The following is a 111970-nucleotide window of genomic DNA, read 5'->3' as shown; positions in this document are numbered from 1 at the left end:
GCCGACATGAAGAAGCCGATACCGATCGCGGCCGTCCAGAACGGCGCGTTCGGGAGCTGCTTCAGCCAGGTGCCGGCAGCTTTCGGCAGCAGCTCCGGCAGCACGAAGTACCACAGGAAGAGCTGCACGAGCAGCGGCATGTTGCGGAAGAACTCGACATAGGCAAAGCCGAACCAGTTCGCCCCCTTCGACGGCAGCGTGCGCATCACGCCGACGATCGAGCCGGTGATCAGCGCGATGACCCAGGCCAGCGCCGCGGTCTTGAGGGTCAGCACCAGGCCCGACAGCAGCATGTCGAGATAGGTGCCGGTCCCCATCGGGTTCGGCTGGAAAAAGATTCCCCAGTTCCAGTTGTAGTTCACGTGTCCCCCGCGCGAACGCGCCAGTCATGGATGTCCTGAGCGCCTATGCAAATGTCCGGCCACCCTGGTGTCAAGAGTGGCCGGACATGATCCCGATCGAAAGATCGAGGTTTTATCTTACTTGTAGTCGTCCGGGTTCGGCGAATCCGTAGGCTTGGCGAACTCGTTCTTCAGCTCGGCCGAGATCGGCGTGTTGAGGTTCAGGCCCTTCGGCGGGATCTTCTGGGTGAACCACTTGTCGTAGATCTTCTGGGCTTCGCCGGACGTATAGAGCGCCGCCGTCGCCGCATCGACCGCCTTCTTGAAGGCTGGGTCGTCCTTGCGCAGCATGATGCCGTAGGGCTCGGGCTTGGAGAACGCATCCTTAGAGATGACGTAGTCGTCCGGGTTCTTCGAGCCGGCGACGAGGCTCGCCAGCAGGATGTCGTCCATGACGAAGGCGACCGCGCGGTCGGTCTCGACCATGAGGAAGGCTTCGGCGTGGTCCTTGGCCGGAATGATGTTGGCGCCGAGGCCCTTCGCGACGTTGGCTTCCGTGAGCTGCTTGATGTTGGTGGTGCCGGCGGTCGAGACGACGGTCTTGCCCTTGAGATCGTCGATCGACTTCAGGCCGCTCGACTTCTTGAAGACGTAGCGGCTGGCGGTCAGGTAGTGCGTGTTGGTGAAGGCGACCTGCTTCTGGCGCTCGGCATTGTTGGTGGTCGAGCCGCATTCGAGGTCGATGGTGCCGTTGGCCATCAGCGGGATACGCGTCGCCGACGTCACCGGGTTGAGCTTGACCTCGAGCTTGTCGAGCTTGAGCTCCTTCTTCACGGCGTCGACGATCTTGTAGCAGATGTCCATCGCGAACCCGACGGGCTTCTGGTTGTCGTCCAGATAGGAGAACGGAATCGAGGAATCGCGGAAGCCGAGCGTGATCGCCCCGGTGTCCTTGATGTTCTTCAGCGTGCCGGTCAGCTCCTGGGCCCCGGCCTGGCTGACGACGAAGGTCGCGGCGAGCGCGAGCCCGATGCTACGGAAATGTTTCACTTTCTTCTTCCCCTTTCAGGATGATGCGGCCGGATGCAAGCACAAATCGGGCCGGATTAGAATGTGACTTTCGGCTGGACCGATGCCTCAGGTTAACGGACCAGTCAGTGGTCCTGGCAATTCCCCGAGATCCCAGAACAGCCCGGCCATCACCGTCAAGGCCTCTTCGGTCAAGGGCAGCAGGATGTGCTCATTGGGCGCATGCTGGGAGCAGCCGGGATAGGAGTGCGGGACCCAAATCGTCGGCAGGCCCAGGATCTCGGAAAACACGTCGTTCGGCAGCGAGCCGCCGAAGTTCGGCAGCACGGCCGGCGCCTTGCCTGTGGTCTCCCTGACCGAATCCGCCGCCCATTTGATCCAGGGGCTGTCGAAATCGGTGCGCGATGCAGCAAAGCTCTGTGCCGCCCGCACCTCGACCATGGGAAAACCTTTTGCAACGAGATGCGCGCGGATTGCCTCGATCAGGCCCTCGACCTTCGTCCCGACCACGAAGCGCAGTTGCAGCACAGCATTGGCGTGACCAGGAATGGCGTTCGCCGGCTTCTCGATATTGCCTGACGACATCGCCAGCACTTCGAGCGTGTTCCAGGCATAGAGCCGTTCGGCCGCCGACAGGCCCTCCTCGCCCCAGTTCTCCGCGAGCGCCGGCTCGTCCGCGGTCGGCACCACCTGCACGTCGGCGAGGTAGCTGCGGATCTGGTTGGTGAGCCGCGGCGGCTTCAAGGCATCGAGCAGGAGATGGCCGTGGCCGTCGACCAAGGTCGAGATCGCGTTGACCAGGATGGTCGCGGGATTGGCGAGCACGCCGCCCCAGTTGCCGGAATGGTGGCCGCCGTCGCGCAGATTCACGTCGAGATGAATGCGGATGCCGCCACGGCAGCCGAGAAAGAGCGTCGGCCGATCGGCGGACAGGCGCGGCCCGTCGGAGGCCACGAACAGGTCGGCCTTGAGCGCGTCGCGATTGAGATCGCAGACCTTGCCGAGATCCGGCGAGCCGATCTCCTCGCCCATCTCGACGATGAATTTCGCGTTGAAGCCGAGTTTGCCGCCGCGAGCGTCACGCACCGCGCGCAGTGCCGCCATATTGATGCTGTGCTGGCCCTTGTTGTCGGCGGTGCCGCGGCCGTACAGTCGTGTACCCGCAACCGACGTGCGCCAGGGATCGCGCCCCTCGCGCCACTCGCCCTCCATGCCATCGACGACATCGCCATGGCCGTAGATCAGCACGGTCGGCGCCGACGTGCTCTCGTGATGTTCGGCCAACAGGAAGGGCGCCTTGCCGCTCGGAGATTCGACGATGCGGCTGGAAAAATCGAGCGCCGCGAAAGCCGGCTGCATCTCCTGCTCCAGATAGGCGCGCAGCTCGGCACCGCGCGACGGATTCTGGCTTTCGGTCCGATACGCGACGCGGCGGTCGAGTTCAGCGAGGAACGCGCCGGATTTGAAGTCGTCCCGGGCGCGGGCGATAGCGTCGGCTCTGGTCATTGCTTTCGTTTTCAAGGTTTTCGACGCGGGCGAACGTAGCGGGCTACGTAGGCCATCGAAAGTGGCAGGGGGCTTGGGAAGTTTCTTGGAGTTTCTCTTGTGGTTCTCTTGGGATTTCGTTCCTGCTCACTTGAGATTGGCTTGCCAGGCGCGGCCACACCGCTGATTTGACCTTGCCAATATCAAGACATATGCAAGAACTTCGCCAAGTTGGGGCGCACATCTATCATTCGAAGAGCGCTCAGTACAGGGCGCCGAGGGGACCAGCATGGCCAAAGAGATCAGGCTCAACGCCTTTGCGATGAATTGCGTCGCACACCAGTCACCAGGCCTGTGGACCCATCCGCGCGACCGCACGGCCGATTATAACCGCCTGCCCTACTGGATCGATCTCGCCCGAACCCTGGAACGGGGCCGCTTCGACGGGCTGTTCCTGGCGGACGTGCTTGGGGTCTACGACGTCTATGGCAACAGCCCTGACGCAGCCTTGCGCAATGCGGCGCAGACGCCTTCGAACGAGCCGCTGCTGCTGCTGTCGGCGATGGCCGCGGTGACGCAAAATCTCGGTTTCGGCGTCACCAGCAATCTGTCTTTCGAGCCGCCCTACCCGTTCGCGCGGCGGATGTCGACGCTCGATCACCTCACCGAGGGGCGGATCGGCTGGAACGTCGTCACCGGCTATCTCGACAGCGCCGCGCGCGGCGCCGGCAAGGACAAGCAGACCGGGCACGACGACCGCTACGACATCGCCGACGAATATATGGAGGTGGTCTACAAGCTCTGGGAAGGGAGCTGGGAGGACGACGCCGTGCTGCGAGACCGGACGCGCGGCATCTTCACCGATCCTGCAAAGGTCCATCGCGTCAATCATGAAGGCGCGAACTTCCGCATCAACAACACCATTCACCTCAGCGAACCGTCGCCGCAGCGCACGCCGGTGCTGTACCAGGCCGGCACCTCGCCGCGCGGGCGGCAGTTCGCGGCAAAGCATGCCGAATGCGTATTCATGTCGGGACCGTCGGCCAAGGTGATCGCGCCGCGCGTCTCCGCGATCCGGCAGGAGGCCGCCGCGCTCGGCCGCAACCCAGCCGAGATCCTGATGTTCTCGATGATGACGATCATCCTCGGGCGGACCGAAGCCGAGGCGAAGGAGAAATACGCCGACTACCGCCGCCACATCAGCCCCGAGGGCGCGCTCGCCCTGATGTCGGGATGGACCGGCGTCGACTTCTCCGGCTACGATCTCGATCAGCAGGTCCGCCACGTCCAGAACGACGCCGGCCGCAGCGCCATGGACAACGTCACCCGCGCCGATCCCGATCGCGTCTGGACCGTGCGCGATGTCATCGAGCATGTCGGCGTCGGCGGCGCCGGGCCGGTCGTGGTCGGCACGCCGGAGATGGTCGCGGACAAGATCGAGCAATGGTTCGAAGCAACCGACGTCGACGGGCTCAACGTCGCGTTCGCGATCTCGCCCGGCGATTTCGAGGACATCGCCGACATGCTGGTGCCGGAGCTGACCCGGCGCGGACGGTACAAGCCGGAATACGCGAAGGGCACGTTGCGAGAGAAACTGTTCGGCCAGGGCCGGGCAAGGCTCGATGCGAAGCATCCGGCGGCGGGGTATCGGGTGGGGAGGAAGGGGTAGTTGCCAACGCGACACCTCCTTCGCGTGATCTGCCGAACAGCATCCACAAGCACGCTGCGTTCCCTCCCCCCTGGCGGGGGAGGGTTAGGGAGAGGGGTGCCACACGGCACACTCTCTCGGTAGATCACGACGTGTTCTCGACGACGGCAAGACCGCCTCCTTGGCTACCCCTCTCCCCCGCCCTCCCCCGCAAGGGGGGAGGGAGCACAGCGGAGTGCGCCGCGGCGTCCTACACCTTCCCGTCCACCATCACCTCGATCAGCTTCGTCCCCGGCCGATTGAACGCCGATGCCAGCGTCGCCTTCAGCTCGCTGGGATCGCTGACCTTGATCGCCTCGCAGCCCAGTGCCTTGGCGACGCCGGCGAAATCCACCGGCGGATCGACGAAATCCATGCCGACGTAATTGTCGTCGCCATGGAAGGCGAGCAGGCGCTGCTTGATGATCCGGTAGCCACCATTGTTGGCGATGACGACGTTGAGCGGCAGCTTGTGGTGCGCCGCCGTCCACAGCGACTGAATCGAGTACATCGCGCTGCCATCGCCCGAGAAGCACACCACGGGCCGGTCCGGATTGGCGATGCTGGCGCCGACCGACGCCGGCAAGCCCCAGCCGATGCCACCGGAAGCAAGGCCATGGTAGCCGTAGCGATCGCGATGCGGCCGCAGCGCCGCGATCTGGCGGCTGGAGGTGAGGCCTTCATCGACCAGGATGGCATTGTCAGGCATGGCCTCGACCATTTGCAGGACCAGATAATCCGGATCGATCGGGCTGCGGCCCTCGCTCTTGCCGATCTGCTCCACCAGCGAGGCGCGGCGCGCAGTCCAGTTCTTCGGCGCAATCTCGGCGAGACGCTGTCTTGCACGTTGCGCCAGCGCAGAGCCACCCATCTCCTTCAGCATCGGGATCAGCGCACACAGCGTTTCCTTCAAATCCGCCTTCAGCGCGATCTCGGCGCCGTAATTCTTGGCGATCTCCCAATCCACGAGGCCGACCTGCACGATGCCGAGACCATCCGGCAGCGCATCGACCTCGCTGTGAACCGACATCCGCAAGGGATCGCCGCCAAGCGCAATCAGGAGATCGTAAGGCGCAAGCGTGTCGCGCGCGACCTTCTGCACGCGCGCGAGCGTGCCGACGAAGCTCGGGCTTTCGGAGAGGAAATGCGCGCCATAGGGCGTGGAGGATTGATAGGCGGCAGCGCCCAACAGCTCTGCGAGCTCTGCCGCTTCCTTCAGCGCGTCACTCTTGACCACCTCGTCCATGGTGACGATCACGGGACGTTCGGCCTTGAGCAGGCGGGCCGCGAAAGCCTTTAACGCTTCATCCGACGGTCTTGTCCGCGCATCGATGCGGGTGGACCGGCCGAGATCGATGCCGGCCTCGCTGTTGAGGATGTCGCCGGGCAGCGAGATGAACACCGGTCCGGTCGGCGGCGTGGTCGCCACCTTCGCGGCGCGGCGGACGATGCGCGGCAGGTCCTCCAGCCGCGTCACCTCGACCGCCCATTTCACCAGCGGCTCGGCCATCCGCACCAACGGGCCATAGAGCACCGGCTCCATCAGGCCATGACCCTGCTCCTGCTGGCCGGCCGTGAGGATCATCGGCGTGCCCGTGAACTGGGCGTTGTAGAGCGAACCCATGGCGTTGCCGAGGCCGGGCGCAACGTGCACATTGCACGCGACCAGCTTGCCCGAGGCGCGGCTGTAGCCATCGGCGATCGCGACCACGAGGCTTTCCTGCATCGCCATCACATAGGTGAGATCGGGATGATCCTTCAGCGCGTGCATGATCGGCAACTCGGTGGTGCCGGGATTGCCGAACAGATGCGTGACGCCCTCGTCCTTGAGCAACGCGAGAAAGGCGGAGCGGCCGGTGATCTTGTTCTTCATGTTTCCTCCAGGAGCGGGCGTTGCCGCAAGGACGTCGCATGATGGCCGAAGTTCTGGGAGATGCGCAAGGAAGCGTGGTCATGGCTGCGTTGCGCGGGCGCTCCACTCTCGTGTCCCGGACGCGACGCAGCGCGCAGCGTTGCGACGCAGAGCCGGGACCCATAACTGGCACCAATCTCGCTGACGCATGGGCCCCGGCTCAGCAGCGCATCACCGAAGTGGTGCTGCGCTGCGTCCGGGGGCACGAGAGCTCGGTACGCAGCCCGCGCTACATCTCCTCCCGGCCGAGCTCGAACGGATCCTCGCCGCCCGCGCGCTTCTTCCTTTTCGATCGTTGCCACACCACGCCCGGAAAGCCCTTCAGCGGCACCAGCGGCTCGCCGGTATAGGCCCATTCCTGCAGCTCCTCGATGGCGATGTGATAGAGCGGCTGGCGGCCGGTGCGCTCCTTGAACAGCGCGCGGGGGATGTTGACCATGTGCGGACCGCGCGGACTCTCATAGGCGATCGGCGTGCCGCAATGCGAGCAGAAGCTGCGCGTGGTCTTCGTGGCCTTGTCCTCGTAACGCGTGAGCGCGCTCTTGCCGGACGTGATACGAAAGCGCTTCTTCCAGCTTCCAACATAGGTGGTGTAGGCCGCGCCATGGGCGCGGCGGCTGGCGGCGGAGTGATCGTGCCAGGCCCAGCGCGCGGGCACGTCGATCTCGAAGGTGATCTTGCCGCAGAGACACTGGCCGGTGGCTATACCTGCGGCGGCTGCGGCTTTGGCCATTGTTTTTCTCCGTCGTCATTGCGAGCGTAGCGAAGCAATCCAGACTGCCTCTGCGGAAAAACTCTGGATTGCTTCGCTGCGCTCGCAATGACGGAATTTGTGGTTGCGGTCGAAGCTGCAACAGAAACCCGTACCCCGGACGAGCGAAGCGACATCCGGGAAAACCATCGTTCGGCGAAAGACCCGGATATCGCTTCACTCATCCGGGCTACGGCAGCGTCACGCCGGCGTCAGCTCGTCATACACAGGATAGTCCGTATATCCCTTCTCCTCGCCGCTGTAGAACGTCGCACGGTTGTACGGCGTGATCGGATAGTCGTGCTGAAGCCGGCGCGGCAGATCCGGGTTGGAGATGAAGATGCGGCCGAACGCGATGATATCCGCATGGCCGTCGGCGATCGCCGCGTTCGCGGTCTCGCCGGTGAAGCCACCCGCGGTCATCAGCACGCCGTTGTAGAGCGGGCGGAACAGCACCATTGCCGAGGGCACGTTCTCCCAGTGGACGTCGGCGCGGCCGGCGCCGCTGGAGCGCGGCTCGATGAAATGCAGGTACGCCAGACCAAGCTTATCGAGCGCCTTCACGACATGGGTGTAGAGCGGCATCGGATCGGGCTCGCCGGAATCATTGGCGATGCCGTGCGGCGACAACCGCACGGCGACGCGGTTCGCGCCCCAGACATCGATCGCGGCCTGCGTGACCTCGAGCAGAAGACGCGCACGGTTCTCGATCGAGCCGCCATACTGATCGGTGCGCTGGTTGCTGCGCGACTGCAGGAACTGCTCGAGCAGATAGCCGTTGGCACCGTGGATCTCGACGCCGTCGAAGCCCGCGGCGAGCGCGTTTTTGGCACCCTGCCGGAACGCCTCGACGATGTCCTTGACCTCCTCGGTCTCCAGCGCGCGCGGCGTCTCGTAGTCCGCAATCTTGCCGTCGGCCGTCATCGCCTTCATGCCCTCGGCCTTGATCGGAATCGCCGAGGCCGACACCGGCAGCGCACCGCCGTGGAAGGAAGAATGCGAGACGCGGCCGACATGCCAGAGCTGGAGGAAGATGATGCCGCCCTTGGCGTGCACGGCATCCGTCACCTTGCGCCAGCCCGCGATCTGCGCCTCCGAATAGATGCCGGGCGTTGCCGGATTGCCGCGGCCGTGCGAGAGCACCGGCGAGGCCTCGGCGACGATCAGGCCGCCTTGCGTCGCGCGCTGGCCGTAATATTCGGCATTGAGCGGCCGCGGCGCAAAACTCTCGCGCTCGGCTCGCATGCGCGTGAGCGGCGCCATCGCGACGCGATGCGCGAGCTTGTACGGACCGACCTGCAACGGTTTGAACAACGCCGGAAATTTCATGCTGGCCCCGATTTTCTTTGGAAGGATGCTGATCATATAGCGTGGGGCGGCCACCCGGAAAGGCACCGCCCCACGAGAAGCAGATATTCCCCCTCGCGGAACGCGACGAGGAACAGACCTTACGCCGTCTTGATCCAGACCGCCTTCACGTTGAGATATTCCTCGACGTGCTGCTTGCCGGACTCGCGGCCGTAGCCGCTCATCTTGTAGCCGCCGAACGGCACGGCCGGGTCCATCGCCTGGTAGCAGTTGACCCACACCGAGCCTGCGCGCAGGCGCTTCGCCACCGCATGGGCCTTGCTGACATCGCGCGTCCACAGGCCGGAGCCGAGGCCGAACGTGGTGTTGTTGGCGCGCTTGACCAGCTCATCCATGTCCTTGAACGCGATCGCGGAGATGACGGGACCAAAAATCTCCTCCTGCGCGATGCGCATGTTGTCCTCAACGCCCGCGAACACCGTCGGCGAGACGAAGAAGCCCTTCGACAGCGCGCCTTCCGTGACGCGGCCGCCGCCGGCGAGCGCCTTTGCGCCTTCCTTCTGGCCGATGTCGAGATAGCCGGTGACGCGCGCGAGCTGCTGCTCGGATACGAGCGGTCCGATCTGCACGTTCGGATCGAGGCCGTTGCCGACCTGCAGCTTCTTGCCGAACTCGGCGACGCGGCCGACGAATTCGTCATAGATCGACTGCTCGACGAACAGGCGCGTACCGGCGCTGCAGATCTGCCCCGAATTGGCGAACACCGCCATCGCCGCGCCCGGCACGGCCGCGTCGAGATCGGCATCCGCGAACACGATGTCCGGCGACTTGCCGCCGAGCTCGAGCGAGACGCGCTTGAGGTTGCCGGCGGAGGCACGGATGATCGACTGGCCCGTGACATGCGAGCCGGTGAAGGCGACCTTGTCGACGTCGTGATGCGAGGCAAGCGCGGCGCCCGCAGTCTCGCCATAGCCGGGAACGACGTTGATGACGCCGGGCGGCACGCCCGCTTCCATCGCCAGCTCGGCGATGCGCAGCGAGGTCAGCGGCGCCTCTTCCGCCGGCTTGAGCACCACCGTGCAGCCGGTCGCGATCGCAGGGCCGATCTTCCAGATCGTCGCCGTCAGCGGCCCGTTCCAGGGAATGATGGCGCCGACGACGCCGATCGGCTCCTTCAGCGTGTAGGAGAAGATTTCGCCAGGCAGCGAGTTCTCGATGGTCTCGCCGTGGATCGCGGTGGTCTGGCCAGCATAGTAACGCAGCATGCCGACGGCGCGCAGGCGATAGGCGCGGGTGCGGCTGAGCGGCGCGCCCATGTCGAGCGTGTCGAGCTGCGACAATTCGTCGAAATTCTTCTCGACGAGGTCGGCGAGCTTCAAGAGCAGGTTCTGCCGCTCGAACGGCTTGACCTTGCTCCAGGGGCCTTCGAAGGCGCGGCGAGCGGCGGCAACCGCACGATCGATGTCTTCCTTGTCGCCTTCGGCGACGGTCGCGAGCAGCTCGCCTGTGGCGGGATTGCGGGTTTCGAAGCGCTTGCCTGAGGCTGCATCGACCCACTTCCCGTCGATCAGCATCTGCTTGTAAGATCCATTTGCAAACGGATGGCGCGTGATCGGAATAGCCTGCGACACAGCCATGGCTGCACTCCCTGTCAGGTGATTGATTGGTTCGATCTGGGCGGGATCGTTCGATCGAGGATACAGCCGGGCCGGTTGGGCGTAAAGGCAGCGCCGAACGAAGACCTCCCATGCCGACTTGTGCAGGGTCGGACTGCCGCCATGTTATAGCTCGACCGAGGCCCTCCACGGAGACGATCCATGCCACATCCCGCCATCGTCAAAGACAATGTTGCCGTGATCACAGGCGGCGCATCCGGCATCGGATTTGCCGCTGCCATCGCCTTCGCGCGCGCTGGGATGAAGGTATGTGTCGCGGATGTCGACGAGGCACGGTTGGCTGAGACTGCAACAAAACTGTCATCCGTCACAGCTGCCGCAAACGTGATGACCTCCGCCGTCGATGTCAGCAACGTCGAGAGCGTGACGGAACTGGAACGCGCGGTGCGCGAACGGTTTGGTGGCACCGACATCCTCATGAACAATGCCGGCATCCAGCCGGGAAGCACACTGTTCGGCGAGCCCGACCATTGGCAGCGCATCATCGGCGTCAACATGTGGGGCATCATCAACGGCTCGCGAATCTTCGCGCCTGGCATGATCGCGCGCGGCAACCCGGGCCTGATCATCAACACCGGTTCCAAGCAGGGTATCACCACGCCGCCGGGCGACCCCGCCTACAATGTCTCGAAAGCCGGCGTGAAGGCGTTCACGGAGGCGCTCCAACACGAGCTGCGCAACACGAAGGGCTGCCACATCACGGCGCATCTGTTGATCCCGGGCTTCGTCTTCACCGGCCTGACCGCGAAGGGACGCACCGAGAAACCGGCCGGCGCCTGGACGCCGGAGCAGACGGTCGATTTCATGCTTGCGCAGCTGGAAGCCGGCGATTTCTACATCCTCTGCCCGGACAACGACGTGCCCCGGGCCCTCGACGAGAAACGCATGCTCTGGGCCATGGGCGACATCGTCGAGAATCGCCCGCCGTTGTCGCGCTGGCACCCGGACTATGCCGATGCGTTCAAGAAGTTCGTGGAAGGAGACTGACTGTGGTTCGGAGCGCGGAAACGCGCTTCTCGGAACCATGCAGGCCCCGCTGATGCGGCTCGGCCCACGATCCTTCGAGACGCCGCGCGAAGAGCGCGGCTCCTCAGCATGAGGAGCCGGAGCACGGCAGCACGGTGAGATCAGGGGGCCCTGCTACAACGTCTCTTGCTTGTGCCCACACTGCTTGCAGGCGAACTTGACGCGGGCTTGGCCCTTTTCCGCCTGGACCCGGTTCGGGGCGCCGCATTTGCCGCAGACCGCCTCGATGCGGGTCGTGCCCTGCTTGACGACGATGGTCTTCTTTTCCATCGATTCGCGGATCAGGCGTTCGGCCTCCTCGCGCAGGGATTGTTTCGACAAAGCTCGTCTCCGCCTCTGGAAAGCGCGAGAGCCATAACGCACCTGCAATCGAAGCACAATGCGTGATGAACCGCCGGCCCATCGACCTCATGCGAGGTCGTCCACAGCCGCGGGGAGCGGCGGAGACCCATTGAACCGTCGCGATTCTGCCGCCGCGCCGGGCTCAGGCCGCCTTGGACCCCCACAAAAGCCGCTCGGCATTCGCATCCTCGATGCGGTTCCCAGCCGGCTGCTCTCATGATCGTCCCCCGCACGGTCCTGGTGAAGGTCTTCAGGGCTGGACCGTGGCCTCTTCGCTCCGCCAACCGATTTGGAGCGAAATCCGAATTTTGAGATGACTAGGAACGATCATTCCAAGGGCCCGTTGTCGCCGTAGTTTCCCTCATAGCGCGAGCCGTCCCATGTATCACCACGTCAAGAAGCTGATGTTCACCGTGCGCGTCGACGAACCCGATCCGCGCTTCGGCAATATGCTCCTCGAACAGTTCGGCGGCGCCAACGGCGAACTTGCGGCGGCGATGCAGTACTCGATTCAAGGGCTGAATTGCGAGGACCCCGACCGCAAGGACCTGCTGATGGACATCGGCACGGAAGAGCTCAGCCATCTCGAAGTCGTCGGTTGCCTTGCCCGGATGCACCTCGCGCCTTCGAAGAACGACCGCCAGGCGGCCGAAGCCGATCCGCTGATTGCGATTGCCGGCGGCGGCGGCGTCAATCTGTTCAACTCGCAAGGCAATCCCTGGACTGCCGACTATCTCAAGATCACCGGCGAACTCGACGTCGATCTCCGCAGCAACATCGCCGCCGAAGCTCGGGCAAAGATCGTCTACGAACGATTGATCAATTTCTGCGACGATGCCGGCAGCAAGGACGCGCTGCAGTTCCTGATGACGCGAGAGATCACGCATATGAAGGCGTTCGCGCGAGCGCTCGAAAGCCTGTCCAAGCCGGCCTTCAGCATCGGCAGGATTGCTCCGACGCCGGGCCTCGTGAACCAGTATTTCAACGATTCCACCGGCAGCGGTGATCATGGCGAGATCGACACCCGCGGCCCCTGGAACGAAGGCGAGGACTGGGTTTTCACGGAATCGCCTGCGCTTCAGTCTTCTGATCCCGGCGCGGCCCCGTCGATCGTCGCGGAGAGCTCGTCGCCCGTCGACGAGGCGGGCCTCACCGACCTTCTGCTTCACGAGCTGCGCGACATCCTCCATGCCGAGAAGCAGTTGACCAAGGCGCTTCCCAAGATGGCCCAGGCCGCGCGCTTCGACCAGCTGCGCGAGCTGTTCGAGCAGCATCTGGCCGAAACAGAGAACCAGGTCGAGCGCATCAACGAATGCTTCGAGCTGCTCGGCGAGAACCCGCGGGCCAAGCCCTGCAAGGGCATGATGGGCCTGATCGAGGAAGGCCAGGAAGTCATGAAGGAAGGCGAAGAGAAGGAGGACGCAGCCGCCGACCTCGCGCTGATCTCGGCGGCCCAACGCGTCGAGCATTACGAGATGTCCGGCTACACCACCGCGCGCAACCTTGCGCAGCAGCTCCGGCACAGCGCCATCGTCGCGCTGCTCTCGAAGTCGCTCGCGGAAGAGGAGAACGCCGATCTCCTGCTCAACCAGGTGGCGCGCTCGCTGATGTCGGTGGCGAAGATGCCCGCGGCGCTGGAGCAGGCCGAATAGACCTCGCTACGCAACGCGCAGACGCCCGAGTTCAACTGCCCCGCGCCATCGCGCGCGGGGCAGCAGGCATAACTATCCCAAGCGTGCTTCCATCAAGTGTGGCGGCTCCGGCCTCCGCGGCCGGCAAGCGCTGTTCCAGCCGCGCCGCGCTCGCGCGCAGCATCGCCGCGTCGAGCCTGCCCCGCCGCGATGCATCCAGAGCGCAGGAAAACACCCGATAGAATTGCGCGCCGTCATAGGCGACCAGCAGCATGTCGACGCCGGCATTGATCGCCTCGACCACGGCCTTGCAGACATCGTTCTGATAGATCGCGCCCATGACGAGATCGTCCGTCATCACCACGCCCTGGTAACCCCACTTCCCACGAATGATTCCCTCGACCACGCGCTTCGAATGCGATGCGGCGCGGTCGGGATCGACGGCGGTGAGCGTGACATGGCCGACCATCAAGGCGCTCCGCGAGTGCGACATCACCTCGCGGAACGGCAGCCAGTCGGTTGCCTCCAATTCCTTCACCGGCGTATCGAGACTGGCGCTGAAATGATGCGTGTCATCGCGCACGCGCCCGATTCCGGGGAAATGCTTGAGCGTGGCACCGACGCCTGACTCTTCCAGCCCCCGGACATAGGCGCTCGCGATCGTGCTGACGACCGCGGGATCGGCCGCGATCGCGCGCTGGCCGATCAGCGTGTGAAAATCGAGGCGATTGCGGCGAACCGGCGGCTTCAGGTCGAGCACCGGCGCGAGATTGAGGTTGACGCCGAGCCCCGCGAGCTCTCGGCCGTGAATGCGGCCGAACTCTTCCGCTTTGGCCTGCTGCTCGTCGGGAGCGAGCCCGGCGAGCGTCGCCAGCGCCGGCACCTTGGTCAGCGGTGGCGCGAGATGCCCGACGATGCCGCCCTCCTGGTCGGCCGCGACGACCAGCGGCGGCAGGCCTGCGGCGCGCCGCTTGTCCTGAAGCGCCGCGATCTCGGCCCGCAGCGCTTCGATCGTCCGTCCCCGGATGTTGTGCCGGGTGACGTAGACGCCGCCGATCAATCCCTGCTCGGCGAGACGCGCAACCTCCGGAAACGAAGAATAGCCGACCATGAAATGAGGCCCGAGCCGACGCGCCTCGGTCACGTCTGCGCTGAGCACATCGTGCTTTCGCAGCACGAAGCTGAGATGCGCCACCGCCATCAGCAGCGGCGGCAGGCACCAGAGCATGACGAGCAGCTTGCCCGCGATGCTGCACCAGCGTCCCCTGCGCAGCAGGACGACAACGATCAGGATGCTTGCGACGACAAGCGCGATGTTTCCAGCGCCGCGCAGCACGAGCAGGTAGGGATCGTTCTTGTTCGCGGCCGCGAACGCCGCGAGAAGCGCGGCAGGCCAGAGCAGGCTGAGGCCGAGGCGATTGAGGAACTGCATGATGCGTCAAGCCCAAGGTGATGAACGCATCGCACCTATCAAGGCGACTGCCACTGCGCGAGGGGGAAAAGCGCGCCTGCACGAAAACTGCAAAAGACTCCTGAAACCGTGCTGACGTCCATCCCGGTTTCTGCGCAAGCGCCGTGCAGACTGCACGCTATCGTACTTCACGGAGAATCTTCTGGACATGACGAGCCTGGCTTCGACGCAGACGACGGACATTCAACCGATCAGGCCTTCGGCGCTGTCGGCCAAGCTCGCAATGGCACTGCTGCTCGCCGCACTTGCCGACTTTCTGCTCTACGGCCGGCGGATCGGACTGTCGCTGGTGATCCTGGCCGTCGCGATTGCCTGCGCCTCGCTGCTTGCCAACCGTGCGGCACTGGACTTTCGCCGCGCAGTGACCGGCGGCGCGATCGTTGCACTCGGTCTCGTGCCGGCCATAGAAGAGCTCAACACGCTTTCGTTGCTGATCCTCGTCGCAGCGCTGACCATCGCCTTGCTGCTCGCAACCAATCCGGAGACGACGGGCCTCGGAGACCGCGCCCGCGCGCTGCGAAACCTTGTCCTGTTCGGTCCCTTCAGATTCTTCCCCGACGCGCTTCAGGTCTGCAACATGTCGGCGTTCACCCGCGGCATCGCGCTCTGGCTGATGCCGGTGGCGCTGAGCACCGTGTTCGTGGCGCTGTTCGCCGCCGCCAATCCGGTGATCGAGCAATGGGTGTCACTGCTCAATCCGAAAGTCATCTTCGAATATGTCAGCGTCCGGCGCGTGCTGTTCTGGACCTTGATGCTGGCGCTGGTCTGGCCGTTCATCCATGTGCGCTGGCGGCGCAAGAAGGTTGCCGCCGCTACCGAAACGGACGTCGCGGAGCCGCTGCCGCCCTTCGTGTCGCCGGAGTTTCTGGGCCCCTCCACCATCCTGCGTTCGCTGATCCTGTTCAATCTGCTGTTCGCGGCACAGTCGATTCTCGACGGCATCTATCTCTGGGGCCACGTCGCGCTGCCCGACAATGTGACCTATGCGTCCTACGCCCATCGCGGCGCCTACCCGCTGATCGCAACCGCGCTGCTCGCCGCCGCCTTCGTCCTGGTCGCGATGCGACCGGGCGGACCGGCCGAGAAATCGAAGGTGATCCGGCCGCTGGTCTATCTCTGGGTCGGGCAGAACGTGCTTCTGGTCGCCTCCTCCATCCTCCGCCTCGATCTCTATGTCGACATCTACATGCTGACTTACTGGCGTATCGCGGCCTTCATCTGGATGGGGCTGGTCGCGCTCGGACTGGTCCTGATCGTGACCCGCATCGCCCTCAACCGGTCCAACCAATGGCTGGTCGGCGCCAACTTGATCGCGTTGGCGATCGTGCTGTACGGCTGCTCGCTCGTGAACTTCGACGCCTTCATTGCCGACTACAATGTCACCCACAGCCGGGAGGCATCGGGCAAAGGCGTGCAGATCGACATCAACTATCTCCTGACGCTCGGGCCGCAAGCGCTGCCCGCCATCGACAGGGCGATCGCGCTGCGGCCCGGCGCCAGCGAAGGCTGCCTTGTGTCACAGCGAGACAGGCTTGTAGAACAGCAGCGCCAGGACCTGGCCTGGCGGAGTTGGGGCTTCCGAAGCTGGCGGCTCCAGCGCAGGCTGGACGCCCAGGCGGAAACCAGGTCCGGCAGCCGGTTGGCGGGCTGACGAGACAGCGGAGAATTTCTTGGCGCATCGCATTCTCATCGTCGACGACGAGGGCCACATCCGCGAGGTCATCCGCGTCGCCCTGAAGAAGGCCGGCATGGACGTGATCGAGGCGCGCGACGGCAAGGAGGCGCTCAGCCGCTTTGCCGCCGACAGGCCCGACCTGATCGTGCTCGACATCGGCATGCCCGAGTTCGACGGCCTCGACGTCTGCCGCGAGATCCGCAAGACGTCCGACGTGCCAATCCTGTTCCTGTCGGCGCGCGACGAGGAGATCGACCGCATCCTCGGCCTCGAGATCGGCGGCGACGACTACGTGACCAAGCCGTTCAGCCCGCGCGAGCTGGTGGCGCGGGTCAATGTCATCCTGCGCCGCCTCAGCCCGCGCAATGGCGAGGCCAAGGCGGTTGCCACCGCGCTGTCGCAGGGCAGTCTCCTGATCGATCCCGAACAGCACGTGGCTTCATTTGCAGGGACACCGCTGAAACTGACCGCGATCGAGTTCGGCATTCTGCGCGCCTTCCTGACGCGGCCGACTTCGGTGTTCAACCGCGAGCAGCTGATGCGGGCCGCCTATCAGCTCAACATCCAGGTCTCCGACCGCACCATCGACAGCCACATCCGCAACATCCGCGCCAAGCTCGCGGCGCTGGCTTGCGACAACGTCATCGAGACAATCCACGGCGTCGGCTTCAAGCTCGGGCGCTGCGAGAAAGAGGCATGAGCACGGCGCCAGACAAATGGCGGCCGTCGCTGGGGCTGGTCATCTTCACGGTGCTGGCCACCGTCGCCATCCTGCCGCTGGTCGGCCTGTTCTTCTTTCGCCTCTACGACAACCAGCTCATCCGACAGACCCAGGCCGAGCTGATCGCGCAGAGCCGCGTGCTGGCGACGATCTATGCGCAGGAGGTGGCAGCAAGGCTCGACAGCGGCCTCACGCTGGGCGCCGAGGTGCCACCGGGCGTGCTGCCCGATCCCGGCGACCAGGTCACGCCGATCCGCCCCGGGCTCGACCTCACCGCGAACGACCTGCTGCGGCGGCGGCCGGATGCCCAGGCTGCACCCCGGCCGGCGCAGCCCGCCTATGTCGAGATCGGCGCAAGACTCACGCCGATCATTCGCGAGACGCAGAAGGTGACGCTGGCGGGCTTTCGCATCCTCGATCCGCAAGGCGTGGTGATCGCCGGGCGGCAGGAGGTCGGGCAGTCGCTCGCCCATATCGAGGAGGTCGCGGACGCGCTGCACGGGCAATACCGCGCCACCTTGCGCAACCGCGTGCCGGACAAGCCGCCGCCGCCGATCTATTCCTTCAGCCGCGGCCTCGGCGTGCACGTGTTCTCGGCGATGCCGGTCATCGTCGACAATCGCGTCGCGGGGGTGATCTACGCCACGCGGACGCCGAGCAACATCTTCGACCACCTCTACCAGGAGCGCGCCAAGTTCGTGCTGGCGGGGCTGGCCGTGCTCATCGGCACGATCGCGATCGGGCTCGTGTTCTCGCGCACCATCACGCTGCCGATGCGCGAGCTGATCGATCGCGCCGCGAGAATCGGCCGCGGTGACCGCGAGGCGTTCCGACCGCTCCGGCACTACGGCACACGGGAGTTCGCCCAGCTCTCGCACAGCTTCCTCGGCATGGCCGAGCAGCTGGCGCGCCGCTCGGACTACATCGCGACGTTCTCGGCGCACCTCACCCACGAGCTGAAATCGCCGCTGACCTCGATCAAAGGCGCGGCCGAGCTGTTGCAGGATTCACTTCAAGGCAAGGCCGAGGGCCTGACGCCGGCCGAGCAGACGACATTCATCGCTAACATCCTGTCCGACACCCAGCGGCTGGAGGCGATGGCGCAGCGGCTGCGCGAGCTCGCCCGCGCCGAAAGCCTGCCGCAGAACGAGCGCACGGAGCTCGCGCCCGTGATCGCTGACCTCAGGAGCAGGTTTCCGGCAAGCTCGATCGAAGCCAGCGGCAGCCTCGACCGGGCGATCGGCATGTCCGGCGAGAAGGCGCTGATCGTGCTGTCGCATCTCGCCGACAACGCGGTGCGGCACAAGGCGAGGACCATCAGGCTGGAGGCCGCCGACGAGCGCACCACCCTGCGGCTGACCGTGAGCAACGACGGCGAGTTGATCTCGGCGCCCAACCGCGACCGGATTTTCGATGCGTTCTTCACCACCCGTCGCGACCAGGGCGGCACTGGTATGGGGCTGGCGATCGCGCGGGCGGTGATGGCGAGCCATGGCGGCTCGATCAGGCTCAAGCCGACCGGCGGCGGCGTCGCCTTCGAGCTCCAATTCCCTGTGGCCTAGATCGCGAACACCCAGGCGGCGACGATGGTGCCGATGGTGACGAGACCAGCGATGGTCCAGCCCGCGGCATATTCAAGCTCAGGATGACCGGTCGCCCGCATGATCTCTACCGGATCGGCGGTATGCTTCTCTGCCATGACAGCCTCGCACGTTTCTTCCCGCGTCATAGATAAGTCGCATCAGCCGCCATTAGGTTCCATCACGGAAATGCGAGGCATGACGCAGCTTGGTTTGTTCGCCGAACCGGAAGCGGGCCCTGCGGGGCTTCGCTATACGGACGACTTCATCGATGCCGCGGTCGAGCAGGACTTGATCGACCGCATCGCAGCATTGCCGCTCCAGCGCTTCCAGTTCGGCGCCTTCGAGGGCAACCGCCGGGTGGCCTCGTTCGGCTATCGCTATGACTATTCGCTGCAGCGTCTGGCGGAGGCGGAGCCGATCCCGGACTGGCTGCTGCCCACGACGCGGCAGGTCGAGGCATGGGCGCGGCTGCCGGAGGGCAGCGTTCGGCAGGTGCTGTGCACCGAATATGAGGTCGGCGTCGGCATCGGCTGGCACCGCGACAAGCCGCACTTCAGGGAGATCCTGGGCCTGTCGCTCGGCTCGCCCTGCAAATTCCGCTTCCGCCGCCGCAACGGGGACAGATGGGAACGCCACACGCTCGAGGCCCTGCCGCGCTCGCTCTACATGATGGACGGCGAGGCGCGGTCGCAATGGGAGCACAGCATTCCGCCGGTCGAGGCGCGCCGCTACTCCATCACCTTCCGGACGATGAAGCGGGCCTGACAGGCCGGCCCAACAAAAAATGCGAAAACAACCCCATGCACAGTAGGACGCCATTTCCGGTGCAGGGTAAGTGGCGCCGGGCAACGGCTTGACGCACCGGGACAAAGTGGCCGCACCGCGCAATCGTCGCGCGGCCCGCGAACTTGCAGTCCAATCGCGGATTCTTGCCAAACTGAGGCCCGCGCCACGCCGGCCGCCTGCCGAGCGCAAGCGCCGTGAATTCGCCTCAACATCAGCCAACTAATGAGGCGAATTGAAAAGACAGGCCAAATCGGCAAGCCAATATCGCGCCCGCGAGGCCAGCATCACCATGAAGAATTACCTGGCATTTTTCCTGCTTTTGACCATGACCGCGGCCTCCGCACACGGAGTTTTGCCGGCGCGGCTGTCGCCGCCCACCGGGCTCGTCCAGGCGGGCCTCACCGACAGCGACACCACCGCCGGCGGCACCGCCCGGCTGTGCGAGCAGGTCACCTTCTCGCGCGGTCTGCGTTATGGCGAGAGCGAGGCCAATGTGCTCGATGTCGCGACCAGCGCGATCAAGGCGGATACGCCGCGGCCTGTGCTGCTGTTCGTGGCGGGTGACAGCTTTACCGGCGACCGCGCGGCGCCGGAGCTGTCGCGACAGATCCAGGACCAGGCCATGTGCTTTGCCGCACGCAACGACATGATCGGGGTCCGCGTCAACTATCGCCTGGCGCCATCGGCGACCTGGCCCGCCGGCGCGTCCGACGTGGCGGCGGCGCTGTCCTGGGTTCACGGCAATATCGACCTGTTCAACGGTGATGCCCGCGAAATCGTCGCAGTCGGCTACGGCGCCGGCGCCTTCCATGTCGCCACCCTGCTGGCCCATCCTGAGCTGCAGACCGACGGCGCCGACGTCGCCGGCGTCGTGCTGGTGTCCGGGATCTACCGCGTCGGCAAGGAGGCGAGCGACAGCGAGAAGGCCTATCTCGGCGCAGACGCCACCCAGTACGACAGCCGATCGGTCTTCCCCGGCATCCTCAATGTCGATGTGCCGATCGTGCTGGCCTGGGCCGTGGACGATTCCTCCGGCCTCGTGGCGCAGGGCGAAACCCTGAAGAAAACGCTCTGCGGCGCCGGCCACTGCCCGCGCAGCACGCTGCTGCGGAGCCGCGAAGGTATCGCGAGCGCCTTCGGCCTCGACGGCTCCGGCGAGAGCCTCGCCGAGCCGACGCTGCTGCTGGTGCGTCAGCTCGAGGCGCGCGGGCTGCCGTAGCGAAGGGTTGCGGCAGCGCGCTTATTACTCCGACCGTTTGCTGGGCCACCCCCCTCTCCCCCGCCCTCCCCCGCAAGGGGGGAGGGAGCGCAGCGGCGCGCGCGGCTGCGCTGTGGGCTCATCGCCGGCACGCTTGATGAATCGAGCCCATTCGCCACAACGTAAGTGCGTTCCCTCCCCCCTTGCGGGGGAGGGCTAGGGAGAGGGGTGCCACACGGCGCGCTCTCTCGCTCGTCGGCGCGTCAGCACGACTGCCGCTTTCCTTCGCGCCAACAACTGCACCGCGTCGAAGCGCGCCACCCAGCCACACGATTGACAAACGCTTGACCTAGACCGAGCTGCCCTGGTGCGGGGGCCAACGACAAGGTGTCGAACATGCGCGTCACCGGCGGACTGCTGCTCGTGTTGATCGCCGCCTTCGCCTCGCTCGGCGCGATGTCCCAGCAACGTGCCGAGCAACCGGCAAGCAACGAGGAAATCCGCATCGGCAATGTCATGCCGTATTCGGGCCCGCTCTCGGAGTTCGGTGCCATCGGCCAGGCGGAGGCCGCCTATTTCAACATGATCAACGCGCGTGGCGGGATCAACGGCCGCAAGATCCGCTTCATCACGCGCGACGACAATTCCGATCCGGCGACTGCGCTGGAGCTGACGCGCAATCTGGTCGAGACCGAGGATGTGCACCTGATGTTCGGCTCGTTCGGCACACCCGGCAATCTCGCCACGCGCAGGTACCTGAACGAGAAGAAGATCCCGCAGCTCTTCGTCGCCTCCGGCGACGAGGAGCTGAGCCAGGCTAAGGCGTTTCCCTGGACCATGGGTTGGCAGCCGTCGTTCAGGTCCGAAGGGCGCATCTACGCCAACTACATCCAGGCCTACTACCCGAAGAAGAAGATCGTGGTGCTCTGGCAGAACGACCAGTTCGGGCGCATGCTCTACAAGGGCATCCAGGAAGGCCTCGGCGATCTCAACCGTCACGTCCTCGTCGACATCGCCTTCGACATTGCCGATGAGCATCTCGACGGGCACGTCTCGATCCTCAAGCGCGCGGGCGCCGACATCTTCGTCTTTCTCGGCGTGCCGTCGACGGCGTCCAAGGTGATCAAGCTGGCGGCGTCCTTCAACTGGCACCCGGTCTTCATCGTCAACGATGCCTCCGCCTCGATCGCCAATGCGATGGCGCCCGCGGGCCTCGAGAACTCCGCCGGCGTGATCTCGGCGGCTTTTCTGAAGGATCCGAGCGATCCCGCCTGGAAGGACGATCCCGCCATGAAGGACTGGTTCGCCTTCATGGACAAATACCATCAGGTCGAAAGCACCAACAACAGCGCCGCACTCTATGGCTACGCCGCGGCCGAGGCGCTGACGCAGGTGCTGAAGCAATGCGGCGACGACTTCTCGCGCGAGAACATCATGCGCCAGGCGGCTTCGCTCAGGGGTTATCCCCCCTCCGTTGCGCTGCCCAACATCCGGATGAATACTTCGCCCAGCAACTACCTGCCGATCAGGCAGATGCGGCTGGTCCAGTTCGACGGACGCTCGTGGCAGCCGTTCGGCGAGGTGATCGAGACGGCATTCATGGAAGGCGCGGCAAGGTGAGCTTCACGTCAGCGCGCCGTTGCGAACAGCAGCGCGACGACGGCTCCTACCATTTGCTGGGCCACCCCTCTCCCCCGCCCTTCCCCGCAAGGCAGGGCTATCGCATGTGGTGCGCACGGTGCGGCGGCATCGGCACTAGGCTCCCTCCCCCGCTTGCGGGGGAGGGTTGGGGAGAGGGTGTCTCCGCGCTGGGATTATTGAGATTAACTGAGGACGTCCCTGCGTGGCGAGAGCCCTCACCCGCCGCGCTCTGCGAGCGCGTCGGCCTCTCCCGCAAGCGGGAGAGGCGGAGCAAGCCAGCGGACAATCCCCGTGAAATCCATATGCGATTGCCCTGCCCTTGCGGGGGAGGGTTAGGGAGAGGGGTGCCGCACGGGGACTCTCGCGATCGAAACGAACGCTACGCGCGGCCGCCCCCCTCACGCCGGCTTGAGCGAGGCCAGCGCGTTTTCCAGCAGCGAGCGCACGCGTGCGGCGTCGCCTGACTTCACCACGGCGGGGTCGAGATAGAGTTCGAGGCCCGGGGCGCGCTCGGTGATGATACCGCTGTTCTCCGCAGCAGTGTCGTTCAGCGCGTCCACCGAATAGGGAATGACCTCCCGGCTGATGCCCTTCATGGTGATCGCCGGCAGCGCATGGGCCCGGACGATATCGCTGACGAGTGCAAAGGTCTCGTAGCTCAGCACGATGCCGCCGGGCTCGGCGATCGATTGCAGGCGCGCGGCGAGGTTCGCCTCCGCACCGATGATGGTGTAGTCCATGCGGTCCGCGCTGCCGAAATTGCCGACATTGCAGTAGCCGGAATTGATGCCCATGCGGGAGCGGAACGGCTGCTCGATGCCGGAGGCGCGCCATTTCGCATTGAGCTCGGCGAGGCGCTGCTGCATGCGCCAGGCCATCTGCAGGCAGGCCTGCGCATCGGCGCGGTCGCCCCTGGTCTCGGGGTCGCCGAAGAAGATCAGCATGGCGTCGCCGATGAACTTGTCGATGGTGCCGCCATATTCGTGGGCGATCGTCGACATTTCCGTGAAATATTCGTTGAGGAGCTGCGTCAGCTGCTCCGGCTGCAGCCGCTCGGCGGTCGCAGTGAAATTCTGGATGTCGGAGAAGAAGATGGTGAGCTTCTTGCGCTCGGTGTGGATGGTGACGTCCTTCTGCCCGGAGAAGATGCTCTTGTAGACCTGGGGTGGAATGTAGCGCGAGATCTTCATCGAGAGCGAGGCGAGGAAGTCGTTGGCGGATTCGAGCTCCTTGTTCATGCCCTTGATGCGGCGCGCCTGGCGGCGCTGCAGCGAGAGGAACGACAGGCCGCTGCCGGCGGCGATCACGAAATAGGCCAGCAGGAACTTGAACGAGAAGATGTTGGCGGCGATCGGCTGGGCGATGATCACCTCCTGGATGCCGCGGACATCCCCCACCTTCCAGTCCTTCTTGGGGCTTTCGGGGTGGCTGTTGTGGCAGCTCACGCAGGCCGGCCCCATGGTGACGGGGGCGACCAGGCGGACCTTGTCGTTGAACAGCGAGGTCTCGGTCTCCACGATCTTCTGCTCGGGGTCCTTCCGCAGTGCATCGAGCGCGTCCTTCTCGAACTTGTCGAGCTGGTGCGGGGCACGGTTCTGGAACGGGAAGTCCGAGACGAAGCGGTAGGTGATGTTCTCCTGCTGCGCGCCGATCACCCGGCCGAGCTCGAGCGACAGCGTTGCCGGAATCGGGATCGCGCCGGGGATGGATTCGTAATTGTGCACCACCCTGGTCGTGCCGTTGGGATTGGCGAGCACCCGCCCGACCACGTTGGACGCGTAGTAGCTGCGCACGCTCGTGATCACCGAGTTGAGATCGATGGCCTGCCGGCGCAGCGCCGTCTTGCTGAGCTCGGTCAGGTCCAGCCACACCGCGAGCGGCAGGGCGAGCAGCAGGAAGGCGATCACGGCGCCCGTGAGAATGCCGCTCTTGCGCTGATCTTCGGCGACCTCTTGTTTCACTCTGTGGCTCCGCTGTGTGCGATTTTGTCGCAAACCCGTCGGGATTTGCAGCAAGGAATGCGGCAGCACAGAGCCAACAATTGCGGGCCCGCGCAACCCCATTTTATGGTGGTCGGGCCAAGCGCCTTTTCGTTTCATCACGGATGTTTAAGATCGGCCGCGTCTGCATCCGCCCCGCCGGGAGAAGCCCATGACCGAGACCATTCGCATCAAACGCTTCCACGCGCGCCCCGTGATCGTGCCGATGAACCTGCCGCTCCAGACCTCGACCGGAGCAATCGCCAAAGCGCCACTGCTGCTGATCGATTGCGAGACTGACCAGGGCGCGGTGGGGCACGCCTATCTGTTCTCGATCACGCCCTCGGCCTTGAAGCCGCTGACGGCGATGGTCACGGAAATGTCAGACCTGCTCGCCGGCGACGAGCTGCTGCCGGTCGAGATCGAGCGCAAGCTGAGCCAGCGCTTCACGCTGCTTGGCCTCGCCGGTCTGCAACGGCTGGCCCAATCCGGCATCGACATGGCCGCCTGGGACGCGCTGGCCCGCACACGTGGCCTGCCGCTGGCCCGCCTGCTCGGTGGCGCGCCGAAACCGGTCAGGGCCTACAATTCGAAGGGGCTCGGCATCATGCCCGCCGGCGCCGCGGTCGAGGAAGCCCACAGGCTGCTGGCCGAGGGCTTTCGGGCGGCGAAGATCCGCGTCGGCCGGCCCGACGCACGGGAGGACCTCGCCGTCGTCCGCGCGGTGCGCAAGGCGGTCGGCGACGAGATCACGCTGATGTGCGACTACAACCAGGCCCTGACGGTGACCGAGGCGATCCGCCGCGGCGAGATGCTCGACGACGAGGGCTTGAGCTGGATCGAGGAGCCGAGCCGCCATGACGATTATGCCGGCTGCGCCCGCATTGCCGACGCGCTGCATACCCCGGTCCAGATCGGCGAGAATTTCGACAGCGCCTTCTCGATGCAGGCGGCACTCTCGGCGGAAGCCTGCGACTACGTGATGCCCGACGTGCAGCGCATCGGCGGCGTCACCGGCTGGCTCCGCGCCGCCGCGCTGGCGCACGCCGCCGGCATCGAGATGTCGACGCACCTGTTCTCGGAAGTGAGCGCCCATCTGCTCTGCGTGACGCCGACCGCGCACTGGCTGGAATATGTCGACTGGGCCGACGCGGTGCTGGCGACGCGGCTGAAGATCAAGGACGGCTTTGCGCTGCCGGGCGAAGAGCCCGGCAACGGGATCGAATGGGACGAGGCGGCGGTGAAGAAATATCTGGTCGGATGACAGCGATTTGCGCAGTAACCGCCAATGTCGTCATTGCGAGGAGCTCTTGCGACGAAGCAATCCAGACCGCCACCGCGGAAAGATTCTGGATTGCTTCGCTGCGCTCGCAATGACGGAGTGAAATCAGCACACGCGTTGCGCTGAGACAGCAAGCGGACTAACGATCCCCATGACCACATGGCGCCCTCATTCCCACATCCGCGTCGTCGCACTCGGCCTGCACTGGCGGGACGGGCGGCTGCTGGCGGCCGAGGTGCGTGACGACGCAGGACGGATCAAGGGTGTGCGACCGCTCGGCGGCGAGATCGAGTTCGGCGAGAGCTGGCGGACTGCCCTGGTGCGCGAATTCAACGAAGAACTCGGCATCGACATCACCATCACAAGCGAGCCGCAAATGATGGAGAATATCTTCGTGCACGAAGGAGCGACCGGTCACGAGGTGATGTTCATCGCAGCGGTCGCGTTTCCAGACGGCGCGTTCAGCGGCCAGGACCGCATCGATTTCCGTGAGGATAACGGGGAGCAGATCATTGCGCGCTGGTTCGACCTCGCCGACCTCGACGTCGGGGGCGGACCGAGCCTCTATCCGACCGGGCTCAAGGATGTGCTGCTTGGACAAAAGAACAAGTCCCGACGGGCGGGCTAACTACCACGCTTCCGCGCCCGGAATTTTCTTCCGCACCGCCATCCGCTGGATCCAGATGCAGCGACGGACGGACTTGCTGGATCGGCCGACGGCGGATATCCCCTCGCCGGCCTGAAGCAGCGGCGCCACGTTTTCGCGCAAGCTCCGGCAGCGCTGGAGTTCGGCTTGCCAGTCGACGGCGGCGTCGGCGCCCGACGCGATCAGCGCCAGCATCGCCATCGCGAGACAGATCGTCGTCCGCATCGCTCGCATTCCCTTCATCGTGATCCGCCCGCATCGCGCTTGTAGCGGAAGTCGCAATGAGAGGCGCCTTGCATGATCGTCTGCGTACGCGTGAGTTTGATGTCGGGACCAAACCCTTCCGCGGTCGCAAAGTCCGCAGTGCAGATCAGAAGGAAGCCGAGCTCCGGCTCACCCAGGGCCTTGTAAAACTCGGCATAGGCGCACCGCTTCACGTCGAATGCGAATGCGTCATGCGTCTGCTCGATGACGTCATAGGCGAGCGCATCGTCGCGGGCGTAGGTTTTGAAGGCCGAGGACACGGCCCTGCCAAGGTCGCTCTCGTTCTTCGCCTTCCAGAATTCCTCGCCGAAGCCGCGATAGAGGTCGCCAAGCGCCTTGCGCACCAGCGTATTGGCGCGGGCTTCGCCGAGTTCGGCCTGGAGCGCCTTGACCAGCGGCACCAACACCTGCGCCTGGATTTTTGCTTGCTCGATGACGGATGCGGTCATGGGCGGCTCCGCTCTTGAAGCGAGCGTAGCCCGAATGGAGCGACTTGTCCGCCGGAACTCGAAGAGCGAAGGCGGAAGCGCAATCCGGGACGGCGGCATGGGGACAGACTGCGGATGACACGGAGTTCGATTCGGGCTGGGCGCCGTTCCAGAGAAACCGAGCAAGACGCCTCAGTCCGTTTACGCTCTTCGAGCTACGCCGGACACGCTTCGCCGCAATTTTCGAGGCTGTGCCACGCGAAGCCGAAGGCGAAGCGTGGTGGGCACGACAGGGATCGAACCTGTGACCCCTACCATGTCAAGGTAGTGCTCTCCCGCTGAGCTACGTGCCCTAGAGGTCATTTCATCGGTGGGGTCCCTATAACGGCTCAGGGGACCCGGCGCAAGGACGGAACGGGGCCGATTTAGGCCGCCAGCATCTTGTTCACTTCGCTGACCAATTCGCGCAGATGCACGGGCTTGGACAGCACCTTGGCGTTCTTGGGGGCGTCCGAATCCGAGTTCAGGGCGACCGCGGCAAAGCCGGTGATGAACATGATCTTGATGTCGGGATCGAGTTCCGAGGCGCGGCGGGCGAGCTCGATGCCGTCCATCTCCGGCATCACGATGTCGGTGAGCAGCATCTCGAACGGCTCTTCCCGCAGCCGCTGATAGGCGGCCATGCCGTTGTCATGGGACGAGACCTGGAAACCGGCGTTTTCCAGCGCCTTGACCAGGAAACGGCGCATGTCGTTGTCGTCTTCGGCGAGCAGGATTTTTGCCATGGCAGGAAACGTCGAATCCCCAGAGGATATCAGCAGAGGTCACTAAGCCCGACAGAGGGTAAATTTGGGGTGAAAATCTTTACCTTGGGCCGGCTGCGCTGCCGGCTCTTGTGAACCGGAACGGGCTCCGAATCAATCGAGCCGGACCGGCTGGTCCCCGCCACGATGCCCGCACGGTTAAGACATGTTCCAGCGTTCATCACATCTTTTCGCTTGGCAGAATGGTTGCGATTCCGGACAATGACGACACATAAGAGCCGTTCGACCGGCCGAATCATGGGGTCCGGAGCTTTTCCGGATCGTGCGGCGCCAAGGGGGCGAAGCCTGAGTAGGGACGAAGCTTGAGAAGATGACCCGGTTTGACGGCGACATGTCGCCAGCCTTCGAGATCTTCGAGCCCGCCGAATGGCGCGCGCCTGTCATCTTCAACTCGCCCCATTCGGGCTCGACCTATCCGGACGAATTCCTGGCGGCATCGCGGATCGACCTGCCGACGCTGCGGCGGTCGGAAGACTCGTTCATGGACGAACTGATCGGCCATCTGAGCGACCGTGGCTTCCCGACGGTGCGGGTCAACTTTCCCCGCTCCTATGTCGACGTCAATCGCGAGCCGTATGAGCTCGACCCCCGCATGTTCAGCGGACGGCTGCCGAGCTTTGCCAATACCCGCTCGATGCGCGTCGCCGGCGGCCTCGGCACCATTCCGCGCGTGGTCGGCGACGGCCAGGAGATCTACCGCGACCGCATCCTGGTCGACGATGCGCTCGGGCGGATCGAGACGCTGTACAAGCCCTACCACCGCGCGCTGCGCCGGCTGATCAACAAGGTGCACCAGATGTTCGGCACCGTGGTGCTGGTCGACTGCCACTCGATGCCCTCGGTCGGTGTCAGCAGGGACGAGCCGCGACGGCCCGACGTCGTGATCGGCGACCGCTACGGCACGAGCTGCACGCCGCTGCTTTCAGATCGCGTCGAGGAGACCATGACCGGCCTCGGCTATTCGATCGGCCGCAACAAGCCCTATGCCGGCGGCTTCATCACCGAGCATTACGGCAATCCCGCAAGCGGCCTGCACGCGGTACAGCTCGAGCTCAACCGCGCGATCTACATGGACGAGCGGCGGCGGGAGCGGAGCGCACGGTTTGCGCAAGTGGCCTCCGACTTCGGCGTTCTCGCCGACGTGCTGGCCACCACGATTCCGTTCGCCGATCTCGGCCCGTTCCAGGCCGCGGCGGAATAGGCCGGCGTTTCTTCGCACGATCATGTTGTCTGCGATTGGAGGCGAAAGCGCGCTCGCTTCGCTACGCACGTCGAAGCAAAAAAGAGGCGCAAAGAAAAAAGGGCCGCTTCTGATGAAGAAGCGGCCCAAGTCTAGGGAGGAAACGCCCAAGGAGGGCAGCGGTAACGCCAAGCGCTACCGCACCGCAACAATATGCGACCGCGCCGCACAAAGTGCAAGGCCTTTTGAGCCATTTCCCATGCAATTCACACATGGCTCAGTTGCTTCCAGAGAAACCCAGATTCAGTTTCTTTGATAAGGAAATTCAATGGGTTGATAGTCATTTGCATACCAACGAGGCAACTTCGGAACGAAGTTTTCAACTCAATGATCGATATTTGGCCAGCAGCTGACTGGGATGGGGCAGCGCGCCGCGGCATCCAAAATACCAGGGAGCAAATCAAGACAGCGCTGCACGCGGGGGAGGAATTGAGCTAGGCAGGAGGCCAGCTTCATCCAACTTTCGCTTCGAGGATTCCCGTGACGGTGATCGACTTCTCCGCCTTCATCGGACGGCTCGCCACCGCCTCCGGCGAAACCATCCTGCCGTTCTTCCGCACCTCGCTGTCGATCGACGACAAGAGCAAGACCAAGGATTTCGACCCCGTGACGGAGGCCGACCGCGCCGCGGAGGCAGTGATGCGGCGGCTGATCAGGGCCAATTTCCCTCAGCACGGCATCGTCGGCGAGGAATTCGGCAATGAGCAGGACAATGCCGACTATGTCTGGGTGCTCGACCCCATCGACGGCACCAAATCCTTCATCGGCGGCTTTCCGATCTGGGGTACACTGATCGCGCTGCTGCACAAGGGCGCGCCGGTCTACGGCATGATGCACCAGCCCTTCATCGGCGAGCGCTTCTCCGGCGACAACGGCTCGGCCAACTATAAAGGGCCCTCCGGCGAGCGCCGGCTCCAGGTCCGCCGCTGCGCTTCGCTGTCGGAAGCCACGACCTACACCACCAGTCCGCTGCTGATGAACGAGAGCGACCGCGCCATCTTCGGCCGCATCGAGCAGGGCGCGCGGCTGTCGCGCTATGGCGGCGACTGCTATTCCTACTGCATGCTCGCCGCAGGTCATGTCGATCTCGTGATCGAGACCGAACTGAAGCCCTACGACATCGCGGCGCTGATCCCGATCGTGACCGGCGCCGGCGGCGTCGTCACCACCTGGGAAGGCAAGCCGGCCCAGGGCGGCGGCCGCATCATCGCGGCCGGCGACGCGCGGGTTCACGAAGAGGCCTTGAGGCTCTTGAACCCGTAGCAATCGGGAGAGATGCGCACCACGAGTGCGGCGGCGTTAAATTGCCTCACACCGCCTCTGCCCTCAAATGCTCCACCAGCATCTTGGCCGGCCGCGGCAACGCCTTGAAGCTGCGTGCGCAGATCACGAGCCGCCGGTTGGCCCAGGCATCGCGCAGGCGGACCATGGCGAGCGGCATGGTTCTGGCGCAGCGCCGCGCAGCGGCTTCGGGCACGAGCGCAACGCCGACATCGGCGGCGACCATCTGGCAGATCGCGTCGAAATCGCGCAGGCGCGCGCGGAAATGCGGGCGCAGGCCGAGCCGCGCGGCGTGCTTGGAGATGTGCATCTGCAGCGCGGTGGCGCTGGTCAGGCCGACGAAGTCGCAGGTCCCGGCCTCCTGAAAGTCGATCTGGCGCCGGCCGGCGAACGGGCCACGGCGGGAGGTCACCAGCGTCAGGCGGTCCTCGCTGAAGACGAAGCGCTCGATATGGTCGGGCAGCGCATGCTCGGCGGCGAAACCGAGATCGGCGGCGCCCGTCGTGATCGCCGCCGCGATGTCGGTGCTCTCGCGCTCCTCGATGTCGACGGCGACGTCGCGATGCGCGCGCAGGAAGCCGGCGAGCGCCTTGGGCAGATGCTCCGAGAGCCCCGAGGTGTTGGCGAGCAAGTGCACGCTGGCGCGCAAACCGCTGGCGAAGCCGGCAAGATCGCCGCGCATGGCGTCGATCTGGTGGATGACCAGCCTTGCGTGATCGAGCAGGCTCTCGCCGGCCGCGGTCAGCTCGACGCCGCGACGTCCGCGCTTGAGCAGCGCGACGCCGAGCGCATCCTCGAGCCCCTTGATGCGCGCGCTGGCGGAAGCCAGCGCCAGGTGCGAGCGCTCGGCACCGCCCGTGATGCTGCGCTGGTCGGCAACCGCGATGAAGAGCTGGAGGTCGACGAGGTCGAAGCGCATGCCGTGTCTCCCAGCCTTCGCTCCAGACGAAGGCTTTCTCCGTAACCTCCAGATTGTGCCGGATCGCGGCTTCGGTCAATGTGCCGACATGATCGACCCGCTTCTCATCGTGATCGCCGCCGTCTTCCTGCTCGCCGGATTCGTCAAGGGCGTGGTCGGGCTCGGCCTGCCGACGGTGTCCATGGGCCTGCTCGCGGTGAGCATGGCCCCGAGTCGGGCCATCGCCATCGTCATCGTGCCCGCCATCATCACCAACATCTGGCAGACCTTCGTCGGCCCTTATCTGCGCGACATCCTGAGGCGGCTGTGGCCGCTGATGATCGGCACCGTGGTCGGATGCTGGCTCAATGCCGGCGCGCTGACCGGGCCGCATGCGCGCTACGGCACGATCGTGCTCGGCGTGCTCCTCGTCATCTACGCCGTGATCGGCCTGAACAAATTCCAGTTCCGCGTTTCACGCGGGAACGAGAAGTGGGTCGGCGGCGTGGTCGGAATCGTCACCGGCGTGATCTCGGCCTCGACCGGCGTGCAGGTGATCCCCTCGATGCCGTTCATGCAGGCGATCGGCATGGAAAAGGACGAGCTGGTGCAGGCGCTCGGCGTGTTCTTCACGACGGCGACGCTGGCGCTCGCCTTCAACCTGACCGCGGTCGGATTGTTGACGCCCGCGAATGTCGTGCCCGGCGCCGTGGGCCTCGCCATGGCTTTTGCCGGCATGTTCATCGGCCAATCGGTGCGGGCGCGGATGCCCGCGGAAGCGTTTCGCCGCTGGTTCCTGATCGCGATGATTTTGCTCGGCCTCTATCTTGCCGGCAGCGCGCTGGTGAAGGAATTCGCCTGAGGGACGCTACCGCGTCTCCAGCATGGCGACGCGGATGCCGAGATAGATGAAGAGACCGCCGAGCGCGCGATTGACCCAGGCGACGGCGCCCCCGGACTGCCGCAGCCGGTGCGCGGCCTTGGCCGCGAACGCCGCCAGCACGAGGCACCACAGCGTCCCCGTCGAGATGAAGATCAGGCCGAGCATCAGGAAGGCGAGCGGCTTGTGCGGCGCGTCGGCTGCGACGAATTGCGGCAGGAAGGCGAGGAAGAACAGCGCGACCTTGGGATTGAGCGCGTTGGTGAAGACGCCCTGGAGGAAGACCCGCCGCAATGAGCTCCGCACCGGCTCGTCGATCGCCGACGCCGGCACCGGCACCGGGCGCGACAACAGCATCTGGAGCCCGGTCACGACGAGATAGGCCGCGCCGACCAGCTTCAGGATCGAGAAGGCGGTCGACGAGGCCATCAGCAGGGCCGAAAGCCCGATCGCCGCGCCCGCGACATGGACAAGGCAGCCGCAACTGATGCCCAAGGCGGCAGCGGCGCCGCCCCGCCAGCCCATTTGCATGCTACGGCCGATCACATAGACCGAATCCGGCCCCGGCGTGATGTTCAGCAGCACGCCCGACAGGATGAAAAGCCCGATCTCGTGAATGCCCAGCATGCAAGGTCCCCCGGCGCCCGTCCGGGCGTGCTGATTGCGCTTAGTCGGTTCGCCCGCCCCCGTCCACCGCCGGAATCGCTTAGGATTTGCCTCGAATTTGCAATGCGGATCAGGCTTCCGCTCGGCCTCATCTGCTTTATAAAGGGAGGGTTCTCGAAATGCGGGACTCGAGGCGACTGCCACGCCGTGGCCGGTCCCCTCTCCCTTGGAGCTTCGCGGATATGGAAAGACGTCTGGCCGCCATCGTCTGCGCCGATGTCGCCGGCTATTCGCGCATGATGGGCAGCGACGAGGCCGGCACGCATGCCGCCTTCAAGGCCCATCGCGCGGCGATCCATCCCATCATCCTCAATCACGGCGGCCGCGTCGTGAAGAACACCGGCGACGGCTTCCTGCTCGAGTTTCCCTCGATCGTCGGCGCCACCGAGGCTGCGATCGCGATGCAGACGCTGATGGCGGAGCGCAACCGCCACCTGCCGGCCGACCGCGCCATGCAGTTCCGGATCGGCATCCACATGGGCGACGTCATCGCCGACGAGGACGAGGTCTTCGGTGACGACGTCAACATCGCCGTCCGCCTGGAATCCGTGGCGAGCCCCGGCGGCTTCGCGATCTCGGCCAAGGCCTACCGGGAGGCGAGCAAGCATCTCTCGGTGCCGCTGATCGATGCCGGCAATCATCGCTTCAAGAACATCAAGGATGCGATCGAGGTCTGGACCTGGACGCCCGACGGCGCGCCGGCGCTTGCCCCCGAGCTCCGGGAGGCTTCGGCGCTGTCGCAGCAGTACCGCACCGCGATCGTCGGCGTGCTGCCCTTCGCCAATCTCAGCGACGCCCAGGACGAATATTTCTCCGACGGCCTCACCGAGGACCTGATCCATGCGCTGTCGCTGCAATCCTTCTATCGGGTGCTGAGCCGCAACTCGACCTTCGCCTTCAAGGGCAAGAACACGAGCACCCGCCTGATCGCGCGCGAGATCGATGCCACCTATCTGATCCAGGGCTCGGTACGGCGCGCCGGTGCCAAGATCCGCGTCACCGCCGAGCTGATCGCGCCGGAGACCGGCGAGCAGCTCTGGACCGGCCGCTACGACCGCGACATCGGCGACCTCTTCGCGATGCAGGACGAGATCACGACCAGCCTGTCCGCTGCGATCGCCACCGAGATCGTCCGTGCCGAGGCCTCGGCGCCGGCACGGCTCTCGACCGACGTCTCCGCCTGGGATCGTTTCCTCAAGGGGCTGTCGCACTACTACCGGCAGACCAAGGAGGATCTGACAGTCGCCGTCGACCTGTTCCGCGAGGCCATCCGGCTCGATCCCAAACTGTCGATCGCGCATGCCTATCTGGCCACGATCCAGATCCAGAGCATCCAGTTCGGCTGGGTCAAGGGCACGCGCGAGATGTGGGCCGAGGCGATGAACCTCGCCGAAACCAGTGTCCGGCTCGATCCGCGCTCATCCTTTGCGTTCTCGATCCTGTCCTGGGCGCATGCGATGGAGGGGCACTACGAGGCGGCGCTGGACGCCGCCAAGCGCGCGGTCGCGCTCAACCCCTACGACAATGGCGCGCGCGGCGTGCTCGGCATCTGCCATTTCGTCATCGGCGAGCACCGCGAGGCGATCGAGCTGTTCTCGATGGCCGCGCAACGCGACAACAGCGACCCACGCTACCAATGGGCCGCGCTGAACGCGTTCAGCCATTATCTGTTGCGCCAATATGACGCGACCCTGTCCTGGGCCCGCGAGCAGCTCTACATCAATCCGAACCACATGCAGGCGCTGGCGATCCGCGCCGCGGCGCTGGCGCAACTGGGCCGGACCGACGAGGCGAGCGAGGCCGCCGTCGTGCTCATGGGCAACTACCCGACCCTCAATGTCGATCGTCACTTGCGCAACTTCCACTGGAAGCGGCCCGAGGACATCGCCCATTATCGCGAGGGGCTGCTGAAGGCCGGCGTGCCGCTCGGCAAGCTGACCCTGGTTCAGAGCGACCTCAAACGCGCCGCCGAATCCTGAGAAACTGCCCGCGCCAGTGCCGTCCGGCACCGGCTTTTATTGACAGGACAGTGAATTCAGCCACACTTCGTTGCACGCTGAAGTAGTATATCCTGCTGTCGTTTTGTTAGGACTTTCCGCGCTCTAACAGCTCGCCTGCTTTTTTTTGCGATTCGCTGCTTTCAGGATTTGGGCCATGCATCACCCCGCTTCGAAGCCGCCCTTCGATCCCTCGATTCCGGTCTCGCCGAACAATCCCTGCCCGTTCCTGCGCGGCCTTGTCGGCGAAGGTTTCGTCGACGGCGGGACCGTCCCGCTCAACACGCTGTCGCAGACCATCGCGAATGCGAGCGGCGAGACGGGGCTGAAGAAGGTCTCGGCCCGCATCCAGGTCCGTGGCGTCGCGCTGATCGCCAATGGCGCCTGTCACATCCTGCAAAGCATCTTCTGGGGCGCGCAGCTCAACACGCTGCGCGGCGGCCCGCTCGACAAGCTCGGTGCCGGCTCGCGCATCCTCGGCGTCGACGGTCGCGTCAACGAGGACGAGATCGCGCGGCTCGCCAGTTTCGGCAGCACCTATGCCGATCCCGATGGCGGCACCGAGACCGGGCTCAACGCCTCGCAAATCCAGACCTTCATGAACGACAATCTCAAGCGCGCCGGCAATCAATCGCGATGGTACTACCGGATCCTGATGAAGTTCGAATGGCCGATTCTGCTCAGGATCATGGGCAAGGGTCTGGGTGACGACCGCTATCTCAGCGTGGCCGAGGTGAGGACATTGTTCAACGAGCGCAAATTCCCGGACAGGATCACCCAGAGGGTTGTCGCCCAGCCGGTCAAACCGCCGTCGCTCATCTTTCGCGCCGCCGGCGGCCTCGTCGCCGCGCTCCTCGTCTTTGGCGTCGTCGCGCTACGCTTTCCCGATCAATTCCAGCCGATGCTTCCCGGCATCCTCGGCGACCTCGTGGCGCCGCCATTGCCGAAGCTCGTCGAGCCCAAGGCTGCATACTGGCTCGAGCAGAACTGGGCGCTGGAGGACCGGCACTGGTTTCATCACGCCAGCCAGGGCACCGCGACCTTCCCGGTGCCCTATCGCTGGTTCATGGCGCTCGAGCAGCCGCGGCTACATTTCTTCGCAAAGCCCGGGATGCTGCATGACAGCGACCATCTGCAGCGCTTCGGCTTCATCCCGAGCCCGCAGACGATCAACACCGACGATGCCACGCTACGCCGGTTCGGCTACGCCAACGTCTACGACAAGACCAAGCCGGTACCGGCGCGGCTTTGGGATCCGCCAGTCAATTGGGGGGCCCAGGCTGAAAATGTCGACGGCCTGCCCGTCGGCTTTGCGCGCATGACCGGCGTCGCCGATCCCGCGACCGGCCAGATCGGCGAGGACCGGATCGGCCTGACCTGCGCCGCCTGCCACACCGGCCAGATCCAATACAAAGGTATCGCCATCCGCTTCGACGGCGGTCCGGCCATGACCGACCTGAGGAAGCTCGAGGTCACGACCGGTCTGTCGATCGCCTACACGCTGCTCGTGCCAGGTCGCTTCACACGCTTCGCCGATCGTGTGCTCGGCACCTCCGCCAGCGCTGAGGATCGCGATGCACTGAAGCAGAAGCTGCGCACGATCAGCACATTCCTGATCGACTGGGAGAAGACCTACGCGAAAACCATCGCCGGCAAGACGAGGCTCAACCCGAAGACAAAGCGGGAAGAGCCGCAAGAGAACACCGAGGAGGGATATGGTCGTCTCGACGCGCTCAACCGCATCGGCAATCAGGTCTTCGCCCAGGACATGGCGATCAGCGGCCTCAGCGGCTTCGAAAAGAACCTGCATGCCCAGGACGCGCCGGTCAGCTTCCCGCCGATCTGGACCGTGCCCTGGCTCAAATACGCGCAATATGACGCTTCGATCGAACAGCCGCTGATCCGCAATGCCGGCGAAGCGCTGGGCGTGACCGCGCTGCTCAATCTGTCCGACAATACCCCCAAGGACAGGCTGTTTCGCTCCTCGATGGACATCAAGAATTTGAACTGGATCGAGGATCTGCTGAAGGGGTCGCCGCCCCATCCGAAGAAGCAGCTGTCCGGACTGACATCGCCGAAATGGCCGTCGGACATCTTTGGCGATGCTGCCTGGAAGATCGATGACGAGCGCGTCAAGCGCGGCCGTAAGCTCTATGCGGAGCTCTGCGCCGAATGCCATCTCGGTCCGGTCGACGACAAGGCGTTCGACGCCGAGTTTCCGGCCCAGAGCATCTGGTCCTCGCCACGCTGGGAGACCATCGGCAACGACAAATTCCTCAACGAGGTTCAGAAGAGCGTCAAAGGCATGGGCACCGACCCCGCTCAGGCGGGCGTGCTGGCGACGCGAACGGTTCAGGTGCCGGGCTTCCTCAAGCTCGACCCCGCGCAGAATCTCAACGCCTGGTGGAACTGCAATCTGCCGGATATTTCGTCGACCGACATGCCGTACTCGCTTGGCCTGATGGTGCTCGTCGACATCGTCAGCCGCAAGGCGATGGACGATGCGAAGATCGACCCGAAGGTTCAGGATGCCTGGTGGGGCAAGCGCAAGAACTGCCCGAATCCCGGTCCGCAGCCGGCCGACAAGAACGAGCCAGGGCCCTGGTATCGCGCGCGCCCGCTCAACGGTGTTTGGGCCACCGCGCCTTACCTGCACAACGGATCGGTACCCTCGCTCTATTGGATGCTGAGCCCCGCGGCCGAGCGCCCCAAATCGTTCTGCATGGGTGGCGGCCGCGACTATGATCCGAAGCAGGTCGGCTTCGCAGTCACTGACGGCGAGAGCTGCAAGACCGGGCAGACGCGCTTCTCGACGCGAGCGTCTGATGGCACTGACCTGTTCGGCAACAGCAATCTCGGCCATTCGTTCGACGGCACGCCAGGCCCCGGCAAGGACGGCACCATCGGCCGCCCGCTCAAGGAGCAAGAGCGCTACGACCTGATCGAGTATTTGAAGACGCTGTGAATTATCTCGTCGTCACGGCCGGGCTTGTCCCGGCCATCCACGACCTTTGCTGCGGCACCAAGAACGTGGATTGCCCGGGACAAGCCCGGGCATGACGAGTTCGTGGCACGATCCCTCGCTCAAGCGCTCACTTGAACAGCGGCGTGCCCGGGACGAAGGCGTCGAAGGCCGCCCAGAACTGGGAGCGGTAGCGGTCCTGCTCCTGCAGGATCTCGTGCTTGGAGCCGGCGATCACGAGATGGGAGCCGGCGCGCAGGTGATAGGCAAACTCCTCGATCGCCGCGGTCGAGACCACGGTGTCATTGGAGGCCGCCAGCATCAGGATCGGCTGGCGGATCCGGGAGGGGTAGTTCACGCGCTTGAAGGTGTGCATCGCGCGGAAGGCGGTATCGGCCCAGGCGACCGTCGGTGACGCCAGTCCGAGCGTCGGATCCTCCTCCAGGATCGCGGCATTGCGCGCATAGCGCACGGGATCGCTGGTCAGGGGATTGTTGATGAAGGGATCGAGCCCGGTGAGGCGGTCGCTGCCGCCGGGAACGTAGCGGCCGCCCTGCCCGAGCAGGCGCATCGTCTTGAGCAGCGCACGCACCGGGAACGAGGTGGTGCGCCCCGGCAGGTCGATCATCGGGGCCGACAGCACCATGCGGTCGAACCAGCGCTTGCCGGCATGCGCCACCCGCAGCATCACCGTGCCGCCCATGGAATGGGCGAGCGCGAAGAAGGGCGGCGGGCAATCCGGCAGCACCACCTGCTGCACGAAGGTCTCGACGTCGATCTCGAAATCGGAGAAGTCGCGCACATAGCCCTTGCGCGGATCGCGCAGGCGGCGCGAGGAATGGCCCTGCCCACGCCAGTCGATCATCGCCACCGCAAAGCCGCGGTCGCGCAGGTCGCGCACGGTCTCGAAATATTTCTCGATCTGCTCGCTGCGGCCGGTGAAGACGCAGACGGTGCCCTTGCGACCCGCCGGCGGCGCCCAGCGCGCAAAGCGCAACTCGGCGCCATCGGGGGTCCTGATGGTGCCGCTGACGACGTTTTCGGGAACCGGATTGGACGGGATCGAGACCAGCGTCATAGGCGGGAAGTACTGCAATCAAGGGGCTAAAGCGCCGAAAAGGCGCAAATGCCGCCCTCTTGAACGCCGTCTCGTTCCACCCATATCATTTTCGTGCAGGCCGCTACCAGTGTTTCGGAACCGGAACATCAGGCTGCACACAGACGAAAGCCCGGCCCGATGGCGGGCGGGTTACCTAACAGTCGCTCAATGGAGGACTTGACCATGCGTAGCTACGATCTCACCCCCTTCTATCGTTCCACCGTCGGCTTCGACCGCCTCTTCAGCCTGCTCGACCAGGCCAGTTCGGACGGCAGCCCCGGCTATCCCCCCTACAACATCGAGCGTACCGGCGAGAACGCCTACCGCATCACCGTTGCGGTCTCGGGCTTCGCCAAGGATGAGCTCTCCATCGTCGCGAAGGAAAACACGCTGACGATCAAGGGCGAGAAAGTCGCCAACGAGAACTCGAAGTCCGAAGTGCTCTACCGCGGCATCGCCGCGCGCGCCTTCGAGCGCGCCTTCCAGCTTGCCGACTTCGTGCAGGTGAAGGACGCTTCGCTCGAGAACGGGCTGCTTCACGTCGACCTCGTACGCGAGATTCCCGAGGCGAAGAAGCCGCGCCAGATCGCGATCAACGCCGGCGCCAAGGCGCAGGTGATCGAGAACTCGGCCGCGCAAGCCGCCTGAGCCAAGCGACTTCCAGGTTGCGAAAGCGCCCCGGTGCCCCGGGGCGCTTTTTCGTCATGCATTGCATCACAGAGCGGTGAAGCCGCGTAACGCCGCCATCGCTCCCTCCGTCCCTTGGGCATCGAACTCAAACAAGATGGAGAAGATCATGTCACTCTGGCGCAGCCTTTTCGTCGCCGCGAGCCTTCTGGCGGCTCCCCTCGGCCTTGCTCACGCGCAGACACCTGCGACGGTCAAGGCGAAGAACGTCGTGCTGGTGCACGGCGCCTGGGCTGACGGGTCGAGCTGGTCGGAGGTGATCCCGATCCTCCAGGCTGCAGGCTTGCATGTGACCGCCGTGCAGAATCCGCTGTCGTCGCTCGCGGACTCCGTCGAGGCGACCAGGCGTGCGCTGGCCGAGCAGGAAGGGCCGACCGTGCTGGTCGCGCATTCCTGGGGCGGCACTGTGATCAGCCAGATCGGCGCTGACCCGAAGGTCACCGGGCTCGTCTATGTCGCCGCCCGCGCGCCCGATGCGAACGAGGATTTCGTGGCTCTGTCGAAGCAATTTCCGACCGGGCCCGCGCGCGCCGGCATCGTCGAGCGCGACGGCTACACCAAGCTCTCGGAAGAGGCCTTCCTGAAATACTTCGCCAATGGCGTGAAGCCGAAGCAGGCCAGGGAGCTCTATGCGGTGCAATGGCCGACGGCGGCCTCGATCTTCGCCGGCCGCACCACGGAAGCGGCGTGGCACGCCAAGCCGAGCTGGTACGCGGTGTCGAAGAACGACTACACCATCAACCCCGATTTCGAGCGCTTCCTCGCCAAGCGCATGAACGCCACCACGATCGAGCTCGATGCCGGCCACCTCTCGCTGGTATCGCATCCGAAGGAGGTCGCGAATCTGATCCTGGACGCGGCGGGGTATCCGAGAAGCTGAGCGGCGATCGCTTTGATGCAAAAGGCGCCTGAGCATCTCAGGCGCCTTTCGTTTCCTCCAGCTCTCTCCCAACCGTGAGTCTTGGGTGGCGCGTCGCGCCGAACTCTCGGTGCTAATCCAGCCCCTGCGCGGCCGGCATCTCCTGCGTCGGCAGGATGGTCGGGGCAGGCTTGGCCTGGCCGACGGTTGGCGCGGCTGCATCGGCGGGCTTGGCCTGCGCGGCGGCCGCTTGCTGCGAAGGCTGGGCCTGCGTGGCCTGCGCCTGCTGCGGTGCGGGTTCAGCCGGCTTCGCGGCAGCGACCGGCGTCTCGGCGCGCCGCGGGGCGGCCTTGGGCAGCGGCACGGCGCGGCTTGCCACATGCGGGATCGGAGCCGGCGGGCGCGGCGGGCCGCTGCGGATCACGGTCGGCGGCGGCAGCGCGCTTTGCGGTCCGTAAGGCGCGACCGCGCGTTCGTCATAGGCGGGCGCCATGCCGTAGGCGTCAGCGGCGGGCATGAAGCGGATGATCCGCCCGTCGCGGGCGTCGATCATGAGCCGGCCGTCGTCGCCGCGGCGGTCGACCACCGCGATGGTGTAGACACTGCCGCGCAGGCGCGGGATGCCGAGCGGCAAGAAGCCGTTTTCGCGCAGCACCGCGTAAACCTCGGTTGACGGCAACAATACCGGCGCCGGACCGCGTTCCTCGTAGCCATAGCCGTAACCGTAACGCGGCGGCGGCGGGACGGCCTCCGGCGCGTAGGGTCCGTCGAAATCCGACACCGTGACGACGGCTCCTCTCGCGATACCGCTGGCGGGAACCTGGGCGTGGCCCGCACTTGCAGCCAACGCCAGCGCGGCGGCGGCCACACATCCTGTGAAAAACTTCATGGTCGAGACGCTCCTGTCAGGCCCCCCGATGGCCGCCCTCTTTCGCTTCTCGCGGCGTGGCGCGCCTTCCGAAGGGTTGATCCGAAGCTTCATTGGGGATTCCGGCGCGCGCGGGGCCGGATCAGGGCGCGTTTGCTTCAAAACCGGGGCCGCGCAACTTTTGGAAAGCGATTGATTGACATATCGGGAATCGGGACTTCCGCGCGCTTGTGTGCTAGACAAAAATTTGGCAAGGTGATGTTTAGGACAGGAAGACTGTCTCAATTTTGCGTGCGGTTCCGGCACAGGGATTGCAGCGAAAACCGGTGCTCTCGAGCGTCGGCAAGGTACCAGGCAAAGCCGTTCTCGGGGACGAAGAGCGCCTAGGCCTGAATTTAAGAAAATGCGGCTCGCAGCGGACGAGCGGTGGCCCAGGAGCGGGTGCCGCGGGACACCCAAGGTGCGCCGAAGTTGGCGGTGAGGCAGCTTGCCGCATGGAGAGGACAGAGCAATGAACGGGTCGCAATTCGAGCGCGCAAACATCGTGGCAGAAGAGCTGTCGGCGACGGTCGCCTCGAAAACGACCGACCCGATTCAGGAACACAATTCGCGTCCCGAAGCCGAGGGCCTCTACGATCCGAGCCTGGAGAAGGATTCCTGCGGTGTCGGCTTCATCGCCAACATCAAGGGCAAGAAGTCGCACGAGATCGTCTCGGACGCGCTGAGCATCCTCTGCAATCTCGAGCATCGCGGCGCCGTCGGTGCCGACCCCCGCGCCGGCGACGGCGCCGGCATCCTGGTGCAGATTCCGCACGCCTTCTTCAGCCGCAAGGCCAAGGAGCTCGGCTTTGCGCTGCCGGGTCCCGGCGAATACGCCATCGGCGCGCTGTTCCTGCCGCGCGACACCGCCTGGCGCAACGTCATCAAGAGCATCATCGCCGACCAGATCAGGGAAGAGGGCCTGACCCTGCTCGGCTGGCGCGACGTGCCGACCGACAATTCCTCGCTCGGCGTCACCGTGAAGCCGACCGAGCCCGCCTGCATGCAGGTGTTCATCGGCCGCAACGGCACCGCCAAGACCGAGGACGAGTTCGAGCGCCGCCTCTACATCCTGCGCAAGTCGATCTCGCAGGCGATCTACCAGCGCCGCGACCGCGGCCTTGCGGGCTATTATCCCTGCTCGATGTCCTGCCGCACCGTGATCTACAAGGGCATGTTCCTCGCCGACCAGCTCGGCAAGTACTATCCCGACCTGCACGAGCAGGATTTCGAGAGCGCGCTCGCCCTCGTTCACCAGCGCTTCTCGACCAACACCTTCCCGGCCTGGTCGCTGGCGCATCCCTACCGCATGATCGCGCATAACGGCGAGATCAACACGTTGCGCGGCAACGTCAACTGGATGGCAGCGCGGCAGGCCTCGGTGAGCTCCGAGCTGTACGGCAAGGACATCAACCGGCTCTGGCCGATCTCCTATGAGGGCCAGTCCGACACCGCCTGCTTCGACAACGCGCTCGAATTCCTGGTGCAGGGCGGCTACTCGCTGCCGCACGCGGTGATGATGATGATTCCGGAGGCGTGGGCCGGCAATCCCTTGATGGATGAGAAGCGCCGCGCCTTCTACGAATATCATGCCGCGCTGATGGAGCCGTGGGACGGCCCCGCCGCGATCGCCTTCACCGATGGCCGCCAGATCGGCGCCACGCTCGACCGCAACGGCCTCAGGCCCGCGCGCTATCTCGTCACCAAGGACGACCGCATCGTGATGGCGTCCGAGATGGGCGTGCTGACGATCCCCGAGGACCAGATCATCACCAAGTGGCGCTTGCAGCCCGGCAAGATGCTGCTGGTCGACCTTGAGCAGGGCCGCCTGATCCCCGACGACGAGATCAAGGCCGAACTCGCCAGGAGCCATCCCTACAAGGAGTGGCTGGAGCGGACCCAGATCGTGCTGGAGGAGCTGCCGAAGGTTGCGACCACCGGCGTGCGCTCGAACCTGTCGCTGCTCGATCGCCAGCAGGCGTTCGGCTACAGCCAGGAAGACATCACCATCCTGATGACGCCGATGGCCGCCACCGGCGAGGAAGCCGCGGGCTCGATGGGCAACGACACGCCGATCTCGGCACTGTCGGACAAGGCCAAGCCGCTGTTCACCTATTTCAAGCAGAACTTCGCGCAGGTCACCAACCCGCCGATCGACCCGATCCGCGAGGAGCTGGTGATGAGCCTCGTCTCGATCATCGGACCGCGGCCGAACCTGTTCGACCTCCAGGGCATGGCCACGACCAAGCGCCTCGAAGTGCGCCAGCCGATCCTGACCGATGCGGATCTGGAAAAGATCCGCTCGATCTCGGAAGTGGCCGAGTCGCATTTCAAGTCGCGCACGCTGGACACCACCTTCCACGCCGGCCTCGGCGCGGCCGGCATGGACCAGGTGCTCGACGAGCTCTGCGCGCGCGCGGAAAGCGCCGTGCGCGAGGGCGTCAACATCATCATCCTGTCCGACCGCATGGTCGGCACCGACCGCGTGCCGATCCCCTCGCTGCTGGCCTGCGCCGCCGTGCATCATCACCTGATCCGCACCGGCCTGCGCACCTCGGTCGGCCTCGTCGTCGAATCCGGCGAGCCGCGCGAGGTGCATCATTTCGCCTGCCTCGCGGGCTACGGCGCCGAAGCGATCAATCCGTATCTGGCGTTCGAGACCATCATCGCGATGAAGGACCGCCTGCCCGGCTCGCTCGACGACTATGAGATCGTCAAGCGCTACATCAAGTCGATCGGCAAGGGCCTGCTCAAGGTGATGTCCAAGATGGGCATCTCGACCTACCAGTCCTATTGCGGCGCGCAGATCTTCGACGCGGTCGGTCTCAAGGCCGACTTCGTCGGCAAGTTCTTCGCCGGCACGCATACCCGCGTCGAGGGCGTGGGTCTGGCCGAAATCGCGGAAGAAGCCGTGCGCCGTCATGCCGACGCGTTCGGCGAGGCGCTCGTCTACAAGAGCGCGCTCGATGTCGGCGGCGAATACGCCTATCGCAGCCGCGGCGAGGACCATGCCTGGACCGCCGAGTCGGTGTCGCTGTTGCAGCACGCCGCGCGCGGCAATTCGCAGGAGCGCTACCGCGCCTTCGCCAAGATCCTCAACGAGCAGTCGGAGCGGCTGCTGACGCTGCGCGGCCTGTTCCGGATCAAGAACGCGGAGGAGGAGAAGCGCAAGCCTGTGCCGCTCGACCAGGTCGAGCCGGCCAAGGACATCGTCAAGCGCTTCGCCACGGGCGCGATGAGCTTCGGCTCGATCTCGCGCGAGGCGCACACCACGCTCGCGATCGCCATGAACCGGATCGGCGGCAAGTCGAACACCGGTGAAGGCGGCGAGGAAGCCGACCGCTTCAAGCCGATGCCGAACGGCGATTCCATGCGCTCGGCGATCAAGCAGGTCGCCTCCGGCCGCTTCGGCGTCACCACGGAGTATCTCGTCAACTCCGACATGATGCAGATCAAGATGGCGCAAGGCGCCAAGCCCGGCGAGGGCGGCCAGTTGCCCGGCCACAAGGTCGACGCCACCATCGCCAGGGTCCGGCACTCGACGCCGGGCGTCGGCCTGATCTCGCCGCCGCCGCACCACGACATCTACTCGATCGAGGACCTGGCGCAGCTGATCTACGACCTCAAGAACGTCAACCCGACGGGCGACGTCTCGGTCAAGCTCGTCTCCGAGATCGGCGTCGGCACGGTGGCCGCGGGCGTTGCCAAGGCGCGCGCCGACCATGTCACCATCGCGGGCTTCGAGGGCGGCACCGGCGCTTCGCCGCTGACCTCGATCAAGCACGCCGGCTCGCCCTGGGAGATCGGCCTCGCCGAGACCCATCAGACCTTGGTGCGCGAGCGGCTGCGCAGCCGCATCGTGGTCCAGGTCGACGGTGGCTTCCGCACCGGCCGTGACGTCGTGATCGGCGCGCTGCTGGGTGCCGACGAGTTCGGCTTTGCCACTGCGCCGTTGATCGCGGCCGGCTGCATCATGATGCGCAAGTGCCATCTCAACACCTGCCCGGTCGGCGTCGCGACGCAGGATCCCGTCCTGCGCAAGCGCTTCACCGGCCAGCCCGAGCACGTGATCAACTACTTCTTCTTCGTTGCCGAGGAAGTCCGCGAGATCATGGCAAGCCTCGGCTTCCGCACCTTCAACGAGATGGTCGGCCAGGTGCAGCTGCTCGACCAGACCAAGCTGGTCGCGCACTGGAAGGCCAAGGGCCTCGATTTCTCCAAGCTCTTCGTCAAGCAGAAGGAAGAGAAGGGCCAGAAGATCTATCACTCCGAGCGCCAGAACCATCATCTGGAGGCGGTGCTCGACCGCATGCTGATCGAGCGGGCGCAGCCCGCGCTCGACCGCGGCGCGCCGGTGAAGATCGAGGCGGCGATCAACAGCACCAACCGCTCCGCCGGCGCCATGCTGTCGGGCGCGGTGGCCAAGATCTACGGCCATGCCGGCCTGCCGCACGACACGATCCATGTCAGCCTCAAGGGCACCGCCGGGCAGGCCTTCGGCGCGTGGCTCGCCCACGGCGTCACCTTCGAGCTCGAGGGTGAAGGCAACGATTATGTCGGCAAGGGCCTCTCGGGCGGCAAGATCATCGTCAAGCCGCCGAAGAACTCCGCGATCGTGCCGGAAGAGAGCATCATCGTCGGCAACACCGTGATGTACGGCGCGATCGAGGGCGAATGCTACTTCCGCGGCATCGCCGGCGAACGTTTTGCCGTGCGCAATTCCGGCGCCGTGGCGGTGGTCGAAGGCGCGGGCGATCATTGCTGCGAATACATGACCGGCGGTATCGTCGTCGTGCTCGGCAAGACCGGGCGCAACTTCGCGGCCGGCATGTCCGGCGGCATTGCGTACGTGCTGGACGAGACCGGCGATTTCGACCGGCTGTGCAACATGGCGATGGTCGAGCTCGAGCCGGTGCTGTCGGAAGAGCTGATCAACGCCGGCACCTATCACCACTCCAGCGACCTCGAGGCGCACGGCCGGGTCGACGTGTTCAAGAACCTGCTCGCCTCCGACGTCGAGCGCCTGCACGTGCTGATCTCGCGCCATGCCAAGGCGACCGGCTCCAAGCGTGCCGCCGACATCCTTGCCAATTGGAAGGAATGGCTGCCCAAGTTCCGCAAGGTGATGCCGGTCGAGTACCGGCGCGCGCTGCGCGAGATGGCCGCCAACGCGGACGCCGAGCCGAAAATCGCGATCGGGGCGTAATAAAAGCCCTCATGGTGAGGAGCGCGAAGCGCGTCTCGAACCATGAGGTCACCATGTGGGCCTCCATCCTTCGAGACGCGGCGCGAAAGAGCGCCGCTCCTCAGGATGAGGAGTGAGAGAACAAACGAATTTAAGCGGCAGGGACTTCGGGTTTAATGGGCAAGATCACGGGTTTTCTGGAAATCGAACGGCACGACCGCAAGTACACTCCGGTCGCCGAGCGCGTGAAGCATTACAAGGAATTCGTCGTTCCGCTGTCCGAGAAGGAAGTGCGCGACCAGGCCGCGCGCTGCATGAACTGCGGCATTCCCTATTGCCACGGCACCGGCTCGGTGGCGCCCGGCACGCCCGGCTGCCCGGTCAACAACCAGATCCCGGACTGGAACGACCTCGTCTATCAGGGCAACTGGGAAGAGGCCTCGCGCAATCTGCATTCGACCAACAATTTCCCGGAGTTCACGGGGCGCATCTGTCCTGCGCCGTGCGAGGCGTCCTGCACGCTCAACATCGACGACAACCCCGTCACCATCAAGACCATCGAATGCGCGATCGTCGACCGCGCCTGGGACAATGGCTGGCTGAGGCCTGAAGTCGCCGCGGAGAAGACCGGCAAGAAGGTCGCGGTGATCGGCTCGGGTCCGGCCGGCATGGCCTGTGCGCAGCAGCTGGCGCGCGCCGGCCACGACGTCCACCTCTACGAGAAGTACGCCAAGGCTGGCGGCCTGCTGCGCTACGGCATCCCCGACTTCAAGATGGAGAAGAGCGTCATCGACCGCCGCGTGGCGCAGATGGAAGCCGAAGGCGTCACCTTCCACTACAACAGCCATGTCGGCGCCGAGGGCAATGTCGATCCGCGCGAGATGCTCAACGAGTACGACGCGGTGGCGTTGACCGGCGGCGCCGAAGCCCCGCGCGACCTGTCGATCCCCGGCCGCGAGCTGTCAGGCATCCACTACGCCATGGACTTCCTGCCGCAGCAGAACCGCCGCGTCTCCGAGGAGCCGCTCGGCGGCGTCCAGGAGATCCTGGCCGGCGGCAAGCATGTCGTGGTCATCGGCGGCGGCGACACTGGCTCCGACTGCATCGGCACCTCGCTGCGCCAGGGCGCGCTCTCGGTGACCCAGCTCGAGATCATGCCCGCGCCGCCCGAGCGCGAGAACAAGGGCCTGACCTGGCCGAACTGGCCGCTGAAGATGCGGACGTCCTCCAGCCAGGCCGAAGGCGCGATCCGTGAATACGCGGTGCTGACCCAGAAGTTCTCGGGCGAGAACGGCCAAGTCAAGAAGCTGCACTGCGTGCGCGTCGACGACAAGTTCAAGCCGCTTCCCGGCACCGAGTTCGAGCTCGATGCCGACCTCGTCCTGCTCGCAATGGGCTTCGTCCACCCGGTGCACGAAGGCCTGCTCAAGCTGCTCGCGGTCGACCTCGACCCGCGCGGCAACGTCAAGGCCAACACGCTGGACTACCAGACCTCGCGCCCGAACGTGTTCACCGCCGGCGACATGCGGCGCGGCCAGTCGCTGGTGGTCTGGGCGATCCGCGAGGGACGACTGTGCGCCCGGTCGATCGATACGTTCCTGATGGGGAAGACGGACCTGCCGCGGTAGCTGCGGCTCGCTCGGCTGCCGGCTTCAAACGATGCTGTCATCGTCCGCGAAGGCGGACGATCCAGTATTCCAGAAGCCCGCGTTCGAGAGCGCGCACTCACCACATCCACTGCAGCGTACTGGATGCCCGCTTTCGCGGGCATGACGACGGAGTGATGGTGAGAGCGCCATCAACTAACCCGCATCCACTCGAACGCGATCCGCCGCCTCAATTCTGCAGCCTCACCCCGACCAGCATCACCGTCCCCTGCGAGCTCGACCCGGCCTGATTCGAATCCAGGATGTCGTGGCGCAGCGTGCCCTTGATCCAGATGTTGCGGTTGAGCTTGTAGATCAGGTTGCCTTCGAGCGAGTAGGTCTTGTCGTTGCGATTCTGGCCCTGGTAGTCGTAGGTGCCGTAGGTGAACTTGCCGACCGCCGTGAGCCAGCGGCGGAAGTCGTGGTCGACTTCGGCGGCGTAGGTGCGCACCAGCACGCCGGAGGAGCCGGGGATCGTGGTCTCGTTGATCTGCGTGTCGGTGAAGAATTTCACCGTGGTGAGGCCGCTGGCGTTCCAGATCAGGGAGCCCGTGGTGAGGAAGCCGGCGAGCTGGCTGAGACGCGGGTCGGTATAGTTGCGCGCGGAATAACCGACCGAGATCTCGCCGGTGAGGATGCGCGAGAACTCGAAGGACGAGCCGACCTTGGCATAGCCGCCGTTCGAGTCGCGGAAGTAGCCGTTGCGGTCGGCGGCCTGGTCGTGCACGCGGGTGTCGCCCTCGATTTCGACGAACGGCTTCAGGCCGGGCTTGAGATCATAGGAGAAGCGCCCGACGCCGCCATACTGGTTGAAGTCGCGGTCGGTGTTGGGGAAGACCGAGCCGTCGGTGAGTTTCGAATCCGTGTATGCCGTGCGATCGATCGTGGCGCCGGCGGCGACCTGGAAGCGGTTGAAGGTCTGGTCGAAGCCGATGGTGGTGCCATAGGCGGCATAGACCGGGTATTTCTGCAGGCCGGCCTGCACGTTCGGGCTGCCGGGATTGTCGGTGGCGAGCCGCAGGCGCAGCTGCGAGAGAAGCTTGAAGTCGCGGGTGACGTCGAGCCGGCCATCGACATGGCCGGTGAAATCGGGACGGTTGGCCTCGACCGGCGACGGCGAGGCGAAGCCGTTGATCGTCGCCGGCATGTCGTTGGTGTAGCCCGAGAACGAGCCGCGCAGATCGGCGACCAGCGCATGGCGCTCCCAATCGGACACCACGAGCAGATCGGGCGCGATCACATAGGCCGGCGAACCGACAGGCTTGTTGAGGCGCGTCGGATTGGTGTCGTAGCCGGCGGAGAGCTCGAGCCCGCCCTTGATGAGGAAACTGCCGGCATAATCGCCGACGGCTCCGAACGGATCCTCATCGGCCCTGAGGCGGCGGCGCAGCGGCTGGCCAGGCACGTTGCCCGCCATCGCCGGCGGCACCGGGACCTTGTGCGCAGTCTCGGAGGGCGGCGACGCGATACGCGGCGGAGTGAGCGTGCGCTCCGGTGTTGCCGGCGGGACCTTCGAGCCCGGACCGGCCGCGCGCTTCGGCTTCGGCTGGCCGGGATAAAGCTTTGGCTGCTGCCGCTTGCGGTTGAGCGAATCGTAGCCGGAGCTGCTCGCGCCGGTGGCGGCGGGCAGGCCGTAGGTCGGGACCTGACCGATGCGCGAGGTCGCCGGCGTCTCACGGGCCTTGCGCGGATCGGCATTGGGATCCGGCAGCGCCGGCAATGAATCCGATGGCGCCTGCGGCACGCCCGCGGTGCGGCGCGTCGGCAGCGTGTCGGGCGAGGCAAAACCGCCGCGGTTGGGATTGAACAGGTCGGGCGTAAGGCTCTGGGCGGATGCCGGGGCGCTTCCGAGGGCCGTCAGCGCGAGGCACGGCAAAGCCGCGCGCAGGAAATGCGCGCGTTTGCTCCGGCCATTGCCTGGAGACGGCACCACGATGGAATAACCCCAACGAAATCAAACACTTTCACGACCATCCCCACCGGCTGGCAGGAACCATCGTTAATGGAGTTAAAACAATTATGGTTAATGACCGGTTGAGGGTGTTGGGGCGCTCGTCGCCTCGCTGGTCGGGGCGTGCTAAGCAGGCGCCAACGGGCGAACGCCCCCTCCTCCCTGGACCAGCCCATGCCGAGCTCGAAACCGCTGATGACCGCATCATCCGGCCCCATCCCCGACAGCGTCGAATCCGCGCTCCGCACGCTGGAGACCGAGAGCGGCGGCATCAACGCGCTCGCCGCAGCCCTGCGCGGCCCACTGGGCGCGACCTTCGCGAAGGCCGTCGACCTGATCCGCAACGCCAAAGGCCGCGTCATCGTCACCGGGCTCGGCAAGTCCGGACATATGGGCCGCAAGATCGCGGCGACGCTGGCCTCGACCGGCACGCCCGCCTTCTTCGTGCACGCCGCCGAAGCCGGCCATGGCGACCTCGGCATGATCACCACCGACGACGTCATCATGGCGCTGTCCTGGTCCGGCGAGCAGCCGGAGATGAAGAACCTCGTGAACTATTCGGCGCGCTTTGCGATTCCCATGATCGCGGTGACGTCGAACGCCGCGTCCTCGCTCGGCCAGGCCGCCGACCTCGTCATTGAGCTGCCGAAGGCGCGCGAGGCCTGCCCGCACAATCTGGCGCCAACCACTTCGACCCTGATGCAGGCCGCGATCGGCGACGCCATCGCGATCGCGCTGCTCGAAGGTCGCGGCTTCACGGCGCTGGAATTCGCGCATTTCCACCCCGGCGGCAAGCTGGGCGCGATGCTGAAATTCGTTCGCGACTACATGCGCACCGGCGCGGAGATTCCGGTCAAGCCTGAAGGCACCAAGATGTCGGAGGCGGTGGTCGAGATGTCGGCCAAGGGGCTCGGCTGCGTCTGCATCGTCAACGCTGCGGGCGAGGCCGTCGGCATCATCACCGACGGCGATCTGCGCCGCCACATGCGGCCCGACCTTTTGACGGTGACGGTCGATGAGATCATGACAAAGCAGCCCAAGTCCGTGCCGCCCTCGATGCTCGCGACCGAGATGATCGAGGTGCTGAACAAGCGCAAGATCACGACGCTGCTGGTGACGGAGGCGGGCAAGGTGGTCGGCATCGTGCATCTGCACGACCTGCTGCGCGCGGGGGTGGCGTAGGGCGCGCGGTCTCCACGGAGTCATTCCGGGGCGATGCAAAGCATCGAACCCGGAATCTCGAGATTCCGGGTTCACGCTTCGCGTGCCCCGGAATGACAGCGAGGGTGTGGCGCACCCCTCTCTCCACTCGTCATTGCGAGCGCAGCGAAGCAATCCAGACTGCCTCCGCGGAAAGACTCTGGATTGCTTCGCTGCGCTCGCAACGACGGCGGTTAGAGCGCAGCGGGAAACCGCGCCGCGTTCTCCTCCAGGGGCAGTCGCAGCCCGTTCGCCAGATACGACACAGTGCGGTAGAAGCCGCACAGGAGCATGATCTCCAGGATCTGTGCCTCGTCGTAGTGCGCCGAGAGTGCGACGAATTCCTCGTCGCTCAACGTCGCGCGGTAATGCAGCGCATCGACGGCTGCGATCAGCGCCTGCTCGCCCAGTGACCAGCATGTTGATGCTGCGTCGCCCTGCACTGTCGCACGCACTTCGTCTTCGGTGAGCCTTGCCGCCCCGGCAAATATCGCGACATGCACGCCCCATTCGTATTCGCATCCGTTCAGTGCGCAGGTGCGGTCGATGACGATCTCGCGCTGGCGCAAGGAGAGCGGGCCGGGATCGAGCAGGCCGGCGACGCGAAACTTGTCCCAGGCGCGGCTGTGGCCTGCCATCACCCGGAACAGCACCAGCGGCGGCGCGCCGCGCATGATGCGGTCGAACTGCGCCTGGATCTCCGGGGGATAAGGTGGCGCGAGCGGGGCGATGCGCGGTGCGGCTTCGGACATGGGCCGGCTCCTGTGCTACATTTATAGTAGCAATACGCTACATTATTCGTAGCACGACGCAAGAGGCGACGATGGCGAAACAGGCCGGCTCGAAGACACGCAGCGTCCGCGGCTCGCGCACCGGGCGGCCGATCATGGCGTTGCTCGACCTGCTCGGCCGGCGCTGGACCTTGCGGATATTGTGGGAGTTGCGCGAACAGCCCCTCACCTCGCGCGCACTGCGCAGCGCCTGCGACGAGGCCTCGCCCACGGTGCTGCAGGCGCGGCTGACCGAATTGCGCGAGGCGGGGTTCGTCGAGCTTGGCGAAGGCGGAGGTTATGGGCTGACGGCGCTGGGACGGGACTTGTGCGAGACGTTCATGCCGCTGCACAGGTTTGCGGAGCGTTGGAAGAGGTAGCGCTTCTCTTACCCTCCCCCTCCAGGCAGGGCAATCGCATATGGTGCGCACGGTGCGGCGGCATCGGCACTAGGCTCCCTCCCCCGCTTGCGGGGGAGGGTTGGGGAGAGGGTGTCTCCGCGCTGGGATTATTGAGATTAACTGAGGACGTCCCTGCGTGGCGAGAACCCTCACCCGCCGCGCTCTGCGAGCGCGTCGGCCTCTCCCGCAAGCGGGAGAGGCGGAGCAAGCCAGCGGACAATCCCCGTGAAATCCATATGCGATTGCCCTGCCCGCAAGGGGAGGGTGAGAGCGATTACGCCGCCGCGACCGTCAGATTGGCACCATCCACCTGCACCACCTTGACCCGCGTGCCCGCCGGCGTATCCGGGCCGGCGACGCGCCACACCGTGTCGCCGATGCGCATGGTGCCCGAGCCGTCGATGATCGGCTTCTCCAGCGTGAACTCGCGCCCCAGCAGCGCCTCGCTGCGCTTGTTGAGGAACGGGCTGCCGCTCGCGTCCGGCTTCGGCCTGGCGAGGCGGCGCCACACCGGCACCGCGGCGGCGGCGAAGATCGCGAACATCACGAGCTGGATCTGCCAGGACATGCCGACCGCGAACGAGATCAGCCCGACCAGCAGCGCAGCCAGTCCGAGCCAGAACAGGAAGATGCCCGGCGCCAGCACCTCCAGCGCCATCAGGACGAAGCCGAAGATCAGCCAGTTCCAGGTGCCGAGCGATACGAACATATCGGTCATGATACGGCCTCTGTGGGTGATGCCGTCACTGCGGCGGCACGGACGGCGGCGTCGGACGGGACGGCGGCACCGAGCCACGGCGGGCGGCCGCGGACACCGCGCCTTCGCCGAACGTCGCCTTGGCGATCTCGCCGATGCCGGCGAGCGAGCCCAGCATGCTCATCGCTTCGACCGGAAGCATGATGACCTTCTGGTTCGGCGAGTCCGCCAGCTGCCCGAACGCCTTGATATATTTGTCGGCGATGAAATAGTTCAATGCGGCGACGTCGCCCTTGGAAATCGCTTCGCTCACCATCTGGGTGGCCTTCGCCTCGGCCTCCGCCGAACGCTCGCGTGCCTCGGCGTCGCGGAACGCCGCTTCCTTGCGGCCTTCCGCCTGGAGGATCTGGCCCTGCTTGGCGCCTTCGGCGCGCAGGATCTCGGACTGGCGCTGGCCTTCGGCGGCCAGAATATCGGCACGCTTGACGCGCTCGGCCTTCATCTGCCGGCCCATGGCTTCGACGAGATCGGCGGGCGGCACGATGTCCTTGATCTCGATGCGGTTGACCTTCAGGCCCCAGGGCGAGACCGCGGCGTCGACGACGCGCAAGAGGCGCTCGTTGATCTCGTCGCGATGCGACAGCACCTGGTCGAGGTCCATCGAGCCCATCACCGACCGGATGTTGGTCATGGTGAGGACCGTGATCCCCTGGTTGAGATTGGCGACCTCGTAGCTCGCCTTTGCGGCATCGAACACCTGGTAGAAGGCGACGCCGTCCACCGTCACGGTGGCGTTGTCCTTGGTGATCACCTCCTGCTCTGGAATGTCGATCACCTGCTCCATCATGTTGATCTTGCGCCCGACGCGATCGAAATAGGGCACGATCAGATTGAGGCCGGGGCTCAGCGTCTGCGTGTATTTGCCGAACCGCTCGATGGTCCAGTCATAGCCCTGCGGTACCGTCTTCACGCCGGCCACCAGCGTGACGATGACGAGCAACACCAGAACAATAGCGAAAATGTCGAAACCGCTCATATCTCCTCCAAGCCGGGAAAAAGCCCTTTCCGGCGCTGTCATTGGTCGGCATCACGATCCTACCGGTTCAGCGGTCGCGCGTAACGTCGATATCGGTGCGATTCTGCACAAGTGGCGCGGAGAGGGAATGCTCGCGATATGTATTTGCGACAGGCTCTTGAAAGCGAGCGGCGCCCACCCACCGGCAGACATCAACTCATCCGGCGATGCCGTCCGCGGCGGGCGGCGTCATTCGATGACGTTGTTCGCGATTGCCAGGAGGCCTTCGGAAAGCGTCACGCCAAGCTCTTTGGCCGCCTTTAGGTTGATCGTCAGTTCGAACTTGGTGGGGTTCTGGACCGGGAGGTCGGCCGCCTGCGTACCCCTGAGGATGCGGTCGATGTAGCCCGCCGCACGCCGGAGCTGCTCGGCGCTGTCGGTGCTGTAGGACATCAGCCCGCCCTCGTCGACGAAGGTCCGGCTCCAGAATACCGCGGGCACGCGCGCCTGTGCGATCGCCGAGAGCAGTTGCGCGCGGTTGGCCATGGTGAAGAAGTCCGGCAGGACCAGGATGGCGCCGTCCTTCCGCGAAGCCAGCGCCCCGATCGAGGCGGCGTCATGGACCGGCGCGGGCTCAACCGTCACGTGCAGCGTCCGTGCGGCATCCTCGATGGTGCGCAGCATCAGGGGCGCGAACGGCGCGGTGGCGGGATTGTAGACGACGAGCACGCGGGGGACGGGCGGCCTGACCTGGGTCAGCATCTCCAGCCACTTGCCGGCGAGCGGACCGTCATAATCGGTGAAGCCGGTGATGTTGCCGCCGGGATGCGCGAGATTTTCGACAAAGCCCTGGCTGACGGGATCGGTGACGACGGCGAACACGATCGGGATCGTCGTGGTGCGCCGGCGCAGCTCCTCCACCGAGGGCGTGCCGACCGCGAGCATGATGTCGGGCTTGAGCGCGATCAGCTCGTCCGCAAGCTGCGCGATGCGGGCGCGGTCGCCGCCGCCGCTGCGCCAGTCGATCTTGAGGTTGTCGCGCTCCTTCCAGCCGAGGCCGGCGAGCGCCTCGACCAGGATCGTGCTGCGGGCCTGCCCGATCGCGTCGGCGGCGGCCGTGACCGAGAGCACGCCGAGCCGCCGCGTCGCGTGCGGCTGCCCCAGCACCGGGGCCGGCAGCGCCACGATCATCCCGAGAAGCGCCAGGCACTCACGGCGGTTCATGGGGCGCCCATCAGATCCAGCCCTGAAGCTCGCGCAGCACCAGGGTGCGGATCACGTCCATGCCGGGTTCGCTATCGTTGAGACACGGGATCGCGGAAAACTGCTCGCCGCCATTGTGCTTGAAGATCTCGGCGTTCTCCTGCGCGATCTCCTCCAGCGTCTCCAGGCAGTCGGCGGAAAAGCCCGGCGTCACCACCGCGATGCGGCGCACGCCTTCCTTGGCGAGCCGCTCCATGGTCTTGTCGGTGTAGGGCTGGAGCCACTCGTCATTGCCGAAGCGCGACTGGAAGGTCAGCAACAGCTTCCTCTCGTCGATGCCGAGCCGGCGGCGCAGCGCCTGCGTCGTGGCAATGCAGTGCTGCTGGTAGGGATCGCCCTTCTCGACGTAGGATTTCGGCATGCCGTGGAAGGACGCCACGATCAGCTCCGGCTTGAAGGACAGCGTCGCCAGATGCGCTTCGATCGAGGTCGCGAGCGCCTCGATATAGGCCGTATCTTCATAGTAGGGCGGCGTCACCCGCAGCGTCGGCTGGTTACGCAGGCGGGCCAGCACGCGGAACACTTCGTCGCATACGGTCGCCGAGGTCGAGGCGGAATATTGCGGATAGAGCGGCACGGCGAGAATGCGCTCGCACCCCTTCGCGATCAGCGCGTCGATGCCCGCTTTGATCGAGGGATTGCCGTAGCGCATCGCCCAATCGACGACGACGTGGTCGCGGCCCGACAAGGCGGCTGCGAGCTTGTCGCTTTGCGAGCGCGTGATGGTCTTCAGCGGCGACTCGTTCCGCTCGGTGTTCCAGATCTTCTGGTAGTCCAACGCCTTGGTGCGGGGACGGCTGCGCAGGATGATCCCGTTCAGCACCAGCTTCCAGACCAGGCCCTGGTCCTCGATGACGCGGGCGTCACTGAGGAACTCCTTGAGGTAGACCCGTACGCCCGGCGCATCGGCGGTGTCAGGCGTTCCGAGATTGACCAGGAGCACGCCAACGCGCGGCAAGGCGGATCGGGTGGCCGGTCTCGTGGTCTCGATGGGGACGACACTGGTCATGGCTCTGTGGGTCGCGCGTTGGTCCGAACTTGTCAAGATGAGCCGGGGTTCGCTAGGGTCGCACCCGAGAGGGGGAGGAAAGATGACGCTCGCGGAATGGTGCGTATTCGGAGCGCTGCTGCTTTATCTCTTAACGATCGCCTCGATCAAATGGATCAGGTTTCGCCGCTTCGACAATTCCCGGCCGCGCGATCCCGCTTTTTATGAGGACGCCCTCTCGCAGCGCGCACTCGGGGCGCACCAGAACGGCATCGAGACCTTTCCGTTCTTCGCCTTCGCGGTGCTGCTTGCCGAATACCGGGACTCGCCGCAGCGCCTGATCGACGAGCTCGCGGCGCTGTTCCTGATCGTGCGCCTCGCCTATGTGCTGACCTATCTCGGCAACCGCCCGACCCTGCGCTCGATCCTCTGGAGCATCGGCTTTGCGATCAATCTCGGGATCTTCTTCATGCCGGCCTTGAAGCGGTTCCTGCCGGTGTGAAGTTGTGAGACCGTGTCCCGGACGCGGTGCAGCGCCCTTGCGCTGCTCCGCAGAGCCGGGACCCAGAGGACGCTACCGAGCGTGCGTGCGGAGAGGTGGGCCCCGGCTCTGCAGCGCACCGTCGAAGGGACGCTGCGCCGCGTCCGGGGCACGAGTGTGGCTAGAAGCACGTCGTGCGTTCAGCCGCAATGTAGCCGAACAGCAGGCCGACTCCGAACAGCAGCACGAGGCCGGCGGCGCCGAATTCGATGCCGCGCATGAAGAGAGCGCCGCCGCCGTCGCGCCCGGCGCTGAGGCGGGCGGCGATGTCCTTGGCGGAGACGGCGATGACCGCGATGGCCGCGACCGTGATCGCGGTGCCGAGACCCATCAGGAAGGTTGCGGCGACGCCGGCCCAGAACAGGCCCTGGGCCAGTGCGAACACCAGGACCAGGATCGCACCCGAGCACGGGCGGATGCCGACGGTCAGGATCGCAGCGAGCCCGCGCCGCCAGCCGCCGGGGCCAGCGAGTTCGCTGGGGGTGGGGCCGTGGGAATGGCCGCAATGCTCGTCATGGACGTGACCATGGCCGTGGTCATGGTGAGCGTGGCTGTGGCCATGGTGATGATCATGCCCGTGATCGTGGTCATGATGAGCATGGGCATCACGGTGATGGTGATGATCGTGATCATGATGGTGCGGCACGCCCGCAATCGCCGGCACCGGCTGGGCGGCCTGAAGCGCGCGGATGAAAGTGCCGCCCTTGACCCAGACCAGGCGCAGGCCGAACAGCGCGATCAGGGCGTAGCTCGCGATCTCGATCACCCCTTCCGCCCTGCACATGGTCTTTGCGGTCGCATTCAGGATCCAGGCCGAAATGCCGACGATGAGGATCGCCACCAGCGACTGCATCAGGGCCGAGGCGAAGGACAGCGCAATGCCGCGCCGCGCGGTCTCGCGGTTGGCGACCAGGTATGAGGCGATCACCGCCTTGCCGTGGCCGGGACCTGCGGCGTGAAAGATGCCATAGGCAAACGAGATGAAGAGCAGCGTCCACACCGCCGATCCGTCCGACTTCGCGGCCCGGATGGTCGCCGACATCTGCCGATAGAATTCCGACTGCTTTGCCAGCAGCCAGCCGATGATGCCGCCGGCTTCAGGCTCGGCCGCCTGCGCCGGTCGCGGCGCGCCGAACGGATTTTGCGCAAGCAGATCATGGAGCGCGGCATCGGCCACGGCCACGACCAGCAGAACGGCGGTGCAGGCGAGCAGCCCGCGCGCGAGCGGAGAGAGTTGCGGCTTCAAGGGCAATCCACCGTGATCTTGTTGGCGAACATCATGCCGAAATTCGAGTTCTCGCCGTTCAGGAAGGTCTGCTCGTTCAGCTTCTGCGCGCTCGCGGTGCCGTCGTTCGGTCGCTCCAGCTTCATCTGGCAGCCCGCGGGCGCGCCGACCAGCCTGACCGGATTGTCCTTGGCCATCTGGAAGTCGATGAAGAAGGAGCGGTCGAACACTTCGAGCACCAGCTGCCTGGGCTTGACCGGGTTCTTCAGCGGCAGCGTGAAGTGCAGGGTCAGCACCGTGTCCTTGTAGTCGAGGAAGTAGTCGACCGGCTCCTGGAATCTCTCCTTCTTGCCGTCGGCTCGCGCGAAGGTGAAGTAGGCGTATTCCTTCAGCGACTCGACATTGGTCTGCGCCAGCGGCGTCAGCTCCTCGCGCGTATAGGCGCCCTTGGTCTTGCTCTCGAGCCCCTGCACCGCATAGGCCGAGAACATGTCGTCGAAGGTCCAGGCATGGCGCACGCCGGTGATGCTGCCGTCCGCCGCGTAGAGCAGCTCGCTGGTCGCGGTGATCCAGACATGCGGATGCGCCTGCGCCGCTCCCGCCGCAAGCGACAGGCCGGCGGCGAGCAACCATCCGAACAGGGTGCGCATCTCCATCAGGCCGCCTTTGCGTCGTCGAGCAGGCCGCGACGGCGGAGCAGCGCATCGGGCTCGGGCGGGCGGCCGCGGAAGGCCTCGTAGGCAGCTTCGGGATCGACCGATCCGCCGCTCGAATAGATGTCGTCGTGCAGGCGTTTGGCCACGGCAGGATCGAAGATGTCCCCGGCCTCCTCGAAGGCGCCGAAGGCATCGGCGTCCATCACCTCCGACCACATGTAGCTGTAATAGCCCGCGGCATAATGATCGCCGGTGAAGATGTGGCCGAACTGCGTGGGCCGGTGCCGCAGCGCGATCTCCTCGGGCATGCCGATCTTGTCCAGCTCGCGTCTCTCGAAGGCGCGGACATCCTGCGCGGCGGCGGCCGGCTGGGTGTGGAATTCGAGGTCGACCAGCGCCGAGGACACGAACTCGACCGTGGCAAAGCCCTGATTGAATTTTCGCGCGGCAAGGAACCGTTGCAGCAGCTCGTCCGGCAGCGGCTCGCCGGTCTGGTAATGGCGGGCGAACTTCTGCAGCACCTCGGGCCGCTCCTGCCAGTGCTCGTAGAGCTGCGACGGCAGCTCGACGAAGTCGGTGAACACGGACGTGCCCGACAGCGAGGGGTAGGTCACGTTGGAGAGCATGCCGTGCAGGCCGTGGCCGAACTCGTGGAACAGGGTGCGGGCATCGTCGGGCGACAGCAGCGAAGGCTCGCCGCCGGCCCCCTTGGCGAAATTACAGATGTTGAGAACGAGCGGCGCGACATCGCCGTCGAGCTTCTGCTGGTCGCGCAGCGAGGTCATCCAGGCGCCGGAGCGCTTCGAGGGCCGGGCGAAGTAGTCGCCATAGAACAGCGCCTTGTGCTTGCCGTCCCTGCCCTTCATCTCCCAGACCCGGACGTCCGGGTGCCAGACCGGAACATCCTTGCGCTCCTCGAAGGTGACGCCGAACAGGCGCGTGGCGCAGTCGAATGCGGCGGCGATCATGTTGTCGAGCGCAAGATAAGGCTTGATCGCGGCGTCGTCGAAATTGGCGCGCTGAAGGCGCAGCTTCTCGGCGTAGAAGCGCCAGTCCCAGGGTGCGAGCTTGAAATTGCCGCCCTCTTCCGTGATCAGCGCCTGCATCTCGTCGCGGTCCGCGAGCGCGCGTGCCCGCGCCGGCTTCCACACCCGCTCCAACAGGCTCCGCACCGCATCCGGCGTCTTGGCCATGGAGTCCTCGAGCCGGTAGGCGGCATAGGTCGGGTAGCCCAGGAGCCTGGCGCTCTCCTCGCGCAGCTTCAGGACCTCGACGATGGTCGCGTTGTTGTCGTTGGCGTTGCCGTTGTCGCCACGCGCGATGAAGGCCTTGTAGACCTTCTCGCGGAGGTCACGCCGGGCCGAGCTCTTCAGGAACTGCTCGACCGAGGAACGCGACAGCGTGACGATGGCCTTGCCTTCCATGCCGCGCTCTTCTGCCGCAGCCTTGGCGCTGGCGACGAAGCTCTCCGGCAGGCCCTGGCGGTCGGCCTCCGCCAACTCCATGAACCACTCCTGCTCGTCCCCGAGCAGATGGTGGCTGAAGCCGGTGCCGAGCTGAGCCAGCCTCTCGTTGATCTCGGCCATCCGCGCCTTGGCCTCCTCCGAGAGACCGGCGCCGGAGCGGTGGAAGCGGGTGTAGGTGCGCTCGAGCAGGCGAAGCTGCTCGGGCGTGAGCCCAAGATCGGCGCGGTTCTCGTGCAGCTGGGCGATGCGGCCGAACAGCACGGCGTTCATCATGATCGGATTCCAGTGCCGCGCCATCCGCAAGGAGACCTCCTTGTCGATCTCCAGGATGGCCGGGTTGGAATGCGCCGAGACGAGGTCGTAGAAGACCGCCGCGACCTTGCTCAGCAGCTTGCCCGAGCGCTCCAGCGCCGTGATGGTGTTGGCGAAGTCGGGCGCCGCCGGATCGTTGATGATCGCCGCGATCTCGGCGGCGTGGTCGGCGAAGGCCTGCTCGAACGCCGGAAGGAAGTGCTCCGGCTTGATCTCGTCGAAGGGCGGGGTCGCAAACGGCGTCGTCCAGGCCTTCAGCAGCGGGTTGGTCTCGGCGTCCGTAGTTTGGCGGGTTTCTGACATCACAAGTCCCGAATTCGTGGCTCGATTGTTGCGGCCAGCTATAGCACGCGATGGGGCTTTTTTGGGCCATTTGCCCTTGCTCCCGGCCGCCTTTTCGGGGAGATTGCGCCCCTTCGAAGCCACGGACCCTGAGCTCATGAACGCGCCTTCCTCATCTTCCCGTCAGATCGCCTGGCCGAGCGTCATCACCGTCATCAGCGCCGCCATCCTGATCGGCGCCGAGGTGTTCGGCGCGGCCTTTGCCGGCGGCTGGGCGCTCGCGATCCTGTTCGGGCTCGGCGACCAGGGCGCCCACATCCTCCAGGCCGTGCTGTTCGCACTCGGCGTGCTCGTGATGACCGCGTTCATCCGCGGAGCGCAGCGCGTCGAGCCGTTCACGAAGCGCGGCTGACGCTCACGCGCGACAGACACGCGCGCTGCACGACGAAGCTTAACGCGCGTTCATCTTCCGCGTCGCTCGCGCAACACTGCGCAAGCAGATGTTAGGCAATTCGGTTGCCAGCCTAAAAAAATTCTTGCGAAGCAGAGTCAAAACGCTTATGTGCGGATTTGCCCAATTTCGCACGTGCCTGTGGTCGTGTGTCAGTCGGTAGGTATCCGGACAAGAGGCCGGACAGCCGCCAAGGGGTGAAGAAGCCGAGGGGCTCTTCGGAAGTGCAGAAGTCGGAAGACCAAAGGTCAGACGACGGAGCAAACCCGGAGCGCCCAGCATCTCTCTCAAAGAGGTGCCATGTCGAAGGTGACTTTACTCTTTGCAACCGTGACTGGCAGCCGGAGGCGAACCGGCGCACCCCGCTCTCAACGGGGGACGCGACTTAAAGCAACGACGGATCGGGCTTTTTTGGTCTCTACCGGCAGTCCAACGCCGGCGCGGGCTACTGAAAAGGCTTGTCCTTCATTGCCAGGTGTGCGGGCGGGAACACTCCCAACCAATCCACGGCAGCACAGTCTGGTTTGAGTCTTGTGGCTTCGTCGCGCCTCCATCGCGCGATCCGGCCAGAGCACTCTTATCCGACGTCATGTTTTGAACGGGCCCGTCGCTGGGCCGTTTGGGAGAGTGCCATGACCGAACGTATCCAGGAATTCCTGCGCAATCGCCGCAAGGATGGCCTCGACACCGAGCCGTGCCTCGTCGTCGACCTCGAGGTCGTGCGCGACAATTACCAGAGCTTTGCCAAGGCGCTGCCCGACAGCCGCGTGTTCTACGCCGTCAAGGCGAACCCGGCGCCGGAAGTGCTGGCCCTGCTCGCCTCCATGGGCTCCTGCTTCGACACCGCGACCGTCGCCGAGATCGAGATGGCGCTGGCCGCGGGTGCGACGCCCGACCGCATCTCCTTCGGCAACACGATCAAGAAGGAGCGCGACATCGCGCGCGCCTTCGCGCTCGGCATCCGGCTGTTCGCCGTGGACTGCGCCGCTGAGGTCGAGAAGGTCGCCCGTGCCGCCCCCGGCGCGAAGGTGTTCTGCCGCATCCTCTATGACTGCGCCGGCGCCGAGTGGCCGCTGTCGCGCAAGTTCGGCTGCGACCCGGAGATGGCCGTCGAGGTGCTCGATCTCGCCAAGCGCCAGGGGCTGGAGCCGTGCGGCATCTCGTTCCATGTCGGCTCGCAGCAGCGCAAGGTGAAGGCGTGGGACCGCGCGCTGGCGATGGCCTCGCAGGTGTTCCGCGACTGCGCCGAGCGCGGCATCAACCTGTCCATGGTCAACATGGGCGGCGGCTTCCCGACCAGGTACCTGAAGGACGTGCCGCCGGTCGTGACCTACGGCCGCTCGATCTTCCGCGCGCTGCGCAAGCACTTCGGCAACCAGATCCCGGAGACCATCATCGAGCCGGGCCGCGGCATGGTGGGCAACGCCGGCATCATCGAATCCGAGGTCGTGCTCATCTCGAAGAAGAGCGACGAGGACGAGGTCCGCTGGGTCTACCTGGACATCGGCAAGTTCGGCGGTCTCGCCGAGACCATGGACGAGTCGATCCGCTACGCCATCCGCACCCGTCACGACGGCGCGGACATGACGCCGTGCGTGCTCGCAGGGCCGACCTGCGACAGCGCCGACGTGCTGTACGAGAAGAGCCCGTATCCGCTTCCCGTCACGCTCGAGATCGGCGACAAGGTGCTGATCGAAGGCACAGGGGCCTATACGTCGACCTACTCGTCGGTGGCGTTCAACGGCATTCCGCCGCTGAAGACGTATCACATCTGACTTGCCACATCTGATCCGCCTCCCTGTCTGAGGCCTGACGAACCCGGGAGCCGGTCCGCCGGCTCCCTTCCTGACATTGCCATTCTGACGACGCGCGAATCCGCGTGCCCCTGGCGCACGGATTCGAGCGAGGACTGACGTGCCATGACTGCTCCTCGGAAGCCACAGATCGCCCTCTCTTCGAAAGCCGCTCCGTTCGCGATCCGCAACGAGCGTGCTGCCGACGTCGCGACGCGTGAAGCGCTGCTCGATGCCTGCTTCGGCGAGACCCGCCACGGCCGCACCTGCCAGCGCCTGCGCGACGGGCGCGCACCTGCCGCCGGCCTCGCGCTGGCCGCCGTGCGCGAGGGCAAGCTCGTGGGAACCGTGCGGCTGTGGCACGTCAGCGCCGGAGGCAGGCCCGCTCTGGTCCTCGGACCGCTGGCGGTGGACCCTGCCTGCCGCGAGCTCGGGATTGGCGCCACGCTGATGCATCAAGCGCTGGCCGCCGCCCGGGCGCGCGGGCATGCCGCCGTGATCCTGCTCGGCGACGCGCCCTATTACGCCCGCTTCGGCTTCTCGGCGGAGAAGACCGGCGAGCTCTCGCTGCCCGGCCCGTTCGAGCGCGATCGCCTGCTGGCGGTCGAATTCACCGATGGCGCGCTCGATGGCGCCGAAGGGATGATCGTCCCGACCGGCGCGGCCCTGCCCAAACGGAGGGCGGTTCGCGCCCTCCAGGCGCACGCGGCCTGAGAGATCGCCTTCATAGCGAAGAGCGCAGCCGTACCGAGCGGCAGCGCCCAAACGCGCCCGTGCAGGCTTCCTTTGGGGTTGCGCAGGCGCGAGAAACGCCCTTTAACCCCGCGAAACACCGCATCCGTCGAGGCCCATGACCATGTCCCGTCGCCTGATCTCCACCGGCTCCCCGCTCGAGAAGACCGTCGGCTACAGCCGCGCCGTGATCGACGGCGATTTTGCCTTCGTCGCGGGAACGACCGGCTATGACTACACGACGATGACGATGCCGGCCGATGTCACGAGCCAGTCACGCAACTGCTTCAAGACCATCGAAGCCGCCCTGAAGGAGGGCGGATTCGAGATGGCCGATATCGTTCGTGCGACCTACTACGTCACCGACGCAAGCTACATCGACGCCCACTTCGCCGTCTGCGGCGAGGTTCTCGGTGACATCAGGCCGGCGGCGACGTTGCTGGTCGTCACCGCCCTCGCCAAGCCCGAGATGAAGGTCGAGATCGAAGTCACCGCCAAGCGGCGCAGCGTCTGACAAGCGCCGCAGCGCCTGAACCACCCCACCCTTGTGTCTGCCAGCACTTTCCGGAGAAACCGTCCCATGAGCCCCGCCTCGCAGATCTACGCGAAGATCACCGGTCCCATCGTCATGGTCGGCTTCGGCTCCATCGGCAAAGGCACATTGCCGTTGATCGAGCGGCACCTCGACTACGACAAGTCGCGCATCACCGTGCTCGATCCCAAGGACGAGGGTCGCAAGGCGCTTTGCGAGAAGCACAATGTCAGGTTCATCCAGAAGGGCCTGACCAAGGACAATTATCGCGAGGTGCTGACCCCGCTGCTCACCGAGGGCGGCGGCCAGGGCTTTTGCGTCAATCTGTCGGTCGATACCGGCTCGACCGATATCATGGAGCTCTGCAACGAGCTCGGCGCTCTCTACATCGACACCGTCAACGAGCCCTGGCTCGGCTTCTATTTCGATCTTTCGAAGGGGCCCGAAGCGCGCTCCAACTACGCCCTGCGCGAAACCACCCTGGCCGCCAAGAAGGCGCGCCCGGCGGGCTCGACGACGGCCGTCTCCTGCTGCGGCGCCAACCCCGGCATGGTCTCCTTTTTCGTCAAGCAGGCGCTGCTCAATGTCGCCGCCGATCTGAAGCTCAATGCTCCCATGCCGAAAACCAAGGCCGAATGGGCGGATCTGATGCGACAGGCCGGCATCAAGGGCATCCACATCGCCGAGCGCGACACCCAGCGTTCCAAGACGCCGAAGGAGCCCGATGTCTTCGTCAACACCTGGTCGGTGGAAGGCTTCCTGTCGGAAGGCATGCAGCCGTCCGAGCTTGGTTGGGGCACCCATGAGAAATGGATGCCCGAGAATGCACATGGCCATGAAGCCGGCTGCGGCGCCGCCATCTATCTGATGCAGCCCGGCGCCAACACGCGCGTGCGCACCTGGTGCCCGACCCGCGGCGCGCAATACGGCTTCCTCGTCACCCACAACGAGTCGATCTCGATCGCCGATTACTTCACCGTGCGTGACGCATCGGGCACGGCGGTCTATCGGCCGACCTGCCACTACGCCTACCATCCGGCTGACGATGCCGTGCTGTCGCTGCATGAAATGTTCGGCCGCGCCGGGAAGATGCAGGAAAAGCACCACATCCTCGACGAGAACGAGATCGTCGATGGCATCGACGAACTCGGCGTGCTGCTGTTCGGCCATGACAAGAACGCCTACTGGTTCGGCTCGCAGCTCTCGATCGAAGAGACCCGCAAGCTCGCGCCCTATCAGAACGCCACCGGCCTGCAGGTGACCTCCGCCGTGCTCGGCGGAATGGTGTGGGCGCTGGAGAACCCGAACGAAGGCATCGTCGAAGCCGACGAGATGGATTTCGATCGCCTGCTGGAGATCCAGATGCCCTATCTCGGCCCCGTCAAGGGATTCTACACCGACTGGACGCCGCTGACGGATCGTCCTGGACTGTTTCCGGAAGACATCGACACCAGCGATCCCTGGCAGTTCCGTAACGTTCTGGTGCGGTGAAGGGGCGACGCGTCCCGCCTCGCCCACAACTGTCATGCCACGCGAAGGCGGGGCATCCAGTACGCCGCGGCTTCTCGGCTCTGTCACAACCGTCTCTGGAATACTGGATCACCCGCCTTCGCGGGTGATGATACCATTTGTGTGGAAGCGGCCTACTTCTTCTCGATCGGCGGCGCGATCTTTTCCGGCGGAGCCGGCGGCAGAGCCGGCTGGGTCGCCGCGCCTTGCGTCTGCGGATCGGGGCGTGCGGGCTCGGGGGCCGGCGTGGTCGGCCGGTCGCCGCCGGGCTTGGACTCCGCGGGCGTCCTGTTCTGATCGTCGGACGGGGTGCCCTGGAGCGGTGGCGTCGCCTGGGCCAGCTCCATCCGGCTTTCGGCGCGGATTTGTGCGAGGGATATCACTGACACCACGACGCCTGCTGCGAACAACGCGCCGGCAATTGTCAGATCGAGCTTCAGTCTGCGCTTCTCATCCTGGCCGGGCATATCGATCACCGCCTTTGTCCGCGGAATCAACGAAACCGAGGCCCGCCGGTTCCAGAGCCGAAGAAGCGGGAACCCGTCCCTTGCGCGCCAAAACGCCGCGCGCTCAATCGGTCGTGCTCACCTCCCAGGTGGCGTGGCGCACGCCCGGCAAATGCTGGAGATCTGTCGCCACCGCGTTCAGCTCGTTCGGATCGACCGCGGTCGCAACCAGCCGTGCGGCGATCTCGAGAACGTCCTCACCGATTTCGGCCACGTCGATATCGGCCACCGAATATTTCGCGGCCTCAAGCTTCTCGACAAGCCGGTCGCGCATATCAGGAAGAGCGTCGGCCGCAACCGCGAGCTTGAAATAGTAGCTCGCCTCCAGCGCCTTCTCGTTCAGCGGGATGCGGTTGATGGCATTGACCAGCGGGCGCAGCATGGTGTTGCCGGCGATGACGAAGACCGTCAACGCGGCCGCCTGCGCGATCATGTCGGCACCGGCGCAGGAGCCGACTGCGGCCGACGCCCATAGCGTCGCCGCGGTGTTGAGCCCGCGCACGTCCATGCCCTGCTTCATGATGACGCCGGCGCCCAGGAAGCCGATGCCCGAGACAACATAGGCGATCACCCGCACCGCGCCGTCGGCGCCGTCCAGCTGCATCGCGAGATCGACGAAGGCGGCGGCGCCGACGGCAACCAGCACGTTGGTGCGCAGGCCCGCCGTGCGCTGGCGGTACTGCCGCTCGGCGCCGATCAGCGTCCCCAGCACGAAGGCCGTGAACAGGCTGATCAGTGTGTCGCCGAAGTCGGCAAGCTGGAAGGTCGTCAGAAACCGCATGGCCCCCTATACGGCCGGAACGATGACAGATTAAAGCTCCAGCAGGCCGCCGTCCCCATTTTCATCGGCGAAGGCCAGCAGCGAGCCCTTGGCGTTCCAGGCGATTGCGGCGACGGGCGGAGTGCCGTTACGCCGTACCAGGATCTCCGCGCCATCCTCCAGGCGCACCATCAGCACGGTGCCGTCGCTGTAACCGGCGGCGAGGATGTCGTTCTTCGGATGGCAGGCGACGACCGACACGCGCGCCTGCAGCGGGGCGAGCATCGCGGGCTCCTTGCCCATCGGGCCGTCCTTGCTGCCGAACGGCCATATGATGACGGTGTCGGCCCCCGAGGTCGCCAAACCCTTGCCGCCCGCGCTCCAGGACATCGAGCGGACCCGGCCGGGGTAGCCGGTCATGCGCATATGCCTGTTGTCGGCCAGCCGCCAGCCATGCAGCGCAGGCTCGTGCATCGCGGTGACCAGGAATTTGTTGTCAGGGCTGAAGCTGACGCCATGATGCGAACCGGCCCAGGGCAGGAATTCGGCTGATCCCGCCATGTTCGGAAACCACAGCGTCACGCCGTTGTAATGCGCGATCGCGAGCCGCAGGCCCTTCGGCGCGAAGGCCAGGCCGCCGACGGTCGAGGGCACCTCGAGCGACTTCTCCTCGGCCTTGCCGCTCTTGACGGTGGCCGTCTTGCCGGCCGACCAGGCGAAGGCGCCGTCGGCGTGCAGCGCCACCGCATCGATCCAGCGCCGCTTCGGGTCGGTGGCGAGCAGCGTCACCTCGCCCTTGGCATCGAGCGAGACGACCTTGCCGTCGTCGCCGCCCATCACGAGGCGCTTGCCGTCGGAAGCGGTCGAGAGAATGCCGCCGCTGTGCACGGCAACCGTGGCGATCTCGCCTTTGTCATCGACGAACGCAACGTTTTCCTCGCCACCGACGAAGGCAGCGCGGGGGCCGAGGAAATGCACCGAGGTCACGGCCATGCCGAGCGTAACAGGCTTGACGCGGTCGGTGACGGAGACGATCGAGGTGGAATCGGGAGGCGGCGTGAACTCTTTCATCACGAGACGATGCAGCTCTCGAAACCCTTGCGGATGGCCTCTTCCGGCAATTCGCGGCCGATGAAGACGAGGCGGCTCTCGCGCGGCTCCCCCTCCTTCCACTTCCGCTGGTGATTGCCCTCCAGCATCATGTGGACGCCTTGGAAGACGTAGCGATCGTCGTCGTCGTGGAAGGCGAGGATGCCCTTCGAGCGCAGGATCTTGCCGCCCTCGACCTGCACCAGGTTCTCGAGCCAGGGCATGAACACGTTCGGATCGAGCGGCTTGTCGGTCTTGAGCGAGAGCGACTGCATTTCCTCGTCGTGATAGTGCTTCAGGCCGTGGCCATGATCATGGTGGTGATGGTCATGACCGTGATGGTGATGATCGTGGTCGTGGTCGTCGGCCTCCAGGAAGTCCGGCTCGATGTCGAGGATGCGGTCGAGGTCGAACGCGCCGCGGTCGAGCACGTCGGCCAGGGCGACCGAGCAGCGTTCGGTGCGGTGAAGCTTCGCATAGGGGTTGATGCCGCGAATGCGGGCCTCGACCTCGGCGAGCTCGCCCTTGGAGACGAGGTCGGTCTTGTTCAGGACGATCACGTCGGCAAAGGCGATCTGGTTCTTGGCCTCGGGTGCATCCTTCAAACGGTCGGACAGCCATTTGGCATCGGCAACCGTGACCACCGCGTCGAGCCGCGCGTTCTTCTGCACGTCCTCGTCGACGAAGAATGTCTGGGCGACCGGCGCCGGATCGGCGAGCCCCGTGGTCTCGACGATGATGGCGTCGAACTTGCCCTTGCGCTTCATCAGTCCGTCCATGATGCGGACGAGGTCGCCGCGCACGGTGCAGCAGATGCAACCATTGTTCATCTCGAACACTTCCTCATCGGCGCCGATGATGAGGTCGTTGTCGATGCCGATTTCGCCGAATTCGTTGACGATGACGGCGTACTTCTTGCCGTGGTTTTCGGACAGGATGCGGTTCAGGAGCGTGGTCTTGCCGGCACCGAGATAGCCGGTCAGGACAGTCACGGGAATCTTCTGGGAGGTCGCTTCAGACATAACAACTCCGGACTTCGGGCTTGTCGCGCGACGCGAGGCGGGGTGGCCCCTGCCCTAATGGTCAAGCGCGCTGGTCAGGGCCTTTATATTGTGCCTGACCATGTCAATGTAAGTGGGTGCGAGCCCCTTTTCGCCGGTCAAACCGTCCGAAATCAGGGTCCCGCCGACCTTGGCGCCGCTCTCGGCCGCGATCCGGCGGATCAGGCGGTCGTCGCTGATATTTTCCAGGAACACGGCCGGAATTTTCTGGGCCTTGATCTGGCTGATGATGGCCGCGATGTCGCGCGCGCTGGGTTCGGTTTCCGTTGAGACGCCCAGGGGGGCGATGAACCGGATACCGTACTCGGCGGAAAAATAGCCGAAAGCGTCGTGGGTGGAGATCACCTTGCGTCGGTCCGGCGGGATCTTCGCCACGGCGTCGCGGATATCGCGGTCCAGCGTTTCGAGCTTTTCCAGATAGGCCTTGGCCTGGGTACGGAAGAAGTCCGCCTCAGCCGGGACAGCGGCGGCCAGCGCATTGGCGATATCGGTCACATAGATCCTGGCGTTCGGGACAGACTGCCAGGCGTGGGGATCCGCGGCTGAGCCAAGCTTCAGAGGCGCGATGCCGGCACTGGCAACGACGACCGTTGCCTTGCTGCCGGAGGATTGGACGAGACGCGGCAGCCAGCCCTCGAGGCCGAGTCCATTGACGATGACGAGCCTTGCATCCGCGACCCGCTTCGCGTCGGCCGGGGCCGGCGTGTAGACATGGACGTCGCTGTCGGCGCCGACCAGCGTCGTCAGATTGATGCGGTCACCACCGACGTTGCGGACGAAATCGCCGAGGATCGAGAAGCTCGCGACGACGTTGAGCCTCTCCGCGGCATGCAGCGGCGCGGCGATCAGCAACAGCGCACATAGTAGGATGAGCCGCATCGTCATGCTTCCAGGTGCCGGCCGGGAAACAGTTGCCGGACGATGCCGCCGACGCGGCCGAACAGGACGGAGACGATGTAGAGCATCGTCGCCACGAGGATGATGGCCGGGCCTGACGGCACACGGGTCTGGAACGACAGCACGAGCCCCGCATAGCCCGAGACCGCGGCGGCAACGACGGCGATGCAGATCATCGTGGTCAGGTCGCGCGACCAGAACCGGGCAGTGCCCGCGGGCAGGATCATGAGTCCGACCGCAAGCAGCGTGCCGAGCGCCTGAAAGCCGTTGACGAGGTTGATGACGACGAGCGCGAGGAAGGCGAGATGCGCGGGGCCGCCGGCGCGGCTCACGGTGCGCAAGAACAAGGGATCGACGCTCTCAATCACCAGCGGGCGATAGATCACCGCGAGCACCAGAAGCGTCACGGTGGCGTTGAAGGCGACCACCAGCAGCGTCTGATCGTCCATTGCGAGGATGTTGCCGAACAGCACGTGCAGCAGGTCGATATTCGTGCCCTTGATCGAGACGATGGTGACGCCGAGCGCAAGCGAGGCCAGATAGAAAGTCGCAAGCGACGCGTCCTCCTTCAGCCCGGTCGAGCGCGCGACCACGCCGGCCAGGATCGCGACGGCAAAGCCGGCGATCAGGCCGCCGGCCGTCATCGCGAACAGACTGAGGCCCGAGAGCAGGAATCCGACGGCCGCGCCGGGCAGGATCGCGTGTGCCATGGCATCGCCGACGAGGCTCATCCGTCGCAGCATCAGGAATACGCCGATCGGCGCGCCCGCCAGCGCCAGCGCGATCACGGCGGCGAGCGCCCGCCGCATGAACTCGAATTCGGTGAACGGACCGATCAGCACGTCATGGATCATCGGATATCAAGCCGCCCGCGAGCTGACATCATCGGCCGCGCAGGCCGCGGCGCTGTCGTCGAAGGCCTCGCACATCCGCATCGCGACGATCAGGTTTTCCGGCGTCAGCACCTCCGCGGTCGGGCCCCATGCCACGGGGCCGCGCGCCAGCACCAGCGTGTCGCTGAAATGGTTGCGTACCATCTCCATGTCGTGCAGTGCGGCAAGTACGGTGCGGCCTTCGCCGTGCCATTGTTTCACCAGCGCGAGCAGATCGGCCGTGGTCTTGGTGTCGATGGCGTTGAAGGGCTCGTCGAGCACGATCAGGCTCGCATCCTGGAGCAGCACGCGCGCGAACAGCACGCGCTGCATCTGGCCGCCCGAGAGCGTGCCGATCGGGCGGTTCTCGAATCCATTGAGGCCGACGGACGCGATCGCGCCGAGGATTTTCTCGCGGGCGGCCTTGCCGATGCCACCGAACAGACCGGTGGCGCGCCACAGCCCGGTGCCGACGAAGTCGAACACCGAGATCGGGAAGCTGCGGTCGATCTCCACGCTCTGCGGCAGATAGGCGATGTCGCGGGCATCGAGGCCACCGAGATGGATGCTGCCCGCGAGTGGCTTGAGGATGCCGACGATACCACGCAGCAGGGTCGACTTGCCGGCGCCGTTCGGGCCGATCACCGCGACAAGCGCACCCGGGGCGACCTCGCCGCTGAGATGGTGCACCGCCGGATGACGGTCATAACCCAGCGTGACGTTGTGGAAATGCAGCGCCGCCATCCTCACCTCATCGCCAGAAAAACGATGCCCCAGAGCACGGCACAAACGGCGGCCGCAGCCGCGAGGCGGCCTGCCACGGTCATGCGCAGGATCGACCAGCGCGCCGCCTGGGCCGGATGCGGAGACGTCGCATCATGAACATGAGCATGGCTGTGGTCGTGCCCATGCGAATGCCCGTGGCCAAGGGCGTGGCCCTGGACATGGTCATTATGCTGGGCGCGGGATGCGGCGGGAACCATGCCGAGAACGTTATATTATAACATCACCTCTGTCCACGCCGGGCTCAGGGCTTGCCGATCACCATCGCGATCGCGGCGGCCACGAACGGGAATGGCACGGACACGGCACAGCGGAACCAGACGAAACGGGCCGGCATGAACGGGATTTCCCACAAAATCACGCGCTGAAAGGCGAACAGCGCCCAGGCGACGACATAGGCGACCACCTGTGGCATCCCGCCGCCGGACTTCAGCGCCACGGTGCCGATGGAGAAGCCGACCACGGGACCACCGGGCGTGGCCGCGCCGGCGACCACGGCAGTTGCGACCCCGAGCCAGCCGCTGTCCGGGCCCAGCCAGCCGGTGATCACCTCCTGCGGGATGATGGCGGCGATGTACCCGGAGCCGATCACACCCAGCGCGATCCGCGGCACGATGTTGATGAAGTCCATCGAGCCTTCGCGGAGCGAGGCCTTGAACACGGGAGGGCCGCGGCGGAACGCGATCAGGCCGACGCCCAGCACCGAGCCCCACAGCAGGATGTCGATCAGAAGCGCCGCGCTCAATTCTCGTCGTCCTTCGCGAGCGGCTTCGGATAGAGCCTGACATAGACGAAGCGGCCGAGGGCACCCGCCAGCACCGGCAGCGGCAGCGAGATGACGATCCGCCACAGCGTGAAATCGGTCCCCATGATCGGGATCTCCCAGGCGACCGCCCGGCCGTAGCCGATCAGGGTCCAGCTCACGACCATGGCGATGGTGGCGCCGAAATCGGCGCCGACCGCGAGCAGCGCGCTCGCGACCGGATAGGCGGTGAAGGGCCCGCCCGGCAGGATCGCGCCGAAGGCGGTGCCGATCAGAAGCCCCATCAGGCCGGATTTCGGCCCCAGCGAGCGCGAGACCTTTTCGTGCGGCAGGATTTCCGAGATGAAGGCCCCGAGCAGGCAGCCCGCGAGCACGCGCGGCAGGATGCCTGAGAACAACGAGAGATCGTGGGTCAGGATGTCGAGAACGCCGTCGGTGCCGTCACGCCGCCAGACCAGCGCTGCGCTCACCGCGACCAGAACTGCGATGATGATGGTCGACCAGCCGATCGGCTTGCGCACACGCCCCGGCCGCGGCTCGGAGTCTGCGTCCTCGGCAGGCGCCGGGTCTTTCGGGGAAGGTTCTGACAACGGGCTCGGGTCGGATCGAGGGGATGCCCGTTCTGATTAGAAGCGCCGGCCGGGCGATGCAAACGGAACGATCACAGGCCGGTACGCGCACCGTGCAGGGCAATTCCGCACAGCAAAAAGGCGGCCGCTGATACGACCGCCTTTTTTGACTTCCGTCATTCCGGGGCGCGCAAAGCGCGAGCTATCTCGAGATTCCGGGTCTGGTGCTGACGCACCATCCCGGAATGACGAGGTGAGAGCTCACGCCTTCTCGAAGAGGGACTCCACGTATTCCCAGTTCACGAGGTTCTCGACGAACGCCTTGAGATAGTCGGGGCGACGGTTGCGATAGTCGATGTAGTAGGAGTGCTCCCAGACGTCGCAGCCGAGGATCGGGGTGGCGCCGTGCACCAGCGGATTCTCGCCATTCGGGGTCTTGGAGATTTCGAGCTTGCCGTTCTTGACCTGGAGCCAGCACCAGCCGGAGCCGAACTGGCCGACGCCGGCCGCCTGGAAGTCGGTCTTGAACTTCTCGAAGCCGCCGAGGTCCTCGTTGATCTTCTTCTCGAGCTTGCCCGGCAGCTTGGTGCCGCCGCCATTTGGCTTCATCCAGCTCCAGAAGTGGATGTGGTTGTAGTGCTGGCCGGCATTGTTGAACACCGCGGGGTTCTTGCCGAACGAGCCCTTGACGATCTCTTCAAGGGACTTGCCTTCCCATTCGGTTCCCTTGAGCGCGTTGTTGCCGTTGGTGACGTAGGCCTGATGATGCTTGTCGTGATGATATTCCAGCGTCTCCTTCGACATATACTGGCCGAGGGCGTCATAGGCGTAAGGGAGTGGGGGCAGCGTAAAGGTCATGGGTTCTTGTCCGCAACTGGTGGGGAACGAGTTCTAACGGTCACCCCTTATAGAAGGTTCCGTGGCCGTTAAATACCTCAGAATTTCGAAAACGCGTGACGGGGACGCTTGGCTCGATTGCATAAAATCGTCGCAGCACGAGAAGATCTCCGCGGTCCTGGTGGCTCGATGCAAAATATCATTGCCTTTGAGGCGCTTATGGCAGAACGAATGCCCCACGCACGAACGTTTGCGAAAGACAGGACCATGAGCATTGAGATCGACATTCTGAACGGCGACGCCTCGTGGCCGATCGCAAAGCCGCTGCTCAGCGCGGTCTGGGACCACGATGCGGCGGAGAAGCCGCCCTGGGCTCACGTCAAATGGGCCAATGCGGACCTCCGCGTGCTGATCGAGACGCCCGAGGACGGTCTCGTCTGCCACGTCGGCATCTACTTCCGGACCGTCAGCTGGAACGGACAGAAGGTCCACATCGGCGGCATCGGCGGGGTCTCCACCCGCGAGGACCGCCGTGGCCGCGGCTACGCGACCATGGCGATCGACGCGGCCGTGCACACCATCAGGGCCAACGAGGCAGTCCGCTTCGCGCTGCTGTTCTGCGAGCCGCACAATTTCGCGTTCTACGAGGCCCGTAAATGGCAGCCCTTCAAGGGCGAGGTCTATTGCGAGCAGCCGGAGGGGCGGATCCGCTTCGACTGCATGGCGCCGTATGTCTTCGACATCGTGCGCGCGCCGACGCTGGGCACGATCGACCTATGCGGCCTGCCGTGGTGAGCCCTGCGTGAGCGAGGGCTGCGCCGTCTGCCGCAGGTCCTATAATATGTCGGTCATCATTTAACATTCCGCCCGGTGAACATGACGATCGACGCCCCAGCAGACGCCGTCCCGCCGGTTGCGCCGGTCGCCTCCCCCATTGCCAGCCTCCTGACCGCGCCGATCCTGCCGACGCTATTGCGGCTCGCGATTCCCAACATGATCGCGATGGTCGGCAGCACGCTGGTTGCCATTGCCGAGACCTCCTATATCGGCCGGCTCGGCACCATTCCGCTCGCCGCGATCGCACTGGTGTTTCCGTTCGCGATGCTGACGCAGATGATGAGCGCAGGCGCAATGGGCGGCGGCGTCTCCTCCGCGATCAGCCGCGCGCTCGGTGCAGGGAATCGCGACCGCGCCGCGACGCTGGCGCTGCATGCCGCCATCATCGGCCTCTGCGGCGGGCTGTTCTTCACGGTGACGATGCTCGTCTTCGGCCGCTCCTTCTTCGCGCTGCTCGGCGGACGCGAGCAGGTGCTCGAGGAAGCCAGCGGCTATTCGCAGGTGCTGTTCTCCGGCGCGGTCGCGATCTGGCTCGTCAACACGCTGGCCTCGGTGATCCGCGGCACCGGCGACATGCGCCTGCCTTCGATGACGCTGATCGGGGCGAGCGTGCTGCAGATCGCGCTCGGCGGCACGCTCGGGCTCGGCCTGTTCGGAGTGCCGCAATTCGGCATGCCGGGTGTCGCGAGCGGTCAGCTGATCGCGTTCAGCTGCGCGGCGATCTACCTCCTCTGGTATCTGTTGTCCGGGCGCAGCCGGCTGCCGCTCGATCTCCGGGCGTTTCATTTCGAGCGCGCGATGTTCCTGGACATCCTCAAGGTCGGCGCGGTGGCCTGTTTGTCGCCGCTCCAGACCGTGCTCACCATCCTGATCTTCACGAAGATTCTCGCGACCTTCGGCACCGAGATGCTGGCAGGCTATGGCATCGGATCGCGGCTGGAATTTTTGCTGATCCCGATCACCTTCGCCTTCGGCATCGCCTCGGTGCCGATGGTCGGCATGGCGATCGGCGCCGGACATGTGAAGCGCGCGCGGCGTGTGGCCTGGACCGCGGCTGCGGCCTCCGGACTCACGGTCGGCCTGATCGGCCTCGCCGTCGCGCTCGCTCCGTCGCTGTGGGTCGGGCTCTTCACGCGGGATCCCGGCGTCACCGCCGCCGCGTACAGCTATTTCCACTGGGCAGGTCCGGCCTTCGTGTTCTTCGGCATGGGCGTATCGTTGTACTTCTCGTCACAGGGCGCAGCGCGTGTCGGCGGGCCCGTGCTCGCCTCGACGGCGCGGCTCCTGATCGTCGCGATCGGCGGCGTCGGGCTCATAATTGCGCAAGCTCCGGCCTGGACCCTGTTCGCGCTGGTCGGCGGCGCCATGGTGGTGTTCGGGCTTTCGACCGCGGCCTCGGTCGCCTTCGTGCGATGGGGCAAGTGAGCGCAGGCAGGTGAGCACGAAATGAACGCAGGAATGTGATTCCGGCCGGCGTTGCACAATCCTGCCGGGCTGCTATGGAGGCGCTCCATTTTCGGGGGCCCTCTCCATGATTTCCAGATTCGCAGCTCTCATCGTCCTCCTCGCTCCGCTGCTTGGAGCATCTGTCGCTCGTGCGCAGAACGCCGACGGGACATGGCTCACGCAGGCCGGTGATGCGCGCGTCAAGATCAGCAAATGCGGCGGCGGCATCTGCGGCCACATCGTCTGGCTGGGCCAGCCCTACGACACCTCGACCGGTCAGCCCGCCACCGACAGCAAGAATCCCAATCCCGCGCTCGCCAGACGCCCGATGATCGGCTTGCCCTTGTTCAGCGGCATGCAGCCCGCAGGTCCGAACAAATGGTCGGGCCAGATCTACAATGCCGACGACGGCAGCACCTATGCCAGCAGCATCAGCTTGATATCGGCGGATTCTCTGCGGGTCGAAGGCTGCGTCGGCGCGCTCTGCGGCGGCGAGACCTGGACGCGCACGGAGCGCTAAAGCGCGATGCGATCAGGATGAATCGTCATCGCGCTTCAGGTTGTTGCTTAAGCATGATCTTTTCGGAAATCCGCCGCGCACTCTTCCGGATCATGCTTTAGGCTGCGGCAGCCGTCATCGCCTTCAGCGCCGTCGCGGCCGAGGCATAACCGCCCCGCGCCCCATCGATGAAGTGGACGTGGTCGCTGCGCAGCGCCGAGGGCGCGAAGCAGGTCATCATGGCGGCGTCCTGCCGGTGGAGACCGTAACGCACGATGCCGGCGCGCGCGGCCGCGGCGAGACGATCGCTGAGGGCGCGCTCGAGCTCCGGCGTGCAGTCGAGGATCATGCGCAGGCCGTCGTCATATTTCCTGAAATCGGAGTTCTCGACCACCTGGCGCCTGTAGACGTTCGGCACGAAGCCGCCGACCTTGAGATCAAAGCGCATGATCAGATAGGCGAACAGCGTATAGGCCAGCACACCCGCGCGGCGCATGAGCAGCGGACCTCCGCGCCTGGTGCGGGCTTCATAATCCACCCCCTGCGGCGGCCATTTCAGCGGCGGCCCCTGCGGCGGCACCGGACGGGCGCCATCCGGGCTGCGCTCAACCAGATGAATGACGTCCTCGATCGCCTTGCGGAAGGCACGCGGATCGGCGTCGCGTACCGGCATCACCAGCACGGAGAGGATCAGCCCGCGCGAGGCCGGCATCACCTCGAACCGGCAGGACAGGCCGGACAGATCGGGCTGCGTGCCGACGGGCGCCTCGGCGACCGCAAATTCGCCGCGCTTCATCGCGGCATCGGCCCAGGCGAGCCCGCCGCCGGAGAACATCGCGTAGGACAGGTTCGGCGACGGACCGAAACGGGCGACGCGCACGTCAAGGCCCCGTGCACGGATGGCGCTGACCGGCACCAGCGCGACGCGCATCCTCAGATCGAGATCCTCCCGCACCCAGGTCGCGGTTGCAGCCAGCGCCTCGCGGGCCAGTTCCAGATCATGGGGCGCGACCGCGAAGCCGGCGCCGTCGCCGCCGAACACGAAGGGGAATTCGCGTCCTCCCAACACGTTCGTCACCGCCGCGATCACGGCGGCACCGGCCATGTTGACCGCCTTGTAGCGCTGCGCCGCGATCGCCCTGGTCGAATCGACGATATCGGCAATGCCGATGCTCCAGTCCTCCGGCAGCGGCGAATACAGCGCCGGGTCCATCAGGCTGGTGAAGCCTCGGAAGACGGGAATGCCGCCATAGAAGGATTCGCCTGAGGTCATCGGGGTTGCCGGATGGTTGGAGTACGAAGCAAATACGTGGCAGGATCGATCCGGGTTCGCCGAACGGCGCCCCCAAATTCAATCATTGGCCGAAACCGATCCGGACAACAAGATACGGCCCCGCTGCAATGCCGCGGCGGCGTCATTGATCGGCATCAAACGACGCCCCGGGGAGAACGGCTATCGTCGGTCGGCTCCAAGGGTTGCATGGGATGATCGAGGTGCCCGACTTCGGCAAAAAGGACTCCACCTCTCCGGTCAGGCGGCGCACGGGCATCGACCCGATCAGCGCCGTGAAGATGCCCGAAAGACTGACGGCGGCCGTCGACGCCTGGGCCGAATCTCATCAGCTGACCCGCTCGGATGCGATCTGTAAGCTGATCGAGCTGGGCCTGAAGACCGCATCCCCGGTCCTCACGCCGGTGCACCCGCTCGAATCGGACGCCACCAAGATCGAAGAGATCGCAGTCCACGAGATCGAGACGCTGCTCGATCCCGCATTGCCGGCGGACGAACGCGAGCGCCGCATCCGCCGGCTGACCGAAGGCCCGCCGGAATTCTCACACGAGCGAATTGACCTTCCGAAGGATCCGCCGAAGCCGCGGACGTGAGCGGCTTAGTGCAGCCTCTCATCCTGACGCTTGCGCAAGGCATCGAGAGACGCATCATGACAGCCGACCAGGCGGACGAATTGCTGCGGGTACATTTCATGCCCGTGACTGCCGGAATTCTGATGTGTCATCGGCGGGCAGTGGACATCGTCCGGTTTCGCAGGGGATTGCTCCGCGCGGCCCCGATTTGAAGCGGTCATGTTTGACGTCGTCATGGACTGCTCCCTGTCGACTAGGGCAGATCGATTGACGTAACCCAACTGATTGCGGGGCATCTTACGACCAAATCCGGCTGAATGTCATTGTGCCGGATCAATGCAATCAAGACGGCAGAGTTCCGCTTATGCCGTATTCCCCGCGTCCACAGTGAACACCGTCCCGGTGATATTGCGGCCGCCCTCCCCCAGCAGATACTCCACCATGCGCGCGACATCGTCCGTCTGCGGCAGGCGACGCAGCGCACTGCGGCCGGCGATGCGCCTGCGGCCCTCGTCCGAGAGGTTGTGCGTGAGCTCGGTGTCGATGAAGCCCGGTGCGACCGCGTTCACGGTGATGCCGAGCTTGCCGACCTCGCGCGCGAGCGAGCGGGTGAAGCCGGTGGCGGCGGCCTTGGTCGCGCCGTAGACGGACAGGCCGTTGTAACCGGTGGTCGCGATGATCGAGGAGATGTTGACGATGCGGCCGGCGCCATCGGCCATCATCTGCCGCGCGACATATTTGGTGAGGACGATCGGCGACAGCACGTTGAGCTGCACCAGGGCCGCGATCTCGGAATTGTGCATGGTGGCGAGCAGGCCTTCGGTGCCGAGGCCGGCATTGTTGACGAGGCCGTAGATCGGGCCGAATTCGTCGCGAACGAGTTTTGCGAAGGCCGGGATCGCATCGATCACCGCAAGATCGCAGGCGCGGAAATGCAGCCGTCCCTCGGACCGGGCAATCGCCGCCTTGAGCTCGTCGCTCTCGCGCCGGGCCGCCGAGATCACGTTGAAGCCACCTCCGACGAGGCGCGTTGCAATGGCAAGACCTATACCGCGGCTGCCGCCGGTGACGAGAACGTTATGCATCGGTGCGCGCCAGTTTGCCGGCCGGGGTGACGTCGAGCGCCTCGACGAAACGGATCACCGCCGGCACCTTGTGGGACGCGAGCTGGGCGCGGCACTGATCCAGGATCTGGTCGCGAATCTCCTTCGCGCGCGCCGCATCGGTGCCGTCGGCGAGGATCACGTCGGCGACGACGATGCCGCCGGTGATCGGGCTGCGGCGCGACTTGGCGCGCGACATCCGCACGTCGGGATGGCGATTGATCACCGCCTCGATCTCCTCGGGGTGGACCTTCAGCCCGCCGATATTGATGATGCCGCCGCGACGGCCGACGAAGTAATAACGGTTGCCGCGCAGCTCGACGATGTCGCCGCTGTCGACGAAGCCGTCGGCATCGGCAAGCGCCGCCGCGTCGCGGCCGACATAGGCATGCGCCGTACGTGCCGAGCGAATCCGCAGCGAGCCGTCGACGACCTTCATCTCGACGCCGTTGCGGTTGCCGAGATAATCGGCCGGAAAACCTTCCAGCCCGTCATTCACGGCGAAGCCGACGCCGGCCTCGGTCGAGGCATAGGCGTGGCCGACGGAAGCATTGGGGAACGCCGCCTTCAAGCCGTCGAGCACGGCCTGGTCGGCGATCTCGCCGGAGAGACGGACGTAAGCCGGGGCGAATTGCGCGGCCGCACCGCTCATCAGGAGCTTGCGCCAGTGCGAGGGCGTGCCCGAGATGTGCGAGACGCCGCGCGCATTCAACCGCGCGATGTGATCGCCGAGCGCTTCATGCGGATCGGACAGCACCATCGAGCCGCCGGACAGGATGGCGCGGAGGAAGATCTGCAGGCCGCCGTAGCGGCGAATGTCGTAGAACGTCGCCCATACCGGCGCCGGACCGCGCGCTGGACCTTCGGCAACGATCGCCCCGGTCAGCGCCTCCAGCGTATGGCCAGCGATCTTTGGCACGCCCGAGGTGCCCGAAGTCAACATCAACCATTCGGTCGCACGCTCGCTCGTGGCCGGCGCGGTGGCTTGCAGCGGCAAATGCGCGGTGACGACCAGCGGAACGCCGGTGCCGGCCCAGCGATCGGGCTCGTCGGTGACGACGGCATCGATGCCGGCATCAGCGATCAACGAGTCAAGATGCGCCGGGTTGAGATCCGGCGGACACAGCAGCATGCGGCGGGCGATGCCGTCGAGCTCGATCATGGCAAGGCCTGACCGGAGCTGGTCTGACAGTTTCAGCAACACCGCGCGGCCGGACAGCTCGCGCAGACGGCCGCCGAGAACCGTGTGCGACAGGATGTCGGTCAGCGACACGACATCATGCGCATCGGAGATCGTGCGGCCCTTCAGCTCCGCGCCGAGATGGTCGCGAAGCGCAAAGATCTCACGCGGGGACATTTTCGTAGGCCCGCACGAAATCGCCCACCGTGGCGGGGAACGCTGCGTCCTCGGAAATGGTGAATGGGTCGACGCCGGTCTCGTCCTCGAGGCGCGCCACAAGAATGGCGAAGGCGAGCGAGTCGAAACCCGTCTCGTGCAGGGACAGATCGTCCGAGAGTGCGGGAAGCGCGACGTGCTGCTCTCTGGCGATCTGCTGGATCGCTTCAATGACCTTTGACCTTACCGACATGGCTGGCTCGCTTTTCGTTATCATTCGTGTTGCGGCGGCTCTTGATGACCGCCTCCCAATGACCCTCTGCTTACCCGACAGAAGTAAATGGCCTCTTGGACAATTCAGATAAAATTGGACCCATCTGGCGGATTTTGTTGCCGTTACAGCCGGATCGTGCCCTCTGCGATCCCGGAAAATGTGCTGGAATCGAGCGCGACATAGGCGCCGGATTTCGGATCGAGCATGAACAGCGGATCGGAGATCGCGGCCGGATCAAATCCCGCGCGCGCGAGATCGCCCTTCTTCTGCTTGAACGTCTCGGTCGCATCGAGCTCGCGCGAGATGCGGATGAAGACCGGCCGGGCGTAAGCCGGCAGGCGCTGCGCGAGATGCGCAGGCAGCGCGGAGATGTGAAAGCCCTCGTTCACGACGATCGCGCTCATGCCGGCGCGGCCGTCGGCGCCGGGGATGGCGACGCCGTAGGTGCTGGCGTCAACCACGCCGGCGAAATCGCGCACGGCGTCGTTCACCTCCGAGGTCGCGACGTTCTCGCCCTTCCAGCGGAAGGTGTCGCCGATGCGGTCGACGAAATGGAAAAAGCCCTTGTCGTCGATCCGCATCAGATCGCCGGTGCGGAACCAGGCATCGCCTCTGGCAAAGACGTCGCGCAGGATCTTCTTCTCGGTCTCGCCCGCATCGGTGTAGCCTTCGAAGCGGCCGCCGCCCTCGTCCGCGGTGCCGATGCGGCCGATGGCTTCGCCGGCCTCGCCGCGGACACAGGCGATGCAAAAGCCCTCGTCATTGCGCTGCGGCACGCCGCTGCCGGGGTCGAGCTTGACGAGACTGGCGGGAAAGCGATGTGCCAGCAGCGGCGGAATGCGCCCGATCGCGCCCGGCTGCCCCTCGACATTGAACAGCGAAAAATTGCCTTCAGTCGCCGCGTAGAATTCGAGGATGCGCGGAATGGAAAAGCGCGCCTGGAAATCTTCCCAGATGTCGCCGCGCAGACCGTTGCCGCAGACGAGCCGCAGGCGGTGCCTGGTCTCGTATTCCGACGGCGCCGCCTTCAGCAGATAGCGGCAGAGTTCGCCGATATACTGGAACAACGTGCAGTCATGCCGGACGACGTCGGACCAGAAATGCGAGGCCGAGAATTTTTCCGCAATGGCGACCGAACCGCCGGCAGCCAGCATGCTGCACGGTGCGACGATGCCGCCGACCGAGTGGAACAACGGCAGACAATCGTAGAGCCGGTCCTGTGGAGTCGCGCCGGTGAGACCGGCGAACCAGAAGCCCCAGTTGAGGATACGGCGGTGGCTGATGCTGGCCGCTTTCGGCAGGCCCGTGGTGCCCGAGGTGTAGATCAGCAGCGCGCGGTCATCGATCGTGACGTCGCCATGTTCGTCCGACGAGAGCGGGCCGTCGTCGAGGACGGCAAGAGCGACGTCGATCGCACGCTGGCTGCGGGCATCGCCGTGGGTCCAGACCTTGGGCTGCGCCTTCAGATGCGGCGTTGCACGGTCCAGCATCTCCGTCAGCTCGTGCGCGACGATGATGTGCGCCGGCCTTGCGACGTCGATGCAATACGCAAGCGACTGTCCCACCAGCTTTGCATTGATCAGCGCCACCACGCCTCCGACGCGGCTGATGCCGAGCCAGGCCGCGAGATAGTCGATACCGTTCGGCATGATGAGGGCCACGGTATCGCCCTTGGCGACCCCGACCGAGCGCGCCCAGCGCGCGTAGCGATTGATGCGCTTCGACAGGCCTTGATAGTCCAGACTTGTGTCAGCCGCGACCAGCGCGACGCGGCCGGGCTGGCGTTGCGCCCAATCGTCGATGACGTCCGCGAACAGACGCCCGGGCAATGCCTCGATCCGCGCAGTGAGCTCGATTGCCTTCAGCCAGATCTTCGAGGCCGACGGTGCGTGTACGGTTTTCGGCTGCTCGATGACGCCGGTGGTCATATTGTTCACTCTTTCGGGCCGTCTGCTTGTGTCCGGCAGCTTAGCCCGCGCGCACTGCCCAGGTGTTAAGAGACAAGGTAAAACTCCGTTAGTGCGCGATTAACTCTAGCGATCCTTTACCAGGCCGGCGGGTTGGCGTGCAGCCCGGCGCCATTCTTGCGATAGCAAAGTAACGAAGCCGAGCGGGAAGCTTTCCCTCTCCCTCGACGCCGGGGCCAAGGCCCGCATCGCCGACCTCGGCGCGATCCCGTTGGCGGAAACCGATCGCTGCCAGAAAGTGGTCGAGCTATCGGGCGTGAGGAAGGAGTAGCGGGAGGCGCTAGGCGGCCTCCGCCAAACAGGATATTCCTGGCTCTACCTCGCATTGTCCTGACTACGACAGGGAGGCTAATCGTGGCCCTCGACGCCTCGCAAATTCCTGTCAACGCAACGCCTTTCGAGCAGCCGCTCACCATTTTCGCCAACCGGCTGAAGGGCGGACAGGTCAAGGTGGTTGCGATCGGCTCGTCGACGACGGCGGGTGAAGGGGGTATTGCACCCTATCCGCAACGGCTGCTGGCGAACCTCCGGATACTATTCCCGAAAGCCACGATTGATGTGGTCAACCGAGGCGTCGGCGGCGAAGAGGCTCCCCAAGAACGCAGGCGATTCAAGCATGATGTGTTCGACCAGAATCCGGATCTCGTAATCTGGCAGGTCGGCACAAATGCAGTTTGGCAATCTGCAGACAAGAACCCACCTTCCTTCAAAGACACCACGGAAGCCATCTCTAACGGCGTCGATCAGTTGCTGGCGACCGGACGGATGGACGTGATCCTGATGGACCTGCAATATGTGCCGGCGCTGCTGACACCGGCCAGGATCGAAAAGGCGAGCGCCATGGTGGCGGCGATCAGCGATATCGCGCGTGCCAAGGGCGTCAACGTCTTCCGCCGCTTCGAGCTGATGCAGGGCTGGCACGAAGTCGCCAAGATCTCTTTCGACCGGATGGTCGACCCCGGCGATGATACCAGGCTGCATGCAAGCGACTGGACGACGGACAAGATGAGCTGGCAACTGGCCACCGCAATCAACGCGGCGGTCAACATGGCACCGCGATCTCGAGGAACACGCGGCAAATCATCCCGCATGCTCCATCGGATTGGCGGCCGGCGATCCCCCCAGCGCTAACCGCTTCGCCTGTGGCGCGGGCGCGGCGGCGCGGTGAACGGATAATACGGATTGAGGTCACAGGTCGCAGCGCGGCCCGAGGCGGTCGCGCGGCACTGCGGCAGCGAGGTGAAGGAGCAATCGTACCACTCCCCGCCACCGCCATTCGCACCGGAATAGACGTGCATGCAGACGGGATAGCGGGGATCGAAGGTTTGCCCATGCGACGGCGCGGCGGCGAGCAAGACGCCGACGGCCATGGTCAGGCCGAGCGAACCACGCGACGAGAATGTCCGAGGAGACCGCATCGCAGACCGCTAATGCTGTTTCTTGGGGCGCCGGCGCGGCGGCGGGGGTTCGTCGAAGGCGTAATACGGGTTGAGATCGCAGCTCGCCGAGCGCCCCGACGCGGTCGCGCGGCACTGCGGCAGCGAGGTGAAAGAGCAGTCGAAATAGTCTCCGCCGCCACCGCCGAAGCCGCCGCCGGGTGTATAGACGTGCATGCACACCGGATAGCGCGGATCATAGGTCTGGGCGCTGGCATCTGCCGCGACGAACAGCGTGGCAATCGCGGTGAGGGTCAAGAACGGCAAGCGCATGGACGCATCCTCGAGTCAGTGGCCGCCGGCGGATCGGGAGCCAGCGGTTCCATATGGCATAACATCCCGGCGGACGCGACTGTTCCTGCAGATAGTTGACGGCAAGGTGAGTAGGGCGGGGCTGCGGCGCTAAGCGCCGAGCCCCTGCAGCACGAGCCGATTCAGCCTTGCCGCGAACGCCGCCGGGTCTTCCGGCAATTCGCCGTCCAGGATCTGCGCCTGTTCGAGCAGCAGCAGGCTGAGATCGTCGACGACCTTCGAGCCAGCTTGCTCCTTGGTGACCGCGGTGACCAGCGGATGGCGCAAATTGATCTCGAGGATCGGCTTGGTCTTCATGCCGCGGTTCTGCTGCGACAGGATGCGCTCGAGCTCGCGGCTGGGCCCCTGGCTGTCGGCGACGAGGCACGAGGCCGAGCTGGTGAGCCGGGTCGAGGCCTTGACGTCGCTGACGCGCTCGCCGAGCGCGGCCTTGATCACGGCGATGGTGGCCGCTTCATCCGCGGCCGGCTCGTCCTTCTTCGCCTCGTCCGCCTCGTCGACACGTGGAATCAGGTCGAGATTGAGATCGCCCTGGCTCAGCGACTTCAGCGGCTTGCCGTCGAACTCCGACGGCATCGAGGTCCAGAAGGCATCGACCGGATCGGACAGCAGCAGCACCTCGATGCCGCGTGCAGTTGCGGCTTCCAGCCGGGGATTGGACTTCAGCCGCTCGATGCTGTCGCCGACGAGATAGTAGATCTCGGTCTGGTTCGGCTTGAAATCGGCGATGACCTGCTTCAGCGACCGCTTCTCGCCCGACGTGGTGGTGAAGCGCGACATCGAAAGCAGCTTTTCGCGCCGCTCGAAATCCTCGTAGATGCCTTCCTTCAGCACCGCGCCGAACGCGTCCCAGATCTTGGCAAAATTCTCGGGGTCCTTGTCGGCAAGACTTTCGAGCTCGGACACAACCCGGGTCGCCACGGCTTTGCGGATCTGCGCGAGCTGCGGATTGTTCTGAAGCATCTCGCGCGAAATGTTGAGCGGGAGATCCTCGCTGTCGACGACGCCGCGGATGAAGCGCAGATAGCCCGGCAACAGATCGGCATCGTCGGTGATGAAGACGCGCCGGACATAGAGCTTCACGCGCCCCTTGCGGTTGGGCTCGAACAGGTCGAACGGCTTGGTCGAGGGCGCGAACAGCAGCACGGCGTAGGAGTAGCGGCCCTCGGCGCGGTAGTGCAGCGTCATCGCGGGATCGTCGAAGGCGGAAGCGATCTGCTGATAGGCCTTCTTGTAGTCGTCTGCCGTCAGCTCGGATTTCGCGCGCTGCCACAGCGCGCTGGCCGAATTGATCTGGCGCGGCTCGCCCTCTTCGGGCACGAGCTCGATGGGGAACAGGATGTTGTCGGAATAGGCTGTGACGATGCGCTCGATCTCGTAGGTCTCGAGATACTTCTTGGCGTCGTCCTTCAGGTGCAGGACGATTTCGGTGCCGCGTGTCACGCGCGCCGCTTCCTCCTCGCTGGCCCGGGCGATCTCGAAGCCGGAGCCACCGGACGACGTCCAGGTCCAGACGTCGCTCTCGCCGGCGCGGCGGCTGATCACGACGATCTTCTCGGCGACCATGAAGGCTGAATAGAAGCCGACGCCGAACTGTCCGATCAGGCCGAGGCCGTCCTTGGCCTCCTTCAGCTTGGACACGAACGCCTTGGTACCGGAGCGGGCGATGGTGCCGAGATGATCGATCAGCTCCTGCCGCTCCATGCCGATGCCGTTGTCGGCGATCGTAAGCGTCTTGGCCGTCTTGTTCGGGATGATGCGGATCTTGAGCGCGTCGCCCTCGCCCAGCAGGGTGGGACTTGCGATGGCCTCGTAGCGCAGCTTGTCGCAGGCATCGGAGGCATTGGAGATGAGTTCGCGGAGGAAGATATCGGTTTCCGAATAAACGGAATGCACCATCAGGTGCAGCAGTTCGGAAACTTCGGCCTGGAAAGGCTGCGTATGCACAGCCGTGTCTGACGTCGTCATGCGCTTACCCGGTCAAAACAAAAGGAGGAACCCGGATATAGCGCGAGGCAACGGCGGATCAAGAGGATGTGAAGCATCCGCCCGGAGGGTACCCCTCGCGGGAGACGCGGATCAGGTCACGCAACGGCCGGGCTGAAGCAGCTTCGCGACCTCGGTCAGGGAGCTGACCATCGGCTCACAGGCGATCGTCGGCCTGGTGCGAACCTTCTGCTGGTTCTGGAGCAGCACCGGGGGCTTGGCGTTGCCGGTCTCGACCACCGCGGGGACCCGCAGCAGCACCGACGTATCGGCGAGGTCGTTCAGCCGCATCGACACCGTGCGGGTCGGAGCCGGCGCCGGCTTGATCTCGGCGAGCCGGTCCGCCTTTGCGGTGCGATTGACATTGTGGCTGGGGGCGAAGTTCGAGCTGCGGCTGGAGGTGTCGGCGACCGCCTGCCAGCGACCGGCCAAGTCATGGCCGGAGGCCAATTGCACGGCACCGAGTGTCGCGACGGTCGCAATAGCGCCTAAAAATACCTTTTGAATCTGTGACATGGCTGTCGATCCCTCGCCCCATGGCGATCACGGGAACAACGCCGCCACAGGATCGGCGGTTCTCGGCCGTTACGATCACTTAACCGTGTGCGAAAAATGCCGCAGGTCGGCGAAATATTTCGCAAGCCGTGGAACGACTCCGACGGTCGGGAGTCGTCTCAGCAGCCGGCTATTCCCCCCTGCCCCATAAGCCGGCGACGTAGGGCGCGACTGTGGTGATGCCAGTCGCGCCTTACTTTTGTCTGGGGTCTACTTCGCCTTCGCCGCGAGCCATTGCCGCCCTTCGCCGTAGAGCTTCTCGACTTCCGGACCGGTGAGGCCCGGCATGTCGCGCTTGACCTTGTAGCCGATCAGCTCCTGCATGTAGGCGAGGTGGCGATAGCCTTCGGGCAGCGCGGCGAGCGCCTCCTGGTCGAGGCGCAGCGTCGCGGCGGGATCGACCGGATCGATCCGGTCCTTCTCGTAGATCGGCTGGCGGCGGACGATGCCCCATTTGCCAATACCGGATTGGTCATGCCGCTTCTCCATGAAGTCGTAGAAGCGCCCGGTGCAAACGACGTCGCAGAGCACGTCGTGCACCAGGGCGCGCTGCGAGATCGTCATCTTGGTCTGCGCGATGGCTCGCTCGCCGGCAAGATCGATGCTGGTGCCGCCGAGGAAATGCAGGATGCGCACGCCTTTGGCGAATCCCTCCTGGCTGACGCGCATGAAATCCCGCGCCGGCCCCTGAAACCAGGTGGCGGACATCCAGCCCTCGTCATGCCAGACCGTGGCAAAGCGCTCCCAGTCGCCGGCGTCGCGCCACACCGCCCAGTTCTCGACGAGGTCGCGGATGGCGAGGCGGTCGAGCAGCGGCTGGTCCATGGGGACATCTCCGGTTGGTGCGGCCGCGGGCGCAGCCTCTGCATGAGGTATGGGCGGTGAATTCCACGGCCGTCAAGCATGGCAGCGGACATGAAAAATCCGGCGTGCCTTGCGGCACGCCGGATCGGATCACTTCGCCAATTGCCGGGCTACCAGGGCGTCATTACGCCGCCGGCGCCTTCGGCGCGCGATTGCGAGAATTGCGCTGGAAGAACAGCGCCTGGCTCGCCACCGCCGATACCATTGCCGGCTGGAACGGCTTTGAGATCAGGAATGCCGGCTCGGGACGCTCGCCGGTGAGGAAGCGCTCCGGATAGGCGGTGATGAACACGACGGGCACCTCGAAGGTGCGCAGCAGTTCGTTGACGGCATCGAGGCCCGACGAGCCGTCGGCGAGCTGGATGTCGGCGAGGATCAGGCCGGGCCGCTTGTTCTTGGCCAGCGCCACTGCATCGGCATGGGTGCGCGCGACGCCGACGACGTTGTGGCCGAGATTCTTCACCAGGCTTTCGAGGTCCATGGCGATGAAGGTCTCGTCCTCGATGATCAGCACGTCGGTGGCAATCTCGGCCGCCATCTCGCGTCCGGCAGCGTCTGCAAGGCGCCGCGTCTCCGCGACGTCGGTGCCGAGGACGAAGGCGACTTCCTCTTCCGAGAAGCCTTCGAGCGAAAGCAGCAGGAAGGCCTGACGCGGCAGCGGCGTGATGTTCGACAGCCGCCGCTCCGGCGGCATCGGCAGGGTCGTCACCTCGGCGTCTTCGTTGACCGAGACCGAATTCCAGATCTGCGTGAACAGCCGAAACAGGCCGGCCCGAGGCCCATGGCTCTCATCGAGCACCGACGGATCTCCCAGCATGGCTTCCAACATGGCTGCGACATAGGCGTCACCGGAGGCCTGGCTGCCGGTCAGGGCGCGCGCGTACCGGCGCAACAACGGCAAGTGTTCCGCAACAAGCTGTGAACGGGACATCCCCACTCCATTCGTCTTCGGGCCAGCCTTGAGGTCAGGAGACACGCGGGGGGCCCGGGTTCCCCTGCTGGGCTGACTACGCATCAGCTCAAGAAAAGTTCCGTAGAGCTGGGAACTTTTTCGCGGACCTGGAATTGTGCCTATCCAGGGAACGGCTCCCGGTTGAGAAAACCTCTCGAATTTGCAGTCACTTAACTCGGGGAAACGTGGAACAGGTCATGAAAGATCTCAAGTCTCAAGCCAGCAGAAGCACGACCCCCGGCAAGGGAGGCCTCACTCCGGAGATCCAATCCCGGATCGGGCATCAATTGCGGGCCATGTACGACGATGTCGTACGGCAGGGGGTTCCGGATCGGTTCGCAGAACTGATCAAGAAGCTTGATGCGCCGGGAGCGACTCCCCACGTGGAGAATGAGGGTGGATCCAACGACAACAACAATGGGAGGGATTAATGCCTCTCACGGACTCCCTTCGTAACGACATCCTGGCGGCCGTGCCCAGTCTGCGCGCCTTCGCCATCTCGCTCAGCGGCAATGCGGACCGGGCCGACGACCTGGTCCAGGAGACGCTGCTGCGTGCGCTCGCCAACATCGACTCGTTCCAGCCCGGCTCCAACCTGCCGGCCTGGCTGTTCACGATTCTGCGCAACCTGTTCCGCTCCGACTATCGCAAGCGGCGGCGCGAGGTCGAGGATGCCGAGGGCAACTACGCCAAGACGCTGAAGACACAGCCTTCGCAGAACGCGCATCTCGAGTTCGAGGAGTTCCGCACGGCGCTCGACAAGCTTCCGCAGGATCAGCGTGAAGCGTTGATCCTGGTCGGTGCGTCCGGCTTCTCTTACGAAGACGCGGCCTCGATCTGCGGCTGCGCGGTCGGCACGATCAAGAGCCGCGTGAACCGCGCCCGCTCGAAGCTCGCCGCGCTGCTCTATGTCGACGGCGCCGAGGATTTCGGGCCCGACGAGACGGTGCGAGCCGTGATCGGCGGCAGCGGCGGCTGATAGCCGACGCTAATCGGACCCGGACGAAACGAAGACGGCCGTTTCCACGGCCGTCTTCGCGCGCGTCCGATGCGGGCGGCGCCGGGTTCACCGCGCTCGATCACTCGTCAACAAAGGTCACGGTATCGGCCACGCTCGCGCGCGAGGTGCGGTAGCTGTTGACCCTGTGCGCATGGTCGGCGTAGCCGAACGAAATGCCGCAGACGACGCGGCGGTCGTCGGGCAGATTGAAATGCCGGCGGATCAGCCCGGAATGCCGTGCGAGCGCCGCCTGCGGTATGGTGCCGAGCCCGAGCGCCTGCGCGGCCAGCATGAAATTGCTGACATAGGCGCCGCAGTCGATCGCACCGTAGATGCCGAGCGGCTCGTTGGTGTGAATGATCGCAACATGTGGCGCGCCGAAGAAATTGTAGTTCTCGAGCGCCTGCCTGGCATAGGCCATCTTGTCGCCGCGCGCGATGCCGAGCGTGTTGTAGAGCTGGAAGCCGCTTTCGCGGCGGCGCTCCAGATAGACCCCGACATATTCGCGCGGCGGCGTGAAATCGTAATCATCGCCAAGGCCCTTTGAGGCCTCCGCATAGATCGCCTTGCGAAAGCGCTCCTTGGCCTCGCCGCTGGCGATGATGACCTGCCAGGGCTGGCTGTTGCACCAGGACGCGGTGCGCTGCGCGGTGGTCAGCACATGCTCGATGGTCGCGCGATCGACGTCCTTGGGAAGAAACGCGCGGACGGAGTAGCGCTCGTTGAGGAGTTCCTCGAGCATGCCGATGCGGTCGTTCTGTTTGACTGTAGCGTCCATGGCTCGTCTCGCTTTCGTGCCCCGGACGCGACGCAGCACGAAGTGATGCGGCGCAGAGCCGGGGCCCATTGTGGCTCCTGGGTCCCGGCTCTGCGGAGCGACACTTCGCGCCGCACCGCGTCCGGGACACGAGAAAAATCACCGCCCCTTGGTCGGGATCTTGTTATACGGCACGTCCTTGTCCACGCGAATGTCGCCGGGCAATCCCAGCACGCGCTCGGCAATGATGTTGCGCAGGATCTCGTCGGTGCCGCCGGCGATGCGCATCGAGGGCGAGGACAGCAGCATCTGCTGGAACTGACCCTGCACCGTCTCCTCGTCGTTGCCGGTGAGAACACCGGCCGCGCCCTGGAGGTCCATGGCGTAGGTCGCGATGTCCTGGAGCATCATGCCCGAGACGAGCTTGCCGATGGAATTTTCCGGGCCCGGCCGCTCGCCCTTCGAGAGCGCCGAGATCGTGCGGTAGCTGGTGTATTTCAGCCCATTCGATTTCGCCGCCCAGCTCGCGAGCTTCGAGCGCACGGCGGGATCGTCGATGGCGAGTCCATCCTCCAGCATCAGGTCGGAGCAGAACTCGAACATCTCAGGCACGCCGGTCGCAAGCCGCGCACCGATCGACATGCGCTCGTTCATCAGCGTGGTCAGCGACACGCTCCAGCCCTCGCCGACCGCGCCGAGTCGCTGGCCGTCGGGGATCACGACGTCGGTGAAATAGACCTCGTTGAACTCCTGCATGCCATTGGCCTGCTTGATCGGTCGCACCTCGACGCCGGGGCTCTTCATGTCCAGGAAGAACATGGTGAGGCCCTTGTGCTTGGGCACGTTCGGATCGGTTCGCGCGATCAGGAGACCGTAGTCGGAATAATGCGCGCCCGAGGTCCAGATCTTCTGGCCGTTGACGACCCAGTTGTCGCCCTTCTTCTCGGCGCGCGTGCGCAAGCCCGCAACGTCCGAGCCGGCCGATGGCTCGGAGAACAGCTGGCACCAGATCTCCTCGCCCGAGGCCAGTTTCGGCAAATACCGGCGCTTGGCGTCTTCGCCGCCGAAGGCCATCACGGTCGGACCGCACATGCCTTCGCCGATCTGGAACGGCTGCGTCAGCTTGCCGTAGACGCCCTCCTCCTGCTGCCAGATCACCTTCTCGATCGGGGTCGCACCGCGGCCGCCATATTCCTTCGGCCAGTGCAGGCAGGCCCAATTGCCTTCGAACTTCTTCTTCTGCCAGGCCTTGCCGACATCGACGATGTCGTGGTGCGCGAGCCGGATGCGGCCGAGCGAGGATTTTGACAGCTCGCCATGCAGCTCCTTCGGCGCATTGGCCTCGATCCATTTGCGCGCGGTCTCGCGGAATGCGGCTTCCTGTGGCGTGTCGTCGAAATTCATGGCGCTCCCCTTTCATTGTCATTCCGGGGCGCGCAACGCGCGAACCCGGAATCTAGAGCTTGCATATTCACTTCGAGATTCCGGGTTCGGCTCTTCGAGCCGCCCCGGAATGACGGCTAATTTCTTCCCTTCGTCGGGATCTTGTTGAATGGCACGTCCTTGTCGACACGGATGTCGCCGGGCAGGCCCAGCACCCGCTCGGCGATGATGTTGCGCATGATCTCGTCAGTGCCGCCTTCGACGCGGGTGCCCGGCGCGCGCAGCAGCATGGCCTGGAAACGGCCGGACAGCTCGGCATCCTCGCCGCTGACCACGCCCGCGGCTCCTTGCAGATCGAGTGCGTAGGTCGCGACGTCCTGGATCATCGAGCCCGCCACCAGCTTGCCGATGGAGTTTTCCGGCCCCGGCCGCTCGCCCTTGGACAGCGCCGAGATCGCGCGCATGCTGGTGTATTTCAGGCCGCTCGCCTTCACCGCCCAGTTCGCCAGCTTCGAGCGCACCGCGCGATCCTCGATCGCCGGACCGTCGTCGAGCATCAGGCTGGAGCAGTACTCGAACAATTCAGGGAAGCCGGTCGAGACGGCCGCACCGATCGCGCTGCGCTCGTTCATCAGCGTGGTCAGCGAGACGTTCCAGCCGTCACCGACCTCGCCGAGGCGCTGATGGTCGGGGATGCGGACATTGGTGAAATAGACCTCGTTGAAGTCGGACGCCCCGCTCGCCTGCTTGATCGGCCTGACCTCGACGCCAGGGCTCTTCATGTCCAGGAAGAACATGGTGAGACCCTTGTGCTTGGGCACGGTCGGATCGGTGCGGGTGAGCAAGATGCCGTAGTCGGAATAATGCGCGCCCGAGGTCCAGATCTTCTGTCCGTTGACGATCCAGTCGTCACCGTCCTTCTCCGCGCGCGTACGCAAGCCTGCCACGTCGGAGCCGCCGGCCGGCTCGGAGAACAGCTGGCACCAGACGTTCTCTCCGGAGGCGAGCGGCGGCAGATATTTGCGCTTATGCTCCTCGCGCGCGAACGCCATCATGGTCGGCCCGCACATGCCGTGGCCGATGATGAACATGCGGGACAGCTGGCCGAATGGCCCTTCCTCCTGCTGCCAGATCACGCGCTCGATCGGCGAGGCGCCCCGGCCGCCATACTCCTTCGGCCAGTGCAGGCAGGCCCAGCCGGCATCGGCCTTCTTCTTCTGCCAGGCTTTTGCGACCTGCAGGATGTCGGCGTTCTTGAGCTGCGTGCGGCCAAGCGAGGATTTGCGCAGCTCTTCCTCGTACTGTTTTGGCGCATTCGCGCTGATCCAGGCGCGCGCTGTGGCGCGAAATTCGGCTTCCTGCGGGGTGTCGTCGAAGTTCATGGTTCAGCCCTCAGCCGCGCATTCATCTCGTAGGATGGGTAGAGCGCAGCGAAACCCATCTCTTTCAATCTTCGCGTGGCGATGGGTTTCGCTTCGCTCTACCCATCCTACAAATCGGCGCTTACGCCGCGTTCTTCTTACGCATGCGGTCGATCAACTGATCTTCCCAATAGGTGAGGCTGCCGAGCCCCAGCGCCATCGCGTTGGCGCGGCGGTAGTACATGTGGCAGTCGAACTCCCAGGTGAAGCCCATGCCGCCGTGAACCTGGATGTTGTTCTTGGCGCAATGCTGGAACGCTTGCGTCGCGCTGATGCGCGCGGCGGCCGCGGCCTCCGGCAGTTCGGCTGCGTTGGTCGAGAGCGCCCAGGCGCCGTAATAGCTGTTGGAGCGCGCCAGGGTCGCCGAGACGTACATGTCGGCGAGCATGTGCTTGACCGCCTGGAACGAACCGATCTGGCGACCGAAGGCGATGCGGTCGAGCGCGTAATCCCGGCCCATCTCCAGCGCGCGGTCGGCACCACCGACCTGCTCGAACGCGCACAGCACCGCGGCACGATCGAGCACCTGGGTGAGGATGCTCCAGCCTTCGCCCGCGGCGCCGAGCGGCTCCGCCTTGCAATCCCTGAAGCTGATCTCGGCCTGCCCGCGGGTCGGATCGAGATTGGTGAGGCTTTTCACCTCGACGCCGCCGGCCTTCAGATCGACCAGGAACAGCGAGATGTCATTCTCGCGTCCGCTCGATCCCGTGCGCGCGGCAACCACCGCGAAATCGGCGATGGCGCCGTCGGCCACCGGCTTCTTGACGCCGTTGAGCACGCCGTTCACGGCGGTAAGCTTGACGTTCTTCGGCGATGGGTTGCCCTTGCCCTCGAACAGCGCCAGCGTGCCGATCGCCTCGCCCGCGGCGATTGCAGGCAGCCATTTCTTCTTCTGCGCATCGCTGCCGGCGATCAGCAGCGCCTCGGCGGCGAGGTAGACCGTCGAGGAGAACGGCACCGGCGCGTTGGCCCGGCCCATTTCCTCCGCGATCACGCAGAGCTCGAGATGGCCGGCGCCCGCACCGCCGAACTCCTCGGGAATCGCGACGCCGAGAAAGCCCATCTCGGCAAGGCCCTTCCAGAGCTCCTTGTCGTAAGGCGCCTTGCCGTCGAGCACGACGCGCACCGCCTTGGGCGGGCATTTTTCCGCGAGGAACTTGCGCGCCTGGTCGCGGAGCTGCTTTTGGTCGTCGGAGAAATCGAAGTTCATGGTGAGTCACCTTTTTAATTCTGTCATTCCGGGGCGATGCGTCAGCATCGAACCCGGAATCTCGATCTGGTCATCTCTGGATTCCGGGTTCGCGCTAACGCGCGCCCCGGAATGACGAATTCACTCGCACTCATCGCAGCACGATCACATCCTCGTCCAGTCTGTCGGCATAGAGCCGCTCCACCAGCGCGGCGCGGCGCTCGAGGCCGGCGCGCTGGTTGATGTAACCCTTGTCGGTGAGCTCATTGCCGTCGATTGAGGGCGGCTCGACCATCAGCATGGCGCGCGCAATCATGCGGCTGCTGGCGCCCTCGCATTCCCGGTTGTGGGCTTCCAGGCCGCGCCTGAAGCAGGCGATCACCTCGGGGTGCTTCACGGCATCGGCAAAGCTCAAATCGGGATTGCCGACGAGCTGGCGGCAGGCATGCAAATTGGGCCAGGCCAGCAAGCCGATGAAGGCGCGATCCTGTCCCGCGACCAGCGCGTCGTGCACCACAGGGGTCGCAGCGGCGATCGCGTCGGTGCGGAGCGAGCCGACATGCACGAAAGTGCCGGTGGTGAGCTTGAAGTCCTCCACCACGCGGCCGGCGAAGATGATGCCTTGCACCGGATCGGTGTCGTCGACGAAGATGCCGGCATCGCCGATGCAGTAGAATCCTTCCTCGTCGAACATCTTCTTCGTGAGATCCGACTGGCCGAAATAGCCCGGCGTGACGTTGACGCCGCGCAGGCGCAATTCGTATTTCGAGCCGCACGGCACCATCTTCAATTCGACGCCGGGGAACGGCAGGCCGATCAGGCCGACGCGCTCGGTATCCCAGTAAGTGCCGGTTGAGGTCGGCGCGGTCTCGGTCGAGCCCCAGCCGGTGTAGAACACGATGCGCTCGCCGGTGGTCTTCACCGCAAGCGCCTGCATGCGATCATAGAGATCGTCCGGCAGCCGCGCGCCGCCATAGGCCATGATCGAGAGATTCTTGAAGAAGGAGCGGCAGAGCGCATCGTCCTTCTCCATGGCGGCGGCCAGCGCGGCATAGCCGGCCGGCACGTTGGCGTAATAGGTTGGCGAGATCTCGCGCAAATTGCGTAGCGTCTCGTCGAATTGGCCCGGCATCGGCCGGCCGTCGTCGATATAGAGTGTGCCGCCGTCAACCAGGATCGGGTGAAATGCGGCATTGCCGCCCATGGTGTGGTTCCAGGGCATCCAGTCCAGCATGGTCGAGATCGGCCCGCTCGGGTCGCGCGGACGAACCTGCATCATCATCGCCGCATTGGCGCACATCATCTCCTGCGTGTTGATGACGGCCTTGGGCATGCCGGTCGAGCCCGACGTGAACAGCAGCTTGCCGACGGTCTGCGGCGTAATTCTTGCGATCGAATCCTCGACGTCCTTCGTCACCGGCGTGGTCGCCAACTCAGCAAAGCTGACGCTTGTGATGCCCTCACAAGGCCGCGCGACGTGAACCACGGTGACGCCGGCGAGATCGAGCGCCTTCAGCGCCTTCTCGAACGTCGGGCCGTCCTGCACCATCACCACGGCCGGCTTGATCAGGTCGAACAGATATTTCAGCTTGACGTGATCGTGGCTCATCAGCGAGTAGGCCGGCGAGACCGGAGCCGCTGGAGCGCGCGCCTGCATCGCGGCCTGCGTCATCAGCGCGTGCTCGATCGAATTTCCGGAGAGGATCGTGACCGGACGTCCCTCGAGCTTGAGATTGAGCAAGCCTTGCGTCAGCGCATCCACGGTGCGCTTGGCTTCGCCGTAAGACACCTTGCGCCATTCGCGGTTGGGCCCGCCGCGCTGCGCCAGCCAGGTGCGCTCGGGTGCTTCCTTCGCCCATTTCGCCAGCGAGGCCGGGATGTGCTTCTCGTAAGGCTGCAGCGGAATGCGCGACTTCAGCACCACCGTGCCGTCGCCGCGGCGCTCCACGTCGATGTCGCGCTCGAGCCACTGGACCTTGCGAAAGGCGGGCTTCGTCATCACCGCCGCCGCGCTTCCACTCATTTTTGCGTCTCCCGGAATTATTGTCCTTTGCGGATCTTCGTCGTTCAGCGCTTGATATAGACAGGCTTTCGCTTCTCAAGGAAGGCCCTGATGCCTTCCGAGAACTCTTCCGAGCGGCTGCACAGGACCTGGTTGCGATCCTCCATCGCGATCGCAGCTTCCAGCGATCCGGCATCGACGCTGATGTTGAGACATTCCTTTGACAACCTCAGCCCCACGGGCGAGGCCGTCATCATCGCCTCGACATAAGGCGCAGCCGCATCATCCAGACCGTCCTCCTCGACGATTTCCGAGACGAGCCCGACCGCGAGCGCTCGCTCCGCGCCGATGAAGCGTCCGGTGAGGATCAGTTCGGATGCCACAGAGACGCCGACCAGCCGCGGCAGAAAATAGCTGGTGCCGATGTCGCAGCCGCCGAGGCCGAGCTTGATGAAGGCGCAGTTCATCCGCGTCGACCGCGTCGCGATGCGGATATCGGAGGCGAGCGCCAGCGCAAAGCCGCCGCCGGCCGCCGCGCCCTGCACCAGCGCCAGGATCGGCTGCGGACAACGCCGCATCAGCATCACGATGTCGGCGATACGCCGCTGCGAATCCAGCGACTCCGTGACGCCGGGCGGCTCCTGCTGCCCGGCGCGGCGCTGCATCGCGTGCTTGAGATCGAGACCCGCGCAGAAATTGTTGCCGGCGCCCTTCAGCACGACGACGCGCGTATCGCGGTTGCGCTGCAGGCCCTGGAAGTAAGTGTTGAGCGCGTCGATCAAGGCCGGATCGAGCGCATTGAGGTGTTCGGGACGATTGAGCGTCACCCGGTCGACGCCGTCGTCATGCTCGATCAGCAGCGGTTGGGACATGGGCGACTTTCCTCCATCCGCAACGATGGTGCCGTTTGCTGCGCCCTCTCCCCTTGCGGGAGAGGGCATGTACGCCGCTCGACGAGAGCTCGCTTGGGTGAGGGGTCTGTCTCCGCGGAGAGAACCCCTCATCCGGCGCTTCGCGCCACCTTCTCCCACATCCACCTTCGCCTGAAGGCTTCGGCGGACAAGAGGGGAGAGGGAAAAAAGAGCTTACCGCGGCGCCATGCGGATGGCGCCGTCGAGGCGGATGGTCTCGCCGTTGAGCATCGGGTTCTCGACGATGTGCACCGCGAGCATGCCGTATTCATTGGCGTCGCCGAGACGCGAGGGGTGCGGCACCTGGGCGCCCAGGCTCTTGCGCGCCTCTTCGTTCAAGCCCATCAGCAGCGGCGTGAAGAACAGGCCGGGCGCGATGGTGTTGACGCGGATCTTCTGGCTGGCGAGATCGCGCGCGGCCGGAAGCGTGAGGCCGACGACGCCACCCTTCGAGGCCGAATAGGCGATCTGGCCGATCTGGCCTTCGTAAGCCGCCACCGAAGCGGTGTTGATGATGACGCCCCGCTCTTCGCCGATAGGCTCCGCAGTGACGAGGCGTTCGGCGAACAGACGCAGGCAGTTGAAGGTACCGATCAAATTGACGTTGATGATGCGCGCGAACTTTTCCAGCGGGTAGACGCCGTCGCGGCCGACGATACGCTGCGAGCCGCCGATGCCGGCGCAGTTCATCAGCACGCGGGCGACGCCGTGCGCAGCTTCCGCCTTGGCGATCGCGGCCTTGATCTGCTCCTCACTGGTGACGTCGGCATGCAGCGCGACGCCCTTCACTTCGGCAGCGACCTTCTCGGCGTTTTCCTTGCTCTGGTCGATCACGCCGATCTTGGCGCCCTTGGCAGCCATGGCGCGGGCGGTCGCGGCACCAAGGCCCGAGCCACCGCCGGTGATGAGAACGGCTACGTCTTTCAACTGCATCGCTTGTACCTTTCCTCTACCTTTTCCTTGGGCGTTTCTTCTCTAGACTAAGAGCTCGGCCGATTATCCGGCCGCGACAGCTTCCTCGGCTTGCGTGAGGATGCCGCCGCAGATCAGCGTTTCCATGTGCTTGATGTATTGCCGGCAGACATCATCGGTGACCGGGCCGACGCCGGTCGCGCGGGACATCGCATGCCGGCCGAAGAACAGATGATCGCAGGCACCGATCAGGCTGGTGTAGAACAACACCGGATCGGTCTGCCGGAATTCGCCGCGGCTGACGCCTTCGGCGAGCAGGCGGCGGTGGAAATCCAGCAGCGGCGCAACGAAGAATTTCGAGACTTCATCCGCGGAGCCCGCACTGGTCTCGTGCAGCAGATAGTGAATCAGCCGATTCATGTAGGGGAACCGGTGATAGGCGCGGATGATGCCGGCGATGTGCAGCTTCAGCTTCGCCGTCGACGTGATCGGCTGCGCCAGCAGATACTCGAGGTTGGACATCTCGGTCGCCGCATCCCGTGCAAGCAGCGCCAGCAGCAGGCCGTCCTTGTTGCCGAAGTGATATTTGACCAGCGCGGCGTTGGCGCCGGACTTCTGCGCGATATCGGAGAGCGAGATCTCGATCGAGGAGCGTTCGATCATCAGCTCGCTCGCGGCCACCAGCAATTTCTCTGCCGTGGAATTTTTCCCGCCGGGGAGCCTGTTCGGTACGCTGGTGGCCACGGAGATCCCTGTTTTCGCCGCTTGAAGCGGGGCGCAGATAAGCTCAAGCAGCGCCTCATCACAAGAGTTAATTGATCGATTGACTAAACGATCTCCGGTCCCTTAAATCCGACCCGACAACCAACCCAGTCAAAAATTCAGGGAGAGGCCGACATGGCCGAGGCTTATATCGTCGCCGCTGCGCGCACCGCGGGCGGGCGCAAGGGGGGCCGTCTCGCGGGCTGGCATCCGGCCGATCTCGCCGCGAAGGTGCTGGACGAGCTGGTCGATCGCACCAAGGTCGATCCCGCCCTGGTCGAGGACGTGATCATGGGCTGCGTGATGCAGGTCGGCGAGCAGTCCAACAACGTCGCGCGCAACGCAGTCATGGCTTCGAAGCTTCCTGAAAGCGTGCCGGGCACCTCGATCGACCGCCAGTGCGGCTCCTCGCAGCAGGCGCTGCACTTCGCCGCGCAAGCCGTGATGTCGGGTGCGATGGACGTCGTGATCGCGGCCGGCGTGGAATCGATGACGCGGGTTCCGATGGGCCTGTCCTCGCAGCTTCCGGCCAAGAACGGCTTTGGCAACTACAAGAGCCCGGGCATCGAGAAGAAGTATCCGAACATCGTGTTCAGCCAGTTCACCGGCGCGGAGATGATGGCGGAGAAGTACGGCCTCTCCAAGGATGAGCTCGACGAGTATTCCTACAACAGCCACCAGCGCGCGATCGCGGCGACGCAGGCCGGTCACTTCAAGAAGGAGATCGTGCCGCTCGATATCACCCGCGCCGACGGCAGCAAGGACACCCACCACATCGACGAAGGCATCCGCTTCGACGTCAGCCTCGACGGCATCAAGGGCGTCAAGCTGATCGCCGAGAACGGCAGGCTCTCCGCCGCCAGCGCCAGCCAGATCTGCGACGGCGCTTCCGGCGTCATGGTGGTGAACGAGCGCGGCCTGAAGCAACTCGGCGTCAAACCGCTCGCGCGCGTCCACCACATGACCATGACGGGCGGCGATCCCGTCATCATGCTGGACGCGCCGCTGCACGCCACCAAGCGCGCGCTTGAGAAGGCCGGCATGAAGATCGGCGACATCGACCTGTTCGAGGTCAACGAGGCCTTCGCCTCGGTGCCGACCGCGTGGCTGAAGACCACAGGCGCCGATCCGGAGCGCCTCAACGTCAACGGCGGCGCGATCGCGCTGGGTCACCCCCTCGGCGGCTCCGGCACCAAGCTGATGACCACGCTGGTCCACGCCCTGCACCAGCGCGGCAAGCGCTATGGCCTGCAGACCATGTGCGAAGGCGGCGGCATGGCCAACGTGACGATCGTCGAGCGACTGTAAAAACAAAAGCGAGTCGTGAGTGGCGAGTAGCGAATGGTGAATAGGCGAAGAACGGTTTTCCTTCTTCCCTATTCGCCACTCGCTCCTCGCCATTTGTGTTTTGAGGAAACGCCATGACCCATCCGTCTATCCACGCCCGCACCACGCCCGACAAGATCGCCTACCAGATGGCCGGCACCGGCAAGGCGATCACCTATCGCGAGCTCGACGAGCTCTCGAACCAGGGTGCACATCTCTTCCGATCGCTCGGGCTGAAGGCCGGCGACCACATCGCGCTTCTGATGGAGAACCGCCTCGCCTTCATGGAGATCTGCTGGGCGGCACAGCGCAGCGGGCTCTACTACACAGCCATCAGCCGCTATCTGAAGCAGGACGAGATCGACTACATCATTGGGGATTGCGGCGCCAAGGTCGTCATCACCACGCCGAAATGCGCCGACCAGATCAAGGGCCTGATCAGGGGCACGGCAGACGAGCCGATCTTCTACATGATGGACGAGCCGCTGCCCGGCTTCCGCTCCTACGACAAGGAAGCCGCTGCGCAGCCGACCACGCCGATCGCCGACGAGGTCGCCGGCTACGACATGCTGTATTCGTCGGGAACTACCGGGCGGCCCAAGGGCATCAAGAAGGCCTTCGAGGGCAACAGGATCGACGTGCCGAACGCCTTCCTCCGCGTGCTCTGCGCCGACATGTGCGGCATGAACGCCGAGAGCATCTATCTCTCGCCGGCGCCGCTCTATCACGCGGCGCCCCTGCGCTTCAACATGATGGCGATCATGCTCGGCGGCACCTCCATCATCATGGAGCACTTCGATGCCGAGGAATTTTTGAAGCTGGTCGAGAAGTACAAGGTCACCCAATCGCAGCTCGTGCCGACCATGTTCGTGCGCATGTTGAAGCTGCCGGAAGAAGTGCGCACGAAGTACGACGTTTCGACGCTGAAGGGCGCGATCCACGCCGCAGCGCCCTGCCCGGTCGACGTCAAGGCCAAGATGATCGAATGGTGGGGGCCGATCCTGATCGAGTACTACGCGGGCTCGGAAGGCAACGGCGTCACGGTCTGCAACTCGCAACAATGGCTGGAGCATCGCGGCAGTGTTGGCCGCGCCGTGGTCGGCAAGATCAAGATTCTGGACGAGAACGACGAGGAGCAGCCGGTGGGCGAGATCGGCACGGTCTACTTCGCCGACGCGCCCGCGTTCACCTATCACAACGACCCCGAGAAGACGAAGAAGGCCTACAACGCCAAGGGCTGGTCGACGCTCGGCGATGTCGGCTATCTCGACAAGGACGGCTTCCTCTATCTCACCGACCGCAAGTCCTACATGATCATCTCGGGCGGGGTGAACATCTACCCGCAGGAGACCGAGGACGTGCTGATCACGCATCCTGAGGTCGCCGACGTTGCCGTGTTCGGCGTCCCGAACGAAGAGATGGGAGAGGAAGTCAAAGCGGTGGTGCAACCGCACGACATGAGCCGCGCCGGCAAGGCGCTGGAGGCGGACCTGATCGCCTACTGCAAGACCCGCCTCTCCGCCATCAAGTGCCCGCGCTCGATCGACTTCGAGCCCGAGCTGCCGCGCACGCCGACCGGCAAGCTGGTGAAGCGACATCTGCGCGACAAATACTGGCCGAAGGTGGCGGCGAAGATTTAGGACGGGATCTCGCCGGCATAAGCCGTCTCAATCAAACAAACTCGGCGTGTGGTTCACCAGCGCGCCTTCGATCTCGAGCATCTTCAGCTTGGTCACCACGCCGCCGTTGGCCGAGAAGCCGCCGGGCTTGTTGCCGGCCGCCAGCACGCGATGGCAGGGCACCACGATCGGGCACGGGTTGCGGCCAAGCGCCTGGCCGACGTCGCGCGACAGCTGGACGCCGCCGAGCTGCCTGGCGATGTCGCCATAGGTGATGGTCTTGCCGGGCGGGATGGTGCGGGCAATGTCGTAGACGCCGCGGTTGAATTCGGGCACATCGTCGAGGTCGAGCGGGATGTCGGCGAGATCATCCGGCTCGCCCGCGAGCAGTTTTGTGATGCGGTCGATCGCCTGCTGCACCTCGGCAGTCGGCTCGGTTTCGCTGGCATCGGCATGGCGCTGCTGGATGCGGGTGCGGATCTTCTGCTCGCCGCCCATCGGCAATTGGGTGCCGTTGATGCCGCGCGGGCCCCAGGCGATGGCGCACAGGCCGATCCGGGTGTCGAACAGGGCAAAATGCTGGTCGGTCATGGCTTGGTTCCTGGCTGCGTTCCTTGTCGCATGCCCCCAATGTGATCTCGGCCCGAATCTAGGCTTGGAAATAGTTGCGATCCACCCGGTTTCCGGGAATCTTGCACAGGAGTTCCAACCCCGCGCGAGCCCTGAATGCAAAGCCTCCACGTCAACGGATACGACATGCCCTATCTCGACGTGGGCGAAGACAGAGGCCGTCCGCCGCTGGTCTGCGTACACGGCTCGCTGAACGACTTCCGCGTCTGGGGCTGCGTGCTCGGCCCGCTGTCGCAGCGACATCGGGTGATCGCCGTCAGCCTGCGGCACTTCTTCCCGAACCGCTGGGACGGGCTTGGTGACACCTATTCGATCGCCCAGCATGTCAACGACGTCATCGCTTTCATCGACGCGCTCGATCTCGGACCGGTCGATCTGATGGGACATTCCCGCGGCGGCCATATCTGCTTCCGCGTGGCGCAGCGGCGGCCGGATCTGCTGCGGCGGCTGATCCTGGCCGAGCCTGGCGGCGAGCTCGATGCGAGCCTCGATCCGGATTACGTCGGCGGCCCCTCTCCCCTGCTGGCGCGCTTCACCGCTTCCGCAGAGAAGATCGCAGCCGGCGATGTCGATGGCGGCCTCGCCGTCTTCGTCGACACATTGGAGGGGCCCGGCACCTGGCCGCGATTGCCGGCGATGGTGAAGCAGAACCTGCGCGACAACGCCATGACGCTGATCGGCCAGGTCCGCGACAACCGCCCGCCGTTCTCGAAGGCGGATGCGGAGTCCATCAAGATGCCGACCCTGTTCATCCTGGGCGCGCGGACCAAGGGACTGTTGCCGAAAGTGCTGCACGCGCTGGCCGCGCATGTGCCCTATTCCAAGACGGCGATCATCCCGAACACGACGCATCCGATGTTCGAGCAGGCGCCGCAGAGATATTCCGAAGTAGTGCTGGATTTCCTGGCGAGCTGACCCATGCAGACAATTCGCGTCAACGGCTACGACATGGCCTATCTGGAAGTCGGAAGCGGCCATCCGCTGGTCTGCGTGCATGGCACGCTCGGGGATTTCCGTACCTGGTATTCGGTGCTCGGCCCGCTGTCGAAGAATCATCGCGTGATCTCGGTGAGCCTGCGGCATTTCTTCCCCGAGCATTGGGATGCGGTCGGTGACGACTACAGGATGGCGCAGCATGTTGCCGACGTGATCGCTTTCATCGAGCAGGTTGAGCCTGCGCCGGTCGATCTCATGGGTCATTCGCGCGGCGGGCATATCGCCTTTCGCGTCGCGCAGGCGAGGCCTGATCTGTTGCGCAAGCTGGTGCTCGCCGAGCCCGGCGGCGATCTCGACGCATCCCTGCCGGTGCCGGAAGGCACGCCCGCGCATCCGCCGCTGGCGGCCCGCACCGTGCGATCGGTCGAGATGATCCGCGCCGGCGATATCGAGGGCGCGCTGCAGAATTTCTACGAAGGCATCGAGGGCGACGGCTCCTGGCGGCGCGTGCCTGCTGCGGCCAAGCAGCAACTGCGCGACAACGCGCTCACCTTCCTCGGCCAGATCAACGAGCAGCGCCAGCCCTACACGCTCAAGGACGCGCAGGCGATCAGGACGCCGACGCTGCTGATCGGCGGCGGCGCGACCACCGGCAGCCTCTCGGTGTTGTGGCGCGTGCTGGCCGCGCACATCGCGGGAGCTGAGACGGCGGTGATTCCGAACGCCGGCCATTGGATGTTCGAGCAGGCGCCGCTGGAGTTCGGCGAGGTGGTGAACCGGTTCTTGGCGGAGTAGCAGTGCTGTTCGCCTCTCCCGCAAGCGGGGAGAGGCGAAGAACAAGACCTCACGCTTTCCACACGCCCACCGGCATCTTGATCGCTGCGTTCAGCCGGTTCCAGACATTGATGGTCGCGATCGACAGGATCAGCGTCGCGAGCTCGCGTTCGTCGAAATGCTTGTCGGCCTCGCTCCAGACCGCATCCGGCACCGGATCCTCGCGATCGGCGAGACGGGTGACGGCCTCGGTCAACGCCAACGCGGCGCGCTCCGCCTCGGTGAAATAGGGCGCATCGCGCCAGGCGGACACGGCGAACAGGCGCTCGTCGGTCTCACCCAGCTTGCGGGCGATCTTGGGATGCATGTCGACACAGACGCTGCAACCGTTGATCTGGCTGGCGCGCAGGTGCACCAGTTCCAGAAGCTTTTCCGGCAGGCCCTGCTTGGCCAGCTTGCCGAGGGACTGAAGGACATTCATGGCCTCGGGGAGGACTATGACGGGGTGATTCATGCGGGCGTGCATCTTTTTCGTCTCCATCGCTCGAATTTCGAAGGTTCCGGTCACAACGGCCGGATTGGCTTCGTCATGGGCATGACGGATCGCGACGAGGGAATGTGACCGATGACCGAACAAAATTTTCTCACTGAACAGTTCGAGGCCAGCAGGGACCATTTGCGCGCGATCGCCTACCGGATGCTGGGCTCCCGCGCCGAGGTCGACGATGCCGTGCAGGAGGCCTGGCTGCGGGTCAGCCGCTACGACATCTCCGATATCGCGAATTTGCGCGGCTGGCTGACCACCGTGGTCGCGCGCATCTGCCTCGACATGCTGCGCGCGCGCAAATCGCGCAAGGAAGAACCGATGGGCCCGCATGTGCCGGAGCCGGCCGACGAGACGCCGCTGCGCGAGGCTGAGATGGCCGACTCCGTCGGCGCGGCGCTGCTCGTCGTGCTGGAAACGCTGCAGCCTGCTGAGCGGCTCGCCTTCGTGCTGCACGACATGTTTGCGGTGCCCTTCGAGGAGATCGCGCCGATCGTCGGCCGCTCGGTCGAGGCATCGCGGCAACTCGCCAGCCGGGCGCGGCGGCGCGTGCAGGGGGCGCCGGTCCCCGAGACGGACCTGTCGCGTCAGCGCACCATCGTCGATGCCTTCCTCAAGGCGTCGCGCGAGGGCAATTTCGAGGGGTTGCTGGCCGTGCTCGATCCCGACGTCGTCTTCCGCGCTGACGAGGCCGCGGTACGGCTCGGCACGCTGGCTGAGATCCGCGGCGCGGATGCGGTCGCGCAGCTCTACAAGGGCCGTGCCCAGGCGGCGCGGACGGCGTTGGTCGACGGCGAGATCGGCGTGGCCGTCATCCTCGGTGGGCAGCTGCGCATCGCGGTGCGCGTGACATTCAAGAATGACCGCATTGCCGGGATCGAGGCCTTGGCTGATGCGGAGCGGATCGCCGCGCTGGAGGTGGAGGTGCTGGAGGGCTGAGGCCGGAACGCAATATCGCGAAAACAACCCCATGCACAGTAGGCGGAGCTAGCGATATCAATGACTTAGCCGATGCCACGCGAGGGCATTGCACCACCCTCCGATACCGCTTGACGGCCTGCCCCGGGAGCACGTAGCATCGAACTCGGAATTCCGTATTCCTATTTCGGAGCTGCCGGCGTGATCCCCCTCGACCCGCTCCCGAACCTGATCGACCAGGTCTATGCGCGCATCCTGGAGGCGATCTCCGACCGCACGCTCGAGCCCGGCCAGCGCATCCGCCAGAACGAACTCGCCGACAAGCTCGGCGTGTCGCGCCAGCCGGTGTCGCACGCGCTGCATCTGCTGCACCGGCAGGGTCTCGTCGCCGAGAGCGGCAAGCGCGGCTTCGAGGTCACCCAGCTCGATCCTGCGCGCATCCGCCAGCTCTACGAGGTGCGCGGCGCGATCGATGCGCTGGCGGCCCGGTTAGCTGCGATACGCGCGGGACACGACGCGGCCGGACGCGCACGGCTCGACGCGGCGCTTGCCGCCGGACGCCGCAGCGACCACAACACGACGCTGGCCGAGCTCATCGCGCTCGATGTCGACTTCCACCGCGCGATCTATCAGCTCGCCGGCAATCCCGTGATCGAGGAGACGATCGCACCGCAATGGCCGCATATGCGGCGCTCGATGGCGACGGTGCTGTCCGAGCTCGATTATCGCGACAGCGCCTGGGCCGAACATGCCGACATCGCCGCACGCATTCTCGCCGGCGACGCGAACGGAGCCGAACGCGCGGCGCTGGCGCATGCGCAGACGGCAGGACGGATGACCGAGGAGAGATTGAGGGCGACGAACGAGGCGGCGGCGTAGCGGCAGGCGCCGTCATGCCCGGCCTTGTGCCGGGCATCCACGTTTCTTGACGAGCCGCAAAGACGTGGATGGCCGGGTCAAGCCCGGCCATGACGAGAAAGAGAACAAATCAAAACAGGAGGACGACCCATGAAACTGTCTCAGGAGCAACTGGAGTTCTTCCACCGCGAGGGCTGGCTGTTTTTGCCCGAGTTGTTCAGCCAGGAGGAGGTCGATCTGCTCGCGCGCGAGGCGGTCGGCATCTACGACGCCAACCGGCCGGAGGTCTGGCGCGAGAAGAGCGGCGCGCCGCGCACGGCCTTTGCCGCACACCTCTACAACGAGGCCTTCGGACTCCTCGGCGCGCATCCGCGCATGATCGAGCCGGTCGAGCAGGTGTTCGGCGAACCAGTCTACATGCACCAGTTCAAGATCAACGCGAAATCGGCCTTCACGGGCGACGTCTGGCAGTGGCACCAGGATTATGGCACCTGGAAGCGCGACGACGGGATGCCGGAGCCGCGCGCGATGAACATCGCGATCTTCCTCGACGAGGTGATGCCAATCAACGGCCCCCTGATGCTGGTGCCGCGCAGCCAGAACGCTGGGGATCTCGAAGCTTCACACGACCTCGCCACCACATCCTATCCGTTGTGGACGCTGGACGAGGACACGGTCACGCGCCTCGTCAAGCAGGGCGGCATAGTCGCACCGACCGGCAAGCCCGGGGGCATGCTGATGTTCCACGGCAATCTCGTGCATGGATCTGCCGGCAACATCACGCCCTACCCGCGAAAGATCGTGTACCTGACGCTGAACGCGGTCTCGAACTACATCCGCACACCGACCCGGCCGGACTACATCGCGCACCGCGACTTCACGCCGATCAAGCCGGTGGACGACGACGCACTGAAGCGGCTCGCCCGTGCACCGCGGCAGGCGGCGGAGTAGGATGCTCTCGTGCCCCGGACGCAGCGCAGCACATCAGTGATGCGCTGCTGAGCCGGGGCCCATACGCACGGATGGTTTTTCTCTGGGTCCCGGCTCTGCGGAGCAGCGTTACACGCTGCACCGCGTCCGGGACACGATAGTCATAGTGGACATTCCCCATGAACCTCTTCCGCCTCCTCCAGGCCCGCGCGTCCGCCGGCAAGCCGGTCCGCGTCGCGCTGATCGGCGCGGGCAAATTCGGCTCGATGTTTTTGGCGCAGGTGCCGCACACGCCTGGGCTGGAGGTGCCCATCATCGTCGACATCGACCGTGACCGCGCGCGTGAGGCCTGCCGCACCGTCGGCTGGAGCGCCGAGCGGATCGCCGCAACCATGTTCACCGACGACGGCGCGCGCGCCATTGCCGGCGGCGCGATCGACGTGGTGGTGGAGGCGACCGGCAATCCTGCGGTCGGCATCAAGCATGCGCGCGCCGCGATCGCGGCCGGCAAGCATATCGTGATGGTGAATGTCGAGGCCGATGTTCTGGCAGGCCCCCTGCTCGCCGAGGAAGCGCGCAAGGCCGGCGTGGTCTATTCGCTCGCCTATGGCGACCAGCCGGCGCTGACCGCGGAGATGGTGGATTGGGCGCGGGCCACCGGCTTCCGCGTCGTCGCTGCCGGCAAAGGCACGAAATATTTGCCGGCCTATCACGACGTGACGCCCGACGGCGTCTGGCAGCATTACGGCCTGACTGCGGGCGAGGCGCAATCGGCCGGCATGAATCCGCAGATGTTCAACTCCTTTCTCGACGGCACCAAATCGGCGATCGAGATGGCCGCGATTGCGAACGCCTGCGGCCTCGACGTGCCTGCGGACGGCCTGCTGTTTCCGCCCTGCGGCGTCGACGACCTGCCGCACATCATGCGGCCGCGCTCGCGCGGCGGCGTGCTGGAGCGGTCCGGTGTCGTCGAGGTCGTCTCCTCGCTCGAGCGCGATGGCCGGCCGGTATTTCGCGATCTGCGTTGGGGCGTCTATGTCGTGCTGGAGGCGCCGAACGATTATGCCGCCGACTGCTTCAGGCAATATGGCCTGAAGACCGACGCCAGCGGACGCTTCGCCGCGATGTACAAGCCCTATCATCTGATCGGGCTCGAGCTGAACATCTCGGTGCTGTCGGCCGCGCTGCGGGGCGAACCGACCGGGCAGGCCATCGGCTTCCGCGGCGACGTCGCAGCGGTGGCCAAGCGCAATCTGCGCGCCGGCGAGATGCTCGATGGCGAAGGTGGCTATACGGTGTGGGGCAAGCTGGTACCGGCGGCCGCGAGCCTGAGGGCCGGCGCCCTGCCCATCGGACTAGCACATCGCGTGAAGCTGAAACATGACGTCGCCCATGGCGCGGTGGTGCGCTGGAGCGATGTCGAATTCGACCCGGGCAACGAAACGGTGAAAACGCGCAAGGCCATGGAAGCCGCGTTCGCAGCGCAGCATTGACCGGCCTGCCGGCGCCTCAACCAAAGTGCGCTTGATTTGCGGTTCCCCTTTGGTCATGCTGACTGCGATCCGGGAATGCTGAATTTCGGACAATAAGGAAACGTCGGCCACCGGCGAAGACGAAAGCGGCGCCAAGACCGCGATCCCTCGTCGAGGACTCGACAACACAGGAGGGAAACGCATGGAACGTCGTAAATTCCTGACGGCAGGCGGATTGGGCCTGGCCGCAAGTGCCGTTGGTTCGCCGGCTGTCGCGCAGTCGATGCCCGAGGTGAAATGGCGGCTGGCGGCGAGCTGGCCGAAGTCACTCGACACGCTCTATGGCGGCTGCGAATATTTCTGCAAACGCGTCGCCGAGATCACCGACAACCGCTTTCAGATCCAGCCCTTTGCTGCCGGTGAGATCGTGCCGGGCCTGCAGGTGCTCGACGCGGTCTCGAACGGCACCGTCGAGATGGGCAACACTGCGCTCTATTACTATTGGGGCAAGAACCCTGCGTTCACCTTCGGCACGTCGCTGCCGTTCGGTCTCAACACGCGCCAGCACATCTCCTGGCTGTTGTGGAACGGCGGTCAGGACATGCTCAACGGTCTCTTGAAGGAGCACAATGCCATCGGCGTTCCCACAGGCTCGACCGGCGCGCAGATGGGCGGCTGGTTTCGCAAGGAGATCAAGACCGTCGATGATCTCAAGGGCCTGAAATTCCGCGTCGGCGGCTTCGCCGGCACCATCGTCTCGAAGCTCGGTGGCGTGCCGCAGCAGATCGCGGCGGGCGACATCTATCCGGCGCTGGAGAAGGGGACGATCGACGCGGCGGAGTGGGTCGGGCCCTATGACGACGAGAAGCTCGGCTTCGTGAAGGTGGCGAAGTACTATTACTATCCGGGCTGGTGGGAAGGCACCGGACAAGGCCACAACATCATGAATCTGGAGAAATGGAACGCGCTGCCGAAACACTATCAGGCGGCGATCTCGACGGCATCGCTCGATACCTTCACTTGGGTGACCGGCAAGTACGACTCGGTCAATCCACCCGCCCTCAAGCGGCTGCTCGCTGCCGGCGCGATCCTCAAGCCCTTCCCGCAGGAGGTGCTCGAAGCCTGCTACGGTGCAGCCAACGAGATCTACGCCGATCTCGCCAAGAGCAACCCGCATTTCGCCAAGATGTATGCGAGCCTCACCGCCTTCCGCAGCGAGTCGCTCGCCTGGATGCAGGTGGCCGAGCTCAGCTTCGACACATTCATGATGCGGATGCGGACAAGGACGTAGCCGCATCGCACTGCAAGCGACGAAACGACGAAAGCCCCGGAGATGTCTCCGGGGCTTTTGTGTTGAGTGCGGATATCATCGCCGGCCTGGTTAAGCCGGGACATGACGGCATTCCGTGATCAATTGTCCTCGTCACCGAGCGCAGCGACCAGCTTGTCGTAGTACTTGCCGACGAGATCGATGTTGCCCTTGTTCTCGATTGGCGGGGCCGGCGTCTTCAGCGCCTCGTTGAGCTCGTCGAGGGCTTCTTTCTTGTCTTTGGCCGGCATCTTCTTGTCGGCCTGGATCTCTGCGATCTGCGCCTTGATGACGGCTTCGGGTCCGACATACTTCTTGGTCGCGGGATCGAAGCCGCCGATCACGAGGCTGATATTGTCCACGACGTTGTTGTAGTCGTCATAGCTGGCAAAGCCATGCTTCTTGGCGACCTCTTCGAGTTGCGCGATCACCTTCTGGTCGGGCGCGGTGTTCTCCGGAAGCTTCTCCGTGATCGCGTCCATGTCCTTCTGCGCAGCGAGCACGCCGTCGAGCTGCTTGTCGGTCAGCGCGATCTGCTTCAACGCAGGCGCCTGCTGCTGCGCCGGCGCGGTCGGCTGAGTGGGCGCTGCCTGCTGCTTGGCCTGCGCGAAAGCAGCGCCGGAGGAGGCGAACGAAGCCGCAGACAGAAGGCACGCAACGCTCAGCGCGGTGAGGGCGGGACGAAGCAATGCTGGCATGTGGGTCTCCTCCTGAAGGGGATGGCTGGTTTTGGCGGCCGAAAACTAGGGGCCACGAAATGAACTACGCATGAACTCCGCGCATCCCTGCTAGCGGCAGATCATGGCTGAATGATCACAACTCGATGGGAGCCTGATGGCGGCTCTGTTTGACCAATCGGAGCGGGTACGCTGATATCGCGCTTCTCGATCGCGTCACGAAACAGTGAAATTCATGTTCCGCTTCAGGTGCACCTGTTGCGACGAACGGCACGAAGGAATGCCCGGCTATTCGG

At 65.1% G+C, this 111970-nt stretch carries 105 protein-coding genes and 1 tRNA gene (1 of these 106 only partly in view); 44 read left to right on the top strand and 62 right to left on the bottom strand.

The features are described from left to right. From FJV43_RS22120 to FJV43_RS22110, 3 genes are all read right to left on the bottom strand, one after another. A protein-coding gene (locus tag FJV43_RS22120; RefSeq protein WP_239620964.1) for an amino acid ABC transporter permease crosses the window boundary here: on the bottom strand, positions 1–362 show its beginning. The gene continues 370 nt to the left of window position 1, outside the view; only the first 362 of its 732 coding nucleotides appear in the window; its start codon is at positions 360–362; its stop codon lies beyond the left edge, outside the window. 117 nt (positions 363–479) lie between these two features. Further along, positions 480–1391: an amino acid ABC transporter substrate-binding protein gene (locus FJV43_RS22115; protein WP_061879048.1), complete on the bottom strand. Its 912-nt coding sequence runs from the start codon at positions 1389–1391 to the stop codon at positions 480–482. An 87-nt stretch (positions 1392–1478) separates the two neighbouring features. Continuing rightward, complete coding sequence (locus tag FJV43_RS22110; RefSeq protein WP_239620957.1) at positions 1479–2876, bottom strand: M20 family metallopeptidase; 1398 nt, start codon at positions 2874–2876, stop codon at positions 1479–1481. Between the two features lie 268 nt (positions 2877–3144). Between FJV43_RS22110 and FJV43_RS22105 the strand changes: the two genes are divergently transcribed. Next, entirely contained in the window at positions 3145–4524 is a 1380-nt protein-coding gene (locus tag FJV43_RS22105) for an LLM class flavin-dependent oxidoreductase (protein WP_239620956.1), read from the top strand. Positions 4525–4753: 229 nt separating this feature from the next. On the opposite strand, the gene FJV43_RS22100 is transcribed toward FJV43_RS22105, so the two are convergent. The 4 genes from FJV43_RS22100 to FJV43_RS22085 all read right to left on the bottom strand — a co-directional run bounded on the left by FJV43_RS22100 (position 4754) and on the right by FJV43_RS22085 (position 10150). Next, positions 4754–6415, bottom strand: coding sequence for a thiamine pyrophosphate-binding protein (locus tag FJV43_RS22100; RefSeq protein ID WP_239620954.1), 1662 nt, complete (start codon positions 6413–6415; stop codon positions 4754–4756). Between the two features lie 268 nt (positions 6416–6683). After that, positions 6684–7187: a GFA family protein gene (locus FJV43_RS22095; protein ID WP_239620953.1), complete on the bottom strand. Its 504-nt coding sequence runs from the start codon at positions 7185–7187 to the stop codon at positions 6684–6686. Between the two features lie 219 nt (positions 7188–7406). Then, complete coding sequence (locus FJV43_RS22090) at positions 7407–8534, bottom strand: alkene reductase (RefSeq protein WP_239620951.1); 1128 nt, start codon at positions 8532–8534, stop codon at positions 7407–7409. Between the two features lie 119 nt (positions 8535–8653). Beyond that, positions 8654–10150 (bottom strand): aldehyde dehydrogenase family protein, encoded by a 1497-nt coding sequence (locus FJV43_RS22085; protein ID WP_239620945.1) that lies wholly within the window; start codon positions 10148–10150, stop codon positions 8654–8656. Between the two features lie 180 nt (positions 10151–10330). Between FJV43_RS22085 and FJV43_RS22080 the strand changes: the two genes are divergently transcribed. Then, positions 10331–11176, top strand: a complete 846-nt coding sequence (locus FJV43_RS22080) for an SDR family NAD(P)-dependent oxidoreductase (protein WP_239620943.1) — start codon at positions 10331–10333, stop codon at positions 11174–11176. 153 nt (positions 11177–11329) lie between these two features. On the opposite strand, the gene FJV43_RS22075 is transcribed toward FJV43_RS22080, so the two are convergent. Continuing rightward, on the bottom strand, positions 11330–11536 hold the full coding sequence (locus FJV43_RS22075; RefSeq protein WP_061879056.1) for a hypothetical protein: 207 nt from the start codon (positions 11534–11536) through the stop codon (positions 11330–11332). Positions 11537–11937: 401 nt separating this feature from the next. Here FJV43_RS22075 and FJV43_RS22070 point away from each other — a divergent pair, with 401 nt between their 5' ends. Next, a complete protein-coding gene (locus FJV43_RS22070; RefSeq protein ID WP_239620941.1) occupies positions 11938–13209 on the top strand; it encodes a DUF892 family protein in 1272 nt (423 codons plus the stop codon). Positions 13210–13240: 31 nt separating this feature from the next. Here the strand turns inward: FJV43_RS22070 and FJV43_RS22065 are convergent, their stop codons facing one another. After that, positions 13241–14620, bottom strand: coding sequence for a glycoside hydrolase family 3 N-terminal domain-containing protein (locus FJV43_RS22065; RefSeq protein WP_239620940.1), 1380 nt, complete (start codon positions 14618–14620; stop codon positions 13241–13243). Between the two features lie 187 nt (positions 14621–14807). Here FJV43_RS22065 and FJV43_RS22060 point away from each other — a divergent pair, with 187 nt between their 5' ends. Genes FJV43_RS22060 through FJV43_RS22050 form a run of 3 tightly spaced genes read left to right on the top strand, consistent with a single transcriptional unit; the run spans position 14808 to position 18617 of the window. Beyond that, on the top strand, positions 14808–16310 hold the full coding sequence (locus FJV43_RS22060) for a DUF4173 domain-containing protein (RefSeq protein ID WP_239620938.1): 1503 nt from the start codon (positions 14808–14810) through the stop codon (positions 16308–16310). Between the two features lie 19 nt (positions 16311–16329). Next, positions 16330–17034 carry a response regulator transcription factor gene (locus FJV43_RS22055; protein WP_239620937.1) on the top strand — a complete coding sequence of 235 codons (705 nt, stop codon included), beginning with the start codon at positions 16330–16332 and terminating at the stop codon, positions 17032–17034. After that, a complete protein-coding gene (locus FJV43_RS22050; protein ID WP_239620935.1) occupies positions 17031–18617 on the top strand; it encodes an ATP-binding protein in 1587 nt (528 codons plus the stop codon). Before FJV43_RS22055 ends, FJV43_RS22050 begins: the two co-directional genes overlap by 4 nt. On the opposite strand, the gene FJV43_RS22045 is transcribed toward FJV43_RS22050, so the two are convergent. Further along, positions 18614–18754 carry a hypothetical protein gene (locus FJV43_RS22045; protein WP_165935896.1) on the bottom strand — a complete coding sequence of 47 codons (141 nt, stop codon included), beginning with the start codon at positions 18752–18754 and terminating at the stop codon, positions 18614–18616. The two genes, FJV43_RS22050 and FJV43_RS22045, sit on opposite strands and share 4 nt — an antisense overlap. A 79-nt stretch (positions 18755–18833) precedes the next feature. Between FJV43_RS22045 and FJV43_RS22040 the strand changes: the two genes are divergently transcribed. The 3 genes from FJV43_RS22040 (at position 18834) to FJV43_RS22030 (ending at position 22242) form a co-directional block, all read left to right on the top strand. Beyond that, on the top strand, positions 18834–19403 hold the full coding sequence (locus tag FJV43_RS22040) for an alpha-ketoglutarate-dependent dioxygenase AlkB (protein ID WP_239620929.1): 570 nt from the start codon (positions 18834–18836) through the stop codon (positions 19401–19403). Between the two features lie 310 nt (positions 19404–19713). Further along, positions 19714–20643: a carboxylesterase family protein gene (locus FJV43_RS22035; protein ID WP_345946202.1), complete on the top strand. Its 930-nt coding sequence runs from the start codon at positions 19714–19716 to the stop codon at positions 20641–20643. Positions 20644–21018: 375 nt separating this feature from the next. Then, on the top strand, positions 21019–22242 hold the full coding sequence (locus FJV43_RS22030; protein ID WP_239620925.1) for an ABC transporter substrate-binding protein: 1224 nt from the start codon (positions 21019–21021) through the stop codon (positions 22240–22242). Positions 22243–22661: 419 nt separating this feature from the next. On the opposite strand, the gene FJV43_RS22025 is transcribed toward FJV43_RS22030, so the two are convergent. Then, positions 22662–24224: an adenylate/guanylate cyclase domain-containing protein gene (locus FJV43_RS22025; protein ID WP_239620923.1), complete on the bottom strand. Its 1563-nt coding sequence runs from the start codon at positions 24222–24224 to the stop codon at positions 22662–22664. Between the two features lie 190 nt (positions 24225–24414). Between FJV43_RS22025 and FJV43_RS22020 the strand changes: the two genes are divergently transcribed. Together FJV43_RS22020 and FJV43_RS22015 are read left to right on the top strand one after the other, a co-directional pair. Then, positions 24415–25506 (top strand): enolase C-terminal domain-like protein, encoded by a 1092-nt coding sequence (locus tag FJV43_RS22020; protein WP_239620921.1) that lies wholly within the window; start codon positions 24415–24417, stop codon positions 25504–25506. Positions 25507–25675: 169 nt separating this feature from the next. Next, the gene (locus tag FJV43_RS22015; RefSeq protein ID WP_239620920.1) at positions 25676–26152 is read left to right on the top strand and encodes an NUDIX hydrolase; all 477 of its coding nucleotides are present in this window, start codon (positions 25676–25678) and stop codon (positions 26150–26152) included. Here FJV43_RS22015 and FJV43_RS22010 read toward each other — a convergent pair whose 3' ends face one another. The 4 genes from FJV43_RS22010 to FJV43_RS21995 form a co-directional block, all read right to left on the bottom strand. Further along, on the bottom strand, positions 26153–26395 hold the full coding sequence (locus FJV43_RS22010; RefSeq protein WP_239620918.1) for a hypothetical protein: 243 nt from the start codon (positions 26393–26395) through the stop codon (positions 26153–26155). 14 nt (positions 26396–26409) lie between these two features. Then, entirely contained in the window at positions 26410–26883 is a 474-nt protein-coding gene (locus FJV43_RS22005; RefSeq protein WP_239620916.1) for an L-2-amino-thiazoline-4-carboxylic acid hydrolase, read from the bottom strand. Positions 26884–27140: 257 nt separating this feature from the next. Continuing rightward, positions 27141–27215, bottom strand: a tRNA-Val gene (locus FJV43_RS22000). 72 nt (positions 27216–27287) lie between these two features. Continuing rightward, entirely contained in the window at positions 27288–27647 is a 360-nt protein-coding gene (locus FJV43_RS21995; protein ID WP_028179810.1) for a response regulator, read from the bottom strand. Between the two features lie 349 nt (positions 27648–27996). Between FJV43_RS21995 and FJV43_RS21990 the strand changes: the two genes are divergently transcribed. Together FJV43_RS21990 and hisN are read left to right on the top strand one after the other, a co-directional pair. Further along, complete coding sequence (locus FJV43_RS21990) at positions 27997–28887, top strand: N-formylglutamate amidohydrolase (protein WP_239620914.1); 891 nt, start codon at positions 27997–27999, stop codon at positions 28885–28887. A 519-nt stretch (positions 28888–29406) separates the two neighbouring features. Continuing rightward, positions 29407–30189, top strand: coding sequence for a histidinol-phosphatase (hisN, locus tag FJV43_RS21985; RefSeq protein ID WP_239620912.1), 783 nt, complete (start codon positions 29407–29409; stop codon positions 30187–30189). 46 nt (positions 30190–30235) lie between these two features. On the opposite strand, the gene FJV43_RS21980 is transcribed toward hisN, so the two are convergent. Continuing rightward, positions 30236–31126, bottom strand: a complete 891-nt coding sequence (locus tag FJV43_RS21980) for a LysR substrate-binding domain-containing protein (protein WP_239620904.1) — start codon at positions 31124–31126, stop codon at positions 30236–30238. Positions 31127–31214: 88 nt separating this feature from the next. On the opposite strand from FJV43_RS21980, the gene FJV43_RS21975 reads away from it, so the two are divergent. After that, positions 31215–31967 carry a sulfite exporter TauE/SafE family protein gene (locus tag FJV43_RS21975; RefSeq protein WP_239620903.1) on the top strand — a complete coding sequence of 251 codons (753 nt, stop codon included), beginning with the start codon at positions 31215–31217 and terminating at the stop codon, positions 31965–31967. A 6-nt stretch (positions 31968–31973) separates the two neighbouring features. On the opposite strand, the gene FJV43_RS21970 is transcribed toward FJV43_RS21975, so the two are convergent. Then, positions 31974–32612 (bottom strand): LysE family translocator, encoded by a 639-nt coding sequence (locus tag FJV43_RS21970; RefSeq protein ID WP_239620901.1) that lies wholly within the window; start codon positions 32610–32612, stop codon positions 31974–31976. A gap of 221 nt (positions 32613–32833) precedes the next feature. On the opposite strand from FJV43_RS21970, the gene FJV43_RS21965 reads away from it, so the two are divergent. Further along, positions 32834–34630, top strand: coding sequence for a tetratricopeptide repeat protein (locus tag FJV43_RS21965; protein WP_239620892.1), 1797 nt, complete (start codon positions 32834–32836; stop codon positions 34628–34630). Positions 34631–34805: 175 nt separating this feature from the next. Beyond that, complete coding sequence (locus FJV43_RS21960) at positions 34806–37613, top strand: di-heme-cytochrome C peroxidase (protein WP_239620890.1); 2808 nt, start codon at positions 34806–34808, stop codon at positions 37611–37613. 127 nt (positions 37614–37740) lie between these two features. On the opposite strand, the gene FJV43_RS21955 is transcribed toward FJV43_RS21960, so the two are convergent. Next, positions 37741–38688, bottom strand: a complete 948-nt coding sequence (locus FJV43_RS21955) for an alpha/beta hydrolase (protein WP_239620878.1) — start codon at positions 38686–38688, stop codon at positions 37741–37743. Between the two features lie 204 nt (positions 38689–38892). Between FJV43_RS21955 and FJV43_RS21950 the strand changes: the two genes are divergently transcribed. Next, positions 38893–39357 carry an Hsp20 family protein gene (locus FJV43_RS21950; RefSeq protein WP_036036693.1) on the top strand — a complete coding sequence of 155 codons (465 nt, stop codon included), beginning with the start codon at positions 38893–38895 and terminating at the stop codon, positions 39355–39357. A gap of 148 nt (positions 39358–39505) precedes the next feature. After that, positions 39506–40276: an alpha/beta hydrolase gene (locus FJV43_RS21945; protein WP_239620870.1), complete on the top strand. Its 771-nt coding sequence runs from the start codon at positions 39506–39508 to the stop codon at positions 40274–40276. 112 nt (positions 40277–40388) lie between these two features. Here the strand turns inward: FJV43_RS21945 and FJV43_RS21940 are convergent, their stop codons facing one another. Then, positions 40389–41144, bottom strand: coding sequence for a hypothetical protein (locus FJV43_RS21940; protein WP_239620862.1), 756 nt, complete (start codon positions 41142–41144; stop codon positions 40389–40391). A 490-nt stretch (positions 41145–41634) separates the two neighbouring features. On the opposite strand from FJV43_RS21940, the gene gltB reads away from it, so the two are divergent. Together gltB and FJV43_RS21930 are read left to right on the top strand one after the other, a co-directional pair. Beyond that, positions 41635–46368 (top strand): glutamate synthase large subunit, encoded by a 4734-nt coding sequence (gene gltB / locus FJV43_RS21935; RefSeq protein ID WP_239620860.1) that lies wholly within the window; start codon positions 41635–41637, stop codon positions 46366–46368. Between the two features lie 155 nt (positions 46369–46523). After that, the gene (locus FJV43_RS21930) at positions 46524–47975 is read left to right on the top strand and encodes a glutamate synthase subunit beta (RefSeq protein WP_239620859.1); all 1452 of its coding nucleotides are present in this window, start codon (positions 46524–46526) and stop codon (positions 47973–47975) included. A 208-nt stretch (positions 47976–48183) separates the two neighbouring features. Here FJV43_RS21930 and FJV43_RS21925 read toward each other — a convergent pair whose 3' ends face one another. Next, positions 48184–49926, bottom strand: coding sequence for an outer membrane beta-barrel protein (locus FJV43_RS21925; protein ID WP_239620852.1), 1743 nt, complete (start codon positions 49924–49926; stop codon positions 48184–48186). Between the two features lie 192 nt (positions 49927–50118). Between FJV43_RS21925 and FJV43_RS21920 the strand changes: the two genes are divergently transcribed. Further along, positions 50119–51126 carry a KpsF/GutQ family sugar-phosphate isomerase gene (locus FJV43_RS21920; RefSeq protein WP_239620850.1) on the top strand — a complete coding sequence of 336 codons (1008 nt, stop codon included), beginning with the start codon at positions 50119–50121 and terminating at the stop codon, positions 51124–51126. A 212-nt stretch (positions 51127–51338) separates the two neighbouring features. Here FJV43_RS21920 and FJV43_RS21915 read toward each other — a convergent pair whose 3' ends face one another. After that, on the bottom strand, positions 51339–51896 hold the full coding sequence (locus FJV43_RS21915; protein WP_239620844.1) for a carboxymuconolactone decarboxylase family protein: 558 nt from the start codon (positions 51894–51896) through the stop codon (positions 51339–51341). Between the two features lie 71 nt (positions 51897–51967). Here FJV43_RS21915 and FJV43_RS21910 point away from each other — a divergent pair, with 71 nt between their 5' ends. Next, positions 51968–52294, top strand: a complete 327-nt coding sequence (locus tag FJV43_RS21910) for a winged helix-turn-helix transcriptional regulator (protein WP_239620843.1) — start codon at positions 51968–51970, stop codon at positions 52292–52294. Positions 52295–52589: 295 nt separating this feature from the next. On the opposite strand, the gene FJV43_RS21905 is transcribed toward FJV43_RS21910, so the two are convergent. From FJV43_RS21905 to hemH, 4 genes are all read right to left on the bottom strand, one after another. Continuing rightward, positions 52590–53033 (bottom strand): NfeD family protein, encoded by a 444-nt coding sequence (locus FJV43_RS21905; protein ID WP_239620841.1) that lies wholly within the window; start codon positions 53031–53033, stop codon positions 52590–52592. A gap of 25 nt (positions 53034–53058) precedes the next feature. Next, entirely contained in the window at positions 53059–54048 is a 990-nt protein-coding gene (locus FJV43_RS21900; RefSeq protein ID WP_239620840.1) for an SPFH domain-containing protein, read from the bottom strand. 228 nt (positions 54049–54276) lie between these two features. Beyond that, complete coding sequence (locus FJV43_RS21895; RefSeq protein WP_239620838.1) at positions 54277–55251, bottom strand: ABC transporter substrate-binding protein; 975 nt, start codon at positions 55249–55251, stop codon at positions 54277–54279. A gap of 10 nt (positions 55252–55261) precedes the next feature. Further along, a complete protein-coding gene (gene hemH / locus FJV43_RS21890) occupies positions 55262–56299 on the bottom strand; it encodes a ferrochelatase (protein WP_239620836.1) in 1038 nt (345 codons plus the stop codon). 82 nt (positions 56300–56381) lie between these two features. Between hemH and FJV43_RS21885 the strand changes: the two genes are divergently transcribed. Continuing rightward, positions 56382–56780 (top strand): MAPEG family protein, encoded by a 399-nt coding sequence (locus FJV43_RS21885; RefSeq protein WP_239620835.1) that lies wholly within the window; start codon positions 56382–56384, stop codon positions 56778–56780. A gap of 160 nt (positions 56781–56940) precedes the next feature. Here FJV43_RS21885 and FJV43_RS21880 read toward each other — a convergent pair whose 3' ends face one another. From FJV43_RS21880 to FJV43_RS21870, 3 genes are read right to left on the bottom strand one after another with little or no spacing between them, the layout of a single operon-like run. Further along, a complete protein-coding gene (locus FJV43_RS21880) occupies positions 56941–58065 on the bottom strand; it encodes a nickel/cobalt transporter (RefSeq protein ID WP_239620833.1) in 1125 nt (374 codons plus the stop codon). Continuing rightward, the gene (locus tag FJV43_RS21875; RefSeq protein WP_239620831.1) at positions 58062–58700 is read right to left on the bottom strand and encodes a DUF1007 family protein; all 639 of its coding nucleotides are present in this window, start codon (positions 58698–58700) and stop codon (positions 58062–58064) included. The genes FJV43_RS21880 and FJV43_RS21875 overlap by 4 nt, the downstream gene beginning before the upstream one ends. Then, positions 58700–60781: a M3 family metallopeptidase gene (locus FJV43_RS21870; protein ID WP_239620830.1), complete on the bottom strand. Its 2082-nt coding sequence runs from the start codon at positions 60779–60781 to the stop codon at positions 58700–58702. Before FJV43_RS21870 ends, FJV43_RS21875 begins: the two co-directional genes overlap by 1 nt. A 136-nt stretch (positions 60782–60917) precedes the next feature. Between FJV43_RS21870 and FJV43_RS21865 the strand changes: the two genes are divergently transcribed. From FJV43_RS21865 to FJV43_RS21845, 5 genes are all read left to right on the top strand, one after another. Beyond that, positions 60918–61172, top strand: a complete 255-nt coding sequence (locus FJV43_RS21865; protein ID WP_028179193.1) for a hypothetical protein — start codon at positions 60918–60920, stop codon at positions 61170–61172. A 671-nt stretch (positions 61173–61843) separates the two neighbouring features. Beyond that, positions 61844–62986 (top strand): type III PLP-dependent enzyme, encoded by a 1143-nt coding sequence (locus FJV43_RS21860; RefSeq protein WP_239620823.1) that lies wholly within the window; start codon positions 61844–61846, stop codon positions 62984–62986. Positions 62987–63130: 144 nt separating this feature from the next. Continuing rightward, positions 63131–63718, top strand: coding sequence for an N-acetyltransferase (locus FJV43_RS21855; protein ID WP_239620822.1), 588 nt, complete (start codon positions 63131–63133; stop codon positions 63716–63718). 142 nt (positions 63719–63860) lie between these two features. Then, positions 63861–64250: a RidA family protein gene (locus tag FJV43_RS21850; RefSeq protein ID WP_239629548.1), complete on the top strand. Its 390-nt coding sequence runs from the start codon at positions 63861–63863 to the stop codon at positions 64248–64250. A gap of 66 nt (positions 64251–64316) precedes the next feature. Beyond that, entirely contained in the window at positions 64317–65759 is a 1443-nt protein-coding gene (locus FJV43_RS21845) for a homospermidine synthase (RefSeq protein WP_239620820.1), read from the top strand. A gap of 152 nt (positions 65760–65911) precedes the next feature. Here the strand turns inward: FJV43_RS21845 and FJV43_RS21840 are convergent, their stop codons facing one another. From FJV43_RS21840 to FJV43_RS21790, 11 genes are all read right to left on the bottom strand, one after another. After that, positions 65912–66244: a hypothetical protein gene (locus FJV43_RS21840; protein WP_239629546.1), complete on the bottom strand. Its 333-nt coding sequence runs from the start codon at positions 66242–66244 to the stop codon at positions 65912–65914. A gap of 103 nt (positions 66245–66347) precedes the next feature. Next, the gene (locus tag FJV43_RS21835) at positions 66348–67064 is read right to left on the bottom strand and encodes an MgtC/SapB family protein (RefSeq protein ID WP_239620818.1); all 717 of its coding nucleotides are present in this window, start codon (positions 67062–67064) and stop codon (positions 66348–66350) included. 30 nt (positions 67065–67094) lie between these two features. Next, positions 67095–68114: a WD40 repeat domain-containing protein gene (locus FJV43_RS21830; protein WP_239629545.1), complete on the bottom strand. Its 1020-nt coding sequence runs from the start codon at positions 68112–68114 to the stop codon at positions 67095–67097. Further along, a complete protein-coding gene (locus FJV43_RS21825; RefSeq protein WP_239620817.1) occupies positions 68114–69154 on the bottom strand; it encodes a GTP-binding protein in 1041 nt (346 codons plus the stop codon). The genes FJV43_RS21830 and FJV43_RS21825 overlap by 1 nt, the downstream gene beginning before the upstream one ends. A 54-nt stretch (positions 69155–69208) precedes the next feature. Further along, complete coding sequence (locus FJV43_RS21820) at positions 69209–70072, bottom strand: zinc ABC transporter substrate-binding protein (RefSeq protein ID WP_239620815.1); 864 nt, start codon at positions 70070–70072, stop codon at positions 69209–69211. A gap of 2 nt (positions 70073–70074) precedes the next feature. Next, entirely contained in the window at positions 70075–70944 is an 870-nt protein-coding gene (locus FJV43_RS21815; RefSeq protein ID WP_028179183.1) for a metal ABC transporter permease, read from the bottom strand. A 6-nt stretch (positions 70945–70950) separates the two neighbouring features. Beyond that, positions 70951–71706, bottom strand: coding sequence for an ABC transporter ATP-binding protein (locus FJV43_RS21810; RefSeq protein ID WP_239620814.1), 756 nt, complete (start codon positions 71704–71706; stop codon positions 70951–70953). Between the two features lie 2 nt (positions 71707–71708). Next, positions 71709–71945: a hypothetical protein gene (locus tag FJV43_RS21805; RefSeq protein ID WP_239620812.1), complete on the bottom strand. Its 237-nt coding sequence runs from the start codon at positions 71943–71945 to the stop codon at positions 71709–71711. 44 nt (positions 71946–71989) lie between these two features. Next, positions 71990–72490, bottom strand: a complete 501-nt coding sequence (locus FJV43_RS21800; protein ID WP_239620810.1) for a hypothetical protein — start codon at positions 72488–72490, stop codon at positions 71990–71992. Next, the gene (locus tag FJV43_RS21795; RefSeq protein ID WP_239620802.1) at positions 72487–73098 is read right to left on the bottom strand and encodes a permease; all 612 of its coding nucleotides are present in this window, start codon (positions 73096–73098) and stop codon (positions 72487–72489) included. The genes FJV43_RS21800 and FJV43_RS21795 overlap by 4 nt, the downstream gene beginning before the upstream one ends. 240 nt (positions 73099–73338) lie before the next feature. After that, the gene (locus FJV43_RS21790) at positions 73339–73935 is read right to left on the bottom strand and encodes a superoxide dismutase (RefSeq protein WP_027573470.1); all 597 of its coding nucleotides are present in this window, start codon (positions 73933–73935) and stop codon (positions 73339–73341) included. Positions 73936–74181: 246 nt separating this feature from the next. Here FJV43_RS21790 and FJV43_RS21785 point away from each other — a divergent pair, with 246 nt between their 5' ends. From FJV43_RS21785 to FJV43_RS21775, 3 genes are all read left to right on the top strand, one after another. Next, complete coding sequence (locus tag FJV43_RS21785; RefSeq protein WP_239620801.1) at positions 74182–74709, top strand: GNAT family N-acetyltransferase; 528 nt, start codon at positions 74182–74184, stop codon at positions 74707–74709. An 81-nt stretch (positions 74710–74790) separates the two neighbouring features. Continuing rightward, positions 74791–76176, top strand: a complete 1386-nt coding sequence (locus FJV43_RS21780) for an MATE family efflux transporter (protein WP_239620799.1) — start codon at positions 74791–74793, stop codon at positions 76174–76176. Positions 76177–76282: 106 nt separating this feature from the next. Then, complete coding sequence (locus tag FJV43_RS21775; RefSeq protein WP_239620798.1) at positions 76283–76717, top strand: DUF2147 domain-containing protein; 435 nt, start codon at positions 76283–76285, stop codon at positions 76715–76717. A gap of 97 nt (positions 76718–76814) precedes the next feature. Here the strand turns inward: FJV43_RS21775 and FJV43_RS21770 are convergent, their stop codons facing one another. Then, positions 76815–77969 (bottom strand): DUF3095 domain-containing protein, encoded by a 1155-nt coding sequence (locus FJV43_RS21770; RefSeq protein WP_239620796.1) that lies wholly within the window; start codon positions 77967–77969, stop codon positions 76815–76817. A 212-nt stretch (positions 77970–78181) separates the two neighbouring features. On the opposite strand from FJV43_RS21770, the gene FJV43_RS21765 reads away from it, so the two are divergent. Next, positions 78182–78580 (top strand): hypothetical protein, encoded by a 399-nt coding sequence (locus FJV43_RS21765; protein WP_239620794.1) that lies wholly within the window; start codon positions 78182–78184, stop codon positions 78578–78580. 5 nt (positions 78581–78585) lie between these two features. Here FJV43_RS21765 and FJV43_RS21760 read toward each other — a convergent pair whose 3' ends face one another. The 5 genes from FJV43_RS21760 to FJV43_RS21740 form a co-directional block, all read right to left on the bottom strand. Continuing rightward, a complete protein-coding gene (locus FJV43_RS21760; RefSeq protein WP_239620792.1) occupies positions 78586–78795 on the bottom strand; it encodes a hypothetical protein in 210 nt (69 codons plus the stop codon). 126 nt (positions 78796–78921) lie between these two features. Next, entirely contained in the window at positions 78922–79644 is a 723-nt protein-coding gene (locus FJV43_RS21755; protein ID WP_239620790.1) for an SDR family NAD(P)-dependent oxidoreductase, read from the bottom strand. Continuing rightward, positions 79637–81019: an AMP-binding protein gene (locus FJV43_RS21750; protein WP_239620788.1), complete on the bottom strand. Its 1383-nt coding sequence runs from the start codon at positions 81017–81019 to the stop codon at positions 79637–79639. The genes FJV43_RS21755 and FJV43_RS21750 overlap by 8 nt, the downstream gene beginning before the upstream one ends. After that, on the bottom strand, positions 81006–81251 hold the full coding sequence (locus tag FJV43_RS21745) for an acyl carrier protein (protein ID WP_131869025.1): 246 nt from the start codon (positions 81249–81251) through the stop codon (positions 81006–81008). The genes FJV43_RS21750 and FJV43_RS21745 overlap by 14 nt, the downstream gene beginning before the upstream one ends. A gap of 143 nt (positions 81252–81394) precedes the next feature. After that, positions 81395–83209 (bottom strand): long-chain-acyl-CoA synthetase, encoded by a 1815-nt coding sequence (locus FJV43_RS21740; RefSeq protein WP_239620786.1) that lies wholly within the window; start codon positions 83207–83209, stop codon positions 81395–81397. Between the two features lie 384 nt (positions 83210–83593). Between FJV43_RS21740 and FJV43_RS21735 the strand changes: the two genes are divergently transcribed. Then, positions 83594–84370 (top strand): SGNH/GDSL hydrolase family protein, encoded by a 777-nt coding sequence (locus FJV43_RS21735; protein WP_239620784.1) that lies wholly within the window; start codon positions 83594–83596, stop codon positions 84368–84370. Here FJV43_RS21735 and FJV43_RS21730 read toward each other — a convergent pair. From FJV43_RS21730 to FJV43_RS21705, 6 genes are all read right to left on the bottom strand, one after another. After that, the gene (locus tag FJV43_RS21730; RefSeq protein WP_239629544.1) at positions 84367–84609 is read right to left on the bottom strand and encodes a DUF3551 domain-containing protein; all 243 of its coding nucleotides are present in this window, start codon (positions 84607–84609) and stop codon (positions 84367–84369) included. The two genes, FJV43_RS21735 and FJV43_RS21730, sit on opposite strands and share 4 nt — an antisense overlap. A gap of 57 nt (positions 84610–84666) precedes the next feature. After that, positions 84667–84948: a DUF3551 domain-containing protein gene (locus FJV43_RS21725; protein WP_239620782.1), complete on the bottom strand. Its 282-nt coding sequence runs from the start codon at positions 84946–84948 to the stop codon at positions 84667–84669. A 129-nt stretch (positions 84949–85077) separates the two neighbouring features. Beyond that, positions 85078–86955, bottom strand: coding sequence for a molecular chaperone HtpG (htpG, locus tag FJV43_RS21720; protein ID WP_239620774.1), 1878 nt, complete (start codon positions 86953–86955; stop codon positions 85078–85080). A 111-nt stretch (positions 86956–87066) separates the two neighbouring features. Beyond that, positions 87067–87489, bottom strand: coding sequence for a hypothetical protein (locus tag FJV43_RS21715; protein ID WP_239620764.1), 423 nt, complete (start codon positions 87487–87489; stop codon positions 87067–87069). Positions 87490–87738: 249 nt separating this feature from the next. Continuing rightward, positions 87739–88353: a nuclear transport factor 2 family protein gene (locus FJV43_RS21710; RefSeq protein ID WP_239620759.1), complete on the bottom strand. Its 615-nt coding sequence runs from the start codon at positions 88351–88353 to the stop codon at positions 87739–87741. A 163-nt stretch (positions 88354–88516) separates the two neighbouring features. Then, positions 88517–89323 carry a response regulator gene (locus FJV43_RS21705; RefSeq protein ID WP_028179299.1) on the bottom strand — a complete coding sequence of 269 codons (807 nt, stop codon included), beginning with the start codon at positions 89321–89323 and terminating at the stop codon, positions 88517–88519. Between the two features lie 218 nt (positions 89324–89541). Here FJV43_RS21705 and FJV43_RS21700 point away from each other — a divergent pair, with 218 nt between their 5' ends. Together FJV43_RS21700 and FJV43_RS21695 are read left to right on the top strand one after the other, a co-directional pair. Beyond that, positions 89542–89775, top strand: coding sequence for a NepR family anti-sigma factor (locus FJV43_RS21700; protein ID WP_024337325.1), 234 nt, complete (start codon positions 89542–89544; stop codon positions 89773–89775). Then, entirely contained in the window at positions 89775–90323 is a 549-nt protein-coding gene (locus FJV43_RS21695) for a sigma-70 family RNA polymerase sigma factor (RefSeq protein ID WP_018316216.1), read from the top strand. The genes FJV43_RS21700 and FJV43_RS21695 overlap by 1 nt, the downstream gene beginning before the upstream one ends. Before the next feature lie 100 nt (positions 90324–90423). On the opposite strand, the gene FJV43_RS21690 is transcribed toward FJV43_RS21695, so the two are convergent. From FJV43_RS21690 to FJV43_RS21655, 8 genes are all read right to left on the bottom strand, one after another. Beyond that, positions 90424–91122: a nitroreductase gene (locus FJV43_RS21690; RefSeq protein WP_239620757.1), complete on the bottom strand. Its 699-nt coding sequence runs from the start codon at positions 91120–91122 to the stop codon at positions 90424–90426. Between the two features lie 138 nt (positions 91123–91260). Next, the gene (locus FJV43_RS21685) at positions 91261–92505 is read right to left on the bottom strand and encodes an acyl-CoA dehydrogenase (protein ID WP_239620755.1); all 1245 of its coding nucleotides are present in this window, start codon (positions 92503–92505) and stop codon (positions 91261–91263) included. Positions 92506–92621: 116 nt separating this feature from the next. Further along, positions 92622–93866: an acyl-CoA dehydrogenase gene (locus FJV43_RS21680; protein WP_239620754.1), complete on the bottom strand. Its 1245-nt coding sequence runs from the start codon at positions 93864–93866 to the stop codon at positions 92622–92624. 121 nt (positions 93867–93987) lie between these two features. Beyond that, positions 93988–95115 carry an acyl-CoA dehydrogenase family protein gene (locus FJV43_RS21675; protein WP_239620752.1) on the bottom strand — a complete coding sequence of 376 codons (1128 nt, stop codon included), beginning with the start codon at positions 95113–95115 and terminating at the stop codon, positions 93988–93990. 130 nt (positions 95116–95245) lie between these two features. Continuing rightward, positions 95246–97117 carry an AMP-binding protein gene (locus FJV43_RS21670; protein ID WP_239620750.1) on the bottom strand — a complete coding sequence of 624 codons (1872 nt, stop codon included), beginning with the start codon at positions 97115–97117 and terminating at the stop codon, positions 95246–95248. 44 nt (positions 97118–97161) lie between these two features. Beyond that, entirely contained in the window at positions 97162–97968 is an 807-nt protein-coding gene (locus FJV43_RS21665) for an enoyl-CoA hydratase-related protein (protein ID WP_239620749.1), read from the bottom strand. A 213-nt stretch (positions 97969–98181) separates the two neighbouring features. Then, positions 98182–98940: an SDR family NAD(P)-dependent oxidoreductase gene (locus tag FJV43_RS21660; protein ID WP_024337318.1), complete on the bottom strand. Its 759-nt coding sequence runs from the start codon at positions 98938–98940 to the stop codon at positions 98182–98184. Positions 98941–99003: 63 nt separating this feature from the next. After that, entirely contained in the window at positions 99004–99606 is a 603-nt protein-coding gene (locus FJV43_RS21655) for a TetR family transcriptional regulator (RefSeq protein WP_239629542.1), read from the bottom strand. A gap of 210 nt (positions 99607–99816) precedes the next feature. Here FJV43_RS21655 and FJV43_RS21650 point away from each other — a divergent pair, with 210 nt between their 5' ends. Together FJV43_RS21650 and FJV43_RS21645 are read left to right on the top strand one after the other, a co-directional pair. Next, a complete protein-coding gene (locus tag FJV43_RS21650; protein WP_239620747.1) occupies positions 99817–100989 on the top strand; it encodes an acetyl-CoA C-acetyltransferase in 1173 nt (390 codons plus the stop codon). Between the two features lie 113 nt (positions 100990–101102). Next, positions 101103–102647 (top strand): acyl-CoA synthetase, encoded by a 1545-nt coding sequence (locus tag FJV43_RS21645; protein WP_239620746.1) that lies wholly within the window; start codon positions 101103–101105, stop codon positions 102645–102647. A 27-nt stretch (positions 102648–102674) separates the two neighbouring features. On the opposite strand, the gene FJV43_RS21640 is transcribed toward FJV43_RS21645, so the two are convergent. Continuing rightward, entirely contained in the window at positions 102675–103217 is a 543-nt protein-coding gene (locus tag FJV43_RS21640) for a methylated-DNA--[protein]-cysteine S-methyltransferase (protein WP_239620744.1), read from the bottom strand. Positions 103218–103352: 135 nt separating this feature from the next. Here FJV43_RS21640 and FJV43_RS21635 point away from each other — a divergent pair, with 135 nt between their 5' ends. Together FJV43_RS21635 and FJV43_RS21630 are read left to right on the top strand one after the other, a co-directional pair. After that, positions 103353–104171, top strand: a complete 819-nt coding sequence (locus FJV43_RS21635; protein WP_239620742.1) for an alpha/beta hydrolase — start codon at positions 103353–103355, stop codon at positions 104169–104171. 3 nt (positions 104172–104174) lie between these two features. Next, positions 104175–104987, top strand: coding sequence for an alpha/beta hydrolase (locus FJV43_RS21630; RefSeq protein WP_239620740.1), 813 nt, complete (start codon positions 104175–104177; stop codon positions 104985–104987). A 49-nt stretch (positions 104988–105036) separates the two neighbouring features. Here the strand turns inward: FJV43_RS21630 and FJV43_RS21625 are convergent, their stop codons facing one another. Further along, on the bottom strand, positions 105037–105492 hold the full coding sequence (locus FJV43_RS21625) for a carboxymuconolactone decarboxylase family protein (protein ID WP_239620739.1): 456 nt from the start codon (positions 105490–105492) through the stop codon (positions 105037–105039). Between the two features lie 99 nt (positions 105493–105591). Here FJV43_RS21625 and FJV43_RS21620 point away from each other — a divergent pair, with 99 nt between their 5' ends. From FJV43_RS21620 to FJV43_RS21600, 5 genes are all read left to right on the top strand, one after another. Then, positions 105592–106449: a sigma-70 family RNA polymerase sigma factor gene (locus FJV43_RS21620; RefSeq protein ID WP_239620737.1), complete on the top strand. Its 858-nt coding sequence runs from the start codon at positions 105592–105594 to the stop codon at positions 106447–106449. Positions 106450–106629: 180 nt separating this feature from the next. After that, entirely contained in the window at positions 106630–107307 is a 678-nt protein-coding gene (locus FJV43_RS21615) for a GntR family transcriptional regulator (protein WP_239620725.1), read from the top strand. A 129-nt stretch (positions 107308–107436) separates the two neighbouring features. Continuing rightward, on the top strand, positions 107437–108237 hold the full coding sequence (locus FJV43_RS21610; RefSeq protein WP_239620723.1) for a phytanoyl-CoA dioxygenase family protein: 801 nt from the start codon (positions 107437–107439) through the stop codon (positions 108235–108237). Between the two features lie 158 nt (positions 108238–108395). Continuing rightward, positions 108396–109709 carry a Gfo/Idh/MocA family oxidoreductase gene (locus FJV43_RS21605; RefSeq protein ID WP_239620722.1) on the top strand — a complete coding sequence of 438 codons (1314 nt, stop codon included), beginning with the start codon at positions 108396–108398 and terminating at the stop codon, positions 109707–109709. A gap of 181 nt (positions 109710–109890) precedes the next feature. After that, entirely contained in the window at positions 109891–110979 is a 1089-nt protein-coding gene (locus tag FJV43_RS21600) for a TRAP transporter substrate-binding protein (RefSeq protein ID WP_239620720.1), read from the top strand. Between the two features lie 119 nt (positions 110980–111098). Here the strand turns inward: FJV43_RS21600 and FJV43_RS21595 are convergent, their stop codons facing one another. After that, positions 111099–111695, bottom strand: coding sequence for a hypothetical protein (locus FJV43_RS21595; RefSeq protein ID WP_239620719.1), 597 nt, complete (start codon positions 111693–111695; stop codon positions 111099–111101). Positions 111696–111970: the final 275 nt, after the last annotated feature.

It is taken from the genome of Bradyrhizobium sp. I71, assembly GCF_022354745.1.
Lineage (GTDB): Bacteria > Pseudomonadota > Alphaproteobacteria > Rhizobiales > Xanthobacteraceae > Bradyrhizobium > Bradyrhizobium liaoningense.
Note: the sequence above shows the minus strand (reverse complement) of the source record. Positions and strands in the feature narration are given on the sequence as shown.

What these genes read in the sequence shown, in the direction of transcription:
- FJV43_RS21710 (WP_239620759.1), bottom strand. Translation starts at nt 88,353, where the DNA reads ATGGACCAGCCGCTGCTCGACCGCCTCGCCATCCGCGACCTCGTCGAG.
- FJV43_RS21770 (WP_239620796.1), bottom strand. Translation starts at nt 77,969, where the DNA reads ATGACCTCAGGCGAATCCTTCTATGGCGGCATTCCCGTCTTCCGAGGC.
- FJV43_RS21805 (WP_239620812.1), bottom strand. Translation starts at nt 71,945, where the DNA reads ATGGTTCCCGCCGCATCCCGCGCCCAGCATAATGACCATGTCCAGGGC.
- FJV43_RS21715 (WP_239620764.1), bottom strand. Translation starts at nt 87,489, where the DNA reads ATGTCACAGATTCAAAAGGTATTTTTAGGCGCTATTGCGACCGTCGCG.
- FJV43_RS21960 (WP_239620890.1), top strand. Translation starts at nt 34,806, where the DNA reads ATGCATCACCCCGCTTCGAAGCCGCCCTTCGATCCCTCGATTCCGGTC.
- FJV43_RS21605 (WP_239620722.1), top strand. Translation starts at nt 108,396, where the DNA reads ATGAACCTCTTCCGCCTCCTCCAGGCCCGCGCGTCCGCCGGCAAGCCG.
- FJV43_RS21730 (WP_239629544.1), bottom strand. Translation starts at nt 84,609, where the DNA reads ATGGCCGTCGGCGTCTTGCTCGCCGCCGCGCCGTCGCATGGGCAAACC.
- FJV43_RS21775 (WP_239620798.1), top strand. Translation starts at nt 76,283, where the DNA reads ATGATTTCCAGATTCGCAGCTCTCATCGTCCTCCTCGCTCCGCTGCTT.
- FJV43_RS21680 (WP_239620754.1), bottom strand. Translation starts at nt 93,866, where the DNA reads ATGAACTTCGACGACACCCCGCAGGAAGCCGAATTTCGCGCCACAGCG.
- FJV43_RS21785 (WP_239620801.1), top strand. Translation starts at nt 74,182, where the DNA reads ATGAGCATTGAGATCGACATTCTGAACGGCGACGCCTCGTGGCCGATC.
- FJV43_RS22090 (WP_239620951.1), bottom strand. Translation starts at nt 8,534, where the DNA reads ATGAAATTTCCGGCGTTGTTCAAACCGTTGCAGGTCGGTCCGTACAAG.
- FJV43_RS21915 (WP_239620844.1), bottom strand. Translation starts at nt 51,896, where the DNA reads ATGTCCGAAGCCGCACCGCGCATCGCCCCGCTCGCGCCACCTTATCCC.
- FJV43_RS21855 (WP_239620822.1), top strand. Translation starts at nt 63,131, where the DNA reads ATGACTGCTCCTCGGAAGCCACAGATCGCCCTCTCTTCGAAAGCCGCT.
- FJV43_RS21870 (WP_239620830.1), bottom strand. Translation starts at nt 60,781, where the DNA reads ATGTCAGAAACCCGCCAAACTACGGACGCCGAGACCAACCCGCTGCTG.
- FJV43_RS22020 (WP_239620921.1), top strand. Translation starts at nt 24,415, where the DNA reads ATGACCGAGACCATTCGCATCAAACGCTTCCACGCGCGCCCCGTGATC.
- FJV43_RS21905 (WP_239620841.1), bottom strand. Translation starts at nt 53,033, where the DNA reads ATGACCGATATGTTCGTATCGCTCGGCACCTGGAACTGGCTGATCTTC.
- FJV43_RS22040 (WP_239620929.1), top strand. Translation starts at nt 18,834, where the DNA reads ATGACGCAGCTTGGTTTGTTCGCCGAACCGGAAGCGGGCCCTGCGGGG.
- FJV43_RS21825 (WP_239620817.1), bottom strand. Translation starts at nt 69,154, where the DNA reads ATGTCTGAAGCGACCTCCCAGAAGATTCCCGTGACTGTCCTGACCGGC.
- FJV43_RS21780 (WP_239620799.1), top strand. Translation starts at nt 74,791, where the DNA reads ATGACGATCGACGCCCCAGCAGACGCCGTCCCGCCGGTTGCGCCGGTC.
- FJV43_RS21635 (WP_239620742.1), top strand. Translation starts at nt 103,353, where the DNA reads ATGCAAAGCCTCCACGTCAACGGATACGACATGCCCTATCTCGACGTG.
- FJV43_RS21980 (WP_239620904.1), bottom strand. Translation starts at nt 31,126, where the DNA reads ATGCGCTTCGACCTCGTCGACCTCCAGCTCTTCATCGCGGTTGCCGAC.
- FJV43_RS21690 (WP_239620757.1), bottom strand. Translation starts at nt 91,122, where the DNA reads ATGGACGCTACAGTCAAACAGAACGACCGCATCGGCATGCTCGAGGAA.
- FJV43_RS22015 (WP_239620920.1), top strand. Translation starts at nt 25,676, where the DNA reads ATGACCACATGGCGCCCTCATTCCCACATCCGCGTCGTCGCACTCGGC.
- FJV43_RS21990 (WP_239620914.1), top strand. Translation starts at nt 27,997, where the DNA reads ATGACCCGGTTTGACGGCGACATGTCGCCAGCCTTCGAGATCTTCGAG.
- FJV43_RS21650 (WP_239620747.1), top strand. Translation starts at nt 99,817, where the DNA reads ATGGCCGAGGCTTATATCGTCGCCGCTGCGCGCACCGCGGGCGGGCGC.
- FJV43_RS21640 (WP_239620744.1), bottom strand. Translation starts at nt 103,217, where the DNA reads ATGACCGACCAGCATTTTGCCCTGTTCGACACCCGGATCGGCCTGTGC.
- FJV43_RS22080 (WP_239620943.1), top strand. Translation starts at nt 10,331, where the DNA reads ATGCCACATCCCGCCATCGTCAAAGACAATGTTGCCGTGATCACAGGC.
- FJV43_RS21660 (WP_024337318.1), bottom strand. Translation starts at nt 98,940, where the DNA reads ATGCAGTTGAAAGACGTAGCCGTTCTCATCACCGGCGGTGGCTCGGGC.
- FJV43_RS21995 (WP_028179810.1), bottom strand. Translation starts at nt 27,647, where the DNA reads ATGGCAAAAATCCTGCTCGCCGAAGACGACAACGACATGCGCCGTTTC.
- FJV43_RS21765 (WP_239620794.1), top strand. Translation starts at nt 78,182, where the DNA reads ATGATCGAGGTGCCCGACTTCGGCAAAAAGGACTCCACCTCTCCGGTC.
- FJV43_RS21900 (WP_239620840.1), bottom strand. Translation starts at nt 54,048, where the DNA reads ATGAGCGGTTTCGACATTTTCGCTATTGTTCTGGTGTTGCTCGTCATC.
- htpG (WP_239620774.1), bottom strand. Translation starts at nt 86,955, where the DNA reads ATGACGACGTCAGACACGGCTGTGCATACGCAGCCTTTCCAGGCCGAA.
- FJV43_RS22050 (WP_239620935.1), top strand. Translation starts at nt 17,031, where the DNA reads ATGAGCACGGCGCCAGACAAATGGCGGCCGTCGCTGGGGCTGGTCATC.
- FJV43_RS21845 (WP_239620820.1), top strand. Translation starts at nt 64,317, where the DNA reads ATGAGCCCCGCCTCGCAGATCTACGCGAAGATCACCGGTCCCATCGTC.
- FJV43_RS22105 (WP_239620956.1), top strand. Translation starts at nt 3,145, where the DNA reads ATGGCCAAAGAGATCAGGCTCAACGCCTTTGCGATGAATTGCGTCGCA.
- FJV43_RS21820 (WP_239620815.1), bottom strand. Translation starts at nt 70,072, where the DNA reads ATGCGGCTCATCCTACTATGTGCGCTGTTGCTGATCGCCGCGCCGCTG.
- FJV43_RS21745 (WP_131869025.1), bottom strand. Translation starts at nt 81,251, where the DNA reads ATGTCGGTAAGGTCAAAGGTCATTGAAGCGATCCAGCAGATCGCCAGA.
- FJV43_RS21675 (WP_239620752.1), bottom strand. Translation starts at nt 95,115, where the DNA reads ATGAACTTCGATTTCTCCGACGACCAAAAGCAGCTCCGCGACCAGGCG.
- FJV43_RS21700 (WP_024337325.1), top strand. Translation starts at nt 89,542, where the DNA reads ATGAAAGATCTCAAGTCTCAAGCCAGCAGAAGCACGACCCCCGGCAAG.
- FJV43_RS21665 (WP_239620749.1), bottom strand. Translation starts at nt 97,968, where the DNA reads ATGTCCCAACCGCTGCTGATCGAGCATGACGACGGCGTCGACCGGGTG.
- FJV43_RS21595 (WP_239620719.1), bottom strand. Translation starts at nt 111,695, where the DNA reads ATGCCAGCATTGCTTCGTCCCGCCCTCACCGCGCTGAGCGTTGCGTGC.
- FJV43_RS21725 (WP_239620782.1), bottom strand. Translation starts at nt 84,948, where the DNA reads ATGCGCTTGCCGTTCTTGACCCTCACCGCGATTGCCACGCTGTTCGTC.
- FJV43_RS21815 (WP_028179183.1), bottom strand. Translation starts at nt 70,944, where the DNA reads ATGATCCATGACGTGCTGATCGGTCCGTTCACCGAATTCGAGTTCATG.
- FJV43_RS21950 (WP_036036693.1), top strand. Translation starts at nt 38,893, where the DNA reads ATGCGTAGCTACGATCTCACCCCCTTCTATCGTTCCACCGTCGGCTTC.
- FJV43_RS21840 (WP_239629546.1), bottom strand. Translation starts at nt 66,244, where the DNA reads ATGCCCGGCCAGGATGAGAAGCGCAGACTGAAGCTCGATCTGACAATT.
- FJV43_RS21865 (WP_028179193.1), top strand. Translation starts at nt 60,918, where the DNA reads ATGAACGCGCCTTCCTCATCTTCCCGTCAGATCGCCTGGCCGAGCGTC.
- FJV43_RS22110 (WP_239620957.1), bottom strand. Translation starts at nt 2,876, where the DNA reads ATGACCAGAGCCGACGCTATCGCCCGCGCCCGGGACGACTTCAAATCC.
- FJV43_RS21850 (WP_239629548.1), top strand. Translation starts at nt 63,861, where the DNA reads ATGTCCCGTCGCCTGATCTCCACCGGCTCCCCGCTCGAGAAGACCGTC.
- FJV43_RS21945 (WP_239620870.1), top strand. Translation starts at nt 39,506, where the DNA reads ATGTCACTCTGGCGCAGCCTTTTCGTCGCCGCGAGCCTTCTGGCGGCT.
- FJV43_RS22060 (WP_239620938.1), top strand. Translation starts at nt 14,808, where the DNA reads ATGACGAGCCTGGCTTCGACGCAGACGACGGACATTCAACCGATCAGG.
- FJV43_RS21620 (WP_239620737.1), top strand. Translation starts at nt 105,592, where the DNA reads ATGACCGAACAAAATTTTCTCACTGAACAGTTCGAGGCCAGCAGGGAC.
- FJV43_RS21955 (WP_239620878.1), bottom strand. Translation starts at nt 38,688, where the DNA reads ATGACGCTGGTCTCGATCCCGTCCAATCCGGTTCCCGAAAACGTCGTC.
- FJV43_RS22005 (WP_239620916.1), bottom strand. Translation starts at nt 26,883, where the DNA reads ATGACCGCATCCGTCATCGAGCAAGCAAAAATCCAGGCGCAGGTGTTG.
- FJV43_RS21910 (WP_239620843.1), top strand. Translation starts at nt 51,968, where the DNA reads ATGGCGAAACAGGCCGGCTCGAAGACACGCAGCGTCCGCGGCTCGCGC.
- FJV43_RS21685 (WP_239620755.1), bottom strand. Translation starts at nt 92,505, where the DNA reads ATGAATTTCGACGACACGCCACAGGAAGCCGCATTCCGCGAGACCGCG.
- gltB (WP_239620860.1), top strand. Translation starts at nt 41,635, where the DNA reads ATGAACGGGTCGCAATTCGAGCGCGCAAACATCGTGGCAGAAGAGCTG.
- FJV43_RS21930 (WP_239620859.1), top strand. Translation starts at nt 46,524, where the DNA reads ATGGGCAAGATCACGGGTTTTCTGGAAATCGAACGGCACGACCGCAAG.
- FJV43_RS21830 (WP_239629545.1), bottom strand. Translation starts at nt 68,114, where the DNA reads ATGAAAGAGTTCACGCCGCCTCCCGATTCCACCTCGATCGTCTCCGTC.
- FJV43_RS21790 (WP_027573470.1), bottom strand. Translation starts at nt 73,935, where the DNA reads ATGACCTTTACGCTGCCCCCACTCCCTTACGCCTATGACGCCCTCGGC.
- hemH (WP_239620836.1), bottom strand. Translation starts at nt 56,299, where the DNA reads ATGACCAGTGTCGTCCCCATCGAGACCACGAGACCGGCCACCCGATCC.
- FJV43_RS21875 (WP_239620831.1), bottom strand. Translation starts at nt 58,700, where the DNA reads ATGGAGATGCGCACCCTGTTCGGATGGTTGCTCGCCGCCGGCCTGTCG.
- FJV43_RS21835 (WP_239620818.1), bottom strand. Translation starts at nt 67,064, where the DNA reads ATGCGGTTTCTGACGACCTTCCAGCTTGCCGACTTCGGCGACACACTG.
- FJV43_RS21600 (WP_239620720.1), top strand. Translation starts at nt 109,891, where the DNA reads ATGGAACGTCGTAAATTCCTGACGGCAGGCGGATTGGGCCTGGCCGCA.
- FJV43_RS22030 (WP_239620925.1), top strand. Translation starts at nt 21,019, where the DNA reads ATGCGCGTCACCGGCGGACTGCTGCTCGTGTTGATCGCCGCCTTCGCC.
- FJV43_RS22070 (WP_239620941.1), top strand. Translation starts at nt 11,938, where the DNA reads ATGTATCACCACGTCAAGAAGCTGATGTTCACCGTGCGCGTCGACGAA.
- FJV43_RS21810 (WP_239620814.1), bottom strand. Translation starts at nt 71,706, where the DNA reads ATGGCGGCGCTGCATTTCCACAACGTCACGCTGGGTTATGACCGTCAT.
- FJV43_RS21970 (WP_239620901.1), bottom strand. Translation starts at nt 32,612, where the DNA reads ATGCTGGGCATTCACGAGATCGGGCTTTTCATCCTGTCGGGCGTGCTG.
- FJV43_RS21750 (WP_239620788.1), bottom strand. Translation starts at nt 81,019, where the DNA reads ATGTCCCCGCGTGAGATCTTTGCGCTTCGCGACCATCTCGGCGCGGAG.
- FJV43_RS22010 (WP_239620918.1), bottom strand. Translation starts at nt 26,395, where the DNA reads ATGCGGACGACGATCTGTCTCGCGATGGCGATGCTGGCGCTGATCGCG.
- FJV43_RS22065 (WP_239620940.1), bottom strand. Translation starts at nt 14,620, where the DNA reads ATGCAGTTCCTCAATCGCCTCGGCCTCAGCCTGCTCTGGCCTGCCGCG.
- FJV43_RS22085 (WP_239620945.1), bottom strand. Translation starts at nt 10,150, where the DNA reads ATGGCTGTGTCGCAGGCTATTCCGATCACGCGCCATCCGTTTGCAAAT.
- FJV43_RS21895 (WP_239620838.1), bottom strand. Translation starts at nt 55,251, where the DNA reads ATGAACCGCCGTGAGTGCCTGGCGCTTCTCGGGATGATCGTGGCGCTG.
- FJV43_RS21965 (WP_239620892.1), top strand. Translation starts at nt 32,834, where the DNA reads ATGGAAAGACGTCTGGCCGCCATCGTCTGCGCCGATGTCGCCGGCTAT.
- FJV43_RS21670 (WP_239620750.1), bottom strand. Translation starts at nt 97,117, where the DNA reads ATGAGTGGAAGCGCGGCGGCGGTGATGACGAAGCCCGCCTTTCGCAAG.
- FJV43_RS21695 (WP_018316216.1), top strand. Translation starts at nt 89,775, where the DNA reads ATGCCTCTCACGGACTCCCTTCGTAACGACATCCTGGCGGCCGTGCCC.
- FJV43_RS21885 (WP_239620835.1), top strand. Translation starts at nt 56,382, where the DNA reads ATGACGCTCGCGGAATGGTGCGTATTCGGAGCGCTGCTGCTTTATCTC.
- FJV43_RS21975 (WP_239620903.1), top strand. Translation starts at nt 31,215, where the DNA reads ATGATCGACCCGCTTCTCATCGTGATCGCCGCCGTCTTCCTGCTCGCC.
- FJV43_RS21860 (WP_239620823.1), top strand. Translation starts at nt 61,844, where the DNA reads ATGACCGAACGTATCCAGGAATTCCTGCGCAATCGCCGCAAGGATGGC.
- FJV43_RS21920 (WP_239620850.1), top strand. Translation starts at nt 50,119, where the DNA reads ATGCCGAGCTCGAAACCGCTGATGACCGCATCATCCGGCCCCATCCCC.
- FJV43_RS21755 (WP_239620790.1), bottom strand. Translation starts at nt 79,644, where the DNA reads ATGCATAACGTTCTCGTCACCGGCGGCAGCCGCGGTATAGGTCTTGCC.
- FJV43_RS21705 (WP_028179299.1), bottom strand. Translation starts at nt 89,323, where the DNA reads ATGTCCCGTTCACAGCTTGTTGCGGAACACTTGCCGTTGTTGCGCCGG.
- FJV43_RS22045 (WP_165935896.1), bottom strand. Translation starts at nt 18,754, where the DNA reads ATGGCAGAGAAGCATACCGCCGATCCGGTAGAGATCATGCGGGCGACC.
- FJV43_RS21645 (WP_239620746.1), top strand. Translation starts at nt 101,103, where the DNA reads ATGACCCATCCGTCTATCCACGCCCGCACCACGCCCGACAAGATCGCC.
- FJV43_RS22100 (WP_239620954.1), bottom strand. Translation starts at nt 6,415, where the DNA reads ATGAAGAACAAGATCACCGGCCGCTCCGCCTTTCTCGCGTTGCTCAAG.
- FJV43_RS21760 (WP_239620792.1), bottom strand. Translation starts at nt 78,795, where the DNA reads ATGACGACGTCAAACATGACCGCTTCAAATCGGGGCCGCGCGGAGCAA.
- FJV43_RS21940 (WP_239620862.1), bottom strand. Translation starts at nt 41,144, where the DNA reads ATGAAGTTTTTCACAGGATGTGTGGCCGCCGCCGCGCTGGCGTTGGCT.
- FJV43_RS22095 (WP_239620953.1), bottom strand. Translation starts at nt 7,187, where the DNA reads ATGGCCAAAGCCGCAGCCGCCGCAGGTATAGCCACCGGCCAGTGTCTC.
- FJV43_RS21625 (WP_239620739.1), bottom strand. Translation starts at nt 105,492, where the DNA reads ATGCACGCCCGCATGAATCACCCCGTCATAGTCCTCCCCGAGGCCATG.
- FJV43_RS22035 (WP_345946202.1), top strand. Translation starts at nt 19,714, where the DNA reads ATGAAGAATTACCTGGCATTTTTCCTGCTTTTGACCATGACCGCGGCC.
- FJV43_RS21610 (WP_239620723.1), top strand. Translation starts at nt 107,437, where the DNA reads ATGAAACTGTCTCAGGAGCAACTGGAGTTCTTCCACCGCGAGGGCTGG.
- FJV43_RS21630 (WP_239620740.1), top strand. Translation starts at nt 104,175, where the DNA reads ATGCAGACAATTCGCGTCAACGGCTACGACATGGCCTATCTGGAAGTC.